General features: G+C 68.1%; 97 protein-coding genes, 1 pseudogene and 2 riboswitches (2 of these 100 only partly in view). Of the genes and pseudogenes, 39 read left to right on the plus strand and 59 right to left on the minus strand.

Annotated elements, in window-relative coordinates; genetic code table 11:
• Nucleotides 1-891, plus strand: the 3' portion of a protein-coding gene (locus HUK68_RS19710) for a LysR family transcriptional regulator (protein ID WP_175505959.1). Its footprint begins 9 nt before the window's first position; only the last 891 of its 900 coding nucleotides appear in the window; its start codon lies beyond the left edge, outside the window; its stop codon occupies nt 889-891.
• 6 nt (nt 892-897) lie between these two features.
• Here HUK68_RS19710 and HUK68_RS19715 read toward each other — a convergent pair whose 3' ends face one another.
• Together HUK68_RS19715 and HUK68_RS19720 are read right to left on the minus strand one after the other, a co-directional pair.
• The gene (locus HUK68_RS19715; RefSeq protein WP_175505960.1) at nt 898-1,635 is read right to left on the minus strand and encodes a dienelactone hydrolase family protein; all 738 of its coding nucleotides are present in this window, start codon (nt 1,633-1,635) and stop codon (nt 898-900) included.
• Between the two features lie 56 nt (nt 1,636-1,691).
• Complete coding sequence (locus HUK68_RS19720; protein ID WP_175505961.1) at nt 1,692-2,627, minus strand: LysR family transcriptional regulator; 936 nt, start codon at nt 2,625-2,627, stop codon at nt 1,692-1,694.
• 119 nt (nt 2,628-2,746) lie between these two features.
• Here HUK68_RS19720 and HUK68_RS19725 point away from each other — a divergent pair, with 119 nt between their 5' ends.
• From HUK68_RS19725 to HUK68_RS19735, 3 genes are read left to right on the plus strand one after another with little or no spacing between them, the layout of a single operon-like run.
• The gene (locus HUK68_RS19725; protein ID WP_175505962.1) at nt 2,747-3,739 is read left to right on the plus strand and encodes a Bug family tripartite tricarboxylate transporter substrate binding protein; all 993 of its coding nucleotides are present in this window, start codon (nt 2,747-2,749) and stop codon (nt 3,737-3,739) included.
• Between the two features lie 24 nt (nt 3,740-3,763).
• Entirely contained in the window at nt 3,764-4,567 is an 804-nt protein-coding gene (locus HUK68_RS19730; RefSeq protein WP_175505963.1) for an alpha/beta fold hydrolase, read from the plus strand.
• Between the two features lie 27 nt (nt 4,568-4,594).
• Nucleotides 4,595-5,419 (plus strand): GNAT family N-acetyltransferase, encoded by an 825-nt coding sequence (locus HUK68_RS19735; RefSeq protein ID WP_175505964.1) that lies wholly within the window; start codon nt 4,595-4,597, stop codon nt 5,417-5,419.
• A 9-nt stretch (nt 5,420-5,428) separates the two neighbouring features.
• Here HUK68_RS19735 and HUK68_RS19740 read toward each other — a convergent pair whose 3' ends face one another.
• Nucleotides 5,429-5,908, minus strand: a complete 480-nt coding sequence (locus tag HUK68_RS19740; RefSeq protein ID WP_175505965.1) for a VOC family protein — start codon at nt 5,906-5,908, stop codon at nt 5,429-5,431.
• Nucleotides 5,909-6,151: 243 nt separating this feature from the next.
• On the opposite strand from HUK68_RS19740, the gene ada reads away from it, so the two are divergent.
• Entirely contained in the window at nt 6,152-7,261 is a 1,110-nt protein-coding gene (ada, locus tag HUK68_RS19745) for a bifunctional DNA-binding transcriptional regulator/O6-methylguanine-DNA methyltransferase Ada (protein ID WP_175505966.1), read from the plus strand.
• Here the strand turns inward: ada and HUK68_RS19750 are convergent.
• The 5 genes and pseudogenes from HUK68_RS19750 to HUK68_RS19770 all read right to left on the minus strand — a co-directional run bounded on the left by HUK68_RS19750 (nt 7,249) and on the right by HUK68_RS19770 (nt 11,880).
• Entirely contained in the window at nt 7,249-8,580 is a 1,332-nt protein-coding gene (locus HUK68_RS19750; RefSeq protein WP_175505967.1) for an OprD family outer membrane porin, read from the minus strand. The genes ada and HUK68_RS19750 overlap by 13 nt on opposite strands.
• Before the next feature lie 5 nt (nt 8,581-8,585).
• On the minus strand, nt 8,586-9,020 hold the full coding sequence (locus tag HUK68_RS19755) for a pseudoazurin (RefSeq protein WP_175505968.1): 435 nt from the start codon (nt 9,018-9,020) through the stop codon (nt 8,586-8,588).
• A pseudogene (locus tag HUK68_RS19760) lies at nt 8,947-9,726 on the minus strand (ABC transporter ATP-binding protein); the annotation flags it as partial. The gene HUK68_RS19755 and the pseudogene HUK68_RS19760, both read right to left, overlap by 74 nt.
• 74 nt (nt 9,727-9,800) lie before the next feature.
• Nucleotides 9,801-10,835, minus strand: a complete 1,035-nt coding sequence (locus HUK68_RS19765) for a FecCD family ABC transporter permease (protein WP_175505970.1) — start codon at nt 10,833-10,835, stop codon at nt 9,801-9,803.
• 34 nt (nt 10,836-10,869) lie between these two features.
• Entirely contained in the window at nt 10,870-11,880 is a 1,011-nt protein-coding gene (locus tag HUK68_RS19770) for an ABC transporter substrate-binding protein (protein WP_175505971.1), read from the minus strand.
• 125 nt (nt 11,881-12,005) lie between these two features.
• A riboswitch (cobalamin riboswitch) is annotated at nt 12,006-12,233 on the minus strand.
• Between the two features lie 74 nt (nt 12,234-12,307).
• Here HUK68_RS19770 and HUK68_RS19775 point away from each other — a divergent pair.
• The 7 genes from HUK68_RS19775 (at nt 12,308) to HUK68_RS19805 (ending at nt 24,809) form a co-directional block, all read left to right on the plus strand.
• On the plus strand, nt 12,308-12,793 hold the full coding sequence (locus HUK68_RS19775) for a GNAT family N-acetyltransferase (protein ID WP_175505972.1): 486 nt from the start codon (nt 12,308-12,310) through the stop codon (nt 12,791-12,793).
• 36 nt (nt 12,794-12,829) lie between these two features.
• A riboswitch (cobalamin riboswitch) is annotated at nt 12,830-13,040 on the plus strand.
• Nucleotides 13,041-13,201: 161 nt separating this feature from the next.
• A complete protein-coding gene (gene cobW, locus HUK68_RS19780; protein ID WP_175505973.1) occupies nt 13,202-14,257 on the plus strand; it encodes a cobalamin biosynthesis protein CobW in 1,056 nt (351 codons plus the stop codon).
• Nucleotides 14,257-18,069 carry a cobaltochelatase subunit CobN gene (gene cobN / locus HUK68_RS19785; RefSeq protein WP_175505974.1) on the plus strand — a complete coding sequence of 1,271 codons (3,813 nt, stop codon included), beginning with the start codon at nt 14,257-14,259 and terminating at the stop codon, nt 18,067-18,069. The genes cobW and cobN overlap by 1 nt, the downstream gene beginning before the upstream one ends.
• The gene (locus tag HUK68_RS19790; protein ID WP_175505975.1) at nt 18,066-19,130 is read left to right on the plus strand and encodes a magnesium chelatase ATPase subunit I; all 1,065 of its coding nucleotides are present in this window, start codon (nt 18,066-18,068) and stop codon (nt 19,128-19,130) included. The genes cobN and HUK68_RS19790 overlap by 4 nt, the downstream gene beginning before the upstream one ends.
• A 29-nt stretch (nt 19,131-19,159) precedes the next feature.
• On the plus strand, nt 19,160-19,783 hold the full coding sequence (locus HUK68_RS19795) for a vWA domain-containing protein (RefSeq protein WP_244146400.1): 624 nt from the start codon (nt 19,160-19,162) through the stop codon (nt 19,781-19,783).
• Between the two features lie 191 nt (nt 19,784-19,974).
• Complete coding sequence (locus HUK68_RS19800; RefSeq protein WP_175505976.1) at nt 19,975-22,410, plus strand: membrane-bound PQQ-dependent dehydrogenase, glucose/quinate/shikimate family; 2,436 nt, start codon at nt 19,975-19,977, stop codon at nt 22,408-22,410.
• Nucleotides 22,411-22,649: 239 nt separating this feature from the next.
• Nucleotides 22,650-24,809: a TonB-dependent receptor gene (locus tag HUK68_RS19805; protein WP_175505977.1), complete on the plus strand. Its 2,160-nt coding sequence runs from the start codon at nt 22,650-22,652 to the stop codon at nt 24,807-24,809.
• Nucleotides 24,810-24,817: 8 nt separating this feature from the next.
• On the opposite strand, the gene HUK68_RS19810 is transcribed toward HUK68_RS19805, so the two are convergent.
• From HUK68_RS19810 to HUK68_RS19870, 13 genes are all read right to left on the minus strand, one after another.
• The gene (locus tag HUK68_RS19810) at nt 24,818-25,804 is read right to left on the minus strand and encodes a Bug family tripartite tricarboxylate transporter substrate binding protein (RefSeq protein WP_175505978.1); all 987 of its coding nucleotides are present in this window, start codon (nt 25,802-25,804) and stop codon (nt 24,818-24,820) included.
• A gap of 199 nt (nt 25,805-26,003) precedes the next feature.
• Entirely contained in the window at nt 26,004-26,432 is a 429-nt protein-coding gene (locus HUK68_RS19815; RefSeq protein ID WP_175505979.1) for a PaaI family thioesterase, read from the minus strand.
• Between the two features lie 30 nt (nt 26,433-26,462).
• Nucleotides 26,463-28,190 carry a methyl-accepting chemotaxis protein gene (locus tag HUK68_RS19820; protein ID WP_175505980.1) on the minus strand — a complete coding sequence of 576 codons (1,728 nt, stop codon included), beginning with the start codon at nt 28,188-28,190 and terminating at the stop codon, nt 26,463-26,465.
• A gap of 317 nt (nt 28,191-28,507) precedes the next feature.
• Nucleotides 28,508-29,488, minus strand: a complete 981-nt coding sequence (locus HUK68_RS19825) for a Bug family tripartite tricarboxylate transporter substrate binding protein (protein WP_175505981.1) — start codon at nt 29,486-29,488, stop codon at nt 28,508-28,510.
• Between the two features lie 111 nt (nt 29,489-29,599).
• Nucleotides 29,600-30,532, minus strand: a complete 933-nt coding sequence (locus HUK68_RS19830; RefSeq protein ID WP_175505982.1) for an electron transfer flavoprotein subunit alpha/FixB family protein — start codon at nt 30,530-30,532, stop codon at nt 29,600-29,602.
• A gap of 116 nt (nt 30,533-30,648) precedes the next feature.
• Nucleotides 30,649-31,398 (minus strand): electron transfer flavoprotein subunit beta/FixA family protein, encoded by a 750-nt coding sequence (locus HUK68_RS19835; protein ID WP_175505983.1) that lies wholly within the window; start codon nt 31,396-31,398, stop codon nt 30,649-30,651.
• 40 nt (nt 31,399-31,438) lie between these two features.
• Nucleotides 31,439-32,428 (minus strand): Bug family tripartite tricarboxylate transporter substrate binding protein, encoded by a 990-nt coding sequence (locus tag HUK68_RS19840; protein ID WP_175505984.1) that lies wholly within the window; start codon nt 32,426-32,428, stop codon nt 31,439-31,441.
• 72 nt (nt 32,429-32,500) lie between these two features.
• Nucleotides 32,501-33,748 (minus strand): CaiB/BaiF CoA transferase family protein, encoded by a 1,248-nt coding sequence (locus HUK68_RS19845; protein WP_175505985.1) that lies wholly within the window; start codon nt 33,746-33,748, stop codon nt 32,501-32,503.
• Nucleotides 33,749-33,768: 20 nt separating this feature from the next.
• Nucleotides 33,769-34,566: an oxepin-CoA hydrolase, alternative type gene (locus HUK68_RS19850; RefSeq protein WP_175505986.1), complete on the minus strand. Its 798-nt coding sequence runs from the start codon at nt 34,564-34,566 to the stop codon at nt 33,769-33,771.
• Nucleotides 34,563-35,702 (minus strand): acyl-CoA dehydrogenase family protein, encoded by a 1,140-nt coding sequence (locus tag HUK68_RS19855; RefSeq protein WP_175505987.1) that lies wholly within the window; start codon nt 35,700-35,702, stop codon nt 34,563-34,565. The genes HUK68_RS19850 and HUK68_RS19855 overlap by 4 nt, the downstream gene beginning before the upstream one ends.
• A 10-nt stretch (nt 35,703-35,712) precedes the next feature.
• Complete coding sequence (locus HUK68_RS19860) at nt 35,713-36,921, minus strand: acyl-CoA dehydrogenase family protein (protein WP_175505988.1); 1,209 nt, start codon at nt 36,919-36,921, stop codon at nt 35,713-35,715.
• An 11-nt stretch (nt 36,922-36,932) separates the two neighbouring features.
• Nucleotides 36,933-38,114 (minus strand): acetyl-CoA C-acyltransferase, encoded by a 1,182-nt coding sequence (locus HUK68_RS19865; RefSeq protein ID WP_175505989.1) that lies wholly within the window; start codon nt 38,112-38,114, stop codon nt 36,933-36,935.
• A 228-nt stretch (nt 38,115-38,342) separates the two neighbouring features.
• Entirely contained in the window at nt 38,343-40,460 is a 2,118-nt protein-coding gene (locus HUK68_RS19870; RefSeq protein ID WP_175505990.1) for a 3-hydroxyacyl-CoA dehydrogenase NAD-binding domain-containing protein, read from the minus strand.
• Nucleotides 40,461-40,583: 123 nt separating this feature from the next.
• On the opposite strand from HUK68_RS19870, the gene HUK68_RS19875 reads away from it, so the two are divergent.
• From HUK68_RS19875 to HUK68_RS19890, 4 genes are all read left to right on the plus strand, one after another.
• On the plus strand, nt 40,584-41,492 hold the full coding sequence (locus HUK68_RS19875; RefSeq protein WP_175505991.1) for a LysR family transcriptional regulator: 909 nt from the start codon (nt 40,584-40,586) through the stop codon (nt 41,490-41,492).
• A gap of 137 nt (nt 41,493-41,629) precedes the next feature.
• Nucleotides 41,630-48,040 carry a YDG domain-containing protein gene (locus tag HUK68_RS19880; RefSeq protein WP_175505992.1) on the plus strand — a complete coding sequence of 2,137 codons (6,411 nt, stop codon included), beginning with the start codon at nt 41,630-41,632 and terminating at the stop codon, nt 48,038-48,040.
• 219 nt (nt 48,041-48,259) lie between these two features.
• Entirely contained in the window at nt 48,260-49,948 is a 1,689-nt protein-coding gene (locus HUK68_RS19885) for a ShlB/FhaC/HecB family hemolysin secretion/activation protein (protein WP_175505993.1), read from the plus strand.
• A gap of 36 nt (nt 49,949-49,984) precedes the next feature.
• Nucleotides 49,985-50,581: a TetR/AcrR family transcriptional regulator gene (locus tag HUK68_RS19890; protein WP_175506423.1), complete on the plus strand. Its 597-nt coding sequence runs from the start codon at nt 49,985-49,987 to the stop codon at nt 50,579-50,581.
• Here the strand turns inward: HUK68_RS19890 and HUK68_RS19895 are convergent.
• Nucleotides 50,541-51,779 carry a multidrug effflux MFS transporter gene (locus HUK68_RS19895; protein WP_175505994.1) on the minus strand — a complete coding sequence of 413 codons (1,239 nt, stop codon included), beginning with the start codon at nt 51,777-51,779 and terminating at the stop codon, nt 50,541-50,543. The genes HUK68_RS19890 and HUK68_RS19895 overlap by 41 nt on opposite strands.
• A 212-nt stretch (nt 51,780-51,991) precedes the next feature.
• Here HUK68_RS19895 and HUK68_RS19900 point away from each other — a divergent pair, with 212 nt between their 5' ends.
• The 4 genes from HUK68_RS19900 (at nt 51,992) to HUK68_RS19915 (ending at nt 56,938) form a co-directional block, all read left to right on the plus strand.
• On the plus strand, nt 51,992-52,480 hold the full coding sequence (locus HUK68_RS19900; protein WP_175505995.1) for a MarR family winged helix-turn-helix transcriptional regulator: 489 nt from the start codon (nt 51,992-51,994) through the stop codon (nt 52,478-52,480).
• Between the two features lie 46 nt (nt 52,481-52,526).
• Nucleotides 52,527-53,972, plus strand: a complete 1,446-nt coding sequence (locus HUK68_RS19905; RefSeq protein WP_175505996.1) for an efflux transporter outer membrane subunit — start codon at nt 52,527-52,529, stop codon at nt 53,970-53,972.
• Between the two features lie 76 nt (nt 53,973-54,048).
• Nucleotides 54,049-55,314 carry an HlyD family secretion protein gene (locus tag HUK68_RS19910; RefSeq protein WP_175505997.1) on the plus strand — a complete coding sequence of 422 codons (1,266 nt, stop codon included), beginning with the start codon at nt 54,049-54,051 and terminating at the stop codon, nt 55,312-55,314.
• Between the two features lie 19 nt (nt 55,315-55,333).
• Nucleotides 55,334-56,938: a DHA2 family efflux MFS transporter permease subunit gene (locus HUK68_RS19915; protein WP_175505998.1), complete on the plus strand. Its 1,605-nt coding sequence runs from the start codon at nt 55,334-55,336 to the stop codon at nt 56,936-56,938.
• Between the two features lie 9 nt (nt 56,939-56,947).
• On the opposite strand, the gene HUK68_RS19920 is transcribed toward HUK68_RS19915, so the two are convergent.
• From HUK68_RS19920 to HUK68_RS19945, 6 genes are all read right to left on the minus strand, one after another.
• The gene (locus tag HUK68_RS19920) at nt 56,948-58,594 is read right to left on the minus strand and encodes an ATP-binding cassette domain-containing protein (RefSeq protein ID WP_175505999.1); all 1,647 of its coding nucleotides are present in this window, start codon (nt 58,592-58,594) and stop codon (nt 56,948-56,950) included.
• Between the two features lie 249 nt (nt 58,595-58,843).
• The gene (locus HUK68_RS19925) at nt 58,844-59,200 is read right to left on the minus strand and encodes a PRC-barrel domain-containing protein (RefSeq protein ID WP_175506000.1); all 357 of its coding nucleotides are present in this window, start codon (nt 59,198-59,200) and stop codon (nt 58,844-58,846) included.
• A 149-nt stretch (nt 59,201-59,349) separates the two neighbouring features.
• Entirely contained in the window at nt 59,350-60,798 is a 1,449-nt protein-coding gene (locus HUK68_RS19930) for an efflux transporter outer membrane subunit (protein WP_175506001.1), read from the minus strand.
• A gap of 13 nt (nt 60,799-60,811) precedes the next feature.
• Nucleotides 60,812-64,030 carry an efflux RND transporter permease subunit gene (locus tag HUK68_RS19935; protein ID WP_175506002.1) on the minus strand — a complete coding sequence of 1,073 codons (3,219 nt, stop codon included), beginning with the start codon at nt 64,028-64,030 and terminating at the stop codon, nt 60,812-60,814.
• A 26-nt stretch (nt 64,031-64,056) separates the two neighbouring features.
• On the minus strand, nt 64,057-65,262 hold the full coding sequence (locus tag HUK68_RS19940; RefSeq protein ID WP_175506003.1) for an efflux RND transporter periplasmic adaptor subunit: 1,206 nt from the start codon (nt 65,260-65,262) through the stop codon (nt 64,057-64,059).
• A 165-nt stretch (nt 65,263-65,427) separates the two neighbouring features.
• Nucleotides 65,428-66,261, minus strand: coding sequence for an alpha/beta hydrolase (locus HUK68_RS19945; protein WP_175506004.1), 834 nt, complete (start codon nt 66,259-66,261; stop codon nt 65,428-65,430).
• A gap of 160 nt (nt 66,262-66,421) precedes the next feature.
• Here HUK68_RS19945 and HUK68_RS19950 point away from each other — a divergent pair, with 160 nt between their 5' ends.
• Nucleotides 66,422-67,336 (plus strand): LysR family transcriptional regulator, encoded by a 915-nt coding sequence (locus HUK68_RS19950; protein ID WP_175506005.1) that lies wholly within the window; start codon nt 66,422-66,424, stop codon nt 67,334-67,336.
• 18 nt (nt 67,337-67,354) lie between these two features.
• Here HUK68_RS19950 and HUK68_RS19955 read toward each other — a convergent pair whose 3' ends face one another.
• The 9 genes from HUK68_RS19955 to HUK68_RS19995 all read right to left on the minus strand — a co-directional run bounded on the left by HUK68_RS19955 (nt 67,355) and on the right by HUK68_RS19995 (nt 76,540).
• The gene (locus HUK68_RS19955; RefSeq protein WP_244146424.1) at nt 67,355-68,365 is read right to left on the minus strand and encodes a linear amide C-N hydrolase; all 1,011 of its coding nucleotides are present in this window, start codon (nt 68,363-68,365) and stop codon (nt 67,355-67,357) included.
• A 116-nt stretch (nt 68,366-68,481) separates the two neighbouring features.
• On the minus strand, nt 68,482-68,871 hold the full coding sequence (locus HUK68_RS19960) for a hypothetical protein (protein ID WP_175506007.1): 390 nt from the start codon (nt 68,869-68,871) through the stop codon (nt 68,482-68,484).
• A 49-nt stretch (nt 68,872-68,920) separates the two neighbouring features.
• Entirely contained in the window at nt 68,921-69,784 is an 864-nt protein-coding gene (locus HUK68_RS19965) for a transglutaminase-like domain-containing protein (protein ID WP_175506008.1), read from the minus strand.
• A gap of 232 nt (nt 69,785-70,016) precedes the next feature.
• Nucleotides 70,017-70,892, minus strand: coding sequence for an IclR family transcriptional regulator (locus tag HUK68_RS19970; protein WP_350355243.1), 876 nt, complete (start codon nt 70,890-70,892; stop codon nt 70,017-70,019).
• The gene (locus HUK68_RS19975) at nt 70,889-71,284 is read right to left on the minus strand and encodes a PaaI family thioesterase (protein WP_244146401.1); all 396 of its coding nucleotides are present in this window, start codon (nt 71,282-71,284) and stop codon (nt 70,889-70,891) included. Before HUK68_RS19975 ends, HUK68_RS19970 begins: the two co-directional genes overlap by 4 nt.
• 184 nt (nt 71,285-71,468) lie before the next feature.
• The gene (locus HUK68_RS19980; protein WP_175506009.1) at nt 71,469-72,431 is read right to left on the minus strand and encodes a Bug family tripartite tricarboxylate transporter substrate binding protein; all 963 of its coding nucleotides are present in this window, start codon (nt 72,429-72,431) and stop codon (nt 71,469-71,471) included.
• Between the two features lie 81 nt (nt 72,432-72,512).
• The gene (locus HUK68_RS19985; protein ID WP_175506010.1) at nt 72,513-73,730 is read right to left on the minus strand and encodes a CaiB/BaiF CoA transferase family protein; all 1,218 of its coding nucleotides are present in this window, start codon (nt 73,728-73,730) and stop codon (nt 72,513-72,515) included.
• 3 nt (nt 73,731-73,733) lie between these two features.
• Complete coding sequence (locus tag HUK68_RS19990; protein WP_175506011.1) at nt 73,734-74,876, minus strand: FAS1-like dehydratase domain-containing protein; 1,143 nt, start codon at nt 74,874-74,876, stop codon at nt 73,734-73,736.
• Between the two features lie 95 nt (nt 74,877-74,971).
• The gene (locus tag HUK68_RS19995) at nt 74,972-76,540 is read right to left on the minus strand and encodes an acetate--CoA ligase (protein ID WP_175506012.1); all 1,569 of its coding nucleotides are present in this window, start codon (nt 76,538-76,540) and stop codon (nt 74,972-74,974) included.
• A 320-nt stretch (nt 76,541-76,860) separates the two neighbouring features.
• Between HUK68_RS19995 and HUK68_RS20000 the strand changes: the two genes are divergently transcribed.
• Nucleotides 76,861-77,406 carry a ferritin-like domain-containing protein gene (locus HUK68_RS20000; protein ID WP_175506013.1) on the plus strand — a complete coding sequence of 182 codons (546 nt, stop codon included), beginning with the start codon at nt 76,861-76,863 and terminating at the stop codon, nt 77,404-77,406.
• Between the two features lie 53 nt (nt 77,407-77,459).
• Here HUK68_RS20000 and otsB read toward each other — a convergent pair whose 3' ends face one another.
• From otsB to HUK68_RS20050, 10 genes are all read right to left on the minus strand, one after another.
• Entirely contained in the window at nt 77,460-78,179 is a 720-nt protein-coding gene (otsB, locus tag HUK68_RS20005; protein ID WP_175506014.1) for a trehalose-phosphatase, read from the minus strand.
• Entirely contained in the window at nt 78,163-78,852 is a 690-nt protein-coding gene (locus tag HUK68_RS20010) for a glycosyltransferase family 2 protein (protein WP_175506015.1), read from the minus strand. The genes otsB and HUK68_RS20010 overlap by 17 nt, the downstream gene beginning before the upstream one ends.
• Nucleotides 78,849-79,436, minus strand: a complete 588-nt coding sequence (locus HUK68_RS20015) for a class I SAM-dependent methyltransferase (protein WP_175506016.1) — start codon at nt 79,434-79,436, stop codon at nt 78,849-78,851. The genes HUK68_RS20010 and HUK68_RS20015 overlap by 4 nt, the downstream gene beginning before the upstream one ends.
• Nucleotides 79,426-80,097, minus strand: a complete 672-nt coding sequence (locus tag HUK68_RS20020; protein ID WP_175506017.1) for a PIG-L deacetylase family protein — start codon at nt 80,095-80,097, stop codon at nt 79,426-79,428. The genes HUK68_RS20015 and HUK68_RS20020 overlap by 11 nt, the downstream gene beginning before the upstream one ends.
• Before the next feature lie 2 nt (nt 80,098-80,099).
• Nucleotides 80,100-81,053 (minus strand): acyl-CoA dehydrogenase family protein, encoded by a 954-nt coding sequence (locus HUK68_RS20025; protein ID WP_175506018.1) that lies wholly within the window; start codon nt 81,051-81,053, stop codon nt 80,100-80,102.
• Entirely contained in the window at nt 81,050-82,456 is a 1,407-nt protein-coding gene (locus tag HUK68_RS20030) for an alpha,alpha-trehalose-phosphate synthase (UDP-forming) (RefSeq protein ID WP_244146402.1), read from the minus strand. The genes HUK68_RS20025 and HUK68_RS20030 overlap by 4 nt, the downstream gene beginning before the upstream one ends.
• Nucleotides 82,457-82,603: 147 nt before the next feature.
• Nucleotides 82,604-83,092: a ribonuclease E activity regulator RraA gene (gene rraA / locus HUK68_RS20035; RefSeq protein WP_175506020.1), complete on the minus strand. Its 489-nt coding sequence runs from the start codon at nt 83,090-83,092 to the stop codon at nt 82,604-82,606.
• 1 nt (nt 83,093) lies between these two features.
• Nucleotides 83,094-84,077, minus strand: a complete 984-nt coding sequence (locus tag HUK68_RS20040; protein WP_175506021.1) for a tripartite tricarboxylate transporter substrate binding protein — start codon at nt 84,075-84,077, stop codon at nt 83,094-83,096.
• 67 nt (nt 84,078-84,144) lie between these two features.
• A complete protein-coding gene (locus HUK68_RS20045) occupies nt 84,145-86,142 on the minus strand; it encodes an aconitase family protein (protein ID WP_175506022.1) in 1,998 nt (665 codons plus the stop codon).
• Between the two features lie 79 nt (nt 86,143-86,221).
• Entirely contained in the window at nt 86,222-87,109 is an 888-nt protein-coding gene (locus HUK68_RS20050; protein WP_491523268.1) for a LysR substrate-binding domain-containing protein, read from the minus strand.
• A 122-nt stretch (nt 87,110-87,231) separates the two neighbouring features.
• On the opposite strand from HUK68_RS20050, the gene HUK68_RS20055 reads away from it, so the two are divergent.
• Both HUK68_RS20055 and HUK68_RS20060 read left to right on the plus strand, forming a co-directional pair.
• On the plus strand, nt 87,232-88,173 hold the full coding sequence (locus HUK68_RS20055; RefSeq protein WP_175506024.1) for a hypothetical protein: 942 nt from the start codon (nt 87,232-87,234) through the stop codon (nt 88,171-88,173).
• 259 nt (nt 88,174-88,432) lie between these two features.
• On the plus strand, nt 88,433-88,876 hold the full coding sequence (locus HUK68_RS20060; RefSeq protein WP_175506025.1) for a hypothetical protein: 444 nt from the start codon (nt 88,433-88,435) through the stop codon (nt 88,874-88,876).
• A 176-nt stretch (nt 88,877-89,052) separates the two neighbouring features.
• Here HUK68_RS20060 and HUK68_RS23450 read toward each other — a convergent pair whose 3' ends face one another.
• The 7 genes from HUK68_RS23450 to HUK68_RS20090 form a co-directional block, all read right to left on the minus strand.
• A complete protein-coding gene (locus HUK68_RS23450; protein WP_279614319.1) occupies nt 89,053-89,175 on the minus strand; it encodes a hypothetical protein in 123 nt (40 codons plus the stop codon).
• Nucleotides 89,176-89,383: 208 nt separating this feature from the next.
• Nucleotides 89,384-89,869: a hypothetical protein gene (locus tag HUK68_RS20065; protein ID WP_175506026.1), complete on the minus strand. Its 486-nt coding sequence runs from the start codon at nt 89,867-89,869 to the stop codon at nt 89,384-89,386.
• Between the two features lie 277 nt (nt 89,870-90,146).
• Nucleotides 90,147-91,091: a hypothetical protein gene (locus HUK68_RS20070; protein WP_175506027.1), complete on the minus strand. Its 945-nt coding sequence runs from the start codon at nt 91,089-91,091 to the stop codon at nt 90,147-90,149.
• A gap of 406 nt (nt 91,092-91,497) precedes the next feature.
• On the minus strand, nt 91,498-93,312 hold the full coding sequence (locus HUK68_RS20075; RefSeq protein WP_175506028.1) for a hypothetical protein: 1,815 nt from the start codon (nt 93,310-93,312) through the stop codon (nt 91,498-91,500).
• Between the two features lie 288 nt (nt 93,313-93,600).
• Nucleotides 93,601-94,779 carry a multidrug effflux MFS transporter gene (locus HUK68_RS20080; RefSeq protein WP_244146403.1) on the minus strand — a complete coding sequence of 393 codons (1,179 nt, stop codon included), beginning with the start codon at nt 94,777-94,779 and terminating at the stop codon, nt 93,601-93,603.
• The gene (locus HUK68_RS20085) at nt 94,776-95,987 is read right to left on the minus strand and encodes an MFS transporter (protein ID WP_244146404.1); all 1,212 of its coding nucleotides are present in this window, start codon (nt 95,985-95,987) and stop codon (nt 94,776-94,778) included. The genes HUK68_RS20080 and HUK68_RS20085 overlap by 4 nt, the downstream gene beginning before the upstream one ends.
• 51 nt (nt 95,988-96,038) lie before the next feature.
• Nucleotides 96,039-96,527 (minus strand): MarR family winged helix-turn-helix transcriptional regulator, encoded by a 489-nt coding sequence (locus tag HUK68_RS20090; protein ID WP_175506029.1) that lies wholly within the window; start codon nt 96,525-96,527, stop codon nt 96,039-96,041.
• A gap of 225 nt (nt 96,528-96,752) precedes the next feature.
• Here HUK68_RS20090 and HUK68_RS20095 point away from each other — a divergent pair, with 225 nt between their 5' ends.
• From HUK68_RS20095 to HUK68_RS20120, 6 genes are all read left to right on the plus strand, one after another.
• On the plus strand, nt 96,753-97,238 hold the full coding sequence (locus tag HUK68_RS20095) for a hypothetical protein (protein WP_175506030.1): 486 nt from the start codon (nt 96,753-96,755) through the stop codon (nt 97,236-97,238).
• A gap of 11 nt (nt 97,239-97,249) precedes the next feature.
• Nucleotides 97,250-98,983, plus strand: a complete 1,734-nt coding sequence (locus tag HUK68_RS20100; RefSeq protein ID WP_175506031.1) for a hypothetical protein — start codon at nt 97,250-97,252, stop codon at nt 98,981-98,983.
• Nucleotides 98,980-99,174, plus strand: a complete 195-nt coding sequence (locus HUK68_RS20105) for a hypothetical protein (protein ID WP_175506032.1) — start codon at nt 98,980-98,982, stop codon at nt 99,172-99,174. Before HUK68_RS20100 ends, HUK68_RS20105 begins: the two co-directional genes overlap by 4 nt.
• Complete coding sequence (locus tag HUK68_RS20110) at nt 99,175-99,729, plus strand: hypothetical protein (protein WP_175506033.1); 555 nt, start codon at nt 99,175-99,177, stop codon at nt 99,727-99,729.
• Nucleotides 99,730-99,737: 8 nt separating this feature from the next.
• Nucleotides 99,738-101,288, plus strand: a complete 1,551-nt coding sequence (locus HUK68_RS20115) for an AAA family ATPase (protein ID WP_175506034.1) — start codon at nt 99,738-99,740, stop codon at nt 101,286-101,288.
• A 419-nt stretch (nt 101,289-101,707) separates the two neighbouring features.
• Nucleotides 101,708-102,004, plus strand: coding sequence for a YciI family protein (locus tag HUK68_RS20120; protein WP_175506035.1), 297 nt, complete (start codon nt 101,708-101,710; stop codon nt 102,002-102,004).
• A 27-nt stretch (nt 102,005-102,031) separates the two neighbouring features.
• On the opposite strand, the gene HUK68_RS20125 is transcribed toward HUK68_RS20120, so the two are convergent.
• The 5 genes from HUK68_RS20125 to HUK68_RS20145 form a co-directional block, all read right to left on the minus strand.
• Nucleotides 102,032-102,388: a DUF1294 domain-containing protein gene (locus HUK68_RS20125; protein ID WP_244146405.1), complete on the minus strand. Its 357-nt coding sequence runs from the start codon at nt 102,386-102,388 to the stop codon at nt 102,032-102,034.
• Nucleotides 102,389-102,432: 44 nt separating this feature from the next.
• Nucleotides 102,433-103,212, minus strand: coding sequence for a glutathione-dependent disulfide-bond oxidoreductase (yghU, locus tag HUK68_RS20130; protein WP_175506036.1), 780 nt, complete (start codon nt 103,210-103,212; stop codon nt 102,433-102,435).
• A gap of 38 nt (nt 103,213-103,250) precedes the next feature.
• Nucleotides 103,251-104,411, minus strand: a complete 1,161-nt coding sequence (gene ampC, locus HUK68_RS20135; protein WP_175506037.1) for a class C beta-lactamase — start codon at nt 104,409-104,411, stop codon at nt 103,251-103,253.
• Between the two features lie 85 nt (nt 104,412-104,496).
• Nucleotides 104,497-105,912, minus strand: coding sequence for an FAD-binding oxidoreductase (locus HUK68_RS20140; protein WP_175506038.1), 1,416 nt, complete (start codon nt 105,910-105,912; stop codon nt 104,497-104,499).
• 3 nt (nt 105,913-105,915) lie between these two features.
• Complete coding sequence (locus HUK68_RS20145) at nt 105,916-106,575, minus strand: aspartate/glutamate racemase family protein (RefSeq protein WP_175506039.1); 660 nt, start codon at nt 106,573-106,575, stop codon at nt 105,916-105,918.
• Nucleotides 106,576-106,690: 115 nt separating this feature from the next.
• Between HUK68_RS20145 and HUK68_RS20150 the strand changes: the two genes are divergently transcribed.
• The 9 genes from HUK68_RS20150 to HUK68_RS20190 all read left to right on the plus strand — a co-directional run.
• Nucleotides 106,691-107,608 (plus strand): LysR substrate-binding domain-containing protein, encoded by a 918-nt coding sequence (locus HUK68_RS20150; protein ID WP_175506040.1) that lies wholly within the window; start codon nt 106,691-106,693, stop codon nt 107,606-107,608.
• A 175-nt stretch (nt 107,609-107,783) separates the two neighbouring features.
• Nucleotides 107,784-108,563 carry an SDR family oxidoreductase gene (locus HUK68_RS20155; RefSeq protein ID WP_175506041.1) on the plus strand — a complete coding sequence of 260 codons (780 nt, stop codon included), beginning with the start codon at nt 107,784-107,786 and terminating at the stop codon, nt 108,561-108,563.
• An 8-nt stretch (nt 108,564-108,571) separates the two neighbouring features.
• Entirely contained in the window at nt 108,572-110,047 is a 1,476-nt protein-coding gene (gene hydA, locus HUK68_RS20160; RefSeq protein ID WP_175506042.1) for a dihydropyrimidinase, read from the plus strand.
• Nucleotides 110,048-110,086: 39 nt separating this feature from the next.
• Nucleotides 110,087-110,923 (plus strand): transporter substrate-binding domain-containing protein, encoded by an 837-nt coding sequence (locus tag HUK68_RS20165; protein ID WP_175506043.1) that lies wholly within the window; start codon nt 110,087-110,089, stop codon nt 110,921-110,923.
• Complete coding sequence (locus HUK68_RS20170) at nt 110,923-111,663, plus strand: amino acid ABC transporter ATP-binding protein (RefSeq protein WP_279614320.1); 741 nt, start codon at nt 110,923-110,925, stop codon at nt 111,661-111,663. The genes HUK68_RS20165 and HUK68_RS20170 overlap by 1 nt, the downstream gene beginning before the upstream one ends.
• On the plus strand, nt 111,660-112,340 hold the full coding sequence (locus HUK68_RS20175) for an amino acid ABC transporter permease (protein ID WP_175506045.1): 681 nt from the start codon (nt 111,660-111,662) through the stop codon (nt 112,338-112,340). The genes HUK68_RS20170 and HUK68_RS20175 overlap by 4 nt, the downstream gene beginning before the upstream one ends.
• A gap of 3 nt (nt 112,341-112,343) precedes the next feature.
• Nucleotides 112,344-113,015, plus strand: coding sequence for an amino acid ABC transporter permease (locus HUK68_RS20180; RefSeq protein WP_175506046.1), 672 nt, complete (start codon nt 112,344-112,346; stop codon nt 113,013-113,015).
• A gap of 35 nt (nt 113,016-113,050) precedes the next feature.
• Complete coding sequence (locus HUK68_RS20185) at nt 113,051-113,992, plus strand: dihydrodipicolinate synthase family protein (protein WP_175506047.1); 942 nt, start codon at nt 113,051-113,053, stop codon at nt 113,990-113,992.
• Between the two features lie 225 nt (nt 113,993-114,217).
• A protein-coding gene (locus HUK68_RS20190) for a Bug family tripartite tricarboxylate transporter substrate binding protein (RefSeq protein ID WP_175506048.1) crosses the window boundary here: on the plus strand, nt 114,218-114,784 show its 5' portion. Its footprint extends 420 nt past the window's final position; only the first 567 of its 987 coding nucleotides appear in the window; the start codon lies at nt 114,218-114,220; the stop codon falls past the right edge of the window.

Genomic DNA, 114,784 nt, shown 5'->3' on the forward strand with positions numbered 1-114,784 from the left:
CGCAACTTCAACGACCTGCTGTCGTTCGTGACGGTGGCGCGCGAGGGCAGCTTCACGCGCGCCGCGTCGGTGCTGGGCGTGACGCAGTCGGCGCTGAGCCAGGCCATCGGCGGGCTCGAGTCGCGCCTGGAGATCCGGCTGCTGACGCGCACCACGCGCAGCGTCTCGCTCACCGCCGCGGGCGAGCGCCTGCTGGCAACGCTGGGCCAGCGCTTCGACGAGATCGAAGTCGAACTCGACGCGCTGACGGCGCTGCGCAACAAGCCCGCGGGCCGGGTGCGCATCACCTGCGGCGAGCAGGTGCTGCGCGGCGTGCTGCTGCCCAAGCTCACGCCGCTGCTGCGCGACTACCCCGACATCCAGATGGAGTTCGATGTCAACTACGCGCTGCGCGATATCGTCGCCGACCGCTTCGACGCCGGTGTGCGCCTGGGCGGCACCATCGACAAGGACATGATCGCGGTCGCCATCAGCGCACCGTTTCGCATGGCGGTCGCCGGTTCGCCGGCCTACTTCGAACAGCACTCGGTGCCGAAGACGCCGCGCGATCTCACCGGCCACAATTGCATCAACCAGCGCATGCAGACCGCGGGCGGGCTGTTCACCTGGGATTTCGAGCGCCGCGGCAAGCCGCTGAACGTGCGCGTCGAGGGCCAGACCATCTTCAACACCACGCCCGGCATCGTCGACGCGGCCTTGGCCGGCCTGGGCCTGGCGCATCTGCCCGAGCAAGAGTTCGCGCCGCATTTCGCCCAAGGCCAGTTGCTGCGCGTGCTCGAGGACTGGTGCCCGCTGCTGCCGGGTTTCCATCTCTACTATCCGAGCCGGCGTCAGCCTTCGCCCGCGTTCTCGCTGGTGCTCGATGCACTGCGCGCCGCGCCCCTGAGCTGATGGCCTTCAGCCGCGCAGTGTGCGCGCCAACAGCGCCAGCAAGGCCTGCCAGCCGCGCTCGGCGCAGGCTGCGTCATGCACCGGGAAGTCGGGCACCATCCAGCCGTGGGGCGCGGGGTATTGCTCGCTTGCATAGCGCACGCCCGCCGCCGCCAGCGCCGCCTCGAAGCGCTGCGCCATGGCCGGCGGATAACTGTCATCGTTCTCGGCACTGGCAATGTAGACCTCTGCCTTGAGCGCCGGAACAAGCCAATGCGGGCTGGCCGGCGCGTCGGTGGCCAGCCGGCCGCCATGGAAGCTGGCCACGGCGGCAAAGCGCGCCGGATGGCGCGCGGCCGCGGCCAGGGCCAGGCCGGCGCCCATGCAAAAGCCCACGGCGCCGACCTGGCGGCCCGCCACATCGCTGCGGGTATCGAGGTAGGCCAGCAGCGCGTCGGTGTCGCGCGCGGCCTTGTCGGTGCCGGTGGTGGCAATCAGCGGGCCCAGGATCGCACCCGCATCGCCCTGGAAAACCTCGGCCGGCACCAGCGGCGCATAAGGACCGAAGCGGTAGTAGAGATCGGGCAGCAGCACCACATAGCCGCCCTCGGCCAGCTTCCTGGCCATGTCGCGCATGGCCGGGCGCATGCCGCCGGCATCGCCATGGAAGATCACGGCCGGCCAGGGGCCCGCGCCCTCCGGCGTGAATACATCGGCCGGGCATTGGCCGTCCAGGGTCTGGATCACTATGGGTTCTACGGGCATGCAAGCTTTCGCAAGGGCAAAAGCCTATGCTACGGCCAACGCAGAGCAAGGGGCCGTCACGCCTTGAAATACGCGCGCAGGAAATCGCCGAGCTGCTGCGCCGCGGGCGTGGGCCGCTCGGCGGGCAGCAGCAGGCCCAGCGGCTCCATCGGCGCGCTGCCGGCCACCTGCAGTTCGACGATCTCGCCGCTGCGCAGCAAGGGCCGCAGCATGGTCAGCGGCAGCACCGTGAGCAGGTCATGGTTGAGCAGCAGCCACCAGAGCATGGTCGCGGTGCGCGTGACCAGGGGATGCAGCTGCAGCGGCTGGCGGCAACGCGCCGAGATGCTGTCGAGCTGCTCGCGCGCGGCCGAACCCGAGGGCAAGGCCATCCAGACGGCGCTCTCGAGTGCGTCGCGGTCCGCCGCGCCGCGGCGCGCCAGCGGATGCCCGGCGCGGCAGACGATCGCAAACCGGTCTTCCAGCAGCGCGTGGAACACCCAGCCTTCGGGAATGACCGGCGGGCGCCGGCAGGCCACGAGATCGACCTCGCCGCGCGCAATGGCCTGCAACTGCTCGTCGTTCTCCGCCTCGCGCAGGTGGATCTGGATCTGCGGCCAGCGCACATGGAAAGCCGACAAGGTGTCGATCAGCAAGCCATTGGTGGCGGAGATCGATGCCGCCAGCCGCACTTGGCCTTCGCCCTGGCGCTGGCGCGCCTCCACCGCCTGGGCCGTGTCGCGGATGCCCAGCAGCATCTGGCGCGCCAGCGGCAACAGGTCAAGGCAGGCCGGCGTCGGATGCACGCCCTTGGCATGGCGCTGGAACAGTGGCGTCTCCAGCAGTGCCTCGAGATAGGCCAGCGTCTGCGTCACCGAGGACTGGGTGACGCCAATGGCGTCAGCGGTGCGCTGGATGCTGCCCAGCTCGGCGAGCTTGAGCAGGATCTGGATATGGCGGAACTTGCCGCGCGCCAGCAGGCGGTTGAGCAGTGTGGTGGCGGTCGCGGGCATCGTATTAGTCTAGCTAATAGCCGGTGCGAAAAAGTAATTTGGCAGCGCCGGCCGGCACGCCGATGATGCCGGCAGACGACGACACAGGTACGCCCACGTACCGGCAAAAGGAGACAAGCATGAACCGATTCAGCCGCAGAAGCGCCTGCCTGGCATTGTCCGGGCTGGCCAGCCTGGCCCTCGCCGCACCCGCCCTGGCCCAGACCCCGGCCGACAGCTGGCCCAGCCGCGCCATCCGCGTGATCGTGCCGACGCCGCCCGGAGGCGCCTACGACGCCACCATGCGCCCGCTGGCGCAGGAACTCTCGCAAGCGCTCAAGCAGCCGGTCGTGGTGGAGAACCGCCCCGGCGCGGGCAACATCATCGGCGCCCAGGCCGGCGCGGCGGCAGCGCCCGACGGCTACACGCTGACCATGACCGGCATGGTCAACACGATTGCCGCCGGCATCTACGACAAGCTGCCCTTCGACATCGTCGGGGATTTCAGCCATGTCGGCTCGATCGGCGCGGCCGCGCAGTGGCTGGTGGTGCGCAGCGATGCGGGTTTCGGCTCCCTGCAGGAACTGCTGGCCAAGGCCAGGGCCGAGCCCGGCAGGATCAACTACGCGAGTTCGGGCAACGGCAGCACCGGCCATCTGCTGGTGGAGCTGCTGCAGCGCAGCGCCGGCATCCAGCTGATGCATGTGCCCTACAAGGGCGGCGCCCCCGCGCTGCAGGATGTGCTGGGCGGCGTGGTGTCGGTGATCGTGGTGCCGCCCAACACCGCCATCCCGCATGTCAAGGCCGGCAAGCTCAAGCTGCTGGCGGTATCGACGGCGCAGCGCAATTCCGCCTATCCCGATGTGCCCACCTTCGAGGAGCTGGGTTTCGCGCAGATGACGGTGAGTTCCTGGGTCGGACTGTCCGCGCCCAAGGGCACACCGCCGGCCGTCGTGCAAAAGCTCAATGCCGCGATGGCGGCCAGCCTGGCCAAGCCGGCGCTGCGCACGCGGCTGGAGAACGACGGCATGACGCCGCTGACCATGACCGCGGCGCAGTTCAGCGACCTGGTGCGCAGCGATGCCCAGCGCTGGATACAGCTCACGCGCAGCCTGAACATCAAGGCCAACTGACCCCTCCCACTCCCTCTGACTGCCATGCCATTTATCGTTTCCCACGGCCGCAAGATCTATTACGAACGCCACGGACAAGGCCCGGCGCTGCTGTTTTGCCATGGCGCGGGCTCCAACGCCGCCACCTGGTGGCAGCAGCTGCCGGTGTTCGCGCGCGAATTCAGCTGCCTCGCCATGGACCTGCGCTGCTTCGGCCGCTCCGTCGCGCCGCTGGACGAATTCGAGTTCGCGCTGTTTGTCGACGATGCGCTGGCCGTGCTCGATGCCGAGCATGTCGAGCGCGCGGTTGTCATCGGCCAGTCGCTCGGCGGCATGGTGGGCGTGCGCCTGGCGCTGCAGCATGCGCCGCGGCTGTCGGCCTTTGTCGCCTGCGACACCTCGCTGACCATCGACCACCCGGCGCTGCTCGACGCCATGGCATGGCGCGTGACGCGCGTGCAAGCGCTCAGCGTGGAGCAGCGCTCGCTGGGCCGCTGGTTCATTGAACAGCACCCCGACCGCGCCGCGCTCTATGCGCAGATCAACCATTTCAATCCCAGCGCCCATACCTACGACAGCGACGCCTGGGGCGCGGCCGTGACCGGGCTCATGGCGCCGCGCAATCTGCTGCCGCTTGCCGCGCTGGCCGGCATTGACTGTCCGACGCTGTTTGTCGTCGGCAGCGAGGACCCGCTGGTGCCCATCGAGGCCATGCAGGCGTTCGCGCAGCAAGTGCCGGGCAGCGAACTGCGCGTGGTGGAGGGCGCGGGCCACTCGGCCTACTTCGAGAAGCCCGTGGAATTCAACGAGAATGTGCTGGCATTCCTGCGCCGCCATCTTCTGCGCTAGTTGCCTGCGGCAACGGCGCGCCTGCCGATGAATACCGAGTTCACGTCCGCCCGCCACCCTCCCACCACGTTGCCGCTGTACAGCGCCCTGGCCCATGCGGGCGCGGCCAGCGTGCAGCAGCTGGAGCAGCGCGGCTTCAATGCCTGGCCCGCGCCGCGCAGCGCGGTCATGGGCGACTGGCTGCTGCGCAGCGCCGGGGGTTACACCAAGCGCGCCAACTCGGCCAATGCCCTGCAGCCCGGGGCCGCGCTGACGCCGCAGCTGCTCCAGCAGATCGAAGCCCACTACGCACGCCAGCAGCTGGCCTGCATTTTCCGGCTCAGCCCGCTGGCCGATGCGGGCGTCGAGGCGCTGCTGCAGGCCCGCGGCTATCGCGCGATCGAGCCCTCGCTGCTGATGCAGCGCGCCACGCAGGCCGAAGACAGTCGCTGGCAGCCGGCGGCGCAGGTGCAGCTGCAGTCGCATTCCGCGTTGCAGACCAGCTGGCTTGACGGCTATTGCGCGGCCAGCGAGCACCCGCCGCAGCAGCAGCCCGCGCACCGCGCCGTATTGGAGTCGATCGGCATGCGCTGCGCCTATCTCACGCTGGCGCAGCACGGCGCGGTCCGCGCTTGGGGCCTGGCGGTGTTCGAGCGCGATGCCGTGGGCCTCTACGAAGTGCTGGTGCATCCCGCGCACCGCGGCCAGGGCCTGGGGCGGCAGATGGTCCTGGCCCTGCTGCAGTGGGCCGCGCGGCAAGGCGCAACCCATACCGATCTGCAGGTCGGCGGCGGCAATCTGCGCGCGCAGCAGCTTTACACCGGCCTGGGCTTTGCGCCGGTCTACGGCTACCACTACCGAGTGCAGGCCTGAAGCCTGCGATCAGCCGCGGCGCGCGGCCTCGATGGCGGCAATGTCGATCTTCTTCATGGTCATCATGGCTTCGAAGACGCGCCGCGCCACGGCCGGGTCGGGATCGGTGGTGCCCTCGGTCAGCACGCGCGGCGTGATCTGCCAGGACACGCCCCAGCGGTCCTTGCACCAGCCGCATGCGCTTTCCTGGCCGCCGTTGCCGACGATCGCATTCCACAGCCGGTCGGTTTCCTGCTGGTCGTCGGTGGCGATCTGGAAGGAGAAGGACTCGTTGTGCCGGAACTGCGGCCCGCCGTTGAGGCCCAGGCAGGGAATGCCGGCGACGGTGAAATTCACCGTGAGCACATCGCCCTGCTTGCCCGCGGGATAGTCGGCCGGCGCGCGGTGCACGGCCTGCACGGCGCTGTCGGGAAAGGTCTGGGCGTAGAAGCGGGCGGCTTCTTCGGCCGTGCCGTCGTACCAGAGGCAGAGGGTGTTCCTGGGGATCATGGCGGCTCCTGGAGGTGCTGGAGGGCAGGACGTTCATGCTTCGACGCGGCTCACCACGAACGGTTGAACCGCGCGCCTGGAGCCTGGATCGATTGTCATTTGCCATTTCCATGCTGGCTACCCGGTCCCGCATGCGCAGCAGGGAGATTGCTCCACCCGCAGAATTCAAGCGCAAGAATCGGAGTGCTTGCGGCCCCATTCGGCGCTATCGTGCCGACACCCATTGCACCCCAGGAAGCGAGCATGCACCCCCTCCCCCCCCACACGCCCCGCTATGCCACCGACGCGCAGCGCTGGCAGGCGCTGCTGGAACGCGATGCACAGGCCGATGCGCACTTTGTCTACGCGGTGAAGACCACGGGCGTCTACTGCCGGCCCAGCGCGGGCGCCCGGCTGCCGCGGCGCGAGAACGTCATCTTCTTCGAGTCCGCGCAGGCGGCCCAGGGCGCCGGCTTTCGCGCCAGCCGGCGCGCGCAGGGCGACCAGACGCTCGCGGCCTGCGCCCGCGCCGAGGTGGTGGCCGCAGCGTGCCGGAGCATGGACGCCGCCGACAGCGCACCGAATCTGGCGACGCTGGCGGCGCAAGCCGGGCTCAGCACATTTCATTTCCACCGCGTGTTCAAGGCCGAGACCGGCCTCACGCCCAAGGCCTATGCCAGCGCCGCGCGCGCGCGCCGGCTGCGTGCGCAACTGGACGCGCCCGAGGCGTCGGTCACCGACGCGATCTATGGCGCGGGCTTCCAGTCCAGCAGCCGCTTCTATGAAACCGCGGGCCAGCGGCTGGGCATGGCGGCGCGCGACTACCGGGCGGGCGGCGCGGGCGCGGCGATACGCTTTGCCATCGGCCAGTGTTCGCTGGGCGCGATCCTGGTGGCGCAAAGCCAGCGCGGGCTCTGCGCGATCTTGCTGGGCGACGACCCGCAACGGCTGCTGCGCGATCTGCAAGACCGCTTCCCCAAGGCCGAGCTGACAGGCGGGGATGCCGGTTTCGAGCAGCTGGTGGCGCAGGTCGTGGGCTTCATCGAGGCGCCGTCGCTGGGCCTGCAGTTGCCGCTCGATGTGCGCGGCACGGCCTTCCAGGAGCGCGTGTGGCAGGCGCTGCGTGAAATTCCGCCGGGCAGCACCGTGAGCTATGCGCAGCTGGCCGCGCGCATCGGCGCGCCCAAGGCGGTGCGCGCCGTGGGCAGCGCCTGCGGCGCCAACCCGCTGGCGGTGGCCATTCCCTGCCACCGCGTGCTGCGCAGCGATGGCGATCTGTCCGGCTACCGCTGGGGCGTGGAGCGCAAGCGTGCACTGCTGCTGCGCGAGGCCGAAGGCCAGCGTGACCTGCTGGAGCGCGCTCAGAACAGTTGAACCGGCATTTCCGCCTGCACGCGGATCTGGTCGATATTCGCCTCGCCCTGCGCCGGGTTCACGCGGTGCACGCCGTAGCGCAGCAGCAGCGCCAGGCCCTTCGCCGCGCCCTGGCGCAGCGTATAGCGCAGCAGCAGGTCGCGCTCCCAATGCCGGCCGTTGCTGCCCGCGTAGCCCAGGTAGCTGGCGTAGATCGGCGTCAGCCGGCTGTTGTCAATGCCGGTGCCGCGCGTATAGGCGATACCCGCGCTCAGGCCGGGCGCGACCAGCGTGGCGAGATCGACGTCGTAGCGCAGCTGCCACGACGCCTCGCCTGGGCCGTTGAAGTCCGACAGCTGCATCGCGTTTTCGAGCCAGATCGAGCCACGGTTGACATAGTCGAACGGCGTGTCGCCATGGACCTTCTGATAGCCCAGGCCAAAGCGGTGTATCCCGGTGGCGTAGCTGCCCATCAGGCTGAACGTGGTGTTGTCCACCACGCCGGCGCGCGCCTGGCCGGTATCGCGGTTGCGGTAGAGATTGAAGCTCAACGCCAGCGCCTGCTTGTGCGCCAGCTCAAGCTGGTAGGCGCTGCCCAGATACCAGGTGTTCCAGTAATCCTCATATTGGCCGGCATAGCTGCTCAGGCTCCAGTGCTTGACCGGCGTGGTCCAGGTGCCGCCGAAGAAGCTGAAGGCGTCGCCATTCGCGCCCGAATAATTGGCCAGCAGCTTGCCGCCATTCTTGCGGCTGTTGCGGTCGGCCCAGGCCGTGAAGCGCCCCGCCTGCAGTGCCAGCGAGGGAATATCGCTGCTGCTCAGCAGCCAGCCGCGATTGGTTTCGGGCAGCAGCCGCGTGTCGGAGGAATTGAAGATCGGGTTGCGCGTGCGCATTTCGCCGAGCCGCAGTTCGGTGGACGACACGCGCAGCTTGAGCGCCGCGCCCGCGCGGCCAAAGCTGCGCGGGATGTCCTGCCCGTTCTTGGCGACATAACGCGGTGTCGCGCGCGCGCTGTCCGGCTGGGTATCGATGTTGATGGCGCCATGCACATGCGCGTCGATGCCCAGCCCCACCGCGCCCTGCGTATAGCCCGACTGCAAGTTCAGCATCAGCCCGTAGCCCGACTCGCGTGCCCGGGTCTTGCCGCGCGCGCCATTGGTGGCGCGAAAACTGCTGCCGTGGCGGTAGTCGAGCTGCTCGTAGACCAGGCGGTTTTGCATCTGCAGCTGCGCGCCTTCGATGAGACCGGTGGCCGTATCCTGTGCGCCCGCCAGCACCGGACCGCAAAGGCACAGCAACGCGGCGCTGCCCGCGCCCAGGGAATATCGCTTCAGTGCCATGGTGTTCAGCGCGCGGCGCGCGCGGCAATGTCCTGAAAGCGCTTTTGCGCGCGCTCGGGCGCGTCGGCGGGGATCTTCAGCGTGGACAGCGGCGCAGCGCCGACCTGCACCAGCATCACCATGCCCATTGCGTAGTGCGGCAGGCATTTGATGCCGTAGAGGCCCGGCTCGGTGAACGCCACTTCGATCTCTTCATTGATCCGGCCCTTGAAGGGCTGCGCCCCCGCGGGCAGCATGCCGTCGATCGACACAGCGTCGTGGCCGCTGCTGCTGGCCAGGAACTTGATCCGGTCCCCGGGCTCGAGCTGGATGAACTCGGGCTCGTAGACCATGGCGCCCTGGCTGCCGCGGTTGAGCATCCTCACTTCAAAGTTTTCGGCCCAGGCCAGCGGGGCGACGGTCAGCGCCAGGCACAGGCCGGCAAGCATCTTGTGGTTCATGCGAAAGGCAATCAAGGGGTTTGAAACGTAGCACCGGGGTGCCGTCGGCGGGATCGATCAATGCAGTCGCCTGCACCTGGAAAACGTCGCGCAGCAGCGCCGGCGTGAGGATTTGCTGCGGCGTGCCCCGGGCCACGATCTGCCCGGCGCTGAGCACGGCCAGCCGGTCGCAGGCCAGCGCCTGGTTCAAATCGTGCAGTGCCACCAGCTTGGTGACGGGCAGGCTGCGCACCAGCTGCATCAGCGACAGCTGCTGGTGAATGTCGAGGTGGTTGGTCGGCTCGTCAAGCAGCAGCACGCCGGGCTGCTGGGCCAGCGCGCGCGCGATGTGCACGCGCTGGCGTTCGCCGCCCGACAGCGTGTTCCAGGCGCTGCGCCGCTTGTGCTGCAGGCCCACCGCGGCCAGCGCGGCATCGACGGCCGCGCGGTCCGCGGCCGACAAGGGCTGCAGCGCCGACAGCCAGGGCGTGCGGCCCAGCTCCACCGCATCCCGGACCTCGATGGCATCCTGCGTATCGGCCAGCTGCGCGACAAACGCCAGCCGGCGCGCAAGCGCACGCCGTGGCAGTGCACACATGGGCTGGCCATCGAGCAGCACTTCGCCTGCGCTGGGCGCGAGGATGCCCGCCAGCAGCCGCAGCAGCGTGGACTTGCCCGAGCCATTGGGCCCGATCAGCCCCAGCATCTCGCCGGGCCGCACTTCGAGATCCACGCCTTCGACGATGCGCGCGCCGCGCGTGGCCCAGCCCAGGCCGCGCGCCTGCAATGCCGCGGGCGCGCTCATGTGCGGCCTCCGCGGCCCTTGAGCAGGATGGCGGCAAACACCGGCGCGCCCACCAGCGCGGTGATGACGCCGATCGGCAGCACCTGGCCTGGAAGCAAGGTGCGCGAGATCACATCGGCGGCAATCAGGAAGATCGCACCGATCAAGGCGCTGGCCGGAATCAGCCGGCGGTGGCGCACGCCGACCAGAAAGCGCGCGGCATGCGGAATCACCAGCCCGACAAAACCGATCGCGCCGACGATGGACACCATCACCGCCGTGATCAGCGCCGCGGCCAGCAGCAGCACCAGCTGCACGCGCCGCACCGGCACGCCCAGCGCGGCCGCGGATTCGCTGCCGAAGGTGAACGCATCGAGCGCGCGCGCATGCCACAGGCAGACCGCCAGGCCCGCCACGGCCACCGCCGCCGTGAGCAGCGTATCGCTCCAGCGCACGCCGCTCAGGTTGCCCAGCAGCCAGAACATGATGCCGCGCGCCTGTTCGGCGCTGCCCGACTTGGTGATGATCAGCGAGGTCAATGCATTGAACAGCTGCGAGCCCGCGATGCCGGCCAGCACGATCTGCGCGCCATTGCGCAGGCCGCCGCTGCCGGCCGCATGCGCGAGCAGCGCCACCAGCGCGAACGCGCACACGGCGCCAAAGAAGGCGCCGGTGGTCATGGAGATCGCGCCCGCGCCCAGCCCGGCCACGGACACCAGTACCGCGCCCGTCGAGGCGCCGGCGGAGATGCCCAGCAGATAGGGTTCGGCCAGCGCATTGCGCAGCAGCGATTGCAGGATCACGCCCGAGATCGCCAGGCCCGCGCCGCAGCTGGCGGCCACCAGCGCGCGCGCGAGGCGGTAGTTCCAGACAATGCCCTGGTCGATGGGATCGACCGGATACCCGGCGCCCGCGAGCTGGTTGGCCAGCACCTGCCAGACCACGCCGGGGGCAATCGAGGTTTCGCCAATCGCCACGCCAAGCAGCACGGCCAGGGCCAGCAGCGCCAGCGCGGCGCCGGTCAGCAAAAGAATGCGCACGATCGGATGCATGGGAAAGAGGCGGCGCCAGGCCACCGGATGCTGCTCAACGCGCCCGCGCCTGCAGCTTCAGCGCCGCCTGCGCGATCTGCTCCATGCCATCGACCATGCGGATCGAGCCCTGCAGCGCATCGGCGTCGACGATCACGATGCGCTCGTTCTTCACCGCGTCCATATGCCGCGTGACCGGGTCCTGCTTCAGGAACTCGAGCTTCTTGCGGTAGTCGTCGGCGGGAAAGCGGCGGCGGTCCATGCGCGCGATGATCAGGATCGACGGGTTGGCCCTGGCAATGGTTTCCCAGCCCACCGTGGGCCACTCCTCGGCCGAGCCCACGATATTGCGCAGGCCCAGCGTCTGCAGCATGTAGCCGGCCACGCCCTTTTGCCCGGCCATGTACGGATCGATGGCCAGATCGGCGCTCGAAAACCACAGCGCGGCCGTCAGGTCCTTGAGCTTCGAGCCCTGCAACTGCGCCACGGCCCTGGCCTGGCGCTGCTTGAGTTCATCGACCAGGGCCTTGCCACGCGGCTCGACATCGAAGATCTGCGCCAGCTGCTGCACGCTCTTGTAGAGCGCATTGACGTCATAGGCCGCGGTGCGCGTGCCGTCGGCGCCGCTGAGATTGTTCTTGCCTTCGCAGTCCGACGGCATCGCATAGCTGGCAATGCGCAGGTCATGGAACTGCTCGCGCGTGCCGACCACGCCCTCCTTGCCGACCATCCACTCGAACTGCGACACCACCAGCGCCGGGCGCTTGCCGATCACGGCCTCGAAGCTCGGGTCGTTGTCGGCCAGGCGCGGCACCTTGTCGTTGATGGCCTTGAACTGCGGCTGCACGGCGTTGAACCACAGCGCGGTGCCCGCCAGCTTGTCGCCCAGCCCCAGCGCATAAAGCATCTCGGTGCCGGCCTGGCCGATGGTCACCGCCGATGCGGGCGCCTTGTCGAACGTGAGCGTGTAGCCGCAGTTGTGCAGGCGCAGCGGGTAGTCGGTGGCATTGGCCGCGAGGGGCGCGGCGGCCAGCAGCAGGGACAAGGCAAGGCGTGGCATCGGCATCGGGTCGGTCTTTCCAGAAAAGGCAGGAGTTTTCCGAAAGCCAGCAATGCACGATGGCGCCTGCCGCGGCATGCGGCACGGCGGAGTCCAAGCCATTGGTCGCTTCCCGGACACCCCGCCGGCAATGATCATTTCCTTCCTCGGCAGGTCTCCTGACTGGCAAGTCGCCGCTGGCGCGCCGCCTTCCCGAACCTGCGTTCAGTGGCATGTGGCGCGCCCGCTCGTTGCCTACAGTTGCGGGGGCAGTTCCATTGCATGGGCGCCCGGGTCTTGCAGACGGGGCGCTCTGGATTCCCTCATGCGGCTTTTTGACGGCGGCATGTCCTTGCGGAACCGGAGGTGGGGGTTAATGTAGCTGAACCCGTTTGCCCCGAGCCGGTCGAAGGGGGTGAACCCGACAAAATAGAGATGCCCTAGAGTTTCTTCCATGCCCATCGACACCGTTCATGCCTGCGCCCCCGTCCTTGATTTCCTCCAGCAGGCCCGCGCCGAGATGTTTGCCGGCCGCCTCGACACCTGCGCGATGGCGCCGGATCTGCGGGACTTCGAATCCACCTACACCCAGGGCCACGGCCTGATGCTGGCCGCCCATGAGCCCGCCCTGGGCATTGTCGGCACCATTGCCTGGCGCGCCTATGACCATCGCTTTGCGCAGCTGGACTTTGCCGGCCGGCGCGTCGTGGAGGTGGTGCGGCTGTATGTGCGGCCCGCGTGCCGGCGGCGCGGCATTGCCGATGCGCTGTTCGCGGCGCTCAAGGAACAGGCGCGCGCGCAGGGCATCGAGGTGCTGTATCTGCATACCCACCCCTTCCTGCCCGGCGCCGAGGCTTTCTGGCAGCGCCATGGCTTCGAGGTCCTCTGCCGCGATGCCGATCCGCAATGGCAGACCATCCATATGCAATGCGCGCTGTAATGCCCTGCGCCGGGGAGATCGCCGACCGGCTCCTATAATCGCCGCACCCGTACAGGAGTCCCGGGCCGCAGTCGCGGCCGGGGTGAAACGGGAAGACCGGTGACCTCCCGCGCGGGAGCATTCCGGCGCAGCCCCCGCTGCTGTAAGCCTGACAGACACATCTCGACGCCACTGGGCCGCGGCCCGGGAAGGCGGTGTGCGCTGGACGAAGGCAAGCCAGAATACCGACCTGTACGAATGCCGTTGTCTGCCACGGGGTGTGGCGGCGAACGTTCCGCGGCCGCGCCTGCGCGCTGCCGCGCGCGTCGTCGCCCGTCTCCCGCGCAGCTTTTGTACCCTTTGTGCTGGACCGCGCCGGGCATTGCCTGCCTTTCGCGTCGCCGGCATGGCCTCTTCCCGGAGCACTCAATGAAGCACCTGCCAAAAATCCCCGCGACCATCGTCACCGGCTTCCTGGGCAGCGGCAAGACCACGCTGCTGCGCCATATCCTCGAGAACGCGGGCGGGCGCCGCATTGCCGTCATCGTCAACGAATTCGGCGAGCTGGGCATCGATGGCGACATCCTGCGCAGCTGCGGCATCGGCTGCGACGAGAACGGCGTCGAGCAGCAGGGACAGCTTTATGAACTCGCCAACGGCTGCATGTGCTGCACCGTGCAGGAAGAGTTCTACCCGGTGATGCGCGAGCTGATCGCGCGGCGCGACGACATCGACCATATCCTGATCGAGACCAGCGGCCTGGCGCTGCCCAAGCCGCTGGTGCAGGCCTTCAACTGGCCCGAGATCAAGAACGCCTGCACCGTCGATGCGGTGATCACCGTGGTCGACACGCCCGCCACCGCCGCAGGTCAGTTCGCGGCCAATCCGGCCGCGGTCGATGCCCAGCGCCGCCAGGACCCGAACCTCGACCACGAATCGCCGCTGCACGAGCTGTTCGAGGACCAGCTGCTGTCGGCCGACCTGGTGGTGCTGACCAAGCTCGATCTGGCCAGCAGCGAAGACCGCGCCAGGGTCGAAGCCATCGTGCGCGAGGAAGTGCCGGCGCAGGTGAAGATCGTCGCCGCCAACCAGGGCAAGATCGATCTGGGCGTGGTGCTGGGCCTGTCCAGCGCGTCGGAAGAAAGCATTGAGCAGCGCCAGAGCCACCACAGCCATGACGACGACCACGACCACGACGATTTCGACTCGATTGTCGTCAAGCTGCCCGAAGTCGAGCGCGAGGCCTTGCTGGCCACGCTCGAGCGCATCGTGGCCGCGCACCAGGTCTACCGCATCAAGGGCTTTGTCGCCGTGCCGGGCAAGCCCATGCGCCTGGTGGTGCATGGCGTGGGCACGCGCTTCGACAGCTATTTCGACCGCCGCTGGGCCGCGGGCGAGGCGCCGCAGACGCATCTGGTGCTGATCGGCCACGACCTCGACGACACCGCGATCCGCGCCGAACTCGCCACGCTGGGAGCGCGCTGATGCATCTGCTTGCCGTCCAGCCCGGTGGCTTTGTCGACGACGAAGCCTTTGTCTCCAGCCTGGGCCAGACCCCGGCGCAGCTGGTGTTCCTGAGCGCGGCCGACACCACGCTGGCGCTGCTGGCCGAGGTCTATGGCCAGCTGCGCGGCGGCCCGGACGGCGAGCAGTGGCCGACAGTGCGCCTGGCCAATCTGATGCACCTGCGCCAGCCGGCCTCGGTCGATCTGTATGTCGACGAGGTGCTGCAGCACGCGCGCGTGATCGTCATCGATCACCTGGGCGGCGAAAGCTACTGGCCCTACGGCACCGAACGCATCCGCGAGATCTGCCGCAGCAAGGGCATCGAGCTGGTGATGTTCTCGGGCGACACCACCGAAGACCTGAACCTGCTGCAAAAAAGCACCGCCTCGATGGAGCAGTGCCGCAGCCTCTGGCGCTATCTGCGCGAAGGCGGCGCGGCCAATGCGCGCGAGCTGTTCCGCTACCTGTGGCACCAATTCCTCGGCGGTGCCCGGCCGGCCTTGCCACCCCAGCCCCTGCCGGCGGTCGCGGTCTACCATCCGGAACACGACGCCGCGTCCGTTGACGCCTGGCAGCAGCCCGGCGCCTTGCAGTGGATCGACGGCGCGCCCGTGGTGCTGATCGTGTTCTACCGCGCGCATCTGCAGTCGGGCAACACGCAGGTGTTTCGCGCGCTCGGCGAGCAACTGCTGGCACGCGGCATGAACCCGCTGCCGCTGGCCCTGCTGTCGCTCAAGGACGCGGCCTGCATGGCGATGCTGCACCAGCTGTGCGACCAGCAGCAGGTGGCACTGATTCTCAACACCACGTCGTTTTCGCAATCCTCGCTGGAAACACCGGGCGACCATGCGCTGGCCGGCGACATTCCGGTGCTGCAGGTCATCATGTCGGGCGCCAACGAGCAAAGCTGGCTCGAAGACGCGCATGGCCTGCAGCCGCGCGACATCGCCATGCATGTGGCCATGCCCGAAGTCGACGGCCGCATCATCACGCGCGCCATCAGCTTCAAGGGCCGCTCGCACCGCAGCGAACTCACGCAATCGGATGTGGTGCAGTACCAGCCGCATGCCGAACGCCTGGGCTTCGTCGTGGACCTGGCCCAGCGCTGGTGCCGGCTGCGCCGCAAGGACAATGCCGACAAGCGCCTGGCGCTGATCCTGGCCAACTACCCGACCAAGGAAGGCCGGCTGGGCAATGGCGTCGGGCTCGACACGCCGGCCTCGGTGGTGCATATCCTGCAGGCGCTGCAGGCCCAGGGCTACTGCGTCGACACGCTGCCCGCCGATGGCGATGCGCTGATGCGGCAGCTGCAGCAGGGCATCACCAACGACCCCGATTCGTGGGCGGTGCGCCCCGCGCAGCAAAGCCTGGCGCTGGAAAGCTACCAGGCGTTCTTTGCGAGCCTGCCCGCAGCCAATCGGCAGGCGGTGCTGGAACGCTGGGGCGCGCCCGAGGCCGACCCGATGCTGCGCGCAGGCCGCTTCATGATTGCCGGGCTGCGCTGCGGCCAGGTGTTTGTGGGCATCCAGCCCGCGCGCGGCTATCAGCTCGACCCTGCGGCCAGCTACCACGACCCCGACCTCGTGCCGCCGCACTACTACCTCGCGTTCTACCACTGGCTGCGCTCGGCCTGGGATGCCGATGCGATGGTGCATGTGGGCAAGCATGGCAATCTCGAATGGCTGCCGGGCAAGAGCGTGGCGCTGGCCAACACCTGCTGGCCCGACCTGGTGTTCGGGCCGATGCCGCATCTCTATCCCTTTATCGTCAACGACCCGGGCGAAGGCACGCAGGCCAAGCGCCGCGCGCAGGCGGTGATCGTCGACCACCTGATGCCGCCGCTCACGCGCGCCGAGAGCTATGGGCCGACGCGCGACCTCGAACGCATGGTCGACGAGTACTACGACGCGATCACCATGGACCAGCGGCGCGCCGGATTGCTGCGCCGGCAGATCCTCGAGCATATCCTCGCCCACGACCTGCACCAGGACCTGGGCGTGGCCGCGCCGCGCGGCGCCGAAGAAGAGCAGTTGCTGCTCAACAAGACCGATGCCTATCTGTGCGAGCTCAAGGAAAGCCAGATCCGCGACGGCCTGCACATCTTCGGCCAGTCGCCCGCGGGCCGGCTCGAGCGCGACACGCTGCTGGCGCTGGCGCGCCATCCCGTGGGCAACGGCCAGGGCGCGAACGCCAGCCTGATTGGCGCGCTGGCCGCCGATCTGCAACTCGGCGCCGATTTCAATCCGCTCGATGCCGCCTGGGAAGCGCCCTGGACCGGACCGCGGCCCGAACTGCTGGCGCAGATCGATGCCCAGCCCTGGCGCCACGCCGGCGACACGCGCGAGCGGCTGGAGCTGCTGGCGCTCGACTGGCTGGAGCGGCCGCTCGAAGATCTGCGCGCCCGCCACGCCGCCATGGCCCAGACGCTGCAGGTGCTCGAACGCGTGCAGCGCGATCTGCGCCCGCGCCTCACGGCCTGCGGCGAACAGGAGATCCTGCAGCTGAGCCGCGGCCTCGAGGGCCGCTTCGTGCCCGCGGGCCCGAGCGGCGCGCCCACGCGCGGCCGGCCCGATGTGCTGCCCACCGGGCGCAACTTCTTTTCCATCGACACGCGCGCCGTGCCCACGCCCACCAGCTGGACGCTGGGACTGCAGTCGGCGCAGCTGCTGATCGAGAAATACACGCAGGAGCATGGCGACTACCCGCGCACGCTGGGCCTGTCGGTCTGGGGCACGGCCACCATGCGCACCGGCGGCGACGACATCGCGCAGGCCTTTGCGCTGCTGGGCGTGCGCCCGAAATGGGCCGACGGCAGCTGGCGCGTGGTGGATTTCGAAGTGCTGCCGATGGCGGTGCTGGGCCGCCCGCGCGTCGATGTGACACTGCGCGTGTCGGGCTTCTTCCGCGATGCGTTCACCAATGTGATCCGCCTGTTCGATGCGGCGGTGCAGAAGGTGGCCGATCTCGAGGACGAAGACGCGGACACCAACCCAATCCGCGCGCGCGTGCTGCTCGAAGCGCAACAGCTGCGCGCACAAGGCCTCGACGCCAAGGCCGCGCGCCACCAGGCCGGCCTGCGCGTGTTTGGCGCCAAGCCCGGCAGCTATGGCGCGGGCCTGCAAGGGCTGATGGACGGCAGGAACTGGGAAACCGACGAGGACCTGGCCACGGCGTTTCGCAACTGGGGCGCGTATGCCTACGGCCAGAACGACCATGGCACGCCACTACCCGAGACTTTCGTGCGCCGCCTCGGCGCCATGCAACTGGTGGTGCAAAACCAGGACAACCGCGAGCACGACCTGCTTGACTCCGACGACTACTACCAGTTCCAGGGCGGCATGGCCGCGGCCGTGCGCCATTACAGCGGCCAGCAGCCCGCGCTGTATTTCGGCGACCACAGCAACCCGCAGGCGCCGCGCATGCGCACGCTGCAGGAGGAGATCAGCCGCGTGGTGCGCGCGCGCGTGACCAATCCCAAATGGATCGACGGCATCAAGCGCCATGGCTACAAGGGCGCGGCCGAGGTCGCGGCCACGGTCGACTATCTGTTTGCGTTCGACGCCACGGCGCGCGTGGTGCGGGGCGACCAATATGCGCGCGTGACCGATGCCTTTGTCGCCGATGCCGCCACGCGCAGCTTCCTGCAGCAGCACAATCCCGCGGCCTTCCACGGCATCTGCGAGCGCCTGCTCGAAGCCATCCAGCGCGGGCTGTGGCAAGACAGCGGCGACTACCAGCCACTGCTCGAACAACAATTGCTTGAAGCCGAACAGCTTCTGGAGAACCGATGACTTTCCCCCCGGCCTTTCCCTTTACCGCCCTGCAGGGCCAGCAGCCGCTGCAGACGGCGCTGCTGCTGGTGGCCGTGGACCCGCTGCTCGGCGGCGTGCTGGTCGAAGGCCCGCGCGGCACGGCCAAGTCGACCAGTGCGCGCGCGCTCGCCGCGCTGCTGCCCGCGGGCCGCTTCGTCAACCTGCCGCTGGGCGCGACCGAGGAGCAACTGGTCGGCACGCTCGATCTCGAAGCCGCGCTGCAGGGCAGCCGCGTGCAGTTCCGCCCCGGCCTGCTGGCCCAGGCGCACCAGGGCATTCTCTATGTCGACGAAGTCAATCTGCTGGCCGACGGCCTGGTCGATCTGCTGCTCGATGTCAGCGCCAGCGGCATCAACCGCGTGGAGCGCGACGGCGTCTCGCACCAGCACCCGGCGCGCATCGCGCTGATCGGCACCATGAACCCCGAGGAAGGCCAGCTGCGCCCGCAATTGCTCGACCGCTTCGGCCTGTTCGTGCAGCTGGACAACGTGCCCGATGTCGCCACGCGCAAGGCCATCGTCAAGACGCGCATGGCGTATGACGCCGACCACGAGGCGTTCGCAGCGCAATATGCCCAGGCGCAGCAGGCGCTGGCCCGGCGCGTCGCGACGGCGCGCGCGAGCGTGGCTTCGCTCGACTGGTCCGATGCCGTGCATGAGCAGGTTGCCCAGCTGTGCCAGCAGGCGGGTGTCGAAGGCGTGCGTGCCGATCTGGTGATGCTGCGCGCGGCGCGTGCGCACGCGGCGCTGGCCGGCCGCAGCGAGGTGACGCAGGCCGATGTCACCGCTGTGGCGGAACTCGCACTGGCGCACCGGCGCAGCCAGGCGGGCGACGCAAGCCAGGCTTCGCCGCCGCCGCCGTCGGAGCAACAGCCTGCCAGCACCCCGCCCCCGCCGACTGCCGCATCGCAAGCTGACACTGGCAATGCGCAGAGCCCTGGCGAAAGCCAGTCGGAACATTGGGGCGCCCTGCCCCCGCCCCAGGCCACGGGTCTGCAGACCGTCAAACCGCTGAAGGCGCTCGCGCCAAAAAAAGCCTGACGCGTCCTGCGCTGGCCGGCCAGGCCAGCGTGGGGCGCGGCAGCAATACCGCGCGCAAGGGCCGCCGCGACGCTGCGCCCGGCCAGCAGCTGGACTGGATCAGGACCCTGCTGCGCAAGGGCCCGCGGCGTCTGCAAGCGGGGGACCTGCGCTATCGGCCGCAGCCCCGGGGCAGCAGCACGCTGCATTGCGTGCTGCTCGACATGTCGGCCTCCATGCTGCGCGGCGAAAAGCTCGCACTGGCCAAGGGCTGCCTGCTCGCGCTGACGCAGGACTTCTACCGTCGGCGCGAGCATCTGGCGGTGATTGGTTTCTCGGGCCATGAGGCCCGGCTGCTGCAGGCGCCGGGCAAGGCCGTGGCCTTCAACGCCGGCTGGATCCAGCCGCTGCGCGGCGGCGGCGCGACGCCCGTGGCGTCGGCCATGCAGCTGGCCGAAGCTGTGCTGCAGCGCGCGCGCCGCGCCTCGTCCGGCCAGTTGCTGTCGCTGTGGCTGCTGACCGACGGCCGCTTTGCCGCCCTGCCCACGCGCCCTAAGCTTGCCGACTGCTGCCAGATCGTCGACTTCGAGAACGAGGCCATCGCGCTGCAGCGCTGCCAGCGGCTCGCGCGGGAATGGGACGCGCAGTGGATCGGCGCGGCGCAGCTGCTTTAGCGGCTAAAAAAACGCTGCCGCGCATATCCCCAGCGCAAAAAAGCCTTCAGCGCTTGGGGACGTAGGCGGCCGCGCGGACAACGCCACCGCGCGATCCAGGGATAATCCTATTGCATTTTTTATAGCATTCATCCATAAGACCCGACCCGCGACTGGCCGCCCTGCTGCTGCCGGCCCGCGCGACACCCTCCATGACCTCCAAACCCACCCCTCCGACCCTGGCCGCCAGGGCCGGGCTGATCCTCCTTGGCCTGTGCCTTCTGGGCGCCGGCCTGTTCTTTGTCTCCAACGGCTTGCAGCTGGCCAAGCTCGGCGGCAGCTGGTACTTCCTGCTGGCCGGCCTGGCGCTGGTGTTCTCCGGCGTGCAGATCGCGCGCGTGCGACCCAGCGGCGCGATCGTCTATGGCGTGATGTTCATTGCCACCGTGGCCTGGGCGCTGGCCGATGCCGGTTTCGACTTCTGGGCCCAGGTCTCGCGCCTGCTGGTGTTTGCCGGCTTTGGCGTGCTGGTCGCGCTGGCCTGGCCCACGCTGCGCCGCGCGCGCGGCCGGGCCGTGCAGCCGGGCGCCGCGCGCGCCGTCGCCGCGGTGCTGGTTCTGGCCTGCCTGGCCACGGTGGGCGGCATGTTCGTGCCGCACGCCAGCGTCTCGGCCAAGGCCGACAACACGACGCTGCAGCCGGTGGCTCCGGGTCAGACCCAGGACTGGGCCCACTACGGCAGCACGGCCGGCGGCACGCGCTTTGCGGCACTGGACCAGATCACGCGCAGCAACGTCAAGGACCTGCAGGTGGCCTGGAGCTACCAGACCGGCGACGTGCCGGTGAGCCCGGGCGGCGGCGGCGCCGAGGACCAGCTCACGCCGCTGCAGATCGGCAACAGCGTGTTCGTCTGCACGCCGCACAACAACGTGATCGCGCTTGACGCCACCACGGGCAAGGAACTGTGGAAGACCGAGATCAACGCCAAGCAAAAGAAGTGGATGCGTTGCCGCGGCCTGGCCTACTTCGACGCGGCCGCGCCCCTGGCGCAGCCGACCGAAGCCGGCGCCACGCCGGTCAAGGCGGTGTCGGTGGCTGCCGGCGCCGCCTGCCAGCGCCGCGTGATCATGAACAGCGTTGCACCTGAGCTGATCGCGCTGGACGCCGACACCGGCGCCTTCTGCGAGGACTTCGGCAGCCACGGCCGCGTCGACCTGCGCGCCGACATGGGCAAGGGCGCCGACAAGGGCCAGTACTACCCGACCTCGGCACCCACGCTGGCCGGCACGACCATCGTGATCGGCGGCCGCGTGGCCGACAACGTCGCCACCGACATGCCTGGCGGCGTGGTGCGCGGCTTCGATGTCGTCACCGGCGCGCTGCGCTGGGCGTTCGACCCGGGCAACCCCGAAGACAAGAACGCGCCGGCCGAAGGCAAGACCTACGCGCGCTCGACGCCCAACGTCTGGGCACCGATGTCGTACGACGCGCAGTCGAACACCGTGTTCATGCCCGTGGGCAGCGCGGCCGTCGACCTGTGGGGCGTGAAGCACACCGCGCTCGACCGCAAGTACGGCGCCTCGATGCTGGCCGTCGACGCCAGCACCGGCAAGGAAAAGTGGGTCTACCAGACCGTGCACAACGACCTGTGGGACTTCGACGTGCCGATGCAGCCGACGTTTGTCGACTTCCCCGGCGCAGGCGGCAAGACCACGCCGGCGCTGGTGTTCGGCACCAAGGCCGGCCAGATCTTCGTGCTCGACCGCAAGACCGGCCAGCCCCTGACCCAGGTCGAGGAGCGCGCCGTGCCCGTGGGCAACATCGAAGGCGAAACCTACGCGCCGACGCAGCCGTTCTCGGTGGGCATGCCCAGCATCGGTGCCAGCGACATGCGCGAATCGGACATGTGGGGCGCCACGCCCTTCGACCAGCTGCTGTGCCGCCTGAAGTTCAAATCCAAGCGCTACACCGGCCTGTTCACGCCCCCGGGCACCGACCCGTCGCTGAACCTGCCCGGCTCGCTGGGCGGCATGAACTGGGGTGGTTTCTCGCTCGATCCGACCAACAACCTGCTGTTCGTCAACGACATGCGCGTGGGCCTCGAAGTCCAGCTGATCAAGGCCGACCCGGCCGAGGTCGGCCCGAAGTCGGACGGCAACGAAGCCGCGGCCATCACCCGCCCCGTGCCGCTCGACGGAACGCCCTATGCGATCAACGCCAAGGTGCGCTTCATGTCGCCGATCGAGATCCCGTGCCAGAAGCCGCCCTTCGGCACGCTCACGGCCGTGGACCTGAAGACCCGGCAGATCGCCTGGCAGGTGCCCGTGGGCACGGTGCAGGACACCGGCCCGTTCGGCGTCAAGATGGGCCTGCCGATTCCCATCGGCATGCCGACCATCGGCGGCACGCTCGCCACCCAGGGCGGCCTGGTGTTCATCGCCGCGACGCAGGACTATTTCCTGCGCGCCTATGACACCGGCACCGGCAAGGAGGCCTGGAAGGCGCGCCTGCCCGTGGGCAGCCAGGGCACGCCGATCAGCTACCGGTCGCCCGTGACCGGCCAGCAGTTCGTACTGATTTCCGCCGGCGGCGCGCGCAACTCGCCCGACCGCGGCGACCATGTGATTGCCTACGCGCTGCCCAGGTAAGCGGCGTCTGCCATTCCGGCAGTGCACGCCACTGCCCCCACAAGCCCCGTGCGCCTGCGCCGGGGCTTTTTCTTTGCTCGCCTCGGCCATCTGGCGACGCGCGGCGCGCGGCGCGCGGCGCCCGGCGGCAAATTTAAAGCGATAACTGAATAGTAATCGATATCATTATCATTACAATTCTTTGCTTTCAGACATGGGCCGTTTACATAGACGGCCCGCAGACTTCAGCGAAGCGACAGATGACAAAGAGAATTGAGGCAATCGCGGCGCGCCGCAATCTGCGCCTGCGGGCGTGCGCGGCACTGGCCGCCTGGGCGTGCGCCAGCGCAGCCAGCGCGCAGCAACAGGAGTCGGGCGCAGTGGCGCAATTGGCACTACCCACGGTCGAGGTCAATGCCAGCCAGTACGACCCCGATGACGTGCGCCCCGAAGGCGTGACCACGGCCACCAAGACCTATATGGCGCCCAAGGACATTCCACAGACCATCGACACGCTCGAGGTCAACAAGTACAAGAGCTATGGCATCAACGACCTGGCGACCATGCTCGACGGCGTGCCGGGCGTGAACACCAGCTACGACATGCGTGGCGAGGGCGTGATGATCCGCGGCTTCCAGGCCGATGCCGGCGACATCTACCGCGACGGCGTGCGCGAAAGCGGCCAGGTACGGCGCAGCACGGCCAACGTGGAGCGCATCGAGATCCTCAAGGGCCCGGCATCGGTACTCTATGGCCGCAGCGCCGGCGGCGGCGTGATCAATCTGGTCAGCAAACAGGCCCGCTTCGATGCGAAAAGCAGCCTCACGCTGCGCGGCGGCTCATGGGAAAACGCGGGCGCAACCATCGACATCAACCGGGTCATCAACCCCAACGTGGTCGTGCGCCTCACCGCCGACCGCGAACAGGCGCACAGCTTTCGCAACGGCATCCGCAACAAGAACGAGATGCTCTCGCCCAGCATCCTGGTCGACAACCGCAAGGGCCTGCGCTGGCTGGGCCAGTACACCTATGACCAGGTCTGGCGCGTGCCCGACCGCAGCCCGGCCTACGACCAGTTGCCCGCCGGCGTGTCCATCCGCCAGGGCTTTGCCCAGCCCGGCGACTATGTCGAGGACCGGCTGCGCGTGTGGCGTTCCGACCTGGCCTACGACTTCAACCCCGACTGGAGCCTGCGCTGGCTTGCAAGCCGGCGCGAGGCCGACCAGGACTTCGACCACTACTACCTCGGAACCTACTGCAACGCGCAGGGCCGCACCGCGGCGGGCGCGGCCTGCGCCTACCGCGGCCAGGTGCGTCAGAGCTATGCCTGGCAGCAGACCGCCAACAAGACCACGGCCCACACGCTGGACCTGACGGGCCGCTTCGATGTCGCCGGCATGCGCCACGAATTACTGCTGGGCGCGGAATACAGCGAGGAAGAACGCGCGCCGCGGCTGTTCTCCACCACGGCCAGCAACGGCTATGTCGACCCGTTCAACCCGGTGCTCAACGCCCAGCGCCCGGCGCAGGGCGCGCCCTCGCAGCACAACCTGCACCTGGGCAAGGGCCATGCGTTCTACCTGCAGGACCTGGTGCATCTGGCGCAGCAGTGGAAACTGCTGCTGGGCGCGCGCTACGACAGCTATAGCTTCGAGAGCACCAACCAGATCAACGGCTTCCAGCGCGACACCAGCGGCAGCGCGGTCAGCCCGCGCGTCGGCCTGGTGTGGCAGCCCGTGCACGCGCACAGCGTCTATGCCTCGTGGAACAAGAGCTTTTCGCCCTATGGCGGCCGCGGCACCCTGAGCGTCGACACCTCCGCCACGGCGGTGCTCGACGAGGCACCGCAGCATTCGCGCCAGGCCGAAATCGGCATCAAGAGCGACTGGCTCGATGGCGCGCTGTCGACCCAGCTCGCGGTGTATGAACTCGAGCACTACAACATCCGCTACCGCCCCGAGCCCGAGATCGACCCCTATCGGTTCGCGGTGCGCGGCAAGGAACGCTCGCGCGGCATCGAGTTCAGCGCGGCCGGCCGGCTCGCGCCTGCCTGGTACGTGCGCGGCGGTGTCGGCGCGATGAGCGCCAAGGTCGCCGGCGACCTGAGCAACCCGGCCAACGAAGGCAAGTACCTGCCCAATACCGCCCAGCGCAACGGCAACCTGTTCGTGCGCTACGCGCCCGCAGGCCACTGGTACGGCGAGCTGGGCGTGACCTACACCAGCCAGCGCTATACCAATGCCGCGAACACCGCCATCGTGCCCGGCTACACGCGCTGGGACGCGCTGCTCGGCTGGCGCGCCGCGCCCTGGACCGTGACGTTTGCCGTGTCGAACCTGTTCGACAAGGAATACTGGCGCTCGAACGCCATGCCCGGCACGCCGCGCAGCTTCCTGGTCAGCGGCAACTACCAGTTCTGAGAGCGCGCCTACTCGACGATCTTGGCATACGCCGCGAGGTCGGCGTACTTGTCCATATCGGTGCGGATCAGCTGCGCCAGGTCCTCGTCGCCCTTGGCCGGAATCGCGCCCGAGGCCTCGAGGCGCTGGCGGATCGCCGGGTCGGCCAGGCCGGCGCGCAGCGCGGCCTGCAGCTTGGCCTGGATCTCGGGCGGCAGGCCCTTGGGCGCGGCAAACGCGAACCAGCCGGCCAGCGAGTAGCCCTTGAGGGCGGGATGCTCGCCCAGCGCCGGCACGTCCTTGAAGTTCGGCAGGCGGCTGGCGGTGGTCACGCCCAGCGCCTTGAGGCGGCCGTTTTGCAGGAACGGGCCCGCGGCCAGTGGCGAGATGATGGCGAAATCGACATTGCCCCCGCCCAGGTCGGTGGTCATCGCGGCCGAGCCGCGGTAGGGCACATGGGTGATATAGAGACCCGCGAGCTTCTTGATCAGCTCGGCCGAGAAATGCGGTGTCGAGCCGATGCCCGGGCTGCCATAGCTGTACTTGCCCGGGTTCTTCTTCACCAGCGCAATGAACTCCTCGAGGTTCTTCACCGGCACATGCGCGCCCGCGACCCACATATTGGGCGCGAGTGCCGCCAGGCCGATGGGCGTCAGGTCCTTGGACGGGTCGTATTTCTGCGCGGTGTTCACGGCCTTGGTGCCGGCCAGTTCATTGCTCGATCCGGCGAGCAGCGTATAGCCATCGGGCTTGCTCGACACCACGCGCTGCGCCGCCACCACGCCGGCGGCGCCGGCCTGGTTCTCGACCACCACCGTGGCATCGAGGTGCTTGGTAAGAATGTCGGCAATCACGCGGCCGACCATATCGACCGAGCCGCCGGGCGCGTAGCCAATCACCAGGCGGATGGGCTTGGCGGGATAGGCAGGCTGGGCGGGCTGGGCCCAGGCGGGCGCGATGGCCAGGGCGGCCGCCGACGCTACGAGGGCGCGCCGGGAAAAACGGGAGGGGATCATGGAAACAGTCTGGGAATAGCGTTGCAATGCTCTGCCGGTTGCAAGAACCGGACCAAGGCAGCGATGTTAGGCGGCAATCGCCCCTATTGTGCGCAGCAATCCCTAGGTGTTTGTACCAGCATCGAATTGCTATTGTTCAACAATCAATGCCCGACCATGGTGCCGACCGACCTGGCCAACGCACCCTCATGGTGCGAAGTCAGCCTGGCTTGGCAACGTAGACCATGGTCGCCTGCATCATCGCCACCACCTTGTATCCGCTCTGGCCGCTGGCATGGGCGCGCACTTCGCCGCGGCACACCGCCAGCTGGCGTCCCGCGTTCTCGAGCTTGCCCACGGCAGTGAAGCGCTCGCCCAGTGCCGGGCGCAGGAAATTGATCTTGAATTCGGCCGTGACCACTTCGTGCCCGGCTGGCGCGCGCGTGAGCGCCGCGTAGCCGCAGGCGCTGTCGACCACGCTGGTGACGGCGCCCGCATGCACATAGCCGTGCTGCTGCGACAGCCGCGTGGAAAACGGCAGTTCGATATGCACCTCGCCATCGGCCACCAGCGCCAGGCGTGCGCCGAGTGTCTGCATCAGGCCTTGCGCGCCGTAGCTGGCGGCAACGCGTTGCTGGATTTCGTTCATCGGGTCGGCAAACTCACTGGCAAAGGCCTGTCAAAACGATTCCCATGCGGCGTCATCGGCCAGGCGCGGGGCGCTGGCCTGGGCTGCGGGGCGCTGTGGCGCACGCCTGGCGGGCACCGCACGCGCGAGCGCGCGCTGCCCGGCCGGGGCCGGGGTCGGGGCCACGCCGGGCGTCGCTGCGCCGGGCGTCGCTGCGCCGGGCGACAACTGGAAGATGCTGACCGAGCGCACCAGTTCCTGCGCCTGGGTGCTGAGGCTGCTGGCCGCAGCCGACATCTGCTCGACCAGCGCAGCGTTTTGCTGCGTGGCATGGTCGATGCTGGTCACGGCCTCGCCGACCTGGGCCACGCCCGCGCTTTGCTCGGCGCTGGCGGCGCTGATCTCGCCGACGATGTCCGTGACGCGGCGGATGCTCTCCACCACCTGCTGCATGGTGCTGCCGGCGCGGTCCACCAGCGTCGAGCCCGCGGCCACGCGCTGCCCGCTTTCCTCGATCAGCTGCTTGATCTCCTTGGCGGCCGCCGCGCTGCGTCCGGCCAGCGAGCGCACTTCGCTGGCCACCACGGCAAAGCCGCGGCCCTGCTCGCCCGCACGCGCGGCCTCGACGGCGGCGTTGAGCGCGAGGATATTGGTCTGGAAGGCAATGCCGTCAATGACATTGATGATGTCCGCGATGCGCCGGCTCGATTCGCTGATGCCGCGCATCGTGACCACCACCTGTTCGACGACCTGGCCGCCCTGCTGCGCCACGCTGCTGGCGTTTTGCGCGAGCTGGTTGGCCTGGCCGGCGTTGTCGGCGTTTTGCCGCACCGTCGAGCCCAGCTCCTCCATGGACGAAGCCGTCTGCTCGAGCGCGCTGGCCTGGCTCTCGGTGCGCGCCGAAAGGTCCAGATTGCCCTGCGCGATCTCGCCGCTGGCCGTCGACACGCCTTCGGCGCCCTGGCGCACGGTCGATACCAGCGCCACCAGGCCTTGCTGCATGCGGGCCAGCGCCGTGAGCAGCCGCCCGAACTCGTCGCGGGTGTCGATGCGGATGCTGCGGCTGATGTCGCCCTGCGCAATGGCATTGATCTGCGCGACGGCCTGATCCAGCGGCCGCACGATGGCGCGCACGATCAGCAGCGCGGCCCAGCAGGCCAGCGCCACGGCCAGCACGCTGACGATCAGCAGCACGCGCTGGCGTTGCTGGTTGGCGGCCTCGGCGTCCTCGATCATGGCCTGCGAGCGCTGCGCGGTCAGCGCGGCGTAGGCGTCGGTGGCCTGGACCAGCGCCGCCAGCAGCACGCGGCATTCGTCGTTCATCTTCTGCACCCCGGCCTCGCGCTGGTCGCCCAGCAGCATGCCGACGATGGCCATCGCCACCGGCTCGTACCGGCCCTCGATGCGCGCGATGTCGGCGACCTTGGCGCGCACCAGTTCGGGCACGCCCGGCTTGGCCGACAGCGCCTGCAGCTCACCCAGGTATTTGCGCACATCGGCCACGGCCTGTTCCACCGCGGTCTTTTCCGTGGCCACATCCTGCGGCTTGGTCACCAGCGCGAGATTGCGCGCGGCAATGGCGCGGCGGTCGACCGCCTCGCGCAGCCGGTGTGCGGTATCGGCCCGGGCCTGTATGCCATGCACATAATCGCGAAATTGCGCCCCGTCCTCACGCATCATCTGAATGGCATAAGCCGAGATACCGATGATGACTGCAATCAACAGGCCCAAGGTGCCCGTCAGTTTGGCCTTGACCGAAATGTTCCGCCAGGTCTGCATCGCTTTTTTTCCTTCTGCCGTGGTCTGGCATGGCCAGTGCTTTACTGGCAATTACGAATGGCAAGCTTTGCGCCGAAATAATCAATCCACACGGTGAAGAGTCCTTCACCCCTCGAGCATTAGACCGCCTTCCAGTGCTTGTCGGATATGGCCTACGCATAAATTTTTTCTTTTTTTATTACTTCGAGAATAGGTATTTTTTTGGAACAGCGAATATGGGGGCGGCTTTTTCCTATAAAGGAAAAACTTGATAATGGATTTCCCTGGCCGGCATAAAAAAAAGCGGCTTACGCCGCTTCATTTTGGTGCACGCAACGCTAAAGCGTGACCTTTGCATCGCGGATCACGCGGCCCCATTTCTGCGTTTCGGCCGCAATGAAACGGTCGCACTCCTCGGGGGTCGAACCTTCGGGCACCGTACCCATGGCTTCAAGCCGCGCCAGGCCTTCGGGGCTATGGATGATCTTGCGCACCTCCGCCGACATGCGTTGCAGGATCTCCCGCGGCACGCCCGCCGGCGCGACCATGGCCGCCCAGGTGCTGCCCACCAGCCCGTCGATGCCCTGCTCGATGAAGGTCGGCACGTCGGGCAGCGAAGGGATGCGTTTTTCGCTGGCCACGCCGATCAGCCGCAGCTTGCCGGCCTTGGCAGGCTGGATCAGGTTCGGCGGCGGATCGAGAAACAGCTGCACCTGCCCGCCCATCAGATCGACCAGCGCCGGCGATGCGCCCTTGTAAGGCACATGCACCATGTCGGTCTTGGTCAGCAGCTTGAGCAACTCGGTGGTGAGATGGGCGCTCGAGCCCGCGCCAGACGATGCAAAGCTCACCTTGCCGGGGTTGGCGCGCGCATACGCCACCAACTCCTGCGCGGTCTTGAACGGTGCGTTGTTGGCGACGGCCGCGACCAGCGGCGACACGCCCATCAGCGAGACGCCGACGATGTCCTTGGTCGGGCTGTAGGGCAGCTTGTCGTAGAGCGTGGTGTTGCCGGCAAACGCGGCAATCACCACGCCAAAGGTCAGGCCGTCGGGCGCCGACTTGGCGACCTGGTCGACGCCGATGATGCTGTTGGCGCCGGGCTTGTTCTCGATGACGATGGGCTGGCCCAGTGCCTTTTGCAGGCCGACCTGCAGCATGCGCGCCATCTGGTCGGTGAACCCGCCGGCCGTGTACGGCACGATGATGCGTACGGGCTTGTTCGGCCAGTGGCCCTGGCTCCAGGCGGGCGCGGATGCCACGGCCGCGCCCGCGGCCATGGTGTGAAGAAAGGAACGGCGCGAAGTCGCTGGCGACATGGTTTTATCTTTCTGCTCGGTTGCCGTGAAAAACGCCTCTGTTGTCTCCGGATCCGGCAGAGGCGTGGGAAAGCGCTGAACGCTCAAAAAGCCTGGCTCAAAAAGCCTGGCTCAAAGGGCCTTGGCCAGTTCCGGCACGGCCGTGAACAGGTCGGCCTCGAGGCCGTAATCGGCGACGCTGAAGATCGGCGCTTCGGCGTCCTTGTTGATCGCCACGATCACCTTGGAGTCCTTCATGCCGGCCAGATGCTGGATCGCGCCCGAGATGCCCACGGCAACGTACAGCTGCGGCGCGACGATCTTGCCGGTCTGGCCGACCTGCAGGTCGTTGGCGGCGTAGCCCGCGTCCACGGCGGCGCGCGAGGCGCCGATCGCGGCGCCGAGCTTGTCGGCCAGCGGCGTGATCACTTCGTTGAACTTCTCGGCCGAGCCCAGCGCACGGCCGCCCGACACGATGATCTTCGCGGCGGTGAGTTCGGGGCGGTCGCTGGCGGCGATCTCGCTGCCAACGAAGCGGCTCTTGCCGGCATCGGCGGCAGCCGTCACGTTTTCCACGCCGGCGCTGCCGCCCGTGGCCGCAGCCGCGTCGAAGCCCGTGGTGCGCACGGTGATCACCTTGGTCGCATCGCTGCTCTGCACGGTGGCAATCGCGTTGCCGGCGTAGATCGGGCGCTCGAAGGTGTCGGGGCTCACGACCTTGGTGATGTCGCTGATCTGCGCGACATCGAGCGTGGCGGCCACGCGCGGCGCGACGTTCTTGCCCGAGGCGGTGGCGGGAAACAGGATGTGGCTGTAGTTGCCAGCGAGCGCCAGCACCTGCTCGGCGAGGTTCTCGGCCAGGCCGTTCTTGAGGGAGTCGCCTTCGGCGAGGATCACCTTGGAGACGCCGGCGATCTGGGACGCGGCTTGCGCGGCAGCGGCAGCGCCCTCACCGGCCACCAGCACATGCACCTCGCCACCGCAGGCGGCGGCGGCCGTGACGGTGTTCAGGGTCGCGGGCTTGATCGAGGCGTTGTCGTGTTCTGCAATTACAAGGGAAGTCATGGAGTTTCTTTCGAATGGTGTCACACACTTCGACAGGCTCAGTGTGAACGGGATCGTTCGTCCTGAGCTTGTCGAAGGATGAAGGGCCTGTCCTCAGGGAAGTCCCCGCAAAGGGTTTAGATCACCTTCGCTTCGTTCTTCAATTTGTCCACCAGCGCCGCCACATCGGCCACCTTCACGCCTGCACCGCGCTTGGCGGGCTCGGAGACCTTGAGGGTCTTGAGGCGCGGCGTGACATCGACACCCAGGTCCTCGGGCGTCACGGTGTCGAGCTGCTTTTTCTTGGCCTTCATGATGTTGGGCAGCGTCACATAGCGCGGCTCGTTCAGGCGCAGGTCGGTGGTGATCACGGCGGGCGTGTTCAGCGACAGGGTCTCGAGGCCGCCGTCGACTTCGCGCGTGACCTGAACGACATCGCCCGACAGTTCGACCTTCGACGCAAACGTCGCCTGCGGCAGATCGGCCAGCGCCGCGAGCATCTGGCCGGTCTGGTTGGCGTCGTCATCGATGGCCTGCTTGCCCAGGATGATCAGGCCGGGTTGCTCCTTGTCGACCAAAGCCTTGAGCAGCTTGGCCACGGCCAGCGGCTGCAGTTCGGCATCTGTCTGCACCAGGATCGCGCGGTCGGCGCCGATCGCCATCGCGGTGCGCAGGGTTTCCTGGCACTGGGCCACGCCGCAGGACACGGCGATGACCTCGGTGGCCGCGCCCTTCTCCTTGAGCCGCACGGCTTCCTCGACGGCAATCTCGTCAAACGGGTTCATGCTCATCTTGACATTGGCGATATCGACGCCGCTGCCATCGGATTTGACGCGCACCTTGACGTTGTAGTCGACGACGCGCTTGACGGGAACAATGATTTTCATGAAAGAAGTCTCCTGGAAACTGGATGGGAACGCTGCGCACTCATTCCGAGGCGATGCGCTTGTCGCGGATCAGCTGGCCCCAGCGCGCGTAGTCCTGCTGCACGCGCTGGCCCATCTCGGCGGGCGACTGGAAGCGCGCAATGGCGCCGGCATTGAGCAGCCGGGTCTGGACATCGGCGTCGGCAAGAATCTGCTTGACCTCGCCGGCGATGCGCTGGACCACGGCCGCAGGCGTGCCCTTGGGCGCGAGCAGGCCGCCCCAGGACACGGCGTCGTAGCCCTGGATGCCCTGCTCGGCAATGGTCTTGACCTCGGGCAGCATGACCACGCGCTGCGGCGAGCCCACGGCAATGGCGCGCAGCTTGCCGGCCTGGATATGCGGCAGCGCGGCCACGAGGTCGGAATACATCACCGGCACCTGGCCGCCGATGGTGTCGGTGATGGCCGGCGTGCCGCCCTTGTAGGGCACATGCTGCATGTCGAAGGAAGCCATCTGCTTGAGCAGCTCCATGCTCAGGTGGCCGAAGCTGCCCGCGCCCGAGCTGGTGTAGTTCATCGGCTGCTTTTGCGCCTTGGCATGCGCGATCAGGCTCTTGATGTCGGTGACGTCCGGCAGCAGCTTGGGATTGACCACGATCACGATGGGCAGGTCGTAGACCGTGGCCACGGGCGCGAAGTCCTTCACGGTGTCATAGCCCGCGCTCTTGTAGAGATGCGGCGCGAGCAGCGTGGGCGTGGCCAGCATCATCAGCGTATAGCCGTCCGCCGGGCTGGAGGCAACCTGCGCCGCGGCAATCGAGCCCGAAGCGCCGGGGCGGTTTTCCACCAGCACGGTCTGCTTGAGGCGTTCGCCGAGCTTCTGGCCGACGATGCGCGAGGCGATGTCGGTGGGGCCGCCCGCGGGGAAGGGCACGATCAGCTTGACCATCTTGCCGGGCCAGGCGGGTTGCTGCGCGAACGCCGGGGTGGCCAGCAAGGGGGCGGCCGCGAGGGCCAGCAGGCTGCGGCGGGTAGTGTGAAAGGAAGCCATGGTGTCTCTGTCTCTTTATAGGTTTCAAAGCGACGCCCGCAGCCGGACGCTGCGGCGTCGGGCGGTGCGGCTTCAGGCCGCGGGCAGCGTCAGCACGCCCTGGGCCTGCAGTGCCTGCAGTTCCTCCTCGGACAGCTGCAGCAATTGCTGCAGCACATCCTTCGTGCCTTCGCCCAGCGTCGGCGGCGCGCGGCGGATCGGCAGGCGCTGGCCGTCAAGCCGGTACGGCGGCGCAAACACATGGGTCGTGCCGGCCACCGGGTGCGGCATTTCCTGCAGCAGGCCGCCGCGGCGCGTGCGCTCGCTGGTCAGCGCCTCGTGCAGGCCGGACACCTTGCCGCAGGGAATGCCGAACTGGTTCATGCGCTCGAGCAGCACATCGCGCGGCAGGCCGCGGATCAGTTCGGTCAGCAGCGGCAGCAGCGCCGGGCGGTTCTTCGCGCGCTCGACGTTCGTGGCGAACTTGGCATCGGCAAGAATGTCCGGGCGCTGCACCACATCGCGGCAAAAGCGCTCGAACTGCTGGTTGTTGCCCACGGCAATGATCAGCGGACCGTCGGCGGCCTCGAACATGCCATAGGGCACGATGGACGGGTGCGAGTTGCCGTAGCGCTGCGGATCACGCCCCAGCTGCATCGCGTCGAGCCCGTAGTAGCCGGTCACGGTGATGCCGCAGTCGTAGAGCGCCATCTCGATGAGCCGGCCGCGGCCGGTGCGTTCGCGCCGGAACAGCGCCGCGATCACCGCCTGCGCCGCATACATGCCGGTCATCAGGTCGACCACGGCCACGCCGAACTTGAGCGGCGGCTGCTGCGCCTCGCCATTGAGCGCCATCAGCCCGGCTTCGCCCTGGATCACCAGGTCGTAGCCGGGCCGCTTGGCTTCGGGGCCGGAGCTGTCGTAGCCGGCAATCGCGCAGTAGACCAGATCGGGCTTGAGCGCCTTGAGCTGCGCGTAGCCCAGGCCCAGCTTCTCGGCGCCGCCGGTCTTGAAGTTGTGCAGCACCACGTCGCACTGCGGCAGCAGCTCGTGGATGATCTTCAGTCCCTCGGGAGACCGCAGATCGACGGTGATGGACCGCTTGTTGCGGTTCATGGCGCTGTAGTAGGTGGTCTCGGTCTTGCCGATGCGAATCCCCCAGTCGCGCGTATCGTCGCCACGCTCGGGGTGCTCGACCTTGATGACCTCGGCGCCGAAGTCGGCCAGCACCATGCCGCACATCGGCCCGGCAAACACGCGCGACAGATCGAGCACGCGGATGCCTTCCAAAGGAAAGTCGGTGGTGTCGTCAGCGGGTGAAGTGGTGTTGTTGTCGCTCAAATTTGTCTCCTGCCGCGCCGCTATTTGCGCAGCTGCGTGTAATCCGGGCTGCGCTTTTCCAGGAACGCGGCCATGCCTTCGCGCGATTCCTCGCTGGCCTGGGCCTGCACCATGAATTCGCGCTCCGCGTCGAGCTGCTGCTCCAGCGTATTGTCGTAGGCCGCGTGGCACAGCGCCTTGATGTGGGCCATGGCCACATCGGGGCCGGTGGCCAGCTGCTGCGCCAGCGCGATGGCCTCGGCCAGCGCTGCGCCGGAGTCGGCCAGGCGGTTGACCGCGCCCAGCGCATGCAGGCGCTCGCCCGAGATGCGCTCGCCCGTGAGGCACAGCTCGGTCAGCACCTGGCGCGACAGGAACTGCGCGAGCAAGGCCGTGGCGCCGCCATCGGGCGTGAGGCCGATCTTCACATAGGCCACCGAGAACACCGCATTGCGCGCCGCGACGACCATGTCGCAGGCCAGCGCCAGCGACACGCCCGCGCCCGCTGCCGCGCCCTCGACGGCGGCAATCACCGGCTTGGGGCAGGCGCGCACCGCGCGGATCAGGTCATGCAGGCCTTCGATCTTCTCGCGCCGTTCGGGCAGCGACAGCTCGCGGCGCTTGACCAGCTGGCGCAGATCGCCGCCGGCGCAGAAATGCCCGCCCTCGCCGGTGAGCACGATCGCGCCCACGGTCGGGTCGCTGCTGGCGTCGGCCAGCGCCTGCGTCAGCGCCTGGTAGAACGCCGGCGACAGCGCATTGCGCGCCGCCGGGTTGTTGTTGCTCAGCACCAGCACCGCGCCTTCGCGGCGGCTGAGGAGGGCTTGTTCGCTGCTCATTCGGCATCCTCCCGGCCCAGCGCCATGAAGCGCGCCAGGTGATGGTCTTCGTCCCCGAGCTCATGGTCGATCATGACCAGGCGCTTGGCGTAATGCGACAGCGGCAGCTCCCAGGTCATGCCGATGCCGCCATGCATCTGTATGCTTTCCTCGGCCACCAGCGCGCCGATGCGGCCGATGGTGTATTTCGCTGCCGACAGCGCGCGTTCGCGCGTCACGCGGTCGGCGTCGAGCGCGGCCGCCGCGTTGATCACCGCCGAGCGCGACTGCTCGATTTCCAGCAGCAGGTCGGCCATGCGGTGCTGCAAGGCCTGGAAGCTGCCGATGGCCACGCCGAACTGCTTGCGTGTCTGCAGGTATTCCAGCGTGTCGCGCTTGGCAATTTCCATCGCGCCCAGGGCCTCGGCGCACAGCGCCAGCACACCCGTGCCCACCGTCAGCTCCAGCGTCGCAAAGCCCCGGCCTTCTTCGCCCAGCAGCGCATCGGCGCCCAGCTGCACCTGCTCGAACGTGATCTCGGCCACGCGGCCGCCGTCCATGCGGCCCATGCCGCGGCGCGTCACGCCCGCCGCATCGCCGGGCACCAGGAACAGCGAGATGCCGTCTTCGCTGTCAATCTCGCCCGAGGTGCGCGCCGACACCAGCAGCAAGTCAGCATTGTCGCCCTGCACCACCACCGCCTTGGCGCCCGACAGCGTCCAGCCGTCGCCCTCGCGCTTGGCGCGCGTGGCCACGCGGCCCAGCTCGTAGTGGTTGCCCGGCTCGTCATGCGCCAGCGCACCGATCTGGCTGCCGTCGATCAGCTCGGCAAGCAGCGCCTTTTGCGCTTCGCTGCCGGCGGCGGCCAGCGCGCGGCCAACCAGCAGCGCGCCCAGGAAGGGCTCGACCACCAGTCCGCGGCCCAGCGCCTCGAACACCACGGCGATGTCGAAGCCGGCGCCGCCAAAGCCGCCATCGGCTTCGGAAAACAGCGCGCCAATCGCGCCAAGCTCGGCAAACTGGCTCCACAGCGCGGGCGCCATGCCCACGTCGCCATAGGCAATCGCGTTGCGGGTCTCGAAACCGTATTGCTCGGAAACAAAGCGGTTGAGCGTGTCCGCCAGCATGCGGCGGTCTTCGGTAGGTTCAAAATTCATCGCGCGAGTCTCACAGGCCCAGGATCATCTTCGAGATGATGTTCTTCTGGATTTCATTGGAGCCGCCAAAGATCGACAGCTTGCGGTAGTTGAAATAGTTGGCCGCGGCCGTGGCCGCTTCCTTGGGACCGACGGGCGCGCCGGCATAGTCCGAGTACTGCGCTTCTTCGATGAACGGCAGCGCGTACGGGCCCACGGCGCGGCGGATCAGCGACAGGATTTCCTGGCGGATCTCGGTGCCGCGGATCTTGAGCATCGAGCTCTCGGCGCCGGGCACGCCGCCGCCGGCCACCGCGGCGATCACGCGCAGATTGGTGGTCTTCATGTTCTCCAGGTCGATCTCGACCTTGGCCAGGCGCTGCGCGAACTGCGGGTCCTGGTCCAGCGGCTTGCCGTTGCGCTGCACGCGGCTGGCCACCGCCTTGAGCTTTTCCAGCGACGCCACCGAGAAGCCGACGCCGGCAATGCCGGTGCGCTCATAGGTCAGCAGGTACTTGGCATAGGTCCAGCCCTTGTTTTCCTCGCCCACCAGATTCTCGGCCGGCACGCGCACGTCGGTGAAGAACACTTCGTTGACTTCGCGGTCGCCGTCAAGCGTGCGGATCGGACGGATCTCGACGCCGGGCGTGTTCATGTCGATCAGCAGGAAGCTGATGCCGGCCTGCGGGCGCGCTTCGCGGTCGGTGCGCACCAGGCAGAAGATCATGTTGGCGTGCTGGCCCTGGGTGGTCCAGGTCTTCTGGCCGTTGACGATGTAATGGTCGCCGCCTGCGTCGACGCCGCGCACCGCCGTGGTCTTCACGGAAGCCAGGTCCGAGCCCGCGCCGGGCTCGGAATAGCCCTGGCACCACCAGTCCTCGCCGCTCAGGATGCGCGGCAGCCAGTGGCTCTTTTGCTGCTCGTTGCCGTACTTGATCAGCACCGGGCCGAGCATGTTCACGCCGAACGGCACGATGCGCGGGCCGCCGGCGAGCGCGCATTCGTTGTCGAAGATGAACTTCTGCACCGGCGTCCAGCCCGGGCCGTCGTGCGCCTCGGGCCAGTGGTTCGCATACCAGCCACGCTCGTTGAGCAGCGCATGCCATTCGGACTGGTCCTCGCGGCTCAGCCGCTGGCCGGCCTTGACCTTGGCGGCCAGCGCCGCGGGCAGCTTGTCCTTGAGGAACTGCTGCACTTCGGCGCGAAACGCCTGCTCTTCAGGGGTGAAATTCAGATCCATATCGCGTTTTCTCAGTAAATCTCAAACAGACCAGCTGCGCCCATGCCACCCGCGATGCACATGGTCACGACGCCATACTTGGCCTTGCGGCGGCGACCTTCGAGCAACAGGTGGCCGACCAGGCGCGCGCCGGTCATGCCGAACGGGTGGCCGATGGAGATCGCGCCGCCGTTGACGTTCAGGCGCTCCGAAGGAATGCCCAGACGGCGCTGGCAATACAGCGCCTGCGAGGCAAACGCCTCGTTCATTTCCCACAGATCGATGTCCTCGACCTTGAGGCCATGGCGCGCCAGCAGCTTGGGCACCGCAAACACCGGGCCGATGCCCATCTCGTCGGGCTCGCAGCCGGCCACGGCGAAGCCGCGGAACGCGCCCAGCGGCTGCAGGCCCAGGCGCTCGGCCTCCCTGGCTTCCATCAGCACGCTGGCCGAGGAACCATCGGACAGCTGCGAGGCGTTGCCGGCGGTCACGAACTGGTCCGGGCCCTTGACGGGTTCGAGCTTGGCCAGGCCCTCGAGCGTGGTGCCCGGGCGGTTGCAGTTGTCGCGGGTGGCGATGACATCGCGCAGCGTGACTTCGCCCGTGTCCTTGTTCTTCTCGGCCATGCGCGTCGCGCAGGCAATGATCTCGTCGTCGAACAAGCCCTTTTCCTGGGCCGCGGCGGTGCGCTGCTGGCTCAGCAGCGAGAAGCGGTCCTGGTCCTCGCGGCTGATGCCGTAGCGCCGGGCCACGATGTCGGCGGTGTCGATCATCGCCATGTAGAGGTCGGGCTTGTGCTCGACCAGCCAGGGGTCCATGTCGCCGGGCAGGTTGTTGCCCGGGCGCAGGCCGGAGATGGTCTCGACGCCGCCGGCAATCATCGCCGGCACGCCTTCGGCGACGATGCGGCCCGCGGCAATGGCGATCGACTGCAGGCCCGACGCGCAGTAGCGCGTGACGGTCATGCCCGCCACCGACAGCGGCAGCCCGGCGCGCAGCGCAGTTTGGCGGCCCAGGTTGCGGCCCTGGAAACCATCGGGATTGCCGCAGCCCAGCACCAGGTCCTCGAACTGCTCGGGGTCCACGCCCGAGCGCTCGACGGCGGCCTTGACGGAATAGGCGGCCAGCTGGGCCGCGGGGGTGACATTGAATTCGCCGCGGTGCGACTTGGTCAGCGGCGTACGGGCGGTGGAAACGATTACGGCTTCACGCATGGTGATTGTCTCTTTGGGTTGGGTGGCTGGGCGTCTGCGCGGGCCCGGGGGGGGGCGGCGCAGCGCTGGCTCTGATTGGGAAGATGCGCTCGACGAGGCGCACACAACCGTTCGCCCTGAGCTTATCGAAGGGTGGACGGCCTGCGCTCAAACCATGAGCACAGGCCGTTCATGGTTCGATAAGCTCACCACGAACGGGGGGACCGGGAACCCGGCGGCAAAGTCAGCTCACTCCGCCTTATTCAAACTATCAAACCCCTTGCCTTCCTTCACCAGCCGCACCAGCAGCGGCGCCGGCTCCCAGAACAGCGGGTCTTCCTTGGCAAACGATTCGATGTCGGCGAGGATCTTCGGCAGGCCCTGCATGTCGGCCCACTTCATCGGGCCGCCGCGGTGGCGCGGGAAACCGTAGCCGGACATGAAGGTCACGTCCACGTCGAGCGGACGCAGCGCAATGCCCTCTTCCACGACCTTCGCGCCCTCGTTGACCATGGCCGCCATATAGCGGCGCAGGATCTCCTCCTCGGTGAAAGATCGCGGCGTCACGCCCTTCTTCTGGCGCTCGGCATCGACAATCGCCAGCACTTCGGGGTCGGGCTGACCGACGCGCGCGCCTTCGGGATAGAGGTAGAAGCCGCGGCCGGTCTTCTGGCCGAACCAGCCGCGCTCGCAGATGCGGTCGGCGATCTCGACATAGCGCGCGGCCGGGTTGCGCGTGGCCGCACGGCGCTTGCGCGTGGCCCAGCCGATATCGCCGCCGGCCAGGTCGGTGACCTGGAACGGGCCCATCGGGTAGCCGAACGAACGCACGGCGGCATCGATCTCGTAGGGGCTGGCGCCGTCTTCCATCAGGTAGTCGGCGGCCTGCTTGTACACGGCCAGGATGCGGTTGCCGATGAAGCCGTCGCAGACGCCGGCGCGCACCGGCACCTTCTTGAGCTTCTTGGCGAGTTCGAAGGCCGTGGCCACGACATCGGCGCTGACCTTGGACGGTACGACGATCTCCAGCAGCTTCATGATGTTGGCCGGGCTGAAGAAATGCAGGCCGATCACGTCCTGCGGGCGGCTGGTGGCATCGGCAATGGCTTCGATGTCCAGGTAGGAGGTGTTGGTGGCCAGCACCGCGCCGGGCTTGCAGACGCGGTCGAGTTCGCGGAACACCGCCTTCTTGACTTCGAGGTCCTCGAACACGGCTTCGATCACCAGATCGACCTGCGCGATGTCGTCGTAGCTCGTCGATGGCGTGTAGCGCGCCATGATGGCGGCCTTGGCGTCGGCCGTCATGCGGCCCTTGGCGATCAGGCCGTCATAGACCTTCTCGACATTCTTCTGGCCGCGCGCGATCGATTCGGCATCGCGCTCGATCATGGTCACGGCAAAGCCCGCGTCCAGCGCCGACACGGTGATGCCCGCGCCCATGGTGCCGCCGCCAATGATGGCGATGCTGCTGAAGGGGCGCGGCGCGGCCAGCTTGGCCTCGGGCACCTTGGCCACTTCGCGCTCGGCAAAGAACGCATGCACCAGGCCGGCGCGCTGCGGGCTGGCGACGCAGGCCACGAACTGCGCGCGCTCGAAGGCCAGCGCCGCGTCGAACGGCTGCTGCACCGCGGCCTGCACGCATTCGATGATCTTCAGCGGCGAGAACAGGCCGCGGCTCTTCTTCGCGGTCTCGGCCTTGAGGGCTTCGAGCGCGGCCAGCGCTTCTTCGGGGTTGGCGATCACGATATCGCGCGTGCGGCGCACCGGCGCCTTCTGCGCCAGCAATTCGTTGGCATAGGCCAGGCCCGCGGCGACGGGATCCGTGCCCTCGGCCAGGCGGTCGACCAGGCCCGCGGCCAGCGCGGCCTTGGCGTTCATCGGCTTGCCGCTGAGCATCAACTCGGTCGCGGGCTTGACGCCCATCAGGCGCGGCGCGCGCTGCGTGCCGCCCGAGCCGGGCAGCAGGCCCAGCAGCACTTCGGGCAGGCCCAGGCTCGCGGCCGGCAATGCCAGGCGGTAGTGCGCCGACATCGCGACTTCGAGGCCACCGCCCAGCGCCGCGCCATGGATGGCGGCAATCACCGGCTTGCTGCAGTTTTCAATGGCCGCGCAGACTTCGGGCAGCGAGGGCGGCACGGGCGGCTGGCCGAATTCGCGGATATCGGCGCCGGCAATGAAGGCCTTGCCCTGGCCGACCAACAGCACGGCGGATACCGCGGCATCGGCCTCGGCCTGCTGCATCGCCGCGGCCAGGCCCTGGCGCACGGCCTGGCCCAGCGCGTTGACGGGAGGGTTGTCGATGGTCACGACCAGGATGGCGCCGTGAAGCGCCGTGGTGACGGCGGAAGCGAGAGGGGCAGTGCCCATGGACATGTCTCCGAAAATACCTAAGGAATGCACCATTGTGGTGGCGCCAAACAATCTTGACAATTACATGGGCTATTGACAGACTGTCAAACCATTTTTGACAACTGATTTGACCACGCCCGCATGGAACTGCAGTCACTGACCCTGCTGGTCGACATCCTCGACGCCGGCAACCTGAGCCAGGCCGCGCGCAACCTGAAGATGACGCGCGCCAACGTCAGCTACCACCTGAACCAGCTCGAGAAATCGGTGGGCGCGCAGCTCGTGCGCCGCACCACGCGCCGCGTCGAGCCGACCGAGGTCGGCCTGCGCCTGTATGCCCACGGCCTGGCGATCCAGAACGAGATGCGCGCCGCGCGCGAGACCATCACCACGCTGGGCCAGGGGCTGCAGGGCCGCGTCGGCCTGAGCGTGCCCAGCGGCTACGGCCAGCTGGTCATGTCCGACTGGCTGATCGACTTCAAGCGCCTGTACCCCTTCATCGTGCTGGAAGTGCGCTTCGAGAACCGCGTCGACGACCTGATCCGCGAGGACATCGACATCGCCATCCGCGTCATGCCCGAGCCGCCGCCGACGCTGGTGGCGCGCGACCTGGGCCAGGTGCGCTACATGGCCTGCGCCTCGCGCGCCTATGCCGCAGAGCACGGCCTGCCGGCGACCCCTGAAGCGCTGCGCAGCGCACCGCTGATCACCGCCGGCGTGGTCGGGCGCCAGCTGCGCCTGAGCGCCTACCAGGGCGCGCAGCGCGAGGAAGTGATGCTCGAGCCGACGCTGATCTCCGAGCACTTCCCGTTCCTGCGCCAGGGCATCCTGGCCGGCCTTGGCGTCGGCCTGGTGCCCGACTATGTGGTACAGGACGCCGTGGCCAGCGGCGAGGTGCTGACCACGCTCGACGAATGGCGGCTGAGCATCTTCGGCACGCAGATGTACCTGCTCTACATGCCCCAGCGCCACCAGACGCGCGCCGTGCGCACCTGCATCGACTACCTGCTGGCGCGCGCGCGGCCGCAGACGCTCGCGACCTCCATCTGAGCACCAGGGCATAGCCCAAACAAATCAACTAACCATGTCGATTTATCAAACCAATGTAACTAGCATGTCACGGAGGCCACCAAACCAGCATATCTAACCGATGCACGCGAAGCCTGCGGTTTCGCGGCCGATCTGTGATGAACCATGTCTACCGTGTCCTCTGGAACCGTGCCCTGGGTCGTTTCTGCGTGACCAGCGAGGTCGGCCGCAACCGCAGCCGCAGCGCGGCACGCAGCAGAGCCGATCACCCTCGCGGCTGCCTCTTAGCGCAATGGGTCGTCGGCTTGGCATTGGCCTGCTCGCTCCCGGCGTGGTCGAGCGCCGGTTTACCGCAGGGGCTGGATATGATGACCGGCGTCGCCTGGATCAATACGGACCCGGTGCGCATGACCATCCGGCAAGAGCTGCCCAAAGCCATCCTGGACTGGCAAAGCTTCAATATCGGCGCGGGCCAGCAGGTCATCTTCGAGCAGCCTAACGCCGCCGCCGTGGCGTTGAACCGCGTGATTGGTACCGACGCTTCGGCCATCCATGGCACGCTGCAGGCCAACGGCCGGGTATTCCTCGTCAACCCCAACGGCGTGCTGTTTGGCGCGGGCGCGAACGTCAGCGTCGGCGGCTTGGTGGCGTCGACGCTCAAGCTTTCCGACCAGGACTTTCTCGCGGGCCGCTACCAGTTCAGCGGCCCGGGCAGCAGCGTGCAGGGTGCCTCCATCGTCAACCAGGGGCGGATCAGCGCGAGTGACGGCGGCGCCGTGGTCCTGCTCGGCGGCAGCGTCAGCAACCAGGGCACGATTGCCGCGCGCCTGGGCTCGGTGGCGCTCGCCGCGGGCAACCAGGTGCTGCTGGACTTTGCCGGCGATGGTCTGCTCGATGTCCAGGTGCAGCAATCGGCCGTCAACGCGCTGGTGGAAAACCGCCAGCTGATCCAGGCCGATGGCGGCAGCGTGCTGATGACGGCCAAGGCCACCGATGCGCTCTTGCAGACCGTGGTCAACAACACCGGCGCCGTGCAGGCGCGCACGATAGACAACCGCTCCGGCAAGATCGTGCTGCTCGGCGGCTTCGATGGCGGCACGACGCGGGTGGCGGGCACGCTCGATGCCAGCGCCCCGGACGGCGGCGAGGGCGGTTTTGTCGACACCAGCGGCGCCAATGTACAGATCGAGGCCGGCACGCGGGTCACGACGCTCGCCCCACAGGGCAAGACCGGCTCCTGGCTGATCGATGCCACGAATTTCACCATCAGTGCGGGAGCGGGTGCCAAAACCGACAGCGGCATTGGTGCGGACACGCTGATGTCGAGCCTGGCCACCACCGGAATGACGCTGCAGACGCTGGCCACGGGCAGCGAAGCCGGCGATATCCATGTCAACGCCCCGGTGTCATGGAACAAGAATGTTCTGACGCTCAATGCCCACCGCAATATCAATATCAATGCGCTGATGTCGGTGAATGGCGAGGGCAAGCTGGCGTTGAATTATGGCGGCACGCAGGGCAATGCCACAGCCACTCCGGTCGCAGGAAGCAATCTCAATGTCTATGCCGGCGGGCGGGTCGACTTCGAGAAAAGCGGCTACGGCCTGCTCGCGGTCAACGCAGAAGACTTCAAGGTCATTCATACGCATGACGACCTATCCGGCATCAACCAGGGGCTGGCCGGAAAATATGCGCTGGGCCGCGACATCGACGCGAGCGCCACGGCCGACACCGCGCAAGGCTTCATGCCCATCGGTACAGCGAATACTCTGTTCACTGGCGTATTCGATGGGCTGGGCCATGTCATCAACAAGTTGAACATCAACCGTTCAGCAATGAACAACGTGGGCCTTTTTGGCTTTGCGAGGGATGCAGTGCTGCGCAATATCGGCCTTGTGGAGAGCAGCATCAACGGAAAATCACGCACTGGCGCGCTGGTTGGCTATCAAATCCGCGGAAGCATCAGTAACGCATATGCAACCGGCACTGTGACGGGTACCACTTACACCGGCGGTTTGGTCGGTCAAAACGAAGGCAGCATCAACAATGCCTACGCAACAGTCAGCGTGACGGGTACCGATGACGTGGGCGGCTTGGTCGGCTATCAACGCTACGGCACCATCACCAACGCCTACGCAACAGGCAGTGTCATGAATAGCCATTTTGGGGGGGGCTTGGTTGGCTATCTAGAAGGCGGTATCGTCACAAACGCATACGCCACGGGTGCGGTGATGGGTTACATGGCCGCAGGCGGCTTGGTCGGCGCTCAGATGGGCGGCAGCATCAACAACGCCTACGCAACCGGCGCCGTGTCGGGTAGCACCGACATCGGTGGCTTGGTCGGCAATCTCGCCATTGGCATGGTCAACAATAGCTTCGCGACAGGCCGGGTGACGGGTAGCTTCGCCACGGGTGGCCTCATAGGTTTTACAGATCGCAGCGAAATCAACAACTCGTACTGGAACACTGAGACCACCGGCGAGCAAACCAGCGCTGGAGGCCTGGGCAAGACCTCGGAGCAAATGAAACAGCTCGCGACCTATGCGAACTGGGATATCAGCAACCAAGGCGGCAGCAACGCGGTATGGCGCATCTATGAAGGTGAGACCGCGCCCTTGCTGCGCAGCTTTCTGACGGCAGTGACCATAGGCAGCGATGCCACGAGTACCTATAACGGCAGCAATGTTCATGTAATCGCCGATTACGCCAAGCCCGAGATCGGGGACAGCACCCAGCTTCTGGGAGCATTGCGCTACACAGCCAGTTCCAAAAACGTCGGCAACTACAACGGCGCAAACCTGTCCATCGATGGGCTTTACTCGACCCAGCAGGGTTATGACATCAGCTATGCAACCAGTGCCAGCCTGCGCATCATCCCCAAGGAGATCAGCCAGGTCGACGGCATCACCGCTGAAAACCGCACCTATGATGGAGCGACCGGTGCCACCCTGAACACGCAGAAAAGCCGGTTCAATGGCCTGATCGATGGCGATATGCTCACGGTGTCAGAGGCCAGCGCCAGCTTCCGCGACAAGAACGCCGGTCTTGCCAAAGATGTTGATGTCACCGGTATCACGCTGGGTGGTGCAGACGCCGGCAACTACACGCTGGCCAATACGACGGCAACGGTGAAAGCCGATATCTCCAAAGCTGAAATCAGCAGCGTCAGCGGCATCACGGCGCAAAACCGGACCTATGACGGAACCATCAGCGCCGTATTGAACACCCAGGACAGCGCATTCAACGGCATGGTCGTGGGCGATGAGCTCACGGTGTCAAAGGCTAGCGCCAGTTTCCGAGACAAGAACGCCGCTATTGGCAAGGATGTCGATATCACCGATATCGAACTGGGCGGCGCCGATGCCGGAAACTATTCGCTGGCCAATACAACCGCAAAGACCAAAGCCGATATTTTTAAAGCTGAAATCAGCAGCGTCAGCGGCATCACCGCGCTAAACCGGACCTATGACGGCACGACCGGGGTCGAACTGCACACTGACAAGGCCTCGTTCGCCGGCGTTCTGGCAGGCGATTCGCTGAGCGTGGACAAGGCCAGCGGCAATATGCTCAACAAGAACGCCGGCGATGGCAAGAAGGTCAACATCATCGGCATTACGTTGGCCGGCGAAGACGCAGGCAACTACGCGCTCAAAAACGATACGGCCACCACGACGGTCAACATCGCCAAGGCGGAGATCACCCAGGTAGACGGCATTACCGCCCAGAACCGGATCTATGACAGCAAGACCGGGATCGAACTGCACACTGACAAAGCCTCCTTCGCGGGTTTGCTGGCAGGCGATTCGCTGAGCGTGGACAAGGCCAGCGGCAGCATGCTCGACAAGAACGCCGGCCAGCGCAAGGAAGTGGCGATCACCGGCATCACGCTAACCGGCGACGACGCGGGCAACTACGCGCTCAAAAACGACACGGCCACCACCACGGTCAACATCGCCAAGGCCGAGATTGCCCAGGTTGCCGGCATCACCGCCCAGAACCGGACCTATGACAGCAAGACCGGGGTCGAACTGCACACTGACAAAGCCTCGTTCGCGGGCTTGCTGGCAGGCGATTCGCTGAGCGTGGATCAGGCCATCGGCAACATGCTCGACAAGAACGCCGGCCCTGGCAAGGAAGTGGCGATCACCGGCATCACGCTGGCCGGCGACGATGCGGGCAACTACGCGCTGAAAAACACCCAGGCCAGCACCCGGGTCGACATCGCCAAGGCGGAGATCACCCAAGTCGACGGCATTACCGCCCAGAACCGGATCTATGACAGCAAGACCGGGGTCGAACTGCACACTGACAAAGCCTCCTTCGAGGGTTTGCTGGCAGGCGATTCGCTGAGCGTGGACCAGGCCATCGGCAACATGCTCGACAAAAACGCCGGCCAGCGCAAGGAAGTGGCGATCACCGGCATCACGCTAACCGGTGACGACGCAGGCAACTACACGCTGAAAAACAACCAGGCCAGCACCCGGGTCGACATCGCCAGGGCCGAGATCACCCAGGTCGAAGGCATTACCGCCCAGAACCGGACCTATGACGGCACGACCGGCGCCACATTGAACACCCAGGACAGCGCATTCAACGGCATGGTCATGGGCGATGCACTCACGGTGGCAAAGGCGAACGCGAGCTTCCGAGACAAGAACGCCGATATTAGCAAGGATGTCGATATCACCGGCATCGAACTGGGCGGCGCCGATGCGCGCAACTATTCGCTGGCCAATACGACCGCTGCCGCCAAAGCCGATATCTCCAAAGCTCAAATCAGCAGCGTCAGCGGCATCACCGCAGAAAACCGGACCTATGACGGCACGACCAGCGCCACCCTGAACACCCAGGACAGCGCATTCAACGGCATGGTCATGGGCGACGAGCTCACGGTGTCAAAGGCCAGCGCCAGCTTCCGAGACAAGAATGCGGATAGGGGCAAGGATGTCGATATCACCGGCATCACGCTGGGCGGCGCCGATGCGCGCAACTACTCGCTGGCCAATACGACCGCAGCGACCAAAGCCAATATCGACAAGGCCACCATCAGCAGCGTCAGCGGCATCACCGCGCTAAACCGGACCTATGACGGCACGACCAGCGCCACATTGAACACCCAGGACAGCGGGTTTAACGGCATGGTCGTGGGCGATGAGCTCACGGTGTCAAAGGCCAACGCCAGCTTCCGCGACAAGAACGCCGATCTTGCCAAGGATGTCGATATCACCGGCATCGAACTGGGCGGCGCAGACGCCGGCAACTACTCGCTGGCCAATACGACCGCAGCGACCAAAGCCAACATCGACAAGGCCACCATCAGCAGCGTCAGCGGCATCACCGCGCTAAACCGGACCTATGACGGCACGACCAGCGCCACATTGAACACCCAGGACAGCGGGTTTAACGGCATGGTAGTGGGCGACGAGCTCATGGTGTCAAAGGCCAGCGCCAGCTTCCGCGACAAGAATGCCGATCTTGGCAAGGACGTCGATATCAGCGGCATCGAGCTGGGCGGCGCAGACGCCGGTAACTACTCGCTGGCCAATACGACCGCAACGGCAAAAGCCAATATCGACAAGGCCACCATCAGCAGCGTCAGCGGCATCACCGCGCTAAACCGGACCTATGACGGCACGACCGGCGCCACCCTGGACACCCAGAAAAGCGTGTTCAACGGCATGGTCGTGGGCGACGAGCTCACGGTGTCAAAGGCCAGCGCGAGCTTCCGCGACAAGAACGCCGATATTGGCAAGGACGTCGATATCACCGGCATCGAGCTGGGGGGCGCAGACGCCGGCAACTACTCGCTGGCCAATACGACCGCAGCGACCAAGGCCGATATCGACCGATTGGCCGTCGAAGCCCGCATAAGCGCCGATGGCAAGACCTATGACGCCAGTAGCGCGGCGGTCACCCATGGCCTGCTCGGCGGCGTGCTGGGCGACGACCGCGTCAGCCTGTCCACCAGCGGCAGCTTTGCGGACAAGAACGCCGGCAGCGCCAAGGTGGTCTCCGTCAGCGGCACGCTGGGCGGCGCCGATGCCGGCAACTATCGCCTCGTGCATAACGAAACCACCACCGCCGACATCGCCCAGCGGGCCATCACCGCCAGCATCAGCGCCGACAGCAAGACCGAGGATGGGAATGCCAACGCCGGCACAAGAGGCAGCCTGGCTGGCGTACTGGACGGCGACCAGGTACTGCTGACCACCACGGGCCAGTTTGCCGAAGCGGGTGCCGGCTCCGGCAAGATCGTCTACGTCAGCGGCCAGCTCGAGGGCGCGGATGCGGGCAACTATCGGCTTGCGCACAACGCCACGTCCAGCGCCGACATCCTTGCCGCGCGCAAGGAAGACCGGCCCGTGCAGGACGCCATTCACAACAGCATCAGCCAGCAACTGCGCGCGCCGGCGGTCGCAACCGGCGCTACGGCGCAGACTTTGGGCTGTGTCTTTGAAATCCATGCGGTGGTAGACACCGGTATCCGCCTGCCTGCAGGCGCCGGGCCCGCCGCCAGCCGCGCGGCGGACGCCGTGGACGCTGCTGCCACCTGCGCACCGCCGCGCTGAGTCGCGGCCGGTTGCCGGGGCGCCGGGCGGAAACTGCGCCAGCAAGGCAGAAACCTGCAACCAATCCCGCCGCCCGGTGACTCAATCCCGAGAAGTCCGCACACCCCGCGGCAGCGAATCGCCGGACGCGGCTGCCGCCAAGCCTCGCGGCGGCGCCCTGGGCCGCAGCCCGGGCGCGACGGCCAGCTGCGATTGTTCCCGCCCTGAATTGCGCCATCCATGACCGAAAACGCCAAGCCTTCATTTCTCAGCACTCCGCTTGGGCTTGCCCTGGGTGCCGTCCTCGCGGGACTGCCGGCATGGGCCAGCGGCCAGCTCATTCCCAACGCCGGCAAGGTGCTCGAAAGCGTGGAGCAGCAACGCCTCGCGCCGCCCGCGCCCCCAGGCATCGAGCTGCGCCTGCCCGATGCGCCCGAGCCCTCCGCGATCGAAGCGGCAGGCCCGGCCATCGACGTCGAGGACTTTGCCATCGCCGGCAACCGCGCGATTGCCACGCCGCAGTTGCAGGCGCTGCTGCAGCCGCTGCGCGGCCGTTCGCTGACCATGGCGCAACTCGAAACGGCACTGGCGCGCATCACCGCGCTCTATCGCAGCCAAGGCTATCCCTTTGCCTACGCCTATCTGCCTGAACAGACCGTGGAGGGCGGATTGGTGCGCGTGGCGGTGATCGAAGGCCATCTGGGCGAGGTCAAGCTGGAGAACGCATCGCGCCAGCGGCCGCAGGTGTTCGCCGCGCCCTTGTCGCAGTTGCGCAGTGGCGATGTGCTCCGCGCCGATACGCTGGAATCGAGCCTGCTGTTGCTGGGCGACGTGAACGGCGTGCGCGCACGCGCCAGCCTCCAGCCCGGCGCCGAGACCGGCAGCGCGGATCTGGTGGTCAAGATAGAGGATCAGGCGCTGGCCAGCGCCAGCCTGGGGCTGGACAATTTCGGCAACCGCTACACCGGTGCCAACCGGGCCACGGCCAGCCTGCAGCTCCAAGGCGCGCTGGGAATGGGCGAACAGATCCAGCTGCAGACCCTGCTCAGCGACGAGCACCTGCGCAACTACCAGTTGGCCTACCAGATGCCGCTCGGGCCCTGGAACACCCGCATCGGCGCGAGCGTGTCGCGCCTGAACTATGCGCTGGCGCAGGAGTTCGAAGTGCTCGGCGCCTATGGCAGCGCCGATGTCGCCAGCGTCTACCTGAGCCAGCCGCTGGTGCGCCGGCGGGCCATGAATCTCAACCTGCGCCTGCAATACGCGCAAAAGCGCCTGAACGACCATGTCGGGCTGTTCGGCAGCGAAGATGCCAGGCACAGCGCCGTGACGACGCTGTCTCTGGACGGCAACTGGCAAGACCGCGTGGGCGGGGGCGCGGTGAGCCAATGGAGCCTGGCCTGGCTCAACGGCAGCCTGCGCCTGGGCAGCGAAGCGCAGGAGCGCCGCGATGCGCTTACAGCGCGCAGTGGCGGCCGTTTCCAGGTGCTGACCGCCGGTCTCTCGCGCTGGCAGGCGCTGGCAGGCCCATGGGGCCTGCAAGGCCGGGTCAACGGCCAATGGGCCAATCGCAATCTCGATTCCTCCGAGAAGATGAGCCTGGGCGGCGGCTATGGCGTGCGGGCCTATCCGCAGGGCGAGGGCTCGGGCGATGCCGGGCTGCTGGCGACGCTGGAGCTGCGCTACGCGCTGCCCGAAGCCTGGCAGCTCAGCGGCTTCGTCGATGCCGGCCGGGTCCAGTTGCAGCGCCACCCATGGATCGCGGGCGCCAATTACCGCAGCCTCAGCGGCACCGGCGTCGGGCTGCAGCGCAACGGCGACGGCTGGTCGCTGGAAACGGCACTGGCTTGGCGCACCAGCGGCCAAAAGGCCATCAGTGCGCCGGACAAATCGCCGCGCCTGTGGGTCAGAGCGCAGATCTATTTCTAGGCGGCGCATAGAATCCGCGCCATGGAAACCATTGCCCTGACCGCCTCCCGCCTGCAAGACGCAGCGCTTGCCCGCTTTGCGCGCCAGGGTTTCGATGCGACGTCGATGGCCGAGATCGCGGCCGACGTGGGCATCAAGAAGCCATCGATCTACGCGCATTTCCGCAACAAGGATGCGCTGTATCTGAGCCTGATTCCGCTGATGATCGCGGCCGAGCTGGACTATGCCAAAGGCGTGCTGCAGGGCGGCGCCCAGATCCGCACGCAACTGCATGCCTACCTGCAGAGCATCCAGCTGCGCTTTGCCGATTCGTTTCGCGTGCAGTTCTGGATGCGGGCGCTGTATACGCCACCGGGCCATCTGTACGACCAGGTGATGGCGCCCATGCATGGCTTCATGGAGCAGCTCGAAGCCATCGTGCTGGCCGCGATCAGCGAATCGAGCCTGGTGCCCAATGCCCAGCAGTTGAGCGCCGAGGTGCTGACTCGGACCTATCTGGGCCTGATCGACTGCCTGCAAGTCGAGCTGACCTATGCCGGGCCGGCCAAGTTCGCGCGCCGGCTGCAGGCGGTCTGGGCGGTGTTCGAGGCCGCTACTGCGCCGGCGCCGGCGCCTGCACCGTTGCAGCGCTAGGCGCGCGGCGCGCACCGAGCCAGCAGCACAGCAGCGCGAGCACGCCGCAGACAAAGATCGTCGCCGGCAGCGGCGCCAGCCCCGGCGCGGCCAGCGTCACCAGCGCGCCCACGACCGCGCCCATCAGGTATTGCAGCAGGCCCATCAGCGCCGAGGCCACGCCGGCCTGTTCGCCGGCTTGCGCCATGGTCAGCGCCGTGAGGTTGCCGAACACCAGGCCCAGCGTCCAGATCGACAAGCCCAGCAGACCGAGATAAATGCCGAGGCCGGCAACGCCCGCCTGCACTGCCAGCAGCAGCGCCAAGCCCGCCAGCGCATGCACGGCGATGCCGGCCAGCAGCACGCGCTGCTCGCCCCAGCGCCGCGTCCACCACAGGCTCAGCTGTCCGGCCGCGACGATGCCCAGCGCATTCGCGGCAAAGAAGTAGCTGAAATGTTGGGGCGTCATGCCGAAGTGCTCGATCAGCACGAAGGGCGAGACGCTGATGTAGACGAACAGCGCACCCAGGATGAAGCCGCCGGCCAGCGTATAGGCCATGAAGCTGGCGCTGCGGCACTGCTGCACATAGGCGCGCACGATGGCACGCGCATGCAGCGGCGCACGCTTTTCGCGCGGCAGCGTTTCGCCGATCGCGCGCAGCCCCCAGGCCGCGCCCAGCATGCCGACCAGGGCCAGCGTCCAGAACACCATGCGCCAGCCGCCATGGGTGAGCAGCCAGCCGCCGACCACGGGCGCGAGGATGGGCGCGATCATCATCACCTGCATCAGCACCGAGAACACGCGCGCCGATTCCGGCACCGTGCAGACATCGGAGACGATGGCGCGCGGCGCCACCAGCCCCGCGGCCGCGCCCAGCGCCTGCACAAAGCGTGCGAACAGCAGCCATTCGACGCTGTGCGCGAGCGCCGCCAGCACCGAGCCCAGCACGAAGATGCCCAGGCCGATGAGCAGCGGCCAGCGCCGGCCGAAGCGGTCGAGCAGCGGCCCGTACAGGCCCTGCCCCAGCGCCAGGCCGACCAGGAACACCGACAGCGTCTGCTGGATCTGGCCGGGCGAGGCGCCCAGCTCCCGCGCCACCGCGGGAAACGCCGGCAGGTACATATCGATGGCCATCGCGTCAAGCGCGGTGATCATCGCCAGCAGGAACATGAAGGGCCAGGCAAAGGCCGGGCGCGGGGACAATTGGGACGCAGTCATACAAAAATTCAAAAAACGCAAGCGGCACCGGGCGTTGGGAGCAGCAATCCGCCCTAACGGTCGGTAGGCTATTTTACGGGTCTGCGCAGGGCGGTTCAGCAGCAAGCAAAAACCCTGGTCGAAACCGGGTTCATTCTGGCGGGGCCATGTCCCGTCAACCATTTACCCGACAATAATTGCCTAGTCAAACAAACACGTTTACATACATCTACATGAACCCTGCCCCGCTTCCCTCGGATTTCTACCAGGCTGGTGTCTATACGCCCCAGGAAAGCGTGGGGTTTCTGATGCGCCGCGTGCTCAGTTCCATCCTGCAGCAGGCCGACGCCGAGCTGGCCGTGCATGACCTGACCTATGTGCAGTGGCTGCCGCTGTACAAGCTGATGGTCTGCAGCGACACCACCAGCGCCGGCCTGTCGCGCGATCTGGGCATCGACCCCGCGGCCGTCACGCGCGCGCTGGACCGGCTCGAAGCCAAGGGCATGCTGCGCCGCGAGCGCTCGACCACCGACCGGCGCGTGGTGCACCTGGTGCTGACCGATGAAGGCCGGGCCATTGCCGCCAAGGTGCCGCAGGCGCTGGCCAGCGTGCTCAATGCCCATCTGAGTGGCTTCAGCCACGACGAAAGCCGGCTGCTCATCGACATGCTGCGGCGCATGCTGCACAACGGCGAGGCCCTGCGTGGCGCAGCGCCGACTTGATACCCGGCACGGCTTGACTTTCCGTATTTCCACTCCTCCTCTCACCATGCAATCACTTTCTCCACTGCGCAGCCCGAGGCTGCTGGCTCTGTGCGCCGCGCTGGCCCTGGCCGGCTGCGCCGCGCCCGGCGCAGGCCACGCGCCGCTGGCGCAAGTCACGCCCGCGGCCGCGGGCCTGGCCAAAACCGGCACCACGGCCGCCTTGCCCGCGCCCGACTGGTGGACCGCGCTGGGCGATGCGCGCCTGAACGCGCTCGTCGACCAGGCGCTCCAAGGCAATCCGAGCCTGGCCGCGAGCCGCGCGCGCTTCGAGCGCGCGGCGGCGCTGGCCACGGCCAGCAGCACCGCGGGCCAGCCGCACGGCACGCTGGGCATCGATGCCACGCGCCAGCGCTACAGCGCCAACGGCCTGGTGCCGCCGCCGGTGGCGGGCCACACCTATGACAGCGGCAATGCCCAGGTCGCCTTCAGCTGGACGCCGGACTTCTTCGGCCGCCATGCCGCCGAACTCGAAGCAGCCCTCGGCCAGGCGCGCGCTGCCCAGGCCGACAGCGCCGCGGCCGCCAACCAGCTCGCCGCCCAGGTGGCGCGCAGCTATGTCGCGCTGGCGCGGCTCTTCGCCCAGCGCGATGTCGCGCAGCGCACCTTGGCGCAGCGCCAGCAGCTGCTGGAGCTGAGCCAGCAGCGCACGGGCGCGGGCCTCGACAGCCAGGTCGAGTTGACCCAGGCCGAGGCCGGCCTGCCCGAAGCCAGCACGCAGATCGAGATGCTCGAGGAGCAGATCACGCTGGCACGGCGCACGCTGGCCGTGCTGTGCGGCCAGGCGCCCGATGCGCAGCAGGACCTGCAGCCGCAACTCGCGCAACTGGCGCTGCAGGAGGTGCCCCAGGCGCTGGGCGTGGACCTGCTGGGCCGCCGCCCCGACATCGTGGCCGCACGCTGGCGCGTCGAGGCCGCCGGCCAGGACATTGCACGCGCGCGTGCCGATTTCTACCCCGACATCAGCCTGAGCGCGTTTGTCGGGCTGAACGCCATCGGCCTCGATCAGCTGCTGCAGGGCAGCTCGCGCCAGCTGGGCGTGACGCCTGCGCTGCGCCTGCCGATCTTCGAAGGCACGCGCCTGCGCGCCCAACTGCGCGGCCGCGAAGCCGAGCGCGACACCGCCATTGCGCAGTACAACGGCGCGGTGCTCGACGCGGTCAAGCAGGCCGGCGATGCGATTGCCTCGGTGCAGTCGCTGCGCCGCCAGCAGACGCTGCAGGCCGAATCGGTGCGCAAAGCCGAGCAGGCCTATGACTTCGCGCTGCAGCGCTTTCGCGCCGGCCTGAGCGGCCAGGTCACGCTGCTGCAGACCGAGACCCAGGTCATCGTGCAGCGCCGCCTCGCCGTGGACATCCAGGCGCGCCAGCTCGACAGCCGCATCAACCTGATGCAGGCGCTGGGCGGCGGCTGGACCGATACCACCGCGCAGCTGCAGGTCAGCCAGCGCTGAAACCCTTTTTTCCTGGATGGGCAGCGCGCTGCCCGGGACGCAAAAACTTCACCGACATAACAAAGCGCCAATTCTCATGACCGATCAAAAGCAAGCCGCCGCTCCCGCCGCCACCGGCAACCCCCGTGCCCGCCGCAAGGGCCTGACCCTCATTGCCGCTGCCGTGGCCGTCGTGGGCCTGGGCTGGGGCGCGTGGCACTGGAGCCATGGCCGCAACTTCGAGACCACCGACAACGCCTATGCCGCGGGCAACGTGGTGCAGATCACGCCGCAGCTCGGCGGCACCGTGGTCAGCATCGGCGCCGACGACACCGACTTCGTGCGCCCGGGCCAGCTGCTGGTGCAGCTCGACGCCTCCGACGCGCTGGTCGCGCTGGCCCAGGCCGAAGCCCAGCTCGCGCAGACGGTGCGCGAAGTGCGCGCGCTCTATGCCAACAATGCCCCGCTGCAAGCGCAAGTCGCGCTGCGCGAAGCCGAGCTGCAGCGCCTCGAGGCCGATGCCGCACGCGCCCAGCAGGATGTGGCGCGGCGCCAGCCGCTGCTGGCCACGGGCGCGGTTGGCAAGGAAGAGTTCGAACACGCGCAGACCCAGGCCGCGGCCAACCGCAACGCCGTCGGCGCGGCCCAGGCCGCGGTGCGCGCCGCGCGCGCCCAGCTCACCGCAGCGCAGGCGCAGACCGAGGGCAGCACCGCGCAGGAGCACCCGAACGTGGTGCGCGCCGCGGCGAAGGTGCGCGAGGCCTATCTGGCGCTGCAGCGCACGCGCCTGCTGTCGCCGGTCGAGGGCCATGTCGCCAAGCGCGGCGTGCAGCTGGGCCAGCGCATCGCCGCGGGCGCGCCGGTCATGACCGTGGTCGGTCTCAACGACCTGTGGGTCGATGCCAACTTCAAGGAAAGCCAGATTGCCGGCCTGCGCATCGGCCAGAGCGCCGAAGTCACGGCCGATGTCTATGGTGACAAGGTCACCTACCACGGCAAGGTGCTGGGCCTGGGCGCGGGCACGGGCGCGGCGTTTGCACTGCTGCCGGCGCAAAACGCCACCGGCAACTGGATCAAGGTGGTGCAGCGCGTGCCGGTGCGCATCGCGCTCGACCCCGCCGATCTGGCCAGCCATCCGCTGCGCGTGGGCCTGTCGATGGAAGCCAAGGTCGACGTGCGCAGCCAGGACGGCAATGCCGGCGCGATGCTCGCCAGCGTGCCGCGCACCGCGCCCGTTGCCTCGACCACGGTCTATGCGACCGGCATGGCCGATGCCGATGCGCGCATCGCGCGCATCATCGCCGGCGAAGTGCTGCCGGCGCTGACCGCGCTGCCCGCGGCTGCTCCCGCCACGGGCGCCTGAGCGGCAGGAGCGTATTCGCATGAGTACCCCTTCCACCGCTGCCGCGGGGGCCGCCCCGCGTCCGGCCGGCGCGCCCGCCGCCCCGCTGAAGCTGTCGCCGCTGCATGGCCCGGCGCTGCTGCTGGGCACCATGGCGCTGTCGCTGGCGACCTTCATGAACGTGCTGGATTCGTCGATTGCCAACGTGGCGATTCCGTCGATTTCCGGCGACCTGGGCGTGAGCTCGACCCAGGGCACCTGGGTGATCACCAGCTTTGGCGTCGCCAACGCGATCTCGGTGCCGCTCACCGGCTGGCTCACGCAGCGCTTTGGCGCGGTGCGGCTGTTCACCATGAGCGTGCTGCTGTTCGTGCTGACCTCCTGGCTCTGCGGGTTTGCCAACTCGCTGGAAATGCTGGTGTTCTTCCGCGTGCTGCAAGGCCTGGTCGCGGGCCCGATGATCCCGCTGTCGCAGACCCTGCTGCTGTCGAGCTATCCCGCGGCCATGGCCGGCACCGCGCTGGCGCTATGGGGGGTGACCACGCTGGTGGCCCCGGTGGTCGGGCCGCTGCTGGGCGGCTGGATCACCGACAACATCTCCTGGCCCTGGATCTTCTATATCAACGTGCCGGTCGGGTTGTTCGCGGCCGCGCTGACCTGGGGCATCTACCGCCAGCGCGAGACGCCCACGCGCAAGCTGCCGATCGACACCGTGGGCCTGTCGCTGCTGGTGCTGTGGGTCGGCGCGCTGCAGCTGATGCTCGACAAGGGCAAGGAACTCGACTGGTTTGCGTCGGGCGAGATCATCACCATGGCCGTGGTGGCGGTGGTGGGCCTGGCGGTCTTCATCGTCTGGGAACTGACCGATGAGCACCCGGTGGTCGATCTGCGGCTGTTTGCGCGGCGCAACTTCGCCGCGGGCTCGGTGGCGCTGTCGGTGGCCTACGGGCTGTTCTTCGGCAACGTGGTGCTGATGCCGCTGTGGCTGCAGCAGTGGATGGGCTACACCGCCACCTCGGCCGGCATGGCGCTCGCGCCCGTGGGCGTGTTTGCCATCCTGCTCACGCCACTGGTGGGCAAGAAGGTCGGCCAATGGGACCCGCGCAAGATGGCGACCGCGGCGTTCGTGGTGTTTGCGCTGGTGCTCTGGATGCGCTCGCATTTCACGACCGAGACCGACTTCGCGCATATCCTGCTGCCGACGCTGATCCAGGGCGCGGCCATGGCGTTCTTCTTCATCCCGCTGACCACGCTGACCCTGGCCGGCCTGCCGCCCGAGCGCATTCCCGCGGCCGCGGGGCTGAGCAACTTCGTGCGCATCACCGCGGGCGCCATGGGAACGTCCATTGCGACCACCCTGTGGAGCGACCGCGCGACGATGCACCATGCGCATCTGACCGAAGGCTTGATCGAAGGCCAGGGCGTGTTTGGCGCGATGCTGCAGAACCTGCAGGCCACGGGGCTGGGCAAGGAGCAGGCGCTGGTGCAGATCAACCGGCTCATCGACCAGCAGGCGTTCACGCGCGCCGCCGACGACATCTTCCTCGGATCGTCATATCTGTTCCTGCTGCTGATCGGCCTGATCTGGCTGACCCGGCGGCCCACGCCGGGCGCGGCCGCGGCCGACGCGGGCGGCGCGCACTGATCCGCGGCTTCAAGGCATCGCACCCTGGTCCAGTGCCAGCGTGCGATACCCCGCCTGCTGCGCATGCGGCCTGTGGCTGACCGCCACGATGGTGGTATCGGGCAGGCGCTCGTGCAGCAACTGCAGCACGGCAGCTTCAGTCTGCGCGTCGAGCGCCGAGGTGGCCTCGTCGAGCAGCAACAGCGGGCGCGCCTGCAAAATTGCGCGGGCCAGCAGGATCCGCTGCCTTTCTCCGCCGCTCAGGTCCAGACCGTCCTTGCCGACGCCGGCATCCAGCCAGCACGCCCCCTCCTGGCGCTGCAGCCGCTCCAATTTCAAGCCCAGCAGCAGCGTCTGCACTTCGTCATACGGCACATGCTCGAGGCCATAGGTCGCATTGGCGTAGACCGAGCGATCGAACAGCTTGGCATCCTGGGGAATGATGGACATCAGCCGCGATCGGTCGCGGCGCGAAAGCGCGCGCGCCGCTCGGCCCGCATACCGCACCTGTCCTGCCTGTGGCTCCAGCCGCCCGGCCAAAATCTTCAACAAAGAGGATTTGCCCGTGCCACTGGGTCCCGTGATCAAGTATCGGCCTGCGGGCTCCAGCTTGATACAAAGGTCGCACAGGAGCGGCCGGCCCTCGACGTAATGAAAAAAGACGTGGTCGATATCCACTCCCACAGCGCCCGTGTCGAATATTGCGCTCTGCAGTGGTTCGTCTTTCACCCCCCCGTATTCCAAGCCTTCAAGCACGGTCTCCAGCTTGTGGAGTTGCTCGAAAACGGTGTTGAGCGATTTTCCTACCGTGTCAAGTTGCACGTATGAAATCAGTCCGATGACGTACAGCATCACGGCACTGGCGGCATCGCCACCACCGCTGGCCGCCACGGAAACGATGAAAACAATGAAAACCAGGGCCAGGAATGACCTCTGCAGGAAATCATTTCTATCCATCAAAGCTTGCGCTTTTCTATAGGCAGCCCTCTCCACCTCAAGAAATGTGGAAATTCTGTTCCTCTCCACATACCCCATGTCATTCCCCACGACCGAATCGATATTGAAAATAATATCGGAAACCTCTTTGGAAGCACTGACGGTGGCAAGCACGGCATCGGCCACATGCCTCGACGAACTGCGTGCCAGCCGGTATGCCATGCAGCAATAAAAAGCCGCGGCAACAACGAAAATGAAACCATGCACTGGCAGTTTCACAAAGACCAGGACAGCAGAAAAAACGATAAAAAACAAAGCCCGCACCAGCGCATTGAGCCCCTCAAAAACCATGGTCCGCACCGCCTGCGAAGCCGTGGCCACCGCGGCTTCAATCGATCCTTGGTTCAAGCCGTGAAAAAATTCCAGGGGTTTGCTCAGCAGGCATTCGTACAATGCATACTTGGATGTACAGCGGATATCCTGCAGCACGGAATTATTGATTTCAGCCACTGCGTACGCCATGGCTCCAGAGAGGACCATGGCAGCCGCCAGGAAGACCACGCCAACACGAACCTCCATGGTGGATTGCTGGGCCATTTCCCGAACGATCAAGGCTATCAAAAACGGCTGCGCCACCATTGCCGCCGAATAAAATCCGATGGCTGCAAAAGACAGCAGGATTCGCGATTTCAGCTCGCCCAATTTGACGATATTTTTGACGAAGCACAAGGGATCAGACATCATCGCTCCCGTGTAGCCGCATCATGTTCGGGCAAACATTGAAAGCAGCGTCGTGAATATGGGTGCGGCCGCCATGGCCTTCTTCGCACCCCCTGACGGCGCTGACCTGGGCCGGCCTGCCGCCCGAGCGCCTGCGCGCCTGCGCGCGGGCGCGATGGACATATGCATTGCGAACAGCGTCTGGTCCAAAAGAAAAGCCATCCCCCGCAAGAAGGGATGGCTCGAGGCGCAGGCGGCGGCGCGGGATGGTCAGATATACGGCACGCCGTAGTAGTCGTTCACGCGGCGGCCGTATTCATCGGTGTACTCGGGATAGTCATCGCGTGCATAGCGTGGCGCGCCCTCGAGCTGCTCGCGCTGCAGCGACACCACATAGCCGCCCATTTCGGGCTCGTACTTGAGTGTGTCCCAGGGCAGCGGATAACGGTCGGTGCCGATGCCCAGGAATCCGCCGAATTCCATGACGGCGTAGCGCACCTTGCCCGACAGCTTGTCGATCATCAGCGTGTCGATCGTGCCCAGCTTCTCGCCGGCGGGATTGTAGACATTGGTGCCGTTGACGCGGTCGGAGGAAATGACGCTCGAGACGGTGTTGGGGGTGTTCATGGCAGTCCTTTCTATCGGTGGCGCAGTGGTCGCTGCAAACCCCGAGCCTACGTCCGGCGTGCGCGCGCCGGGGTAGTCGCTGCGCGGACAGCGGCGTAGGAGAGCCCGCAAGACCGCTTCGGGCCGTGCGGGCCGGCGCGCCTGCCGGCCTAAGACGCCGGCGCGATGCGCGAAGCGCCGGCTGCCGGCTCCCAACTGCCGCCCAGGGCGCGGATCAGCATCACCGTGGTGGTGTACTGCGCGCTGCGCAGCTGCAGCGCGTTGCGGCGCTGGCGCAGCGCATTGCGGCGCGCGTCCAGCAGCTCGAGCTGGCTCACATAGCCGTTGCGCCAGCGCACGTCCGACAGATGGCTCGCGCGCTCGGCCGATTCCACCGCCTGCGCCAGCACCTGCGACTGCTCGCCCAGCAGGCGCAGCGCGCTGAGCTGGTCCTCGACGTCGCGAAACGCCGTGAGCACCTGGCCGCGCTGCGCGGCCACGGCGGCTTCGAGCCGGGCCTTCGCGCCCTGTTCCTGCGCGGCGCGCTGGCCGCCGTCGAAAACCGGCAATGACAGCAGTGCGTTGACGCCCCAGGAACGCGCCGACCAGCGCAGCAGGTCGCCCAGTTCGGGCGAGGCGTAGCCGCCCTGCGCGGTGAGCACGATCTGCGGAAACCACGCCGCCTGCGCCACGCCGACGCGCGCCAGCGCGGCCTGCACCGTGGCCTGCGCGGCCGCGACATCGGGCCGGCGCGCCAGCACCGCGGCCGGCACGCCCGCGGGTATCAGCGGCAGCGCCGCCGGCGCCCCCGGCGCGACGCTGAACGCGCCGGCGACATCGCCCACCAGCAGCGCCAGTGCATTGCGCAGCAGCGCCTGCTGCCGGTCGAGCGCCAGCAGCTCGGAAGCGGTGGCCGATACCTCGGTCTGCATGCGCGCCAGATCGAGTTCGGCGGCGTCGCCGGCCTCGAAGCGGCGCGACGTGAGGCGCAGGCTGTCGCGGTAGATGTCCAGGCTTTGCGCCAGCAGCGCGCGCTCGTCCTGCAGCCCGCGCAGCTGCAGATAGGCCTGGGCGACATCGGCCTGCACCATCAGCCGCGTGCTTTGCAGCAGCGCGGCGCGCGCCTGCGCATCCTGCAGCGCCGCGGCGCTGGCCTGCGACAGCCGGCCCGACAGATCGACCTCATACGACAGATTCAAGCCCGCCGTACCCAAGGTGGCCGGCGCGGCGCCGCCCGTGGACTGCGCCCCGGCCTGGCGCCCGACGCCGGCGGATGCACCGAGCTGCGGCAGCCGCTGCGCATCGGCCGAACGCAGCAGCGCGCGCGCTTCGGCCAGCCGCGCGGCCGCGGCCTGGATATCGGTGTTGGCGTCACCGGCGCGCTCGACCAGCGCGCTGAGCTGCGGATCGGCAAACGCCAGCCACCAGGCGCCGCGCGGCTGGGCTTCGGCCGCGGCGGCGGCGGCGGCCGGCGCGCCGCTGAAGCGCGCAGGTATTTCCACGCCCGCGTTTTCGGGCGGGGCCGGCAGGGCGCTGGCGCAGCCGGCCAGCACCAGCGCGGCAAACAGCGGGGTCAGCAGGGCCAGCGTGCGCCGGCCAGGGTGGGGTATGGGTTTCATGGCAGCTTTCTTCTTATTCAGCAGGGCCGCGCGGCGCGGCCAGCACGGGATGGGCATTGGCGCCGGAGCCCGCGGGCCCGGCCTGCGGGTGCTGCAGCAGCGGCCGGTTGCCGGCCATGCGCCGCAGCAGCACATAGAACACCGGCGTGAGGAACAGGCCGAAGGCCGTGACGCCGATCATTCCAAAGAACACCGCCACGCCCATCGCGCTGCGCATCTCGGCGCCCGCGCCCGTGGCCAGCACCAGGGGCAGCACGCCCATGACAAACGCCAGCGAGGTCATCAGGATGGGCCGCAGCCGCAGCCGGCTGGCCTCGATGGCCGCCTGCACGGGCGTGCGCCCGGCAAATTCGAGCTCGCGCGCGAACTCGACGATCAGGATGGCGTTCTTCGCCGACAGGCCCACGAGCACGATCAGCCCGATCTGCGTGAACACGTTGTTGTCGCCGCCGCTGAGCCAGACCCCGGTCATGGCCGCGAGCAAGCCCATGGGCACGATCAGGATGATGGCAATCGGCAGCGTGAGGCTTTCATACTGCGCGGCCAGCACCAGGAACACCAGCAGGATGGCCAGCGGGAACACCAGCAGCGCGGAGTTGCCGGCCAGGATCTCCTGGTAGGTCAGCTCGGTCCATTCAAAGCCGATGCCCTGGGGCAGCGTCTCGTCGGCCACGCGTTCGATCGCGGCCTGGGCCTGGCCCGAGGAGAAGCCGGGCGCAGGCCCGCCGCTGACGTCGGCCGACAGGAAACCGTTGTAGCGCATCGCGCGCTCGGGGCCGAAACTCGGCTCGAGCTTCATCAACGCCGACAGCGGCACCATCTGGCCCGTGCTCGAGCGCACCTGCAACAGGCCCACGTCCTCGGCGCGCGCGCGAAACGCCGCATCGGCCTGCACGCGCACGCTGTAGGTACGGCCGAACTGGTTGAAGTCGTTGGCGTACAGGCTGCCCAGATAGATCTGCAGCGTCTCGAAGATGTCCGTGACCGGAACGCCCAGCTGGCGCGCCTTGGTGCGGTCGATATTCGCGTAGAGCTGCGGCACGTTGACCTGCCAGCTGGTGAACAGGCCGGCGAGTTCGGGCGTCTGGTAGGCCTTGGCCATGAAGGCCTTGACGGCCGCGTCCATGGCTTCATAGCCCAGCGAGGCACGGTCTTCGATCTGCAGCTTGAAGCCGCCGGTCGTGCCCAGGCCGGCCACGGGCGGCGGCGGGAACAGCGCGATGAAGGCTTCCTGGATGCTGCCAAAGGCCTGGTTCAGTTGCCCGGCCACGGCCGCGCCGCTCTGGTCGGCGCGCGTGCGCTCGGCAAACGGCTTGAGCGTGACGAACACCACGCCCGAGTTCGAGCTGTTGGTGAAGCCATTGATCGACAGGCCGGTGAACGCCAGCGCGTCCTCGACGTTCGGGTTCTGCTTGACGATCTCGCCCATGCGGCGAATCACTTCATCGGTGCGGTCCAGCGTCGCGCCATCGGGCAACTGCGCAAAGCCCACCAGGTATTGCTTGTCCTGCGCCGGCACGAAGCCGCCGGGCACCAGCTTGAACAGGCCCCAGGTCGCGCCGACCAGCGCCAGATAGATCACCAGCATCAGCGCCTTGCGGCCGATCACGCGCTGCACGCCGCCGCTGTAGGCATCCGAGCCGCGCTGGAACAGCCGGTTGAAGCGTCGGAAGAAGCCGCCCAGCACGCGGTCCATGCCGCGCGTGAGCGCGTCCTTGGGCGCATCGTGGCCCTTGAGCAGCAGCGCGCTGAGCGCGGGCGCGAGCGTCAGCGAGTTGATCGCTGAAATCACCGTGGAGATCGCGATGGTCACCGCGAACTGGCGGTAGAACTGGCCCGTGAGCCCGCTGATGAAGGCCAGCGGCACGAACACCGCGACCAGCACCAAGGCAATCGCAATGATCGGGCCCGACACCTCGCGCATCGCGCGGTAGGTGGCTTCGCGCGGCGACAGGCCGGTCTCGATATTGCGCTCGACGTTTTCCACGACCACGATGGCGTCGTCGACCACGATGCCGATGGCCAGCACCAAGCCGAACAGGCTCAGCGCGTTGATCGAGAAGCCCAGCAGGTGCAGCACGGCAAAGGTGCCGACCACCGACACCGGCACGGCCAGCAGCGGAATGATCGAGGCGCGCCAGGTCTGCAGGAACAGCACCACCACCAGCACCACCAGCGCCACGGCTTCGAGCAGCGTGGTGATCACCGACTTGATCGAGGCGCGCACGAACTGCGTCGGGTCGTAGGCAATGCGGAACTCCACGCCTTCGGGCATGTTCTTTTGCAGCTCGGCCATGGTGGCGCGCACATTCGCCGAGATGTCGAGCGCGTTCGAGCCCGGTGCCTGGAACACGCCCATGCCCACCGCGGGCTCGTTGTTGAGCAGCGAGCGCAGCGCGTAATCGGCCGCGCCGAGTTCGAGCCGCGCGACATCGCGCAGCCGCGTCACCGCGCCGTCGGCGCCCGACTTGACGATGATGTCGCCGAACTCCTCCTCGGTCTGCAGCCGGCCCTGGGCGTTGATCGACAGCTGCATGTCCACGCCGGGCAGGCCGGGCGAGGCGCCGACCACGCCGGCCGCGGCCTGCACGTTCTGGCCGCGGATGGCAGCCACGACATCGGCCGCCGACAGGCCGCGCTGCGCGATCTTCTGCGGGTCGAGCCAGGCGCGCATGGCATAGTCGCCGCCGCCGAAGATCTGCACCTGGCCGACGCCGGGAATGCGCGCGAGCCGGTCCTTGACGTTGAGCACCGCGTAGTTGCGCAGGTAGTCGATGTCATAGCGGCCGTTGGGCGAGGCCATGTGCACGACCATGGTCAGGTCGGGCGCGCTCTTGATGGTGGTGATGCCGAGCCGGCGCACCTCCTCGGGCAGGCGCGGCTCGGCCTGCGAGACGCGGTTTTGCACCAGCTGCTGCGCCTTGTCGGGGTCGGTGCCGAGCGCGAACGTCACGGTGAGCGTCATCACGCCATCGGTCGTCGCCTGGCTGCCCATGTAGAGCATGCCTTCGACGCCGTTGATCGATTCCTCGAGCGGCGTGGCGACGGTCTCGGCAATCACCTTGGGGTTGGCGCCCGGGTACTGGGCGCGCACCACCACCGACGGCGGCGCGACATCGGGATACTCCGAGATCGGCAGCGCGCGCAAGGCGATCAGGCCGGCCAGGAAGATCAGCACCGACAGCACGCCGGCAAAGATCGGTCGGTCGATGAAAAAGCGGGAAAGATTCATGGTGTTCTTCTGGTGGTTCAGCGCGTTCAGGCGGCTGGTGCCTTGGCGAGCATGGGCACGTCCTGGGCTTCAATGCGCGCGCCGGGACGCACGCGCTGCAAGCCGTTGACGACCACGCGCTCGCCGGCCTGGAGTCCCGAAGTGACGATGCGCAGGCCCTCGAAGGGCGCGCCCAGCTGCACCTCGCGGTACTCGGCGGTGTCGCCCGCGCCCACGACCATCACGTATTTCTTGTTCTGGTCGGTGCCGACCGCGCGTTCGCTGACCAGCACCGCCTGCGTGCTGCGCGCCTGGCCCATGCGGATGCGCGCGAACTGGCCCGGCATCAGCGCGCCGTCGGCGTTGTCGAACACCGCGCGCACCCGCACCGTGCCGCTTTGCGCATCGACCTGGTTGTCGATCAGCTGCAGCTGGCCGGTATGCGGCGTGCCGCCGGCCGTGCCCGTGCCCATCTGCACCGGAATGCGCTCGATGCGCGCGCGCCCGCCCGGCCCCGCGGCCAGGCCGTCCAGGGCCTTGACCACCACCTGCTCGTCGCTGTCGAAACTCGCATAGATCGGGCTCACCGACACCAGCGTGGTCAGCACCGGCGCGCCCGCGCCCGACGCCACCAGGTTGCCGACGGTGACTTCGACGCGGCCCGCGCGGCCCGCGATCGGCGCGCGCACCTCGGTGTATCCCAGGTTCAGGCGCGCGGTCTGCAGCGCCGCCTGCGCGGCGCGCAGGTTGGCATCGGCTTCGCGCTGCGCGTTCACGCGCTCGTCGTGTTCGCGCTGCGCAATCGCGCGCTCTTCCCACAGCCGCGTCGAGCGCTCCATTTCACTGCGGGTGTACGACAGCCGCGCCTGCGCGGCCACGACCTGGGCCTGCGCGCGGTCGACCTCGGCCGCGAACGGCGCCGGATCGACGCTGAACAGCAAGTCGCCCTTCTTCACCAGCGCGCCTTCGCGAAAGTGCACGGCCTGCACCGCGCCGGCCACGCGCGGGCGGATATCGACGCGCTGCACGGCTTCAAGCCGGCCCGAGAATTCGTCCCAGAGCGCGACGTCCTGCTGCACGACCTGGGCCACGGAGACGGGAATTGCCGGCGGCGCGGCCGGCGCACCCTCGGCGGCGCCCTGCGCGGAGGCTTGCAGGCCAAAGGCCGCGCCGCCCACGACCGCAATCGCGGCGGCGGCAATGGCGGCGGTGCGCCAGCGTTGCGGCAGGGAAGAAAGGAAATGCGGTTTCATGGTCGGTCTCTCAAGGTGAAGGCGCAGGCAGGCGGCGCTTTTGGACGCAACGCCGCCTTCCGGCGCAAAGGTCGGAAAACAAAAAGCAAAGGAAAATCGGGCGGCAACGGCTCCGCCAGCGCGCCTTGGCTGTGGCCAGGGCGCGGCGCCGTCAGGCAGCGGGAATCAGGGTTTCAGCTCAGATCGACATCGCGTCGTGGCGAAAAAGCGCTGGAACTGCGCCTGCACCTCGTCGGCGCAGGGACAAGGCCGTGGATCGGGCTGCAGCAGCGCATCGGGCCATTGCCGGGCCTTGTCGAACACATGCCGCGCCACCTCCAGGCCCGCGCTCTCCAGCCGCGCCGCATAGGCCAGCGCCTCGTCGCGCATCGGGTCGTCCTGGCCCACCAGCACCAGCGTCGGCGGCAGGCCCGCCAGGCGCTGCGCGGCGCTGGGCACGGCATAGGGATGCTGGGCATCGTGGGCCGAGCGCAGGAACAGGTGCCAGCCCTGCGCCCACTTGCAATCGGTGGCCGTGCCGGTGGCCGCGCGCAGCGAGGGCGTGCCCACGCAGGGATCGAGCATCGGCGACAGCAGGATCTGCCCGGCCAGCGGCGGATGGCGCTGGTCGCGCGCCATCATGCACACGCCGGCCGCGAGATTGCCGCCCGCCTCCTCGCCGGCCAGATACACCGGCGCGCCCTTGCCCGCCAGACGCACGCGGTGGCGCCAGGCCCACTGCAGCACGCCATAGCCGATCTCCAGCGGCTGTGGAAACGGATGCTCGGGCGCCAGCGGATAGGCCACCGAAACCACGCGCGCACCCGCGGCGGCAAGCAGATGCGCCACCGTGCAGCCGCTGTCGAGCGAGCCGGAGATGAACGCCCCGCCGTGGAAGTGCACCACCAGCGGCAGGCAGTCGCCGGCCTTCTTGTGGCCGTAGGTGCGCACCGCGACCTGCTGGCCGGTGGCCAGGGCAATGACGTCGTCGGCGGGGCGATCGGGTGAAGGTGTGGGCATGGTGTGGTCCGGACGCAAGCGTGGAGCCACAAATGTAAACGCTGGGGCAACGCCCACCAACCGCGCAAATGCAGCCGCAGTGTTTCCAAAACCCGAACAATCAAGGCCTGGACCCCATGTCAGAATTCGTTACCCGCTGACCACCAACCCAGGAGAGCCCATGGATCAGATACAAGCCATGCGCACCTTCGCGCGCGTGGTCGAGGCCGGCACCTTCACGCATGCAGCCGATTCGCTGCAGCTGCCCAAGGCCACCGTCACCAAGCATGTGCAGGCGCTCGAGGAGCGGCTGCGCGTGAAGCTGCTCAACCGCACCACGCGCCGCGTCACCGTCACCACCGACGGCGCGGCGTACTACGACCGCGCCGTGCGCCTGCTCGCCGATTTCGACGACATGGAGGCCAGCATGACGCAGGCCCGCGCCACGCCGCGCGGTCGCCTGCGCGTCGATGTCGGCACCTCGGTGGCGCGCCTGCTGATCATTCCGCAGCTGGCCGACTTCCAGCAGCGCTATCCCGAGATCCAGATCGACCTGGGCGTGACCGACCGCACCATCGACCTGATCGGCGACAACGTCGACTGCGTGATCCGCGGCGGCGAGCTCAGCGACCAGTCGCTGGTGGCGCGGCGCATCGCCAACCTGGAGTTCATCACCGTCGCCACGCCCGACTATCTCGCGCGCCATGGCACGCCCGCGCACCCGCTGGAGCTGGAATCGGGCCACCGCATCGTGACCTATTTCTCGCCGGTCTCGCAGCGCCGCTATCCGCTCGAGTTCCACCGCGATGGCGAAGTGATCGAGGTCGCCAACAACGCGCATCTCACGGTGAATGAAAGCAACGCCTATGTGCTGTCGGTCGTGGCCGGCCAGGGCATCGGCCAGATCACCACCTTGCAGGCGCAGCAGCACCTCGAGCGCGGCGAGCTGGTGGCGCTGCTGCCCGACTGGCCGCAGCCGCCGCTGCCGGTGTATGTGGTGTACCCGCCCAACCGCCACCTGAGCGCCAAGGTGCGCGCCTTCGTCGACTGGGCTGCCGAGCTGTTTGCCAGGCACCCGCTGCTGCAGCGCGGGTGAGCGGCGCGTGGCAGCGGCCTAGCCGGGCAGGCCCAGAAACCGGAAGGGTTCGGCCGGCTGGAATGCCGGCGTGGCATTGCCGGCGTAGGGGTGGTCCTGGTTCGGGCCGAGATCGAGCTTGAGCACCCGGCCGCGCTCGGCGCTGAAATCCAGCGCCTTGAGATCGACCCAGAAGGTATTGGGCGTGAGCGCCGACTCGAAGAAATACAGTTGGCGCTGGTGATCGAACACCGTGCGCCAGCGCGTCGAGGAAATATTCGGTTCGTCCGGCGTGCTGATGCCGTAGGGCACCGAGACATTGCGGATCACGCTGAAGACACTGGCCAGCGCCTTGTTCGGATCGGGGTCCTTGGGCACGGCGTTGACATAGAACGCGGCGCGCGCAAAGCGGTCGGCGGCGCGGTTGGTGCCCGGCAGCATGGTGGTGCCGCCGATCTGCTGCCAATAGGCATTGAGCGCCAGCTGCTGCTCGAAATGCGGCGAATTGGTCATGACCTGGTAGCTGCGGCTGTGGTGAATGACCTGCCGGCCGCCGATGTACTCGACGATCGCGCTGTCGCCGCCCGCATCCGACATCGACAGGTGCAGCGTGGTCAGGCGCCTCTCGCCAGGCACGTTGTCGGTGACCAGCGTGAACGGCTCGAGTTGCAGCGCGGCCACGGCCTCGGCCACGCTGGCAAAGTTGTCGAGCACATACTGCGCCCAGGCGGCAATGGTCAGGCCCGGCTTGCTGTTGGCATCGAAACGCGGGTATTCGGACTCGGCCAGCCACAGCAGATTGGCGTGCAGCCCGGCCTCGTTCACGCCATCGGTGGTCGAGACGTCATAGCCCGAGGTGACGAGACTGCCATAGCGCGAGGTCCAGCGCAGCGAATTCGGACCCGCCTCGCCGCTGCGCTGCATGCCGCGCGGCAGCACCCAGAGATTGCTGGTGATGTCGCTTTTCCAATCCATCGAGCGCGCCGTGATGACCTGGCCTGCGGCGCCGTGGTAGACGACACGCGTGCAGGCCCAGGCCGCGGGCAGCATGCACGCCGCCGCCAGGCCGGCAAGCAGGCAGCGCGAGAGGAATCCGGGAGATGGCTGGTGCATCGTGCCTCCTGCAAAATGGGCGGGAGCGCACCCCGCGGGCAAAGCGCCGGCGCTCAATCCAGGCCGCTGATCTTCCAGGCGCCATTGGCCTGCTGGCAGAACCAGATCTTCCAGCTTTCATGCGCCGCGCGCTGCTGGACCTGCGACGACAGCAGGCGGCAGCGCCCGGCCGACCGGGTCTCGGTGGCCGGGCCCGGTGTCAGCAGCACCTTGACCGGCTGGCCGCCCGAAGCCGCGCTGCTGGTCCATTCGTGCGCGACATCGGGCTGGCCGGTGTTGAGGGTCTGGGCAATGAAGGCCTTGAACGCAGCCGCATCCTTGGCCGGAATGTGCAGCAGCACCGAATCGTTGCGGCGCCCCAGCGGCAGCAACTGCGCGGAGGCCGGCAGCGCCAGCGAGAGCACGGCAAGCCAGGCCGCAGCCTGGAAAAGAGGCGATTTCATGGGCGACATGGGACCACCATAGCGGCAAATCCCGCGCTTGGATAGGCCCTTAAGCCGTAGACAGCGCCGAGGCCGTGTGCACCGGCATCTGCCAGCCCTTCGCCGGATCTTCCCCCGCAACGACATGGATGCGCGGCTGGTCGCTGTAGACGCTGCCGAAGATCGTCGCAAACGCCACATCGGCGGCATCGCGGCCGGTGGCCAGGCGCATGATGCCCATGGGAATCGCCGTGCCCGACGGATCGAACAGGTACCAGCGGTGGCCCAGATAGACCTCGACATAGGCGTGGAAGTCGGGCGGGCCCATGCTCGGGTCGGCGCCATAGTCGGTGCCGGTGGCAAAGCGCGCGGGCAGGTTGACGGCGCGGCACAGCGCGATCATCAGATGCGCGAAGTCGCGGCACACGCCCACGCGCTCGACCAGCGTGTCGACGGCCGAGGTGGTGCCGGTGGAACTGTTGGAGCGGAACGTCACGTGCTGCTGCACCCAATCGCAGATCGCCTGCGCGCGTGCATAGCCCTTGGGCAGGTGGCCAAACAGCCCGCCGGCGAAGTTGTAGAGCCGGTCGGACTGGCAATAACGGCTGGGGTAGATATACGGCAGCACATCGAGCGGCAGTTCGCACACCGGCACTTCGTCGATCTGCGCCGGATCGGCCACATGGTGGGTGATTTCGACACTGGCGGCATAGTTGACCTTGAGCGGGCCGGGGTTGGCACTCAGGCGCAGGCAGCGCTGGTCCATGGCGGGACTTTCCTGCAGCGTCCAGGAGGCGTCGGACTGGCTGATCACCAGCCGCTCGTCGGACACGGTCTGCTGCGGCGTGTGCGCCGCGTGGATGAAGAAGAAGAAATCGGCGCCTGGTGCAAGCACCGTATAGGACAACTCGATCTGGAGTTGAAGTCGGATCATCGTGGTTTGAACTACAAAAGCTGGGCCGGGTGACGGAAGGTGGTCTGCGCCGCGCAGGCCGATCTCCTCCGGGCCTGTGCGCCTGAGCCAGTATGCGGCGCGCCCCTGCGCATGGATGTCAGCAAACACCACCTGTTCCAGTCCGCTCCTGTAGCCATCCTGGCGCGCCGCGCCATGCCAGCGGGCAGCCCGCCGCGCTGCGGTCGCCCGCCTGGCCTACGACCCGCGGGGCTCAGGGGCGCTCGCCCAGGGCCTCGAGTTCCGCGCGCATGTCCTGCACCAGGCGCTGCAGCGCGGGCGCATCGAGCAGGCTGCTCATGCCCACCGCCACCACCGTGTGCGTGAGCTGGCGGCGCGCATTGAACACCGGCAGCGCGACCACGGTGAGGCCGCGCACGAAATGGTCGCGGTCGAGCGCCCAGCCCTCGCGCCGCGCCAGCTCGACCTCGTTGCGCCAGGTGGCAAAGCCCGGTGCAGCGTCCCAGGGAATGGCGGCGTAGACCTTCTTGAGCTGCGCCGCGCTCGCCTCCATCTGCGCTGCGATCAGCCGGCCCGTGGCGCTGACCAGGCTCGAGAACTGGCTGCCGACATCGGTGTGCAGCCGAAACGGCTGGCTTGATTTCGACAGCGCCAGCACCACCACGCTCTGGTGCTGCGTGACCTCGACGCCCATGGCCGTGACGCCATGCCCGGCCGCCAGCCGGTCGAGCGCCGGCTGCACGCGCGCCGCGAAGCTGCCTCCTTCGAGCACGCTGCGCGCCAGGCTGATCATGCCCGCGGCCAGCGTATAGCGCTTGCTCGCGGGATCGATCTGCACCAGGTCCTCGCTGACCAGCACGCGCAGGATGTGCAGGCAGGTGCTGGGCACCAGCGCCAGCTGGTCGGCAATGGCCTTCACCCCCAGCCCTTGCTGGGTCTCGCCCAGCAGCCGCAGGATGGCAATCGAGCGGCTGACGGCGGGAACGGGGCGCACGCGCACGGTTTTGGGGGCGGAACGGGTTGCAACGGCCATGGAACGGGATTTCGGGCGGCGGGTGGGCAAGGAGCCGTCCAGCTTACCCGATGCCGCGCCGTCCAGGCCGCGCCAAACCAGATCCAGTGTGTTCATGGCGGCTGCACCTTCATGATGGCCTGCGCCTGCAGCACCGGCGCCTCCTCCACCGTGGCCAGCCCCTGCAGGAACAGCAGGCTGCGCGTGCGCTGCGTGACGCGGGCGCGCACGACGACAAAGCCGCCCTCGGCCACGCTGGCCAGGAACTGGCTGTCGAGCTGCAGCGTGAGGCAGGGCTGGCGCTGCAGCGCCTGCCAGGCGACGGTGCTGAGGGCATGGTCCACCAGGGTGAGCAAGGCGCCGCCATGCAGCACGCCCGCGGGGTTCAGATGCTGGCGCTGCACCTGCAGCCCATAGGCCCAGCCGCCCTCCTCGCGGCGCGTCCACAGCGGGCCCGCCAGTCCCATGAAGCCGGGGAGCGTGTGGGGTTTCCAGTCAGTGGCGTGCATGGTCTGATTCCTGGCGTCGTGGTCGGCGTCTTGCGGCGCGGTGAAATACGGTCGTGCGGAGCCTGTCTGGGCGACCGCGTCGAAGGATGGGCGGTGAGCCACGTTCGTCCCGAGCCTGTCTGGCCGACCCCGTGGAAGGATGAACGGCCTTCGGTCCAGAGTGCCGACACCGCGAAACCGCGCCTCAATCCGCCTTCAACCCCGCCGTCGCAATCACCCCCTGCCACTTCTGGCGCTCGCTCCGGCCGAAGGTCTGCAGCCATTCGGGCGTGCCGCCCGCGGGCTCGAAGCCCAGCTCCAGCAGGCGCTGGCGCGTCTCGGGGCGCTGCAAGGCCTTGTTGAAGGCCGCATTGAGCGTCTGCACGACCTGCGTCGGCGTGCCCTTGGGGGCATACAGCGCGTTCCAGGCAATCACATCGAAGTCGGGGTAGCCCTGCTCGGCAATCGAGGGCACGCCCGGCACCAGCGGGCTGGGTTGCTTCGAGGTCACGGCAAGCGCGCGCAGCTTGCCCGACTGCAGGTGCGGGCGCAGGCTGGTGGGGGTGTCGACAATGGCCGCGAGCTGGCCGCCGATCAGGTCGGTGATGGCAATGCTCGCGCCCTTGTAGGGCACGCCGAACAGCGGCACGGCCGAGCGCTCCTTGAGCAACTCCACCACCAGGCGCGCACTGGTGCTCGGCAGCGCGATGTCGGCGCCGCGCGGCGCGGCCTTGACCTTGTCGACCAGTTGCCGCGCGCTGGTCAGCGGCGAGTTGCTGGCCACGGCCAGCACCATCGGGAAGGTGCCGACCATCACCACCGGCTCGAAGTCGCTGCCGGCGTTGAAGGGGATCTTGCTGTAGAGAAACTCGTTGAGCACATGGGTGGCGTTGGTGCCCATGGTCAGCGTATAGCCGTCGGGATGGGCCTTGGCCGTGGCCTCGGTGCCCACATTGCCGCCCGCGCCGGGACGGTTGTCGATGATGATCGGCTGGCCCAGGTCGCGTGCGATCTGGTCGGCGAGATAACGCGTGGCGATGTCGGTGCCCTGCCCCGCGGGGTAGGCCACGATGATCTTGATCGGCTTGTTCGGGTAGCCCTGCGCCTGCAATGCCGGCGCGGCAAGCAGGCCCAGTGCGGCGGCCAGCCCCAGTGCTGCGAATTTCATGGTTTGTCTCCTTGTGCTGCCAACTGCTTATGGCCGCCCCAGGACTTGCACGGCCCGGAGGCGGAACTTGTTGTTCGTGGATCAAGGGTGGGTGGTGGTCGCGCCCTCCTGCATTCTGGTCGGCGCCGCGCCCGGCGGGCATTGCGCCAAACCCGCAGCCGCGGCGCTTAGCCGCGCGAGGATCGCGGCGCGGTCCTGGTCCAGCGCGGGCGGCGCCGCGCCCGGGCACGCGGGCGTGCCCATGAGCCGCACCGGCGAGCGGATGCCGGTGTAGTTGCCGCGCCGCAGCAGCAGCTGGCGGTGGCGGGTGTGCGGATGATCGAGCGCCGTGGCCACGCTGTTGACGGCCGCGGCCGGCACGCCGACCTGCATCAGCGCATCGGCCCAAACCTGCGCGGGCCGCGCGGCAATGGCCGCTTCGATGGCCGCATACAGCGCCGCGCGGTGCTGCAGGCGCTGCGCGTTGTGGGCGAAACGCGCGTCGCGGCCGAGTTCGGGCTGGCCGATGGCCTGGCAAAAGCGCGTGAACTGGGCGTCGTTGAGGATGCCGATGAACAGCGCGCCGTCCGCCGCCTGGAACTTGTCGTAGGGCACGATGTTCGGGTGCGCGCTGCCCAGCGGCGCGGGCAGCTCGCCCGAGCTGAGCCAGTTGGCGCCATGCGGCAGCAGCAGGCTGATGGCGGTGTCGTAGAGCGTGGCTTCGACGCGCTGGCCCAGGCCGTCGCGCGCGCGCGCCTGCAAGGCCATCAGGATGCCCGACAGCGCGACGTAGCCGGTCAGATGATCGACCACCGGAATGCCGACCTTGGTCGCGCCGCTGTCGGCGCTGCCGTTGACGCTCATGATGCCGCAGGCCGCCTGCAGCACCGCGTCGTAGCCCGGCAGGCCGCCCAGCGGGCCGTCGGCGCCGAAGCCGCTGATGCTGCACAGCACCAGCCGCGGATAGCGCACCGCCAGCACCTCTTCGTAGCCCAGGCCCCAGCGCTCGAGGGTGCCGGGCACGAAGTTCTCGACCAGCACATCGGCGTCGGCCAGCAGGCCGTGCAGCAATTGCTGGCCCTCGGGCGCCGACAGATCGAGCGCGATCGATTGCTTGCCGCGGTTGAGCGCCTCGAAATACGCCGGCTGCTGGCTCGGCGCGTAGGGCGGACCGAGCCGGCGCGTCTCGTCGCCTGTGGGCGGCTCGATCTTCGTCACCTCGGCGCCATGGTCGGCGAGGATCTGCGTGCACAGGGGCCCGGCCAGGACCCGTGTCAGGTCCACGACCTTCAGTCCCTGCAGGGCGCCTGCGCGTGCCATGGCTCAGGCTCCGCGGCTGGGCAGGACCACCGTGCCGCTGCCGACCACCGACAGCTCGTTGTCCTGGTTGTGCGCGATCTGCTCGATGTCCACCAGATGCCGGCCGTCCTGCTGGTACTTGCGCACCACCTTGCCGCTGATGAACACCATGTCGCCCTCGGGATTGTGGCGCCGGATCTTGCAGCTGGCCTTGTGCAGGAAGCCGCTGTCGCCCATCCAGTTGGTGAGGTGGTGGGTGAGCCAGGACGTGCGCTCCGGCCCGTAGTCATAGGCGCCGGGCGCGCCGACTTCGAGCGCGAAGTCCTCTTCCCAGTGCACGCGCTCGGGCACGTCGGGAATGCCGAAGCGGTTCTTGATGCCCACGCCCGGGTGCGCGTCGATCAGCTGCCAGGCGAGCTTGTTGGCGCGGATGTAGAGGCCGCCCCAGCCCTGCGCATAGGCAATGAAGCCGGTGACGGTCATCGGGCCCTTGAACATGGTGGGCAGCGCCTCGCCCTCCTGCACATCCTCCCAGTAGCGTGGCACGGCGCCGCGCACTTCCTCGTTGCGATACAGCTCGAAGGCCGCGGCGAGTTCCTCGTCGGTATAGCGGCGCGGGCCGCGCTCGCGCGCCGCCTCGTACTTGGTGCCGACTTCGCGCGCATGGTCGCGCTCGGTGCGAAAGCACCAGCTGTCGGCCTCGGCCACCTTGTCGCCGTCCTGATTGAAGAAGTCGACGTGGTAGATCTGCTGCACCGCGCGGCCGGCGAAACCGGTCTGCTTCTCGACCAGGTCCTTGAGATAGGCCTCGGTGTGGATCTCGTCGTTGCGGCGCACCGGCTTGTGCCAGGTCCAGTCGGCGCCCGACCACATCGCATGCACGCCGGGCAGGCCGCCGACATAGCCCGAGACGATGCGGCTGGTCGAGAACAGGAAGCTGGGCAGCGCGACGATGCCGCCGTAATGCGACTTGGCGGCGTACGCGGGATCGCACCACAGCGGGTTGTCGTCGCCGATGCCATGCGCGTAATGGCGGATGTTGTCGCGCGTGGCCTCATGGCACCAGGGCTCGACGGTGTGGCCGATCTTCACGCCGATGCGCTGGCGCAGCTCGTCCAGTCCGCTTTCGGTGATCTTGGGGAAACTGCGCTGTACTTTCATGTCCATGGTGACGACTCCTGGTTGAGAAACGGGAAGGGGAAAACGGGGTGGGCGGCGCTTCGACCGGGCCGCGCAGGCAAGCTCAGGGCGAACGGTGGGGCTTAGGCAGGCTCGGGGCGAACGGCGGCCAGCTCGCGCTCGCGCAGCACCTTGCGGTGCACCTTGCCGGCGGGGGTCTTGGGCAGCTCGTCGACAAACGCGACGTGGCGCGGGTATTCGTGCTGGCTCAGCTTGGTCTTGACCAGTTCCTGGATTTCCTCGGCGAAGGCCGCGCTGTCGGCCGCGCCCCGCGTGCCGACGACAAATGCCTTGACGACCTGGCCGCGCAGCGCGTCGGGCACGCCGATCACCGCGGCTTCAAGCGCGTCGGGGTGCATCAGGATCACGTTCTCGATCTCGACGGCGCTCATGGTCCAGCCCGCGGAGATGATCACGTCGTCGGCACGGCCGCCGTGGTAGAAATAGCCGTCGGCATCGATGCGGCCGAGGTCCTTGGTGGCAATCCACTGGCCGCGGCGCAGCACCATCAGCTGGCCCGTGACACCGGGCGCGCAGGGCTTGCCGTCGGCGTCCTGCACCTGCACCTCGGTGCCGGGCACGGCCTTGCCCAGCGCGCCTTTCCTCACCGCAAAGTCGGCTGCGCCCGGGTAGCTGACCAGCACCACCCCGATCTCGGTCGTGCCGTACATGCTGCAGACTTCCAGGCCGAAGGTGGCGCGCACGAAGTCGGCGGTGTCGTCGTCGATGGGCTCGCCGGTGAACGACAGCTTCTCGAGCGCATAGCGGTAGTCGCCGGCCTTGCCGCTGTTTTTCATCATGCGGTAATGCGTGGCCGCGGCCGACATGTTGGTGAAGCCATGCGCCGACAGGCCGGCCAGCAGCCGCTCGGCGTTGAAGCGGCCGCTGTACGCGCCCACCGTCAGGCCCAGCGCCAGCGGCGCCAGCGTGCCATGCCACAGGCCGTGGCCCCAGGCTGGCGACGACGGGCAGAAGAAGCGCTCGCCCGGGCGCAGTCCGGTGCCATAGAGCGCCGCCACCATCAGCGTCACCAGCGCCTTGTGCGTGTGCCTGACGGCTTCGGGCAGCTCGCGCGTCGTGCCCGAGGTGTACTGGAACACCGCCAGATCGGACGCCTTCGACTGGCTCGCATAGCGCGCGGGAAACGGCTTGAGCATCTCGGCGAATGCGCCGCCGTAGACCTGCACGCGCGGGTGGCCCGTGGCGCGCGCGGCTTCTTCCTTTTCGGCATTGGTGATCAGCAGCGCCGGCTGGCAGTCCTGCACGCGCAGCCGGATGCCGTCGGGCCCGAACAGCGTGAACAGCGGCACCGCGATCGCGCCGCGCTTGATGACGCCAAACATCGCGGTATAGAAGGCGCGCGAGGGTTCGAGCATGATCGCCACGCGCTCGCCGGCCCGCACGCCCTCGGCTTCAAGCCAGTGCGCGAAACGCGACGAGTCCTGCGACAGTTCGGCATAGGTGATGACCTCTTCGCCGCCCTGGGCCTGCAGCACGATCAGCGCATCGCGCCCCGATGCCGCGTGGCGGTCGACGCATTCATGGGCAATGTTCAGTGACTCGCGGTGGCCGTCGAACAGCTCCCAGAGGCGCTCGGGCGAGAACTGCATCTGGGCATCGGCGTAGCTTTGGTAATCGGCAAGGGTTTTCATGGCGGCGGCGACTTCAGTAAGGGGTTGGATGCAGTTTTCTGCCGCGGCGTATTTTTGTCAAATACGACATTTGTTTGTACATAGACAAATATGAACCCGGTGCACTCTGGGCGGCGCGGTGGCCAGCGCGCATCGGCGCGCGCGGCGCGGCGCACGGGCGCGGGTAAGTCCTAGTGAATGGGCGGTGCTGCAGGCGTCGGCAAGCACCCATCGCAATACGCGCTCCATTCCCACACGTTCATGCCGGACGATCGCGTACGGTGGGAAGCTCCGGTGCGCCCTACGCCGGAGCCCATTTCAAAATTCCCACGAGGTATGCAATGAACAACAATCAACAACAGACCGGCCAGCTGGTCTTGGACCAGCAGCGGCTCGAAGCCGCGAAACAAGGCCTGGACCAGGGCGCCGTGACGCCCGAGGTGCAACCCTGGCGCGAGGACATCATCAAGCTGCTCAACGACTCGCTGGCCACCGAGCTGGTCTGCGTGCTGCGCTACAAGCGCCACCATTTCACGGCCACCGGCCTGGAGTCGCCGGCCATTGCCGACGAGTTCCTGGTGCATGCCGACGAGGAGCAGGCGCATGCCGACAAGATCGCCAAGCGCATCGTGCAGCTTGGCGGCACGCCGGACATGAACCCCGACACCCTCACCAGCCGCAGCCATGCCGACTACGATGACTCCGAGGACCTGCACGCGATGATTCGCGCCAACCTGGTGGCCGAGCGCGTGGCCATCGAGGCCTATACCCAGATCATCGAGCTGATCGGCGACAAGGACCCGACGACGCGCCGCCTGATCGAACAGATCCTCGAGCAGGAGCAGGAACATGCCGACGAGCTGTCGGACTGGATGAAGCGCGCCTGACGCGCGCCCGGCGCGCAGCTGGCGCCATCCGCGCTGCGTGTTCCAGCCCAGACTCAAGGCCCCGCGTGGGCCTTTTGTCTTGTCTGGCGGCGCAGCCAGTCGCGCACCTGCGCCGGGGTGTCGAACACCGCATCGGCATGGGCCGCCACGCGCGGGCCCACCGCATACGCCTGGCCGCCCAGCGCGCGTGCCGCATGCAGCGCCGCAATGTCCGTGAAGTCATCGCCGACATAGACCGGCCGGCGGCCGCGAAACGGCGGCTGCTGCATCAGCGCCAGCAGCGCCGCGCCCTTGCCCGCCGCCGCGGGCACCAGCTCCAGCACCTGCTTGCCTTCGCACAGGCGGTGATCGGCCAGTTCCGGCAGCAGCTGCGCCGCGAGCGCGCGCACCGCGCTTTCGGCGGCCGGCGCCTGGCGCCAGTGCAGCGCCAAGCCGCAGGGCTTTTCCTCGACCAGCACGCCGGGCCAGGCGGCCAGGGCCTGGCGGCAGCGCTGCGCCCGGCGTGCCATCGGCGCGCTCGGCGGCGCGGCGCGCAGGCGCTCGGCGCCGTGGCTGCCCACCAGCGCAATGCCGGCGGCCCCGAGCAGCCGCGCGAGATCGGCAAAGGCGCGCCCGCTGATGCAGGCCAGCGCGCCAGCGCGCTGCGCCGAGAGCTGCGCCAGCGTCTCGAGCAACTGCGGCCCGACCTGCACCGCATCGGGCGTAGGCGCGATATCGATCAGCGTGCCATCGAGATCGAGAAACAGCGCCGCCGTGTCAGGCAGCAGCGGCATCGACGCCTCCCGCGGACTGCAACACGGTGCGCTCGAGATTCAGCAGGAAGTCGCCAAAGCCTTCGCGCGCGCGGGCGTCGCGGCGGGCGCTGGTCACGACGCAGGGCTCGATGCGCCGCGCGATGTCCAGCCCGGCCTGCTCGCAGCGCCGGATCAGGCTCACGTCCTCGTGCGCGCTGGCCGGCAGAAAGCCGCCGACCTGCAGGTAGGCCGCGCGCGACAGCCCCAGGTTGGCGCCGTGGATGTGCGGGTGGCCATCCTGCGGCGGCGCGGCATGGAAGGCGCGCACGACCTCGGGCGAATAACTGCCCCAGTCCTCGACGCGCACGATGCCGCAGAACACGTCGGCCTGCAATGCCCACTGCGCGTGCAGCCAGTTCTCGGGAACCTGCGTATCGGCATCGGTGCAGGCGATCCAGGCCGCGCCCTGCTCGATCAGGTATTGCGCGCCCGCGCGCCGCGCCTGCCCGACATTGCGCGCGTCGATCTCCAGCACCTGGTCGGCATGCGCGCGCGCGATGCGCGCCGAGCCGTCGGTGCAGGCGTCGAGCACCACCACGCAGGTGGCGTGCAGGCCGTGGCGCGCCAGGTGGGCGCTGCTGCGGCGCACCGACTGCAGGCAGGCCTCGAGGTACGGCTCCTCGTTGTGCGCGGGAATGACGATGCCTATCATGCAAGCCCCTCCTGGCGCGCGACGCTGGCGGCGGCGCGGCTCCATACATCGATCCACAGGTCTTCGTCCTCGTAACGGGCCAGCGCATGCCAGCCCAGTTCCGCGCCGAACAGCTGGTGCGCGGCCTCGGTGGGCGTCACCACCTGCGCAAAGCCATGGCGCCAGTGCGCGAGCAGCACCACGCCGTGTGCCGGGGCATGGGCGCGGATGTTGCGCGCCAGCTGGCGCAACTGCGCCGCCTCGAGGTAATAGGCGACATCGCACAGCAGCACCTGGTCGAAGGCTGGCGCGGGCCACTGCTGCGTGATGTCGGCATGCTGCAACTGCACGTTGGCCACGCCGCGCAGGTTCTCGCGCGCGAGTTCGATCGCCTTGGCCGAGATATCGACGGCCAGCACCTGTTCGGCGCGCGCCGCAAGCAGCTGCGTGATCAGCCCCGTGGAGCAGCCGATCTCGAGCACCCGGCCGAGCGCGTCGCACGGCAGCATCGCGGCAATCAGCGCGCGCCGGCGCTTCTCATACCAGTGGCGCTCGTAGCCCCAGGGATCGGCTTCCTCGTGGGGTGCGTCGAAGTCAATGCGCATGCAGGTAGTACTCGTGTTCGGTGGTGAAGGCGGCCAGGAACTCGGCGCGGACGATGGCGTCGGCCGCCTCGTGGCGGCTGAATTGCGTCGCGAACAGCGCGGCCGCCTGCTGCTTCAAGGCGCGCTCGGGCGGCGCGAGCGCCATGCCATGCACGGCATCGAGCGCAAAGAACTGTTCACGGCGCGCCTTGTCGACCAGTCCCCAGACCGGGTAATGGAGGCATTGGCCCGGCGCGGCCACCTGGCGCAGCGCGCGCGCCACCACCTCATGGTCCGGATGGCCGTCGTCGCACCAGGGCGCGACGCACAGCGCATCGGCGCGGCAATGGTTCTGCAGCCCGCGCTCGACCAGCGCCGCCTGCTCCAGCAGCTGCGAGTCGCCCAGGCCCCAGAAGGTCGGGGGCGGATAGCCCAGCAGCGCCGCGGCCGCGCACGACTCCTGCTGGCGCGCCGCGCGCAGCGCCTGCTCCTCGGAGGCCGGCAGGCTGCCGAAGCAGAGCTCGCCATCAGTGACGACATGCACCTCGATGCGCAGGCCCAGGCGCTGCGCGCAGCGGATCAGGCCAAAGCAGCCGAAGATTTCGTCGTCCGGATGCGGCGCGAGCACGCACAGGCTGCGGAAGCCGCGCAGCAGATCGTCGGGCAAGGGCTTCGCCTGCATGCTCACAGCTCCCACACGATGCCCGCGGCCTGCGCCGCCAGGCCCAGCGCCGCGTCGTCCTTTTCCGCATGCTGCTGCGTGACCCAGACGGCGAGGTCGGCGCAGCGCTGCGCATGCGCGGCATCGGTGCACAGCGGCCCCGGGCCCATGGCGCGCGCGCTGCGCTCGATGATGTCGCTGGCCAGGCCGCGCACGAAGCTGCGCAGCGCCTGCACCTCCTCGATCCAGGGCGCGTGCGGCGTGTCGTCGATGCGCTGGGCCAGCGCGTGGAACATGCCGCGCGCGGCGCGCAGCTGGCTGAACATCGCGCCCAGGTGCGCCGCAGCATGCGGCTGCTCGGCATGCAGCTTGCGGCGCAGCAGTTGCGCGATCTCGCAGGCCGCGCCATACCAGCAGGCGGCAATGCCGGCGCCGCCGTGCCAGAACCCCGGGCGCTGCAGGTAGACCGAGCGCTCGCCCAGCCAGGTTGCGGGCGTGGCCTCGAAGCGCACGCTGGGCGTGGGCACATGGCGCATGCCCAGTGCCTGCCAGCCCTGGCCTTCGATGGCGATGCCCGGCGCGCGCATGTCGACCAGCGCCAGGCACGCGCCGCGCTCGAGGTCCTCGCAGGTCAGCAGCGCATGGGTGGTGATGTCCGCGCCCGAGCACCAGGACTTGGTTCCGGTCAGCCGCGCGCCCTGGGCCTGGCATTGCAGCTGCAGCGGCGCCTGCGGATTCTCCGCGGCCCAGACGCTCCAGATGCGCGCGTGCGGCGGCGGCGCGGCGCCGATATCGGCCAGTATGGTCAGCGCATCCCAGTGCGCCTCGGCCAGCTTGCAGGCCGCGAGGTCCTGCGCGGCCAGCGCCGACAGCGTGCGCCAGCGCTCCAGCGTCGCGCCCGCGTAGGCGCCGGGCGCAGGCAGCTGCGGCGCGGCTTGCAGCGCCAGCTCGAAGCGGGCCAGGCTTGCGGCGCTCATGATCCGGTGCGCTCCAGCAGGTGCGGCTGGCAGGCGCACAGATCGAACAGGAAGCGCTGGTGCCAGCGCTCGATATCGTGGCTGCGCAGGCGCTTGAGCATGGCGCGGTGGCGTTGCACGCGCTCGAGCTGGGGCATGTGCAGCGCGCGCTCGATGGCTTGGGCCACGCCGGCGGTGTCGAAAGGATTGACCAGCAGCGCCTCACCCAGCTCCTGCGCCGCGCCCGCGAACTCGGACAGTATCAGCACGCCCGGATCATCCGGGTCCTGCGCCGCCACATACTCCTTGGCCACCAGGTTCATGCCGTCGCGCACCGGCGTGACCAGCGCGGCGCGCGCCAGCCGGTAGAACCCGGTCAGCAGCGACTGCGCATAGACGGTGTTGACATAGCGGATCGGCGCATAGCTGGGCGTGCCGTGCCGGCCGTTGATGCGCGAGGCCTGCGCCTCGAGCCCCTCGCACAGCTGCTGGTAGCTGGCAAGCTCGCTGCGCGAGCGGCTGGCGATCTGCAGCAGCACCGGCAGCTGCGCGCTCGCGGTCTCGCCCAGATGGCGCTCGAAAGCCTGGAACTTGCGCTCGAGTCCCTTGCTGTAGTCCAGCCGGTCGACGCCGATCACCAGCGCGCGCGCGCCCAGCGACTGCTTGAGTTCCTGCACGGGCGGCAGCGCCCAGGCCCGCGGCGCGCCTTCCTCGATGCGCGCGGTGTCGACGGAAATCGGATAGACGCCGAACTGCGTGCTGCGTCCGCGCCAATGCAGCCGGAACGCCTCGTCGCCCGCCGCCTGCACGTGCAGCTCCGGATGCTGCCCGCGCAATGACTGGAAGTAATCCATGAGGTTCTTCAGGTCGTTGCGAGTCTGCAGTCCGACCACGTCATAGTCCAGCAGCGCGCAAAGGAGTTCCGCATGCCAGGGAATGGTGCGCAGCAGCTCGGCTGGCGGCACGGGAATATGGTGGAAATAGCCGACCACGCCCTGGTGCCCGCAGGCCCGCAAGGACTGCGCTGCGAGCAGCAGATGGTAGTCATGCACCCAGACCACATCTCCATCCTCCGCGCAGGACAGCACCTGGTCGGCAAACTTCGCGTTGACGGCGCAGTAGGTTTGGTAGGCTTGCGCGGAAAACTGCAGATAATCGGGCCGCGAATGGCATACCGGCCACAGCACCTCATTCGAGAATCCAAGATAATACTCGCGATATTCCTTTTCGGTCAGCGAAAACACTTGATAATCGATATTCCCCCGTTTTTCGGATTTTGTTTCATCGGTCTCGGCAATTTGTCCGCTCCAGCCGATCCAGGTGCCTTCGATGGTTGAAAACGTGTCCTGCACCGCTGTCGCCAAGCCTCCGGATTGCGGTTTTTCAGCGTGACAGACCCGGTTCGAGACAATGATGAGTTTCATTTTTATGGTGAATGACGCCTGATATATTCAAGCAGTCTTCCCATTATTGTCGAGCCCGAAATCGAACCTGTAGGAGAGGTCGCCCAGTGTGTGTGGGAGCCTGCTAGCGGCGCGCCCTAAAGGGCAGCCAGTCCCCGGCGATGAAGCTCAGCGCACAAACACCAGCCCGTCGGCATCGAGCAGCGCCCAGTCGCCGCCTGCCACGTCGAGGCCGCCCAGAGCGATGCCGGCCTGCGCCCCGCCCTGGCCCGTGCCCGCGGCGCGCTGCGGCACCGCGCCCAGTGCCAGCACCGCGAAATCGAGCTGCGCCAGCGCCGCCACGTCGCGCACCGAGCCGTCGATGATGGCGCCGCGCCAGCCGTTCGCCAGGCCCAGCCGTGCCATGCGTTCGCCCAGCAGCGCCACGCGGCGCGAGCCGCCGCCGTCAACCACCAGCAGGCGGCCCTGCCCTGGCGTCTGCAGCAGCGCGCGCAGCGGCCCCGCGTCCTCGAAGCTCTGCACGCAGGCGATGGGCGCGGCCAGCGCGCGCAGGCCGCCATAGGAGTTCAGCGGCAACTGGCAGACCCGGGCCTGCGCGCCCAGCCGGTCGCAGAGATCGGCCGTGGCTTCGCCGGGGTGGATGGGTGACAACGCCATGTCAGTCCAGCGTGGCACCGGATTGCTTCACCAGCTTCTGGTGCTTGGCCAGCTCCGACTGGAAAAAGGCAGGCGCCGCATCGGGTCCCAGCGCCATCGGCATCAGACCCTGGCCCGCGACGGCCGCCTGCGCTTCGGGCGAGGCCATGGCCTTGGCAATGGCCGCGGCGTAGCCATCGACCAGCGGCTTGGGCAGGCCGGCGGGGGCGACCAGCGCCACCCAGGCATCGAACGCGTATTTGGGCACACCGGCTTCGGCCAGCGTCGGCACCTCGGGCAGCGCCGCCGAGCGCTGGGCGGTGCTCACCGCGAGCGCGCGCAACGTGCCGGCCTTGATCTGCGGCGCGACCTGGGAGATGGACACGAAGCCCAGCTGCACCTGGCCGCCGATCAGGTCGGTGACCAGCGGCCCGGTGCCGCGGTAGGGCACATGCTTGATGTCGATGCCGGTTTCGCTGACCAGCAGTTCTCCCGCGAGATGCAGCGTGCTGCCATTGCCCGCCGAGCCGTAGTTCAGCGCACCGGGATGGGCCTTGGCGTAGGCCAGCAGTTCGGCGACGGATTTCACCGGCAGCGCCGGATGCACCGCCAGCACCAGCGGCACCGTGGCCAGCACCGCAATCGGCGTGATGTCCTGGAGGCTGTCGAAGGGAATCGACTTGTAGATGCCGGGATTGATCACATGGTTGGAGGAGATCATGCCCAGCGTGAGTCCGTCGCGCGGCGCCTTCACGACCTGGGCGGTGCCGGTGATGCCGCCCGCGCCCGGCAGGTTCTCGACCACCACGGCGTGGCCGCTCGCGCGCCCGAAGCCGGGCGCCACGGCGCGCGCCATCGCGTCGACCGTGGAGCCCGCGGCCAGCGGCACGACCATGCGGATCGGCTTGGCGCCGCTGGCGCCCTGCGCCCAGGCGCCGGGCGCGCAGCAGCCCAGCGCGGCCGCGGCCAGGCAAGCACGCCGGGAAATGGTGAATCCTTGTTTCATCGCCTTGTCTCCTTTGTTTTGACTGTCACCGGCTGGATTGCGCCAGCCACGCCGCGGCGCCGCGCGCTCAGCGATGGCGCGCCTGCAACTGCTCGAAGGACAGCAGCTCGCCGGCAATGGCGCTGGCCGCCACCGTCGGCGGGCTGGCCAGCCACACGCTGCCCGGGCCGCCGCGGCCGGGGAAATTGCGGTTGATGGCGCTCACCGTGACCTGGTCGGCGCGCTCCGAGCCGCCCGGCCCGCAGTTGCCGCAGGCGCCGCAGGAGGGCTGCAGCAGGCGCGCCCCGACGCGCTCGAATGCATCCATGTAGCCCGCCGCGATGCAGTGGTCGCGCACCGCCGTCGTGCCGAACTGCAGGTATAGCCACACGCCCGGCGCCACGCGCAGCCCGCGGTCGGCGGCCCAGCGCAGCACCTCGTGGTAATGCCTGAAATCCTCGCGCTTGCCCGCGGTGCACGAGCCGCCATAGGCAATGTCGATGCGCACCGGCGCCGCCACCTCGGCCAGCGGCCGGCCGTTGCCCGGGTCGCCCGGTGCGGCCACCATCGGCGCCACGGCGGCGCCGTCGATCTCCAGCACCTGCGCATAGTCGGCATCCGGGTCGCTGTGCATCCAGTCCTCGATGCGGAAGTCCACGCCGCGGCGCTCGCGCAGAAAGCGCCGCGTTTCCTCGTCGGGCGCGACGATGCCGGTGAGCCCGCCCAGCTCGGCCGTCATATTGGTCAGCGTCGCGCGCTCGTCGATGGACAATGCCTGCACCGCCGCGCCGCAGAACTCGAACACCTTGCCGACGCCGCCGCCCGCGCGGATGAAGGGCAGCGCCAGCAAATGCAGCACCAGGTCCTTGGCCGTGACGCCGGGCGCGAGCCGGCCGTCGCAGCGCACCAGCAGCGCGGCCGGCATGGTCAGGCGCACCGCGCCCGTGACCAGTGCGTTGGCCATGTCGGTGGTGCCGACGCCAAACGCCACGCAGCCCAGCGCGCCGCTGTGCGGCGTATGCGAATCGGTGCCCGCCACCAGCTGGCCCGGCAGCGCGTAGTGCTCGGCGACCATCGCATGCGAGATGCCGGCCGCGGCGCGTGCGCTGTCCTGCAGCGCCTCGGCTTCGGTCAGCGTGCGGTGCGCGCGCAGGCCGTATTCGGCCACGAACGCGCGCTGCGCCTCGACCATGCGCTGCACGTTGGGCACCAGGCCGCCGCGCACATGGGCCGGACTTTCCTCGACATAGGAGGTGTGGTCCTCGAACACGATCACGGATTCGGGCGCCTGCAGCGCCAGCGGCCGGCCCAGGCTGGCGTGCAGCATGTGCGCCGCCATGGCGGTGTAGTACTCGTGGATGAAGCGCCAGTCGGCGCGCACGAACAGCCCCTCGCCCACGCGCGGCGCGGCCGGCGTGGCGGCGGTGGCCAGCGCATGGCGCGCGACGATCTTCTCGAACAGCGTGCGCGGGCGCGTGTGCGCCGGCGCGCCGCCGGCCTGCACCGTGCGCAGATGCGCCTGGCCAAAGCGCAGCAGCCCGCCGCTGCGCACGATGGCCGCGGCCAGCGCATCGCGCCCGGCCAGCAGTTCCTCCAATGCAATCGCCTCGCCCGCGGCGATGCGGTCGACCAGGCCCATGTCGGTGGAGGTGAACAGTCCGATGTTGTCGGCGTTTTGCCGGTAGATGCGCTCGAAGCTCTCGGCAATCACCAGCCGCACGCCGGCCAGCTTCTCGGCCGTGGGACTGTGCTCGCGCGACGAGCCCTTGCCATAGCGCCTGCCCGCAACCACCACCTCGATGCCGGCCGCGGCCACGGCGCCGGGGGCAATCGGCAAACGGTCGCCGGCCTTGAAGCCGGTATACGGGTAGCGGCCCAGCTTCTCGTCGTAATGGGTCAGGATGGGCAGCGGGGTGATCTCGTCGGTGGAGACATCGTCGCGCAGCGGCGCGGCTTGCGCCAGCGTCATGGCGTCGCCGCGCAGCACGGCCTCGACGCTATCGGGCGACTGGCTCAAGAAAAGAATGCGGGGATGGAAACGCAGCGCGCCGGAATGGATCGCGGAAGACGGGGATTCGAAAGGCATGCGCCATGCTCCCCCGCCCGGCCCATCGCGCCAAGCGCCGACACGGCACAGGGGGTCGCGCAAAATGCGCGATCCGGGCTTACCCTTTGAGACTGTCGATCAGCGCCTGCGTGGCGCGCGGCTGCGGCGAGCGGTGCAAGGCATAGAGATGCAGGCTGCGCGCGGCCCAGCTGGCCGCGAGCGGGCGGCGCGCAAAATGCGCGGCCCCCGCATAGGCCGCGGCCGCGCTTTGCGGCACCACGGCCACGCCCAGGCCGGCTTCGACCATGCGGCAGACCGCGTCGAAGCTGCTGACCGACACCGTGGGCGCAAACGCCCGGCCAAGTTCGAGCGCGCGCGCATGCAGCTGCCGGTCGAGCGCCCCGCCCTGGTGGATACCGATCAGCGCATGGTCCAGCGCCTGGGCGAAATCCACCGCCGCCTGCGCCGCCAGGGGATGGGAGGCAGGCACCACCACGTACAGCGGATCCTGCGCGAAGTGCCAGGCATCGATGCCCGCGGGCGCCTGCATCTGCACGCCGACGCCGACATCGGCGCGGTCGTCGCGGCAGGCGCGCAGCACATCGCCGGTGTCCATTTCATGCAGTTCGACGCGCACCTGGGGAAAGGCCGCCATGAAACGCTTGAGCCGCTCGGGCAGAAAGCCGATCACCGACGACATGTTGGCATACAGCCGCACCGTGCCGCGCACCGCATCGCCTTCGGCCTGCACGTCGCGCACCAGCGCCTGCAGGTCGGCGTCGAGCTGCAGGCCGCGCGCCAGCACCACGCGCCCGGCCTCGGTCAGCGCCACGCCGCGCGGCGAGCGCACCAGCAGCGGCCGGCCCAGCGCATGCTCGAGATCCGCCAGCCGCCGGCTCAGCGCCGAGGCCGCAATGTGCTCCTGCGCCGCGGCGCGCACGATGGAGCCGGCCTGGGCGGCGGCGACAAAGAGGCGCAGGCTGTAGGGATCGACGCGGCGGTTCACTGGAGCTGGGCGGGGGCGCAAAAACCGGCATTGTCCCATGCGTCCCGGGCCGCGGGAACCTCGAGCACGTCCGCGGTTACCCACGGACTGCGGCGATTTCGCCACGCCCTCCTGGAGCTCCGATGAATACCCTGTCTATCGTGGCCTCGCGCCATAGCGGTTTTGACGTACTCAGCGCAAGCAGCGTTGCCGACGTTCGCAACGCCAGCGACCGCGACCATATCGGCAGCCTTGCGAGCCGTATCTGGGACAAGGTCGCGGACTTCTTTTGCGGCACCGACCGCGAGGAAGCCAAGAAATGCCTTTTCGACCTGTACGCCCCCACCACGCCCGATGCGCAGAAGATCGAATGGTTCTTCAAGCTGCGCGGCCTTGCGGGCGAGGGTTTTCAGGAACGCGTCGAACACCGCGTGGAGGACGGCCGCGAGACCTATGCGTTGCTGCTGGACGACCAGGAGCACGGTGCAGGCCTGCTGCTCACGCGCACGGCGATCGGCTGCGACTGGAACAAGATCGAAGCCGCCCTGCGTTCAGACCGCAGCCACGAAGACCTTGAAAAGCAGTTGCGCCTGGACATCGTGCGGGCCGGCTACGAAGTCGCCGGCCAGCCCGTTCCGGACGACGACACGCTGGCGCTGGAGCCGCGCCAGGATCTGCGCCTGCAGCTACTGGACGCCGAACTGGCGAAGCTGGCCTGCACTCCCGAGGAAGTCGAGGCCGTGCATGCGCTGGCCCACCAGGCGACCTTTGCCCTCATCATGCAGTCCACGCTGGTGGCGGCGGCCTCGGGCAACGCGCCGATGTGTCCCTCCTCGGCGCGCCAGCAGACCGACTACCGCATCGAGCGCGAAAACGCGCAGCTGCAGCTGGTGGCCCTGTGCCGCCAGGATGTCGCGACCGAGCCCAACGAGGAATTGCGCCTGGACAAGATGGAATCCGTGCGCGAGATGGAGCATTTGTACCAATCACTGGAGATCCGCGTGGCGCTCGCCATCGACGCCCTTGGACAGGCACGCATCAGCAGTCTCGACTACCTCGCCGGCAAACCTGCCGAGGGCGCGTGAGGCAAGGCGTCCCCCACGGCGTTTACTCGTGCGCCATCGCCAGCGGCACCACGCCGTTTTGGCGAGAGCCCGGCAATCAACACGCCACGCGAATTCTGCGAAAATTCCTGATTTAATAGGTATTGGCTATTGTTAATATATATCCTATAGATATCATTGCGGCAGGCCTTGAGCCTGTGACCCCGCCGCAGACCAGACCGGCATCGCCGTCGTCTTTCTGCCGCAGGATATTCAACCGCTTTCAATGAAGGACAGGGACATGGCCCGCCACCATTCGCACCATTCGCATTACCTCGGCCTGCGTGAGGGATTCAAGAGTCTGACGGCCGATTTCAAGGCCCTGGCTTCCGAAATCAAGAGCCTGATCGCGCACGCGCAGCAAACGCCCGCCGTCAAGACCGCGGCGGCGGAAGTCAAGGAAAGCGCGGGACACATCAAGCAGGTGCTGACGGGCGCGCAGCAAGACATCAAGATGGTGTTCAAGGCGGCCGGCGAGCAGATCAAGCAGATCTTCAGCGACGCTGGCGACCGCCTGGCGGCCTTGAGTGCCGCCAAGGACGAGCCGCAGACCTCGGACGCCACCGAAGAGGCGCCGCCGGCTGCTGGCTGGCGCGAAGCCGCGCCGGCAGTCGCCGAAGCCCTTGCCGAAGCGACGCTGACCGGCATCACCCTGGGCGACAGCGCCGACCCCATCCACGGTTGAACCGCGCTTTTGCGCCGCCGGCCCGGTCCAGCGCCAGCCCCCGTTTCTGGCGCGGCACATGCCGCACCAGCGCCGCCATCTGCTGCGCGTGGCGGCATGGGCGCAAAGGCCTTGCGCATCGAACTTCTGCGCGGCGAAGCCGACAAACACTTCGGGCTTGACCCGCAGCGCGGCGTTCAAGAGCAGCATGCCTGCGCCAGCACATCGGCATTGAAGGGCGTCACCTCGTGCCATTCGCGGACCTGCAGCCCCGCGCCCGCGGGCAGGCATTTGGCCGCCAGCTTCAGCAGCTCGACCATCTATGACGGTGCGACCGGCGCGAGTCCGCCATGGCCGAGCTGGAGCGCGCGCAGATCATTGCCCGCGTTGCGCCCGCCCTGCCGCTGTTCGGCATGCTCACCGAAAACGCGCTATGTGAAGCCTGCGGGCATACCGCCGAGACGGGCGGGGCTGGTCGAGAACCGGGTCAGCCTGGGAGCCTCCGCCGTGGGCGCGCAGTGTCCGAAGCTAGCCGGCGCCGCGCCCGCGTTCCATGCGCGCCTGCAGCCCGCGCGCCAGCTGCACATAGGTGCGCACCGCCTCTGCCGCGGGCTCGAGCCCGGGGTTGTGCTGCGCCTGGTCGCGCAGCGCGCCCAGCTGGCGGTACAGCACCATGTCCCGTGGCGACAGATGCTGCATTCCGGTGCGCGCCGCCTGCTCCAGGCAGGCCCATGCAGCAAGGATGTCCTTGCGCGCCGCGCCAGCGGCAGGCAGCGCGCTCGCCCCTGGACGTCCCGACGCTGCGTCCGGCGCGGCCGGTCCCGCCTGGGGCATTCGCGCGGCCAGCGATTGGAGCTGCTGCTCGAACTCGAACTCGGCCGGCCCGACCCGCCCGCGGCTCAGGCGCGCCATCAACGCCCGCAGTTGCGAGCGAAACACCAACGCCACGGCCAGGGCCACTGCGGGCCAGGCCGCGGCCTTGAAGATTTCAGCGGTAAAGGTCAGTGCATCCATGCAGGACTCCTGTGCGCGAGCGCCCGCAGGGGCAGCGCCGGGCTCGCAGCGGTTCTGGCGCAAGAATGGCCAGGTCGCGCAATCGGCGCTGGCCGCAAGCAATGTTTGAAAAAAAAGAGGCCGGCCCCTCCAGAGACGGGCCGGCCTTTGAAAACGCACCTTGCTGCCATAAACACAAGGTGCGGGAGGGGCCCGGTCCTACCCCTTTCCTGGCTGCGGCGCGCCGCGCGCAGCCGGTTTTCCAGCTGGGTGACGCCGCAGGGCGGCAGCAGCCGACTCACGCGGCGCCGAGAAGCTCCGGCGCGGCCGAGCCAACCACCGTCACCAACGCAGTCGCAGACGCTTCGGCCGCTTCCCCCTGGTGAATGCTCTCCGGGAGCGCCTCGTGCACAAGCGCCAATTCATGGCCCTGCGCCGTTTGAGCTGCGGCGTCCGCTTGCCCGGCAGGTGCCAGCGCCGCAACTTCTGCTTCGGCGGCGGCTGCGCGGGCCTGGGCGGACTCCAGTTCACCCGCGGTTTTTGCCAGGGCGGCGATGGCGGTCTGCGCGGCCTCGCGTTCGCGTCCGGCTTGTGCTTCGGCGGCAGTGGCGCGGGCTTGCGCAGCCTCCAGCTCCATGGTGGTTTCTGCTCTGGCGGCGACAGCCGTTTGCGCGGTCTCACGTTCACGCGCGGCTTGTGCCTCGGCGGCGGACGCGCGGGCTTGCGCTGCCGCCAGTTCGCGCGCTGCTTCTGCTTCGGCGGCAGTGGCGCTGGCGCGTGCCGCCTCCAGTTCACGTGCCGACTCTGCCTGGGCCGCGACGGCAGCCTGGGCGGCCGCACGCTCACGCGCAGCTTGCGATTCGGCGGAGGAGGCGCGGGCTTGCGCTGCCGCCAGTTCGCGCGCTGCTTCTGCCTCCGCGGCAGCGGCAACGGCGCGGGCTTGAACGGCCTTCAGTTCACGTTCGGTTTGTGCCTTGACGGCTGCGGCGCGGGCCTGTGCAGCCTCCAATACGCGTGCAATCTGGGCTTCAGCGGCAGCGGCGCGGGTTTGGGCGGCCTCCAGTTGCCGCGCGGCTTCTGCCTTGCCGGCGGCTGCGCGGGCCTGTGCGGCCTCCAGCTCACGCGCAGCTTCTGCTTCAACAGCGACCGCGCTGGCTATCGCCGCATTGAGTCCGCGTGCAGCCTCCGCTTGCGCAGCCGATGGCGCGGATACTTTGCCTGGCGTGGCGGTTTCGGCTTGCACGGCCGCAACTGCGGCAGCTGGCATTGGGACTGCAACCGGGACTTCGATATCGTTTCGCATAGACATGGTTCTTTGGTTTGGGTTGATGCCAGCACACGGACTTGCGCGCTGGCGCTGCTTCCTGTAGGACCGCTGGACGGATGCCGGTCACGGGCGTGCCAGACGGCCGTCTCCAGCAACTCCTGCATCCGCATGAAGGCGGGCCGCGCAGGGTTTGCCGCGCTGGCGGCATGTGGGGAAAAAAGAGGCCGGCCCACCCGTAGACGGGCCGGCCTTTGAAAACGCACCTTGCTGCCACAAACACAAGGTGCGGGAGGGGCCCGGTCCTACCCCATTCCATCCTGGCTGGCGCCGGGCACGCGCAGCCGTTTCACTTGGCGCACGCCACAGCGCGGCCTGCTTCGGCTCACAGCGCTTCGGCGAGATCCGGCGTGGCCGAACCCAGCAAGGCCACCGCTGGCGCGTCCAGGGCTTCACAGGGCACGGCGCGGTGATCGGGCTCGCCCCACGCATAGTCGTAGAGCGCGGGCAGCAGACCCGTTGCCACGGCAGTGCCCGCAGCCACCAGCATGCCGTGGGTCTGCGCCACGACTTCCTTGACCATGCCGGTCATGACAGGCGTGCCATAGGACGAAAATTCATTTTCAGCCTGGGCCACCGTGCGCTGGACTTCCAGCGCCCATTGCTGCCATTCGCCCTCGGTCCGGTCCAGGGGCGACATGAAATCAATGCTGCGCAGTGTTTTCAAGGCTTGCGCGCCAGGGTTCATGTCGCGCAGGTAGCCAACGCACGCGCCTTTGATCAGCGCCGCGCCATATATCGCTAAGATGGCCGCTGGCGCGTCGATCTTCTCGCCCACAGACTTCAGGCCGTCCGCGACGATGTTGTCGCCGCCGGCGATATGCAGCGACGCTATGGCCGTCGCCACCGCGGCCGCGCCGAACACGGGTGCCGCGGGCGGCAGGACCGCCGCACCGGCGAGCGCCATCAGCGCCGTGCCCTGGTAAAGCGACGCGTTTTGCGCGCCATGCTCCTTGGCCGCGGCCCAGACCGGTCCAAGCTGCTGCGCCGCGGCGTCGGAGGCGCTATCCCAAGCCCACTGTCCCTGCTGCGTGGCATAGCTGGAGGCAGCGCCAACGCGCTCCGTGGCGGAGGCCCACACCGCCGACGCCTGGCAGGCGGCATGGCTGGTCACGTCATTCACGACCTGTTTGCCCGTGTCCAATGCCCACTTTCCATTCTCGACGGTATAGGTGGACGCATCGCCAACGCGGTCCTTGGCAATAGCCCAGGCCGCGGGCACTTTCTCGACAGCATAGGCGGCCACGTCATTGAGCACCTGTTTGCCCGCATCCAATGCCTTCGTTCCATTTTCGAGGGTGTAGGCGGACACATCGCCAACGCGGTCCCTGACACTCGCCCAGGCGGCAGTTGCCTTGTCGATGGCATGGGTGGCCGCATCGAGCAGAGACTCCTTGCCCGCTGTGAAGTGCAGCTCCCCACGCCCGGCTTGCGCCTCTTGCGCAGAAGGCTCGCGCTCGGCCGGCGCCTCTGCCTTTGCTGCGGCTTGCGCGGCAGCTTCCGCTTCGGCGGCAGCCTGCACGGGTGCAGCTTGTGCTGCGGCTTGTGCTTCAGCGGCAGCCTGTGCATCGGCTGCGGCTTGTGCGGTAGCTTCTGCTTCGGCGGCAGCTTGGGCAGCTGCGGCTTGCGCGGCGGCTTCCGCTTCGGCGGCAGCTTGGGCAGCTTGGGCAGCTGCGGCTTGTTCGGCAGCTTCTGCTTCGGCGGCAGCTTGAGCAGCTGCGGCTTGTTGGGCAGCCTGTGCATCGGCAGCGGCTTGTGCTTCGGCGGCGGCTTGGGCAACTGCGGCTTGTTCGGCAGCTTCTGCCTCGGCCGCGGCTTCTGCTTCAGCGGCAGCTAGAGCAGCTGCGGCTTGTTGCGCAGCCTGTGCATCGGCTGCGGCTTGTGCTTCGGCAGCGGCTTTCACGGCTGCGGCTTGTTCGGCAGCTTCTGCCTCGGCCGCGGCTTGCGCGGCGGCTTCTGCTTCAGCGGCAGCTGCGGCTTGTTGCGCAGCCTGTGCATCGGCAGCGGCCTGTGCATCGGCAGCGGCTTGTGCGGCAGCTTCTGCTTCGGCGGCGGCTTGCGCGCTAACTTCCGGCACTTCCTGCGCTACTGCGCCATCCAGGGCTTGGCCCGGAGATTGGTGTTCGACATCGTTCGACATGGCACTCTTTCTGTGGTTCGGTGTGATGCAGGCAATCTGATTGCGCATTCAACCTGTGCGACACAGGGGATCGACGGCCGCGGCAGGCCCTGGTCGTCCGGCCTGCCAACAAAGGTCGATTGCGCCAAATCAACCCGAACTATAGTTAATCTCTATTGATTATCAATAGTGGTTAACTATTAGCTATGTTGTTTTTCCACAATGCCGAACCCGGAAGGAGCCCATGCGGCCGCAGTCGGGCCGCAAAAAATCAACGCGCCTTGCACCCCGCGCCGGGGCAGTGCATGCCTAGCGCTGTGCGCCGGCTCCATACGCATGGGCCATGCGGAAGCTGGCCAATGCCAGCCCGGTGATGCACATCTGCGTTACCGCGCACGACACCACGGGGTCGTCGCCATGGCCGACCAGCAGCGTGCCGATCGCGCCCATGGCCATCTGGCCGAAGCCATACAGGCCAGCGGCCGATCCGGCCAGCGCAGGCATGACCGCCAGGGAACTGCCCAGCGCCGCCGGACTGGCGAGACCCGCGCCAAAGGTCATGGTGATGGTGATGGCCAGCAGCCAGCCGGGGGTCAGCCAGCCCATGGCATGAAAGGCCAGCAGCGTGGCCGCCATCGTGAGTCCGAGGCCCGCGCCCAGGAACAGGAAGCGCTCGGCCGGCCAGCGGCTCGAAAGCCGCCGCGTGAGAAACGTGCCCAGGCTCGCGCCAACGATGGTGCTGGCCGCGAACCAGCCGATGGCGCTGATCGGCAGGCCCATCTGCCCATGCACGATATAGGGCACCGAGGCCAGATAGGGATAGAGCGCCGAGGTGATGCAGGCGCCGCCCAGCATGTAGCCGGCAAAGCCCGGATGGCCCAGCAGCTGGCGGTAGTCGCGCCCGATCGACGCCACCCTCAGCGGCCGCAGCTGCCCGTTGGTTTCGGGCAGCAGGCGCCAGGTGCACACCAGCATGGCGCTGCCGATCGCCACCAGAAACACATAGATCGCGCGCCAGCCGAAATGGTCGGCGAGATACGCCCCCACGATGGGCGCCAGGCCCGGCCCGGCGAGCGTCAGCAGATTGAGCAGCGCCAGTTCGCGCGTGACGCGCGCCGGCTCGGCGGTGTCGCGCACGATGGCCCGCCCGAGCGCAATGCCGGCCGCGCCGCCCAGCGCCTGCAGCAGCCGCGCGACCAGCAGCCATTGCAGCGTCGGCGCCAGCAGCGCCATCACGCCGGCGCAGAAATACACCGACAGCCCCAGCAGCAGCGCCGGGCGCCGGCCCACGGCGTCGGACACCGGCCCGTAGATCAACTGGCCCAGTGCCAGCCCGATCACATACAGCGTGATGGTCTGCTGCATGCTGGCCGCGGACGCGCCCAGCGCCGCGCCCGCCACAGGCAGCGCCGGCACGAAGATGTGCATTGCCATGGTGCCGCTGAACGTGACCAGCACCAGCAGCCACAGCGGCGCACGCATGGTCATGCGGCCGCCAGCGCCGGCTGCATGCGCGGATGGCGCTGGAAGAACACCGCGGCGGTGATGCCCAGCACGATGACGATGCAGCAGAAGATGCGCACCGCGGCGTCCATGCCCCAGTTGTCGGCAATCCAGCCAATGCCCAGCATCGGCACCATCGAGCCGATGTAGCCGATGACCAGGTAGGTGGACAGCAGGCCGGTGCGGTTGGCAGGATGGGCAATGCGGTTGACCATGCTCATGCCGGCCAGCATGCTCATGCCATGGCCCGCGGCCGTGAACAGCACGCCCAGCGCGAACAGCGTGGCCGAGCCGGCCCACAGGTTGAGCATCAGCAGCGCATTGCTCAGCGCCAGGCTCGCCAGGCCCAGCGCGCCGCACCAGTGCGTGGGCAGGCGCCCGGCCAGGATCTGCGTGCATGCCGACATCAGCAGGATCAGCGCGATCGCCGTGCCGCTGACCACCGGCCCATGCCAGGGCACGAGCTTGTCGAGGAACAGCGGCGACATCGAGGCATAGAGGCCGAACACGCCAAACGCCAGGAACGGCAGGCTGCTGGTCAGCGCAAAGGCTTTGGAGGCCTCGCCCGCAGGCCAGGTCAGCTTGGGCAGCACGTCACGCCACTGCAGCGGCTGCGGGTTCTGCGGCGCCGCATCGACCGGCAGTTCGAGCCGCGACAGCGCCAGCAGTCCCAGCGCCGCCAGCACCAGCGTCGGCACATAGGTGGTCACCAGCGGATACGGCGCCCACTGCCCGATCAGCCCGCCCACCAGCGGGCCGACGCCAAAGCCCAGCGCGATCAGAAAACCGCTCATCATCGCCACGCGCTGCACATTGCCCGGCGGCGACAGCTTGGCCAGGCCCAGCGTGGCGCTGGTGGTCACCATGCTGGACGCCACGCCGACGATCAGCCGGCCCACGCTCAGGCTGGCCACGTTCCAGGCAATCAGGCTGATGAAGGTGCCGACCATGGCCATGCCCAGCCCGGCCATCATCACCGGCCGAAAGCCAATGCGGTCGGGCAGCCGGCCGAGAAACAGCAGCGTGCACAGCGCGCCGCCCATGTAGATCACATAGATGTGCGAGATGTCGCTGGCCTGCAGGTTCCAGGCCTGCTTGTAGAGCGCATACAGCGGGCTGATCAGCGCCGTGCCCATCACGCCGACGATCATCGCGAAACTCACCCATGCAAAGGGCGATGCCTTCAATTTCATTTTTCCACCGTATTGTTGTGCCGCACCCGCCGAAGCCGTCCGGGTGCTGGTTCAGGTCGCCGCGCCGTCCAGCGCCGCGAATCGCTGCGAAATCTTGTTCAGCACCGCGCGCGTGACCTGCTGCTCCTCGGCCGACAGCTCGGCCAGCAGCACGCGCTCGATCTCCAGGCTCTTGGCGAGGATCAGTTGCGCAATCGCGCGGCCCTGCTCGGTGAGCGCAATGCACTTGGTGCGGCGGTCCGCGGGGTCGCACTGCCAGTCGACCAGCTGCGCCTCGCGCAACTGCGCCAGCACCCGGACCAGCGAGGAACTGTCGAGATAAAGCGCATCGGCCAGGTCCTTTTGCCGCAGCGGCCCGCCCTGCTCGTAGAGCACCAGCAGCGGCGTGCGCGTCGCGTCCGACAACCCCAGATCCTTGAAGCTCAGATCCACCTGGCGCCGCCACTGTCGGTAGACTCGCGCGATCAGCAGCCCGAAACGCGAACGCGCCTGGCCGGTACCAGGCGCGTCGCAGGCGCTGTCCTCAGAATTAGTTTGCATGCAAAGTATTTTGCCACGGGTTTACCCGAAGTGCTTGAAGGCTGACAAAAAGCTTGCGCTGCATCAAGGCGCGCACGCGCCGCCATTGGGGGCCTTCTGCTGGATGGCGTCGCGCGCACCAGAAAAGTGCAAAAGAATCGAAATAATGCGCGTTCGTGTTCCAACCGCTCCTCTTCTCTTGTAACAATACTTGCATAACCATCTACAAAAGCAAAGAGGACACCGATGGCGCGTTCCATCCTGGGCATCAAGACTGCCGGATCAGCGGGCGATTTGCGCACCGCGCCGGCCGGCAGCCGCAGCGCGCTGGACGGCGCGGCGCTGCAGGCACGCTTGCGGCAAAAGCGCTCGCCGGCCTATATCGAAGCCATGACCCGGCTCGACGCCGGCACGCAGCTGCAGGCCGCGCATGCGGCCCAAGCCACGCAAGGCCTGCTTGACGCCATCCGCCAGGAACTACCCGACGTCGCCATCGACGCGCTGCCGCTCGGCATCGTCGCCAAGTGCCACCTGGGCGCGCCGCACGAGGTGCACACGCTCACTTGTGCGGGCAACATCATCCAGCACTTCAAGACCGGCGAGGCCCTGCCCCCGCTGATGGAGCGCGCCCGCGCGCTGGCCCAGCATCCCGGCTACGCCTTCATCGAGGTCTACCCCACCCGGCTGATCACCGTCAGCGCCAGCGGCCAGACCGCCGTCATCGATATCTGAAAGGTCTTTCCATGAGTACAGATCGCATCATCCAGGTCGCAGACCTGAGCCTGATCCTCGGATCCCTGCGCAGCCTCAAAGGCGACATCGGCACCGTTTCCGGCCAGGTCGAGTCCGTCGGGCAGGAGCTGTCGCAGACCCGTTCCGAGCTGTCGCGGCTCGAGCAGGCGTTTGCCGACTTCGTCGAGGCCGACCTCAAGGCCAAGGAACTGTCGCTGGCCGAAACCCGCCAGGTCAAGGTGCGCCAGGAGCTGGAAACCAGCTTTGGCTACTACGCCGTCGTGCGCCGCCAGGCCACGGGCGTGCTGCAGGCGTCCGACGTGCAGCTGGTGCGCAAGGAAACGCTGCAAAGCGCCACCGAGGAATTGATGATCTCGGCGCCGCGCTATTGGCTGGCCCCGGCGCTGGTGGCGCTGTCGGCCTGGCTGGGCGACAAGCGCGAGCTGGCCACGCGCGCGCTGGCCGAAGCGCTGCGCCGCGATGATGAGAAGACCTCGCTGTTCTTTGCGCTGATTGCGCGCCGCGCGGGCCGCATCGACGCCAACCGCACCTGGCTGGACCGCTACTTCGGCTTGCAAAACCCCTACCAGCTCGACCGCCAGACCGTGGTCATGATCGATGCCATGGCCAACGGCGTGTTCGGCGCCGATGTCACCATGCACTGCAGCAAGCGCGTCAGCGCCTGGATCGACGAGCTGTCGCAGCAGGCCGGCTTCGTCGAGGCGCAGCGCGTCCAGTGGAGCAAGGCCCTGGTGTCCAAGGCGCCAAACACCGACCACGGCCAGCGCTACAGCCATCTGCAGCGCCTGAGCCCGACCTGGCCGGCGCTCAACGCGGCCCTCAACGGCGTGGCCATGCACCAGGCGGTGCTCGCGCATTTCAAGGGCGTGTTCGACGGCGAGATCAAGGCCGCGCCCAGCGTGCTGACCGCGGTCGACGACCTGCTGAGCAAGCTGGTTACGCGCTTCGACGACGAGGAACTGCCGCTGCGCCGCCAGGAGGAGATGTGCCGCTTCATCATCGAGGAGAACGGCGACAAGCGCGCCGCCAGCAAGCGCTATGAACTGCAGAGCGCGGCGCTCGACACCGAGGTCGACTTCACGCAGCTGCTGACCAACGCCGCGATGCATCCCGAAACCTCGCATGTGACGCGCGCCACGCAGCGCTTTGCGATTGCCCACTCGCGCGACTGGATCGTCGATGCCCATGCCGATGTCACGGCCAAGGCGCGCATGGCCGTGCCGACGCAGATCGAGATCGCCATCGAGGACTGGAAAGGCAGCACCGCCCAGGGCGACAACGAGGCGCAATTGCTGGACAGCCTGACGCAGAGCATTGCCGCGCGCGAAGCCGCGGCACTGGCCGAGGTCAAGCTCACGGGCATGCACTGGCTGGCGGTGGCGTTTGGCATCGCCATGCTGTTCCTGTCGTTCAGCATGGGCTGGTTCAGCTTCGTGATCGGCGCCGCGGCGCTGGGCTGGGTGTGGCTCACCTACCGCCAGCTCGACCAGCGGCGCGCCAAGGTCAAGGCCGACTTCGCCAGGCTGCTCGAGCAATCGACCCAGGCGCTGCGTGCCTGCCTCGCCGAAACCGTGGAACTGCGCCGCGACATCGCCCGGCGCGATGCCGTGGCCGCCGAGGTGGCGGCGCTGCTGGGCGGCATCAGCCCCGAGCAGCACATCCTCTCATCGCATGACACGGTGCGCCGCGTCATGGTCAACAGCCCCGCAGGAGCCAGCGCATGAACCGCACGATCATTCCCGACAATACGCCCCCCGCCCGCCCCGGGCTGGCCCCCGCGCCGGCGGCGGGCTCGACTTCCGCCGCAACGCCCGTGGCGCAACCGGTGCCGGACGATGCGCGCGATGCACTGGCCGGCGCCCTGCCCGCGTGGGATCTGCTGCCGGCCACGCCCTTCATCCGCCGCGTGAAGTAAATGCCGCTGCCACCGACGGGTCCGCAGACCTACGCGCAATGGAGCGACTGTCTCGACCGGCTGGCATCGGGCCTGGAAGACGATGCCTGCCTGGCGCAGATGGCGCGCGGCACGCTGGCCTGGAGCGGCGGCGTCGGTCCCTTGTTTGCGCAGCGCCTGGCCGATGAGTTCAATGCGCGGCTCACGCGCTGCTCCGAGCGGCTCACGCGCGATCTGCGCGCCGGCGCCGATGAAGCCAGCGTGGTGCGCGCCATCGTCAACGCGCGCCAGTCGCTGTTCTTCCTGCACCGCCTGGCCCAGCTGCCGGCCTTTGCCGAGACGCTGCGCAGCCACCTGGTGCGCGAGGTGCGCGGCTTTGCCGAGCGCTCGCAGCAATCGCTCGAAGACTCGGCGCGCGCCGACCGCAGCGGGCGCCTGCGCCTGCTGCTGCAAAACAATCCCTTGCTGCGCTACGACACGCTGAGCTTGGCCGCTGTGCCCGAGGCCCCTGCGCCTGCCGCAGCACCTGCGGCCACGCCGCCCGCAGCCCCGCGGCGGCGCAATATCCTGATCTGAAGCATTCCATGAGCGACACCACCGAGTTCAAGGCCACCCTCACGCGCTATCTCAAGGCGCGGATTCCGTTCATCTCCATTCGCAGCGCGGAACGCGCGCGCGTGCTCGACCTGATGCGCGAGGTCGTGGCCACGCTCAACGCGCCGGTCTATGTGCACACGCTGTCGCAGGGCACGCGCGAACTCGCGACCGGCCGCTCGGTCAACGAGGACCGCTCGGCCGCGGGCGCCGTGGACTTCGCGAGCCAGCAGTTCGCGCAGCGCCAGAACCTGTCGGTGGTGCTGACCGAGATCTCCGACATCGAGGACGACACCGCGTCGGCGCGCCACCTGCTCGACGTGGTGATGCTGGCGGCCGAGCACAGCGGCGTGGTGGTGGTCATCACCACCAAGCCGGTCTGGGGCCAGTTGCAGCGCGCCGGCATGTCGCTCGCGCTGTCCTACCCCACCGAAGACGAGATGCACGCCATCATCCGCGAGAACCTCGACGCCTACCGCAGCCACTTTCCCATCGAATGGGACGCCGACGACGAGCGCCGCGCCGCGGCCATCCTTGCCGGCATCTCGCGCATCGAGGCGGAAAACATTATTGCCACGCTGCTGGCCAACGGCCGCGTGAGCAAGGCCGACATGGTCGAGCTGATGCACGCCAAGGACCGCATCTTTGCCGACATCTCGGGCATCGAGCGCGTGGCCGTGCGCGGCACCGAGCTCAATGTCGGTGGCCTGGGCGGCCTCAAGTCGTGGCTCGACAAGGAGCGTCCGCTGCTCACCGCCGACCTGCGCGAGCGCGGCATCCGCCCGCCGCGCGGCGTGCTGCTGGTCGGCGTGCCGGGCTGCGGCAAGTCGCTGTCGGCCAAGGCGATTGCCGCCAACTGGGGCCTGCCGCTGTACCGGCTCGACCTGTCGACGATCCACGGCCAGTACCTGGGCCAGAGCGAGTCGCGCCTCAAGGATGCGCTGGCCACCGCCGACCATGTCTCGCCCTGCGTGCTCTGGATCGACGAGATCGAGAAGGGCCTCGCCGGCGCGCAGGGGGGCGGCGACGGCGGCACCTCGACGCGCCTGGTCGGCCAGTTCCTGTACTGGCTGCAGGAAGCGCGCGCGCGTGTGTTCGTGGTCGCCACCGCCAACGACGTCTCCAAGCTGCCGCCCGAGCTGCTGCGCCGCGGCCGCTTCGACGAGCTGTTCTTCGTCGACCTGCCCACGCCGCAGGAGCGCCGCGAGATTATCGACATCTACATCCAGCGCGGCCTGAAGCAGGCCATGCCCGAGGAGCTGATGACCGAGCTGGTCGAGCTGTCGGATGGCTTTGCCGGCTCCGACCTCGAATCGGCGGTGCGCGAAGTCGTCAAGCAAGCCTATCTCGACGGCGATGCCGCCGTGACGCCGGACCTGTTCCGGCGCAGCTTCATCAACGTGGTGCCGCTGTCCAAGACCGCGCCCGAACAGATCGAGAACATCCGCGCCTGGGGCCGCGAACGCGCCGTGCCGGCCTCGGGCCAGCCGATCGGCGCCGCGCCCAATCAGCCGCGCCCGCGGCGCCAGGTGCTGGGCTGAGCGCGGCGACGGGTGCGGGTGCGGGTGCGGGTGGACACCGAAGCGCTTGCCCGGCCCGCCCGTTCGCCCTGCGCCGGGCGAAACGCATATCCGGCTCGCTCTGAACCTGTCGAAGGGTGTAATCCGCTCATCCTGAGTCTGTCGAAGGATGCCACCCGTTCACCCTAGGCGGGCCCCCCTGAGCCTGTCGAAGCTTGGGTGTCGCGCCACCAACCTACGCTTGTTCGTACCTGACTCCTGGCCGTCCATCCTTCGACAGGCTCAGGACGAACGGAGGGAACCTTGGAAGCGCGTGTCCCGCTCACCTGAGCCTGTCCAAGGGCGCAAACCGCTCGCCCTGAGCCTGTCGAAGGGTGATCATCTCGAGTGAAGCCGCAATCCCGTCACCCCACACTCGCAGACACGGCACACGACACCGCATGCTTTTTGCCATCATCTTCACCGACAAGCCCGACCACGCTGACCTGCGTGCCGCCCACCTCCAGGCGCATATCGATTGGCTGGAACAAAACAAGGACGTGGTGCCGATTGCCGGTTCGCTGCGCCACGCGCCCGACGAGGCCGCGAAAGGCGGGCTGTGGATCGCCGAGGCAGACTCTCGTGCGCAGATCGAGGCGCTGATCCAAACCGACCCCTTCTTTGCCGCCGGCTTGCGCCAAAGCTACGAAATCCTGCATTGGTCCAAAGCCAACAGCGCGCGCAAGGTGCTTATCTGAGCGCTGCGGGGGGCGCTGCGTAAGGCCTTAGCGTCCTGCCAGCGCCTGCCCATATGGGCTTGCAAGAAAAATAGAAGCCTGGATGTTCAGCACCACGCTGCACCAGAAAACGGCACGAAACTGCGCCTTCGAGGATTTGTGCCGCAGCAGTTGCTGCGCCAGCAGCGCGCCCGGCCAGCCGCTGAGCAACCCAAGCCAGTGCAGCGTCTTTTCCGAGATGCGCCCTCTGCCTTGGCGCGCCGCCGACTTGTCGACAGCGTAGGCGAAGAAGCTCACAACGCTCCCTACCGGGTAGCTCCACAGCAGCCAGCGCGGCGGATAGCCGAAAAAATAGCCGGCCGCGAGCACGACCGGCAGGCACGCCATGGCCAGGATGCTGGCCATGCCCCACGGCGCACGCCGGGCGCGCGCGGGCCGCTGCGTCCCGCTCACTTGAACAGCGCGCTGCCCGACTTCACCGCCGCACGCCCATCGATCTGATGCGCCCAGCGCAACAAGTTCGGATACGCCTGCGCATCGAGAAACTCCGCCGCGTTGTACACCCGCCCCAGCGCCACGCCGCCATACCAGGGCCAGACGGCCATGTCGGCAATCGTGTACTCGCTGCCGCAGAGGTATTCGTTGTCCCGCAGCTGGTTGTCAAGCACGCTCAGCTGGCGCTTGGTTTCCATCGTGAAACGGTCGATGGCGTACTGGATCTTCTCGGGCGCATAGACATAGAAATGGCCGAAGCCGCCGCCCAGATAGGGCGCGCTGCCCATCTGCCAGAACAGCCACGACAGGCATTGCGCACGCTGCGCTCCGGCGGGAATGAAGTGGCCGAACTTCTCGGCCAGGTACAGCAGGATGGCGCCCGACTCGAAGACCGGCAGCGCCGGCGTCTCGCTCTGGTCAACGAGCGCGGGAATCTTCGAATTCGGGTTGATGGCGACAAAGCCGCTGCCGAACTGCTCGCCCTTGAGGATGTCGATGCGGTGCGCATCGTAGGCCGCGCCCGCGACGCCCAGCGCGGCCAGTTCCTCCAGCAGGATCGCGACCTTGATGCCGTTGGGCGTTTCCATCGAGTACAGCTGCAGCGGCTTGTCGCCGCGCGCCAGCTCCTGCGTGAACTGGGCGCCGGCCGTCGGCCGGTTGATGCTGCCGAATTTGCCGCCCAGCGCGGGCGGCGGGGTCCAGACCTTGGGCGGTTCGGAGGGGTTCTGTGCCATGCGGTGTTCCTTCAGTTGAGCGCCTAGGATAGAACGATTCAGCGCGCTTCGCCCTGAAGCAGCAGCAAAGCCAGGCGCACGCGCGCCGCGGCCGGCAGGTTCTTGTTGGCCAGGATCACCACGCCCATCTGCTGCTGCGGCACGAACGCCACATAGGCGCCAAAGCCGTTGGTGGCGCCGGTCTTGTTGACCCAGGCGCCGGGTTGCGGCGCGCGCGCCGGCACCAGCCGCTCGACCGCAAGTGTCTCCAGGGCCACGCGGCTGGAATTGCCTTCCAGCAGGATGTCCAATGCCGGCGGCAGCGCGTACTGCTCCCAGACCAAATCCTGCGTCATGGCGCCGAGCTGGAAATAACCGCGGCGCGTGGCCGCGAGCGCCTGCGCCAGCGGTTCGCCGGCCTTGGACGGGTCGATATTCAGGTCGATGAACCGGATCAGGTCGCGCGCGCTGGTCTTCACGCCATAGGCTTCGGCCGCGAGCAGGCCGGGGTTCACGCGCACCGGCGCATCGGCCTTGTCGTAGCCCTGGGCATAGCGGTGCATGGCAGACGCTGGCACGTCGAGATAGGTATCGCGCAGCCCCAGCGCGGGAAACAGCATCTTCTGCATGGCGTCCGTGAAGGGCATCTCCCAGGCCTTGGCCGCCGCCATGCCCAGCAGCCCGAGGCTCGGGTTGGCATAGCTGCGCGCCGTGCCCGGGGCATAGGACGGCGTCCAGGCGCGGTAATAAGCCGTCAGCTGTTCGGGCGTGTCGATGCCGTCGGGCAACTGCAGCGCAAAGCCGCCTGCCGTATGGGTGGCCAGGCCCAGCAGATCCACTGCGGCAATCGGGCTGCCGCGCAGCTCGGGCAGGAACTTCGCCGGGCTGTCGGCCAGCGACAGACGGCCGCTGGCCTCGGCCAGCGCCGCGAGCGTGGCGGTGAAGGTCTTGCTGATCGAGCCGATCTCGAACAGCGTGTCGCTGGTGACGGGCGCATTGCCGGGCTTCGAAGCCAGGCCGAAGTTATGGAAGCGATGGCGGCCCTGGTGCGTCACGGCAATGGCCATGCCGGCCACGCCGTGTGCGCGCATCACCTGCTCAGCCGCAGCACGGAGCTGCGCATCGCGGTCCGCAGCGGGCGCCGCGGCGAAGGTCTGGCACGCGGGCGCTGCTGCGCCCAGCGCGGCAAGCTGGAGAATCTGTCGTCTGGTGTGGCCCATGGGTCGTGCTGCGAGGCAAAAGCCTCCACTGTAGCCACCCCGCGCGCGCGACTGCCGATCCCACCGGCAAAGCCCCCGATGGCCGTCAGATCAGCTTGCCCGGGTTCATGATCTGGTTCGGGTCGAGCGACTGCTTGACGCGCATCATCAGGTCGAACTCGACCTCCGATTTGTAGTGGCGCAGCTCGTCGCGGCGCAGCTGGCCGACGCCGTGCTCGGCGCTGATCGAGCCCTGGGCCTCGGCCACGAGGTCATGCACGATGCGGTTGAACCGCGCCGTGGCGGCCGCCAGCGCCTCGGGCGGGGTATCGCGCGGCAGCAGCACGTTGTAGTGCAGGTTGCCATCGCCCAGATGGCCGAAATTGATGATGCGCACGCCGGGCTGCGCGGCCTGCAGCGCGGCGTCGGCCTGCTGCACAAAGGCCGCAAGGGCCGAGATCGGCAGCGCGATGTCGTGCTTGACGGCCTTGCCGGCGCGCATCTGCGCCTGCGAGATGCCTTCGCGGATCTTCCACAGCGCCTGGGTCTGCGCGCCGCTCACGCTCAGCGCCACGTCTTGCACGCAGGCGTTCTCCAGCGCCGCTTCGAGGCTGCGTTCGAGCAGCGCCGCGAGACCCTCGCCCTGCGTGTCGGCGAGCTCGATCAGCGCATGGAAGGCGTGTTCGCCCGCCAGCGGCGCGCGCACCTCGCTCACCTGTTCCAGGATCAGCGCCAGCGACGGCGCCGACAGCATCTCGAACGCCACCAGCCGTTCGCCGCAATCGGCGCGCAGCCGCGCCAGCAGCTGCACCAGCGCGGCGATATCGCGCGCGCCGACCCAGGCCGTGGCGCGCGCCACGGGCCGCGGCGAGAGCTTGAGCACGGCGGCGGTGATCACGCCCAGCGTGCCTTCGGAGCCGATGAACAGGTCGCGCAGGTCATAGCCGGTGTTGTCCTTGCGCAGCGCGCGCAGGCCATGCCACACGCGGCCGTCGGGCAGCACCACCTCGAGGCCCAGCGCCAGCTCGCGCGCGTTGCCGTAGCGCAGCACCGCGATGCCGCCGGCATTGGTGGCCAGGTTGCCGCCGATGGTGCAGCTGCCTTCGGAGCCCAGGCTCAGCGGGAAGAAGCGGTCGACCTCCTGCGCCGCGGCCTGGATGTGCGCCAGCAGCACGCCGGCCTCGCAGGTCAGCGTGTTGTTGAGCGGATCGACGCTGCGGATGCGGTTCAAGCGCTGCGTGCTCAGCACCACCTGCGCGCCGCTGGCATCGGGCGTGGCGCCGCCGCTCATGCCGGTGTTGCCGCCCTGGGTCACCACCGGCGTATGCGTGTCATGGCAGATGCCCATCACGGCCGCGGTCTGCGCGGTATCGGCGGGGCGCACGACAATGGAGCTGCGGCCGTTCCATTTCCTGAGCCAGTCGCTTTCATAGGGCGCCTTGGCGGCGTCGTCGAGAACCAGGCCGGCAGCGCCGACGGCGGCATGCAGGCGTTGCAGCAGTTGGGGGTGCAGATTGCTCATGGTTCACCAGTCGAGTTGAATGCGGCCCAGGGCCATGGCGACCGCGGCCTGCGTGGGTTCGACCACGCGCAGGCCGGTCGCGTCTTCGAGCGGCGCGCGAAACGCGGCCATGCCGGCGCAGCCCATCAGCAGCACATCCGCGCCGTGCTCGTCGCGCAGGCGCTTGCCGGCCGCAACCATGGCCTCGAGCGTTGCCGCATGGTCGGAGAGTTCACTCACGCCGCGGCCGATCGCGACCTCGCCCGCGACGCGCTGGGCAATGCCCATCGCGCCCCAGTTGCGCCAGTGGCGGGCTATCGAGCCCTGCAAGATGGCAATCACGCCCAAACGCTGGCCCAGCGTCATGGCCGTGAGCGCGCCACATTCGCTGATGCCCAGCGACAGCACGCCGCGCAGCTCGCGCAGCATCTGCAGGCCCGGGTCGCTGAAGCAGGCGGTGACGAAGCCCGCGGCCCGGTCCTGGTGCTGCTGCGCGAAGGCCAGCACCGACAGCGCCGCGCGGTCCACATCCTGCTGCGTCTGCACGCCCGGCGGTCCGTCGGCCAGCGTCACGCATTCGATGCGCACGCCGCCGGGCCGGCGCAGCCGCGCCAGCGCGCTGTCGATGCCGGCGGTGACGGCCTGGCTGCTGTTGGGATTGATGACGTAAAGCGTGTCGCGCATGGGCTGCCTCGTGGGAGCTGGATAGGCTTGGCAGTGTAGAAGCGCCAGCCGACTTCGACACTTGCCAATTCATGCGTCATGATTAACACCTTGTTATCTACCTGCGCATTTCCCCATGAGCTTCAACCTCCGCCAGATCGAAGTTTTCCGCGCCGTCATGATCACCGGCTCGATCCGCGGCGCGGCGCAACTGCTGTTTGTCTCGCAGCCCGCGGTGAGCCGGCTGCTGTCGCATACCGAGGCGCGCGTCGGGTTTCCGCTGTTCGAGCGCATCCGCGGCCGGCTGTTTGCCACGCCCGAGGCCAAGAAGCTGTTCCACGAGGTCGAGCAGGTCTATGCGGGCGTCAAGCGCGTCAACGAACTGGCGCGCGAACTCAGCGAACACCAGGAAGGCATACTGAACCTGGTCGCCAGCCCGAGCGTCGGCCAGGCCGTGATCCCGCTGGCCATGGCCGAGTTCCGCCACAGCAATCCGCAGGTCAAGCTGACCTTCCAGTACCTGGGCCACGCGCCGCTGACCGAGCGCCTGCTCAACCGCCAGGCCGACCTGGCGGTGACGATTCTCCCGGTGATCCATCCGAATCTGGAGATGGAGGAGCTGGGCAGCGGGCGGCTGGTCTGCATCTGCCCCTACAACCATCCGCTGGCGCGGCGCGCGACGCTGAGCGTGGCCGATCTGCTGCCCTTCCCCTTGATTGGCTATGACCGCGAGTCGCCGTTTGGCGCGATGGTGCATGCGCTGTTCGCCGACAGCGGCGAGACGGTGCGCGCCTCGATCGAGGCCGGCTCGCCGCAGAACGCGTGCGCGCTGGTGCAGGCCGGCGCGGGCATTGCGCTGGTCGACGAGTTCTCGGCCAGCAGCTGGGCGGCCAGCAAGTTCGTGGTGCGTCCGATGCTCAACGCACCCGTGCTCAAGGCCACTTTGGTGCGGCTGCGCACCGAACCGATGTCGCAGCCCGCGCAGGCCTTCGTCGAGGTGCTGCAGCGCGTGATGGAGCGCGAGGGGTTTCGGGTTTCCACGCAAAGCCATTAACACGATGTTAATGACGACGGCCAAAGTTTCACGCGACATGCCGGGGGGTGGTCGGAATAATGAATGCCATACCAACGCATTCAAGGCCGTCCTCCATGCTGCACTCCACGCCGTCCACCCCGGCTTTTTGTCCCGCTGAAACCGGCGCCGCCCACCGCTCTGGCGGGGTGTCGGCATGAAGCTCGGCATCGAAGGCCGCCACGCGCTGGTCTGCGCGTCGAGCCGCGGCCTGGGCCGGGCCTGCGCCGAGTCGCTGGCCGCCGAAGGCGTGCACCTGACGCTGCTGGCGCGCGGCCGTGAAGCGCTCGAAGACACCGCCGCGCAGATCCGCCGCACGCATGGCGTGACGGTGCATGCGGTGGTCGCCGACATCACCACGCCTGAAGGCCGTGCCGCGGCGCTGGCCGCCCACCCCGCGCCCGACATCCTGGTGAACAATGCCGGCGGCCCCAAGCCCGGCCATTTCCGCGACTGGGACCGCGCCACCTGGATCGCGGCGCTGGACGCCAACATGCTGGCACCGATCGAGATGATCCGTCTCACGCTCGACGGCATGGCGGCGCGGCGCTTTGGCCGCATCGTCAACATCACCTCGTCGGCCGTGAAGGCGCCGATCGACATCCTGGGCCTGTCGAATGGCGCGCGCTCCGGGCTCACCGGCTTTGTCGCCGGCATCGCGCGCACGCATGTCGCGCACAACGTCACCATCAACAACCTGCTGCCCGGCCCGTTCGAGACCGACCGGCTGCTGGAAACCGCGCGCCAGTGGGCCGCGGACAACGGCCTGCCCGAAGGCGAAGTGCTGGCGCGCCGGCGCGCCGCCAACCCCGCCGGGCGCTTCGGCCGGCCAGAGGAGTTCGGCGATGCTTGCGCCTTCCTGTGCAGCGTGCAGGCCGGCTTCATCACGGCGCAGAACTTGCTTCTTGACGGGGGTTCCTACCCCGGCACTTTCTAGTCCCAGCCATGACCTCATCTTCTTTTGACCTGACGATACGCAACGGCCGCATCAGCAATGCCGACGGCAGCTTCTCGGCCGACATCGGCGTGCGCGACGGCGTGATCGTCGAGATCGCGCCCAGCCTGCCCGCGGGCACGCGCGACGTCGACGCCAGCGGCCGCTGGGTGCTGCCCGGCGGCATCGACAGCCACTGCCATATCGAGCAGCTCTCGGGCATGGGCGTGATGTGCGCCGACGACTTCTACTCGGGCACGGTGTCCGCGGCGTTTGGCGGCACCACCACCATCTTGTCGTTCGCGGCCCAGCACCGCGGCGACAGCATTCCCGAGGTCGTCGCGGCCTACGCCAAGCGCGCGGCCGAGAAGGCGGTGATCGACTACGGCTTTCACCTGATCCTCACCAACCCCGACGAGACCGCGCTGCGCGAGCATCTGCCGCAGGTGATACGCGATGGCATCACCTCGCTCAAGGTCTACATGACCTACGACAAGCTCAAGCTCGACGATTACCAGCTGCTCGAGGTGATGGCCGTGGCCGGCGAGCAAGGCGCACTGGTCATGATGCACGCCGAGAACCACGACATGATCCGCTGGATCGCGCACCGGCTGCTCGAACGCGGCCACACCGCGCCCAAGTTCCATGCGGTGGCGCACGACCAGCTCGCCGAGTCGGAAGCCACGCACCGCGCGATTGCCCTGGCGCGTCTGGCCGATGTGCCGGTGCTGATCGTGCATGTCGCGGGCCGCGAGACCGTGGACGTGATCCGCAATGCGCGCCGCCTGGGCGCCGCGGTATATGCCGAAAGCTGCCCGCAGTACCTGTTTCTCGAAGCCAGCGACAGCGACCTTCCCGGAGTCGAGGGCGCGAAGTTCTGCTGCAGCCCGCCGCCGCGCGACGCCGATTCGCAGGCCGCGGTCTGGGACGGCCTCAAGGATGGCACGCTGGGCGTGTACTCGTCCGACCACGCGCCCTACCGCTTCGACGCGAGCGGCAAGCTGCCCAAGGGCGACGCCACGACCTTCAAGGAAATGGCCAATGGCGTGCCGGGCATCGAGCTGCGCCTGCCACTGCTGTTTTCCGAAGGCGTGATGGCCGGCCGCATCAGCATCGAGGAATTCGTCGCGCTCACCGCCACCAACCATGCGCACATGTACGGGCTGGCGCCGCGCAAGGGCGCGATTGCCGTGGGCGCCGATGCCGACCTGGTGCTGTGGAATCCCGAGCGCCGCGTCGAGGTCAGCGCCGCGATGCTGCATGACAACGTCGGCTACACGCCCTACGAGGGCCGCGTGCTGCAGGGCTGGCCCGAGACGGTGTTCAGCCGCGGCCGCTGCGTGGTGCAGGACAACCAGCTGCAGGTCGAGCGCGGCACGGGCCACTACCTTGCGCGCGGCCGGCCCGAACCGCTGGCCCGCCAGAGCGCGCCCTCGCCCGAGCGCGGCCGCTTGAGCGAACTCGTCGGGCTCAAGCGCCGCCACTGACACCCCTCCCCTGTTTTTGATTCCTTCACGAGTTTCGCCATGAAATCCACGCCCACCCGCATTTCCCTGTCGCTGCTGTGCCTTGCCAGCAGCGCCGCCCTGGCCCAGGCGCCGCTGCGCAGCGCCGTCGACGCCACCTTCGCGCCCCACGCCATGGCCAAGCTCGGCGGCGGCGTGCAGGGCTTCAACGTCGATCTCGGCGAGGAACTCGCCAAGCGCCTGGGCCGCAAGATCGAGATCGAGGGCGCCGAGTTCTCGGGCTTGGTGCCCGGCCTCAACAGCAAGCGCTATGACTTCCTGGTGGCGCCGGTCACGGTGACGCCCGAGCGCGCCAAATCGCTGCTGTTCACCGAAGGCTATCTCGACACCGACTACACCTTCCTCGGCACCAAGGCCGCGCCGGCCGTCACCCGGCTCGAGGATCTCAAGGGCAAGACCCTTGCCGTCAACAAGGGCTCGAACTACGAAGGCTGGGCGCGCGACAACGCCGCCAGATACGGCTTCAAGTTCGATGTCTACGGCGCTAATGCCGATGCGGTGCAGGCCGTGCAATCGGGCCGCGCCGACTACAACCTGGCCGGCACCACGGTGGTCGCCTGGGCCGCCAAGCAAAACCCGAATCTCAAGACCAGCTACACCATCAAGACCGGTCTGGTCTGGGCGCTGCCATTTCGCGCCGACGACAAGGCCGGGCGCGACGCGGCCTCGAACGCGCTCAAGTGCATGAAGCAGGACGGCACCATTGCCAAGCTGGCCGTCAAGTGGTTCGGCTTCCAGCCCGGCGCCGACGACGCCGCGGTGAAGATCGCCCCCGGCACCGGCGTGCCCGGCACCGAAGGCTACGACGCCACCCCCGTGACGCCGAAGTGCGCCTGATGGCCATGCTGGAAATCTCCGGGCTGCACAAGTCCTATGGCAGCAACGTGGTGCTGCGCGGCGTGGACCTGAAGGTCAACGCCGGCGAGCTGGTCTGCGTGATCGGGCCATCGGGCTCGGGCAAGAGCACCATGCTGCGCTGTTGCAATCTGCTCGAAACCCCGACCGGCGGCTCCATCCTGGCCAACGGCCACCAGGTGACCTCGCCCACGGTGGACATCAACCGCCTGCGCCAGGACGTGGGCATGGTTTTTCAGCAATTCAACCTCTACCCGCACCTCACGGCGCTCGACAACGTGGCGCTTGCGCTGCGCAACGTGCAGCGTCGCTCCAAGGCCGAAGCCCAGGCGCTGGCGCAGCAGGCGCTCGAGCAGGTCGGCCTCGGGGCCAAGGCGCGCGCTTATCCCGGCGAACTCTCGGGCGGCCAGCAGCAGCGCGTGGGCATCGCACGCGCCGTGGCGCTCAAGCCGCAGGTGATCCTGTTTGACGAGCCCACCAGCGCGCTCGACCCCGAGCTGGTCGAAGACGTGCTCAACGTGATGCGCGACCTGCGCCAGCGCGGCATGACCATGCTGGTGGTCACGCACGAGATGGCGTTTGCGCATGCCGCGGCCGACCGCGTGGTGTTCATGGATGGCGGCGTCGTGGTCGAGCAGGGTACGGCCGCCGAGCTGTTCGAGCACCCGCGCGAGCCGCGCACGCAGAGCTTTCTCGCGCGCTACGGGAGCCAACGTCCATGACGCTCGCAGACAGCGGTTTCCTGTTCACCTTCTTCAATCCGGAAGTCGCGCGCCAGTACTGGCCGGTCATTGCTTCCGGCGCGCTGGTGACGATAGGCGTCGGCCTGGCCGTGGTCGTCACCGGCACGCTGCTGGGCCTGCTGCTGGCACTGGTGCGCGCGCTGGGCCGGCGCGCGCTGGCGCTGCCCATCATCGCGTTTGCCGACATCATGCGTTCGCTGCCGCCGCTGGTGGTGCTGATCGTGCTGTATTTCGGGCTGCCCGCGCTGGGCCTGCCGCTGTCGGCGTTTGCCGTGACCTGGCTGTCGCTGTCGCTGGTGCTGGCCGCCTATGCCGAGGAAAGCATCTGGGCCGGCATCTCGGCCGTGCCCGGCGGCCAGCTCGAGGCCGCGCGCTCCACCGGCCTGCGCTGGCCCCAGGCCATGCGGCTGGTGGTGCTGCCGCAGGCGCTGCGCCGCGCGCTGCCGCCGCTCACCAACCGCGTGATCTCGATCACCAAGAACACCGCGCTGGGCTCGGTGGTGGCGCTCAACGAGATCCTCAACAACGCCCAGGGCGCGAGCAGCTACGCCGGCAACCCCACGCCGCTGATGATGGCCGCGGGCGCCTATCTGGTCGTGTTCCTGCCGCTGGTCGCGCTCTCGCGCTGGCTCGAACAACACTGGCAGCAGAGGTGAGCCGTGGAAAGCCTGATACAGAACTTCTTCAACCTCGAGGTCTACGCGCAGGTGTTTCCGCACCTGCTGAACGGCCTGTGGACCACGATCTGGCTGTCGGCGCTGGTGATTCCGCTGGGCGCGGCCGCGGGCCTGGCGCTGGCCCTGGCCCTGACGCAGTCGCGCCGGCGCTGGCTGCGCTGGAGCCTGATTGGCTATATCGACTTCTTTCGCGCGTTCCCGCCGCTGGTGCTGCTGATCCTGATTTACTTCGGCGGCCCGTTCCTGGGCCTGGAGCTGGGCAAGGTCGCCGCGGTGGCGCTGGCTTTCGTGCTCAACAACGCGAGCTACTACGCCGAGGTGTTCCGCGCCGGGCTCGAAGGCGTGGCGCGCGGCCAGATGGAAGCCGCGCGCTCGACCGGGCTCACGCGCGCCCAGGCCGTGCGGCTGGTGCTGATTCCGCAGGCCGTGCGCAACGTGCTGCCCGATCTGGTCGGCAACAGCATCGAGGTCGTCAAGCTGACCAGCATTGCCAGCGTGGTGGCCATGCCCGAGCTGCTGCGCGCCGCGCGCGATGCGCAGTCGCTGGTCTACAACCCCTCGCCGGTGATGCTGGCGGCGCTGATGTACCTCGCGCTGCTGTGGCCGCTGACGCGCTGGCTCGGCCGGCTCGAACACCGCCGCGCCAGCCGCTGAACCCGTTCCCGAAACCGTCGCACCAAAGGAAACCGATGTACCCCGAAAAGATCAGCGAGACGTCCAAGGGCGTCTACATCATTGCCGCCACGCCGTTCACCGACAGCGGCGAACTCGACCTCGACAGCTGCGACAGCCTGACCGACTTCTACCTCGACAAGGGCGTGACGGGCTTCACCATCCTCGGCATGATGGGCGAGGCGCCCAAGCTCACCGAAGCGGAAACGCTGGCGGTGATGGACCGCGTGCTGGGACGCATCGATGGCCGCGTGCCGGTGGTGGTGGGCGTGAGCCATGCCTCGAACCGCCATGTCGAGCGCCTGGCGAAAACCGCCATGGACCAGGGCGCGGCCGGCGTGATGCTGGCGCCGGTCGCCAACCTCAAGACCGACGAGCAGGTCTACCACTACTTCGCGACCATGGCCAGGCTGCTGGGCCCGGACATCCCGATCTGCCTGCAGGACTTTCCGCAGGTCACGGGCGTGCACATGTCGGTGGGCGTGATCCTGCAGCTGATCGACGACTTCCCGCAGGTGGTGATGCTCAAGCACGAGGACTTTCCCGGCATGCGCAAGCTCAGCGAACTGCGCACGCAAAGCGCCGATGCGGGCCGCCGGCGCATCAGCATCCTGGTGGGCAATGGCGGCCTGTTCCTGCCGCAGGAAATGCTGCGCGGCGCCGACGGCGCCATGACCGGCTTTGCCTATCCCGAGATGCTGGTGCAGGCCTGCGCGCTGTTCGACCAGGGCCGCGCCGACGAAGCCGAGGACCTCTACAACCTCTACCTGCCGCTGCTGCGCCATGAATTCCAGTACGGCCTGGGCCTGGCGCTGCGCAAGGAAACGCTGCGGCGCCGCGGCGCGATCCGCTCGGCCTATGTGCGCCGTCCGGGCCCGGTGCTGGGCGCCATCGACATGGCCGAACTGGGCCGGCTCATCGAGCGCCAGGCCCAGGCGCTGCGCGAACGCGGCCTCTGAAGCCGCAAGGGCCGGCCATCGCACCTGGTCGGCCCCACCGTTCGTGCGGAGCCCCCACCGTTCATGCTGGGCCCCCACCGTTCGTGCTGAGCCCCCACCGTTCGTGCTGAGCCCAAACCGTTCGTGCTGAGCTTGTCGAAGCATGAACGTCCCGCGCGAAAAATGAGCTCCCCCACCAAGATCCCCCACCCCAGCGCCTGCCGGCTGGCGAATCCAGGAGTTACCATGCACCGCCGCGACTTTCTGCAAGCTTCCAGCGCCGCCACTTTCGCCGCCACGCTGCCGGCCCGGGCCCAGGCCTGGCCGGCGCGCACCCTGCGCCTGGTCGTGCCGTTTCCTCCGGGCGGGCCGGTCGACAGCTTTGCGCGCTTCTATGCCGAGGCGCTGGGCAAGCAGCTGGGCCAGACCGTGATCGTCGAGAACAAGGGCGGTGCCTCGGGCACGCTGGGCAGCCTTGATGTGAAAAACAGTGCTGCCGACGGCTACAGCCTGCTGTTTGCGACCGCCTCGACGCATGCGCTCTACAACCTCACCGAAGCCCGGCCGCGCTACAGCGCCGCCGACGACTTCGACTACATCGCCGTGCTGGGCGGCGCGCCGGTGGCGTTTGCGGTCGGCCCATCGATGCCCAAGACGCTCAAGTCCCTGGTGATTGCGGCCAAACACAACCCGGGCAAATACAACTACGGCTCGCCCGGCACCGGCACGCTGATGCATGTCGCGGTCGAGCGCTTCAAGCAGCTGACCGGCGCGCCGCTGCTGCATATCCCCTACAAGGGCACGGGCCCGGCC

It is taken from the genome of Comamonas antarctica (assembly GCF_013363755.1).
Lineage (GTDB): Bacteria > Pseudomonadota > Gammaproteobacteria > Burkholderiales > Burkholderiaceae_C > Comamonas > Comamonas antarctica.

Bases quoted from the DNA above. Each gene is read 5' to 3' on its own strand.
- HUK68_RS19805 (WP_175505977.1), top strand. From the start codon at position 22,650: ATGACAAAGAGAATTGAGGCAATCGCGGCGCGCCGCAATCTGCGCCTG.
- HUK68_RS19965 (WP_175506008.1), bottom strand. From the start codon at position 69,784: ATGATCCGACTTCAACTCCAGATCGAGTTGTCCTATACGGTGCTTGCA.
- HUK68_RS19910 (WP_175505997.1), top strand. From the start codon at position 54,049: ATGACCGATCAAAAGCAAGCCGCCGCTCCCGCCGCCACCGGCAACCCC.
- HUK68_RS19830 (WP_175505982.1), bottom strand. From the start codon at position 30,532: ATGACTTCCCTTGTAATTGCAGAACACGACAACGCCTCGATCAAGCCC.
- HUK68_RS20115 (WP_175506034.1), top strand. From the start codon at position 99,738: ATGAGCGACACCACCGAGTTCAAGGCCACCCTCACGCGCTATCTCAAG.
- otsB (WP_175506014.1), bottom strand. From the start codon at position 78,179: ATGCCGCTGCTGCCTGACACGGCGGCGCTGTTTCTCGATCTCGATGGC.
- HUK68_RS19905 (WP_175505996.1), top strand. From the start codon at position 52,527: ATGCAATCACTTTCTCCACTGCGCAGCCCGAGGCTGCTGGCTCTGTGC.
- HUK68_RS20010 (WP_175506015.1), bottom strand. From the start codon at position 78,852: ATGATAGGCATCGTCATTCCCGCGCACAACGAGGAGCCGTACCTCGAG.
- ada (WP_175505966.1), top strand. From the start codon at position 6,152: ATGCACCCCCTCCCCCCCCACACGCCCCGCTATGCCACCGACGCGCAG.
- HUK68_RS19755 (WP_175505968.1), bottom strand. From the start codon at position 9,020: ATGAACCACAAGATGCTTGCCGGCCTGTGCCTGGCGCTGACCGTCGCC.
- HUK68_RS20140 (WP_175506038.1), bottom strand. From the start codon at position 105,912: ATGAGCAATCTGCACCCCCAACTGCTGCAACGCCTGCATGCCGCCGTC.
- HUK68_RS20125 (WP_244146405.1), bottom strand. From the start codon at position 102,388: ATGGCCAGCATCCTGGCCATGGCGTGCCTGCCGGTCGTGCTCGCGGCC.
- hydA (WP_175506042.1), top strand. From the start codon at position 108,572: ATGACCTCATCTTCTTTTGACCTGACGATACGCAACGGCCGCATCAGC.
- HUK68_RS19995 (WP_175506012.1), bottom strand. From the start codon at position 76,540: ATGAAAACCCTTGCCGATTACCAAAGCTACGCCGATGCCCAGATGCAG.
- HUK68_RS20045 (WP_175506022.1), bottom strand. From the start codon at position 86,142: ATGCCTTTCGAATCCCCGTCTTCCGCGATCCATTCCGGCGCGCTGCGT.
- HUK68_RS19765 (WP_175505970.1), bottom strand. From the start codon at position 10,835: ATGCATCCGATCGTGCGCATTCTTTTGCTGACCGGCGCCGCGCTGGCG.
- HUK68_RS19770 (WP_175505971.1), bottom strand. From the start codon at position 11,880: ATGCCGATGCCACGCCTTGCCTTGTCCCTGCTGCTGGCCGCCGCGCCC.
- HUK68_RS19870 (WP_175505990.1), bottom strand. From the start codon at position 40,460: ATGGGCACTGCCCCTCTCGCTTCCGCCGTCACCACGGCGCTTCACGGC.
- HUK68_RS19835 (WP_175505983.1), bottom strand. From the start codon at position 31,398: ATGAAAATCATTGTTCCCGTCAAGCGCGTCGTCGACTACAACGTCAAG.
- HUK68_RS20175 (WP_175506045.1), top strand. From the start codon at position 111,660: ATGACGCTCGCAGACAGCGGTTTCCTGTTCACCTTCTTCAATCCGGAA.
- HUK68_RS19775 (WP_175505972.1), top strand. From the start codon at position 12,308: ATGCCCATCGACACCGTTCATGCCTGCGCCCCCGTCCTTGATTTCCTC.
- HUK68_RS20110 (WP_175506033.1), top strand. From the start codon at position 99,175: ATGCCGCTGCCACCGACGGGTCCGCAGACCTACGCGCAATGGAGCGAC.
- HUK68_RS19920 (WP_175505999.1), bottom strand. From the start codon at position 58,594: ATGTCTGATCCCTTGTGCTTCGTCAAAAATATCGTCAAATTGGGCGAG.
- HUK68_RS19860 (WP_175505988.1), bottom strand. From the start codon at position 36,921: ATGGATCTGAATTTCACCCCTGAAGAGCAGGCGTTTCGCGCCGAAGTG.
- HUK68_RS19735 (WP_175505964.1), top strand. From the start codon at position 4,595: ATGAATACCGAGTTCACGTCCGCCCGCCACCCTCCCACCACGTTGCCG.
- HUK68_RS19750 (WP_175505967.1), bottom strand. From the start codon at position 8,580: ATGGCACTGAAGCGATATTCCCTGGGCGCGGGCAGCGCCGCGTTGCTG.
- HUK68_RS19980 (WP_175506009.1), bottom strand. From the start codon at position 72,431: ATGAAATTCGCAGCACTGGGGCTGGCCGCCGCACTGGGCCTGCTTGCC.
- HUK68_RS19850 (WP_175505986.1), bottom strand. From the start codon at position 34,566: ATGAGCAGCGAACAAGCCCTCCTCAGCCGCCGCGAAGGCGCGGTGCTG.
- HUK68_RS20080 (WP_244146403.1), bottom strand. From the start codon at position 94,779: ATGACCATGCGTGCGCCGCTGTGGCTGCTGGTGCTGGTCACGTTCAGC.
- HUK68_RS20060 (WP_175506025.1), top strand. From the start codon at position 88,433: ATGGCCCGCCACCATTCGCACCATTCGCATTACCTCGGCCTGCGTGAG.
- HUK68_RS20100 (WP_175506031.1), top strand. From the start codon at position 97,250: ATGAGTACAGATCGCATCATCCAGGTCGCAGACCTGAGCCTGATCCTC.
- cobW (WP_175505973.1), top strand. From the start codon at position 13,202: ATGAAGCACCTGCCAAAAATCCCCGCGACCATCGTCACCGGCTTCCTG.
- HUK68_RS19730 (WP_175505963.1), top strand. From the start codon at position 3,764: ATGCCATTTATCGTTTCCCACGGCCGCAAGATCTATTACGAACGCCAC.
- HUK68_RS19990 (WP_175506011.1), bottom strand. From the start codon at position 74,876: ATGGACATGAAAGTACAGCGCAGTTTCCCCAAGATCACCGAAAGCGGA.
- HUK68_RS19925 (WP_175506000.1), bottom strand. From the start codon at position 59,200: ATGAACACCCCCAACACCGTCTCGAGCGTCATTTCCTCCGACCGCGTC.
- HUK68_RS19715 (WP_175505960.1), bottom strand. From the start codon at position 1,635: ATGCCCGTAGAACCCATAGTGATCCAGACCCTGGACGGCCAATGCCCG.
- rraA (WP_175506020.1), bottom strand. From the start codon at position 83,092: ATGGCGTTGTCACCCATCCACCCCGGCGAAGCCACGGCCGATCTCTGC.
- HUK68_RS20145 (WP_175506039.1), bottom strand. From the start codon at position 106,575: ATGCGCGACACGCTTTACGTCATCAATCCCAACAGCAGCCAGGCCGTC.
- HUK68_RS19875 (WP_175505991.1), top strand. From the start codon at position 40,584: ATGGAACTGCAGTCACTGACCCTGCTGGTCGACATCCTCGACGCCGGC.
- HUK68_RS20020 (WP_175506017.1), bottom strand. From the start codon at position 80,097: ATGCAGGCGAAGCCCTTGCCCGACGATCTGCTGCGCGGCTTCCGCAGC.
- HUK68_RS19725 (WP_175505962.1), top strand. From the start codon at position 2,747: ATGAACCGATTCAGCCGCAGAAGCGCCTGCCTGGCATTGTCCGGGCTG.
- HUK68_RS19720 (WP_175505961.1), bottom strand. From the start codon at position 2,627: ATGCCCGCGACCGCCACCACACTGCTCAACCGCCTGCTGGCGCGCGGC.
- HUK68_RS20185 (WP_175506047.1), top strand. From the start codon at position 113,051: ATGTACCCCGAAAAGATCAGCGAGACGTCCAAGGGCGTCTACATCATT.
- HUK68_RS19930 (WP_175506001.1), bottom strand. From the start codon at position 60,798: ATGAAACCCATACCCCACCCTGGCCGGCGCACGCTGGCCCTGCTGACC.
- HUK68_RS19970 (WP_350355243.1), bottom strand. From the start codon at position 70,892: ATGAACACACTGGATCTGGTTTGGCGCGGCCTGGACGGCGCGGCATCG.
- HUK68_RS19865 (WP_175505989.1), bottom strand. From the start codon at position 38,114: ATGCGTGAAGCCGTAATCGTTTCCACCGCCCGTACGCCGCTGACCAAG.
- HUK68_RS20095 (WP_175506030.1), top strand. From the start codon at position 96,753: ATGGCGCGTTCCATCCTGGGCATCAAGACTGCCGGATCAGCGGGCGAT.
- HUK68_RS19915 (WP_175505998.1), top strand. From the start codon at position 55,334: ATGAGTACCCCTTCCACCGCTGCCGCGGGGGCCGCCCCGCGTCCGGCC.
- HUK68_RS20165 (WP_175506043.1), top strand. From the start codon at position 110,087: ATGAAATCCACGCCCACCCGCATTTCCCTGTCGCTGCTGTGCCTTGCC.
- HUK68_RS19900 (WP_175505995.1), top strand. From the start codon at position 51,992: ATGAACCCTGCCCCGCTTCCCTCGGATTTCTACCAGGCTGGTGTCTAT.
- HUK68_RS20000 (WP_175506013.1), top strand. From the start codon at position 76,861: ATGAACAACAATCAACAACAGACCGGCCAGCTGGTCTTGGACCAGCAG.
- HUK68_RS19810 (WP_175505978.1), bottom strand. From the start codon at position 25,804: ATGATCCCCTCCCGTTTTTCCCGGCGCGCCCTCGTAGCGTCGGCGGCC.
- HUK68_RS20150 (WP_175506040.1), top strand. From the start codon at position 106,691: ATGAGCTTCAACCTCCGCCAGATCGAAGTTTTCCGCGCCGTCATGATC.
- HUK68_RS19940 (WP_175506003.1), bottom strand. From the start codon at position 65,262: ATGAAACCGCATTTCCTTTCTTCCCTGCCGCAACGCTGGCGCACCGCC.
- HUK68_RS20085 (WP_244146404.1), bottom strand. From the start codon at position 95,987: ATGAAATTGAAGGCATCGCCCTTTGCATGGGTGAGTTTCGCGATGATC.
- HUK68_RS19825 (WP_175505981.1), bottom strand. From the start codon at position 29,488: ATGTCGCCAGCGACTTCGCGCCGTTCCTTTCTTCACACCATGGCCGCG.
- HUK68_RS19855 (WP_175505987.1), bottom strand. From the start codon at position 35,702: ATGAATTTTGAACCTACCGAAGACCGCCGCATGCTGGCGGACACGCTC.
- cobN (WP_175505974.1), top strand. From the start codon at position 14,257: ATGCATCTGCTTGCCGTCCAGCCCGGTGGCTTTGTCGACGACGAAGCC.
- HUK68_RS19985 (WP_175506010.1), bottom strand. From the start codon at position 73,730: ATGGCACGCGCAGGCGCCCTGCAGGGACTGAAGGTCGTGGACCTGACA.
- HUK68_RS20025 (WP_175506018.1), bottom strand. From the start codon at position 81,053: ATGAGCGCCGCAAGCCTGGCCCGCTTCGAGCTGGCGCTGCAAGCCGCG.
- HUK68_RS19975 (WP_244146401.1), bottom strand. From the start codon at position 71,284: ATGCACGCCACTGACTGGAAACCCCACACGCTCCCCGGCTTCATGGGA.
- HUK68_RS20075 (WP_175506028.1), bottom strand. From the start codon at position 93,312: ATGTCGAACGATGTCGAACACCAATCTCCGGGCCAAGCCCTGGATGGC.
- HUK68_RS19740 (WP_175505965.1), bottom strand. From the start codon at position 5,908: ATGATCCCCAGGAACACCCTCTGCCTCTGGTACGACGGCACGGCCGAA.
- yghU (WP_175506036.1), bottom strand. From the start codon at position 103,212: ATGGCACAGAACCCCTCCGAACCGCCCAAGGTCTGGACCCCGCCGCCC.
- HUK68_RS19960 (WP_175506007.1), bottom strand. From the start codon at position 68,871: ATGAAATCGCCTCTTTTCCAGGCTGCGGCCTGGCTTGCCGTGCTCTCG.
- HUK68_RS20065 (WP_175506026.1), bottom strand. From the start codon at position 89,869: ATGGATGCACTGACCTTTACCGCTGAAATCTTCAAGGCCGCGGCCTGG.
- HUK68_RS19820 (WP_175505980.1), bottom strand. From the start codon at position 28,190: ATGCAGACCTGGCGGAACATTTCGGTCAAGGCCAAACTGACGGGCACC.
- HUK68_RS19945 (WP_175506004.1), bottom strand. From the start codon at position 66,261: ATGCCCACACCTTCACCCGATCGCCCCGCCGACGACGTCATTGCCCTG.
- HUK68_RS20040 (WP_175506021.1), bottom strand. From the start codon at position 84,077: ATGAAACAAGGATTCACCATTTCCCGGCGTGCTTGCCTGGCCGCGGCC.
- HUK68_RS20030 (WP_244146402.1), bottom strand. From the start codon at position 82,456: ATGAAACTCATCATTGTCTCGAACCGGGTCTGTCACGCTGAAAAACCG.
- HUK68_RS19895 (WP_175505994.1), bottom strand. From the start codon at position 51,779: ATGACTGCGTCCCAATTGTCCCCGCGCCCGGCCTTTGCCTGGCCCTTC.
- HUK68_RS20120 (WP_175506035.1), top strand. From the start codon at position 101,708: ATGCTTTTTGCCATCATCTTCACCGACAAGCCCGACCACGCTGACCTG.
- HUK68_RS19950 (WP_175506005.1), top strand. From the start codon at position 66,422: ATGGATCAGATACAAGCCATGCGCACCTTCGCGCGCGTGGTCGAGGCC.
- HUK68_RS20090 (WP_175506029.1), bottom strand. From the start codon at position 96,527: ATGCAAACTAATTCTGAGGACAGCGCCTGCGACGCGCCTGGTACCGGC.
- HUK68_RS19790 (WP_175505975.1), top strand. From the start codon at position 18,066: ATGACTTTCCCCCCGGCCTTTCCCTTTACCGCCCTGCAGGGCCAGCAG.
- HUK68_RS19800 (WP_175505976.1), top strand. From the start codon at position 19,975: ATGACCTCCAAACCCACCCCTCCGACCCTGGCCGCCAGGGCCGGGCTG.
- HUK68_RS19815 (WP_175505979.1), bottom strand. From the start codon at position 26,432: ATGAACGAAATCCAGCAACGCGTTGCCGCCAGCTACGGCGCGCAAGGC.
- HUK68_RS19840 (WP_175505984.1), bottom strand. From the start codon at position 32,428: ATGGCTTCCTTTCACACTACCCGCCGCAGCCTGCTGGCCCTCGCGGCC.
- HUK68_RS19880 (WP_175505992.1), top strand. From the start codon at position 41,630: ATGAACCATGTCTACCGTGTCCTCTGGAACCGTGCCCTGGGTCGTTTC.
- HUK68_RS20155 (WP_175506041.1), top strand. From the start codon at position 107,784: ATGAAGCTCGGCATCGAAGGCCGCCACGCGCTGGTCTGCGCGTCGAGC.
- HUK68_RS23450 (WP_279614319.1), bottom strand. From the start codon at position 89,175: ATGGTCGAGCTGCTGAAGCTGGCGGCCAAATGCCTGCCCGCGGGCGCG.
- HUK68_RS19935 (WP_175506002.1), bottom strand. From the start codon at position 64,030: ATGAATCTTTCCCGCTTTTTCATCGACCGACCGATCTTTGCCGGCGTG.
- HUK68_RS20015 (WP_175506016.1), bottom strand. From the start codon at position 79,436: ATGCGCATTGACTTCGACGCACCCCACGAGGAAGCCGATCCCTGGGGC.
- HUK68_RS19955 (WP_244146424.1), bottom strand. From the start codon at position 68,365: ATGCTGCCCGCGGCCTGGGCCTGCACGCGTGTCGTCTACCACGGCGCC.
- HUK68_RS19885 (WP_175505993.1), top strand. From the start codon at position 48,260: ATGACCGAAAACGCCAAGCCTTCATTTCTCAGCACTCCGCTTGGGCTT.
- HUK68_RS20105 (WP_175506032.1), top strand. From the start codon at position 98,980: ATGAACCGCACGATCATTCCCGACAATACGCCCCCCGCCCGCCCCGGG.
- HUK68_RS20170 (WP_279614320.1), top strand. From the start codon at position 110,923: ATGGCCATGCTGGAAATCTCCGGGCTGCACAAGTCCTATGGCAGCAAC.
- HUK68_RS20055 (WP_175506024.1), top strand. From the start codon at position 87,232: ATGAATACCCTGTCTATCGTGGCCTCGCGCCATAGCGGTTTTGACGTA.
- ampC (WP_175506037.1), bottom strand. From the start codon at position 104,411: ATGGGCCACACCAGACGACAGATTCTCCAGCTTGCCGCGCTGGGCGCA.